The organism is Yimella radicis (assembly GCF_054778255.1).
In genome coordinates, this window is sequence record NZ_BAAGZR010000010.1 from 1 (window position 1) to 114,512 (window position 114,512).

Genomic DNA, 114,512 nt, shown 5'->3' on the forward strand with positions numbered 1-114,512 from the left:
GTCGCCTGGCCGCCACCCACCAAGCACTTCACGACCGTCCCCCGGTACAAGCCCGGCACAGTGTCCCGGAAGTGACGACATTCATGTGTCCCAGAAGTGACGCGTCATGACACACGAGGGAACGCCGTATACGCAGTCACCTGGTGCATTTCGAGTTACCTCGGCTGAACCCCGCGCTTGAGCAAGCCGTAGCTGAAGGAGTCGACGAGGGCGAGCCAGCTGGCATGGACGATGTTTGGAGCGACGCCGATGGTCGTCCAGGTGCGGTCGGCGTCGCGGGTCTCGATGAGGACGCGCGTGGTGGCGTCCGTACCGGTGGCCGCGTCCAGGATGCGCACCCGGAAGTCGATCAACTCGAAGGACGCCAGTTCGGGGTAGGTGGCCGAAAGTGCTTCTCGCAGAGCGTGATCCAGCGCGTTGACGGGACCGTTCCCCTCCCCCGTCGCCACGTGCCGCTCCGCCGCAGCGTGGATCTTCACCGTCGCTTCGGCCAGCGCGGGCAGGTCACCGGGCGACGAGTCGATGATGCACCGCCACGACTCGGTGTCGAAGTAGCGCGGCCGGGCGCCGTCCACCTCCTCCACCAACAGGAGTTCGAAGGACGCGTCCGCGGCGTCGAAGGTCCAGCCGTCCTGCTCCATGCCCTTCACTCGCTCGACCACCCGCGCGAGAAGCTCCGGACGGTCGGTGAGGTCGTAGCCGAGCTCCTTGCCCTTGAGTTCGATGCTGGCGCGACCGGCCATGTCCGACACCAGAGTTCGCATCGAATTGCCGACCAGAGCGGGATCGATGTGCTGGTAGAGATCAGGGTCGACCCGCAGCGCCGAGGCGTGTAGCCCGGCCTTGTGCGCGAACGCGCTCGCACCGACGTACGGCTGCCGCCCGTAGGGGGCGATATTGGTGATCTCACTGATCGCGTGGCTGAGGTGCAGGGCGTTCCGAAGCGCGTCCGGATCGATGATGTGACGGCCGAGCTTGAGCTGCAGATTGCTGACGACCGTCACTAGATCGGCGTTGCCGGTACGTTCGCCGTACCCGTTGACCGTGCCCTGCACGTGCATCGCCCCGGCCTGGACTGCTGCGATCGAATTGGCGACGGCGCAGCCGGTGTCGTTGTGGCAGTGAATGCCGAGCTGTGCGCCGGTGGCGTCCTGCACCTTCTGGACGACCTCGAACACCCGGCTGGGCAGCATCCCACCGTTGGTGTCGCACAGCGCCACCACCTCGGCGCCCGCGTCTGTCGCACAGCGGACGACGTCGGATGCGTACGCCGGGTCGGCGAGGTAGCCATCGAAGAAGTGCTCGGCGTCCACGAACACTCGCCGACCCTCACCGACGAGCACCGCCACCGTGTCGCGGATCATTGCGAGGTTCTCCTCGAGCGAGGTGCGCAGCGCATCCTGAACGTGCCGTACGTGCGACTTGGCGACGATGGTGACGACCGGCGTCCGAGCATCGAGCAGCGCTCGCACCTGAGGGTCGTCGGCCGCGTTGCCGTGTGCCCGCCGGGTCGACCCGAACGCCGCCAGCAGAGCGTTCCTCAACGGCACCTCGCCGGCTGCGGCCAGCTTGAAGAACTCGGTGTCCTTCGGGTTCGCCCCCGGCCACCCGCCCTCGATGAACCCGACACCCAGGTCATCGAGCAGCCCGGCGATCGTCAGCTTGTCGGCGACCGAGAGGTTGAGTCCCTCCTGCTGAGCGCCGTCGCGCATGGTGGTGTCGTACACGTGGAAGGTGTCTACGGGGCTCATCGTGGAGTCCTGGTCTTCTGGGGGCTTGGTGTCTGCCGAGCCCCGGCTCTTCGCCTCGTTCCGGGTGCGGGTGGCCCGGCAAACGAAAAACCTCCCGGGGTAACGGGAGGTTGCGCGTCGAGCCGGGCTCGACGCGCTAGCAAATAATGAGGGCGGAGGTGACCGCGTGTCCCATGATTGCCATGCGGACATCATGCCGACGTCCAGGCAGCGGTGTCCACGCCGTGGGTCCGCCGTCTCGGGATGCGGTCGCCCACCTTCTCGCACGAGACGCGCGAACCGGCCACAGATGCATGATCTGTGACCGGTTCGACCGACGTGGGCACTCAGGCGAGACGGGTCATCCAGCCGTGCGTGTCCTCGGTGCGTCCGTACTGGATGTCGAGCAGTGTCTTGCGGATCTTCATCGCGATCTCGTCCCTGTGCCCCTCGACGCGATGGTCGCACGAGCCACCGTCCCACTTGAGTTCGCCGACGGGAGTGATCACGGCAGCGGTGCCACAGGCGAAGATCTCGGTGATCTCGCCGGACTCGGCGCCGTCCTTCCACTCCTGGATCGGGATGCGACGCTCCTGTGGTTCGAGGCCGAGGTCCTTGGCCAGTTCGAGGATCGAACTGCGCGTCACTCCCTCGAGGATGGTGCCGGTGAGTTCCGGAGTGACGATGCGGCCGTCCTTGTAGACGAAGAAGAGGTTCATGCCGCCGAGTTCCTCGATATAGGTATGCGTCGAGGAGTCGAGGAAGACCGCCTGGTCGCATCCGGCGGCGATGCCCTCCAACTGACCGGCCAGGGAGGATGCGTAGTTGCCGCCGCACTTGGCGGCGCCCGTGCCCCCCTCGCCGGCGCGCGCGTAGTCGTTGGAGATCCACAACGACACCGGCTTCACGCCACCGGGAAAGTACGACCCGGCGGGCGAGGCGATCACGCAGTAGGTGACCTCCTTCGAGGGGCGAACCCCGAGGAAGGCCTCGGACGCGAACATGAACGGACGCAGGTACAGCGAGGTCTCCGCGCCGTCCGCCGCCTCTGGCACCCAGTCGATGTCGGTCTGCACCAACGCCTTGAGCGAGTCGACGAAGTCTTCCTCCGGAAGCACCGGCAACGCCAATCGCTTTGCGCTGCGGGCGAATCGGGCAGCGTTGGCCTCGGGACGGAAGGTCCAGACCGAGCCGTCGGCGTGCCGGTAGGCCTTCATGCCCTCGAAGATCTCCTGCGCGTAGTGCAGCACCGCAGCAGCCGGGCTCATCTGGATCGGGCCGAACGCGGTCACTTCGGCGTCGTGCCAGCCCTCGTCCTGGCTCCACTTCGCCAGCACCATGTGGTCGCTGAAGTGGTCGCCGAAGCCGGGGTTCGCCAGGATCGCAGCACGATCGGCGACGCTCGCCCGGTCCTGACGGGGGTTGGAACTGAACGACAAGGACATCGAGGATCCTCCTGCAGGTTCGCCGCGCTCTGATGGGCCGGCGGAGAAGACGTGTGGGTGTGACTGAGATTACGCCGCCGCCAGCATCGCGGACGATCGGCCTCAGGCGAGCGACGCGGTGATCGTGTCGCCGATCTGCGCGGTCGAGCGCACCTGATCTCCTCGCGAGGCGAGATCGGCCGCGACCGCGTGCTCGATGCGCCTCGCTTCGTCCGTGCGACCGAGGTGCTCCAACAGCATCGCGACCGACAGGATCGTCGCCGTCGGGTCGGCCTTGCCCTGGCCGGCGATGTCGGGAGCTGAACCGTGCACCGGCTCGAACATCGAGGGGGTGCTGCGGTCGGGGTTGATGTTGCCGGACGCCGCCAGCCCGATACCGCCGGTGACGGCCGCCGCGAGGTCGGTGACGATGTCGCCGAACAGATTGTCGGTGACGATGACGTCGAACCGGGACGGGTCCTGCACCAGGTAGATCATCGCTGCATCGATATGGGCGTAGTCGTGGGTGACGTCGGGGAACTCGGCACCGACCTCATCGACCGTGCGGCGCCACATGTGCCCGGCGTACGACAGCACGTTGTGCTTGTGCAGCAGGGTCAGCTTCTTGCGCTCACGAGCCTGCGCCCGCGCGAACGCATCGCGCACGACGCGCTCAGCGCCGAAACGGGTGTTGACGCTCACCTCGGTGGCCAGTTCGTTGGGTGTGCCGACGCGCAAGGCGCCGCCGTTACCGGTGTACGGACCTTCCGTGCCCTCGCGGACGACGACGAAGTCGATGCCCTGCGGCGCAACGGAATTCACGTCCAGCGGACTCTTGACGCCGGGGAACAGCTTGGCCGGACGCAGGTTGACGTGGTGGTCCAGTTCGAAGCGGATGCGCAGCAGCAACTGGCGTTCGAGCACTCCACTCGGCACGCTCGGGTCGCCGATGGCACCGAGCAGGATCGCGTCGTGGCCGCGCAGTTCCTCCAGCACGGAATCCGGCAGCGTTTCCCCCGTCGCGTGCCAGCGGCGCGCGCCCAGGTCGTACTCGGTGCGGGCCACCTTGGCATCGCAGACCGCGTCGAGCACCTTGAGACCTTCGGCCACGACCTCCGGGCCGATGCCGTCCCCGCCGATGACGGCCAGGTCGATGGTGTCCGCAGTGGCGTTCCGGCTGCCCGTCTCACTCATGCCCACATGCTAGATCGGCGTCTTGCATGGTGGTACGCGTGTCTCATATTTCGACAGCTGACGTGCAACGAGAACCGCCCCTCGCCCGTGTGGGGCGAGAGGCGGTTCTCACGAGAGATTCTCGGATCAGTCGCGCAGATCCATCGACTCCTGGAGTGCGCGGCGTGCGTCCATCTGCTCTTCGGTCATTCTCATCAACCCTCGGAATATCGCCTGCCCGCGGGGGCAGCGGTGTCAATGCACGTAGTGCGAGGTCCGGGCGGTGCGGGGTTGCGCGCTCGCCGGGCCGGTCAGCCCTGTCCACCGTGATCGACGGTGGGACGAGAACCGATGCTACTCACGAGTTCGATGGTGGGAAGCCCGCTTTCACGACGTGGACAGTCAGTGCATGCCGTGCTGATCAGCGTGCGGCCGAGCCCTCGACGTAGTCGGAGTCGGTCGAGCCGTCCTTGATCCAGCTCATCAAGCCGCGCAGCTTCTTGCCCGTGGCCTCGATCGGGTGCTGAGCACCCTTCTCGCGCAGCTGCTTGAACTCCGGCGCGCCGGCATCCTGGTCGTCGATGAAGCGCTTGGCGAAGGCACCGTTCTGGATGTCCGCAAGGACCTCCTTCATGTTCTCCTTCACCCGCGGGTCGATGACGCGCGGACCCGAGACGTAGTCGCCGTACTCGGCCGTGTCGGAGATCGACCAGCGCTGCTTGGCGATGCCGCCCTCGACCATGAGGTCGACGATGAGCTTGAGCTCGTGCAGGCACTCGAAGTAGGCGACCTCGGGCTGGTAACCGGCCTCGATGAGGGTCTCGAAGCCGTACTGCACCAGCTGCGAGGCGCCACCGCAGAGAACTGCCTGCTCACCGAACAGGTCGGTCTCGGTCTCCTCGGTGAACGTGGTCTTGATGCCGCCGGCACGCAGGCCGCCGATCGCCGCCGCGTACGACTTGGCGAGGTCCCACGCCTTGCCTGACGCGTCCTGCTCGACCGCCAGGAGCACCGGCACACCGCGGCCGTCGACGTACTCACGACGCACCAGGTGCCCCGGTCCCTTCGGGGCGACCATGAGGACGTCGTTGTCGGCGCCGGGCTTGATGTAGTCGAACCGGATGTTGAAGCCGTGGCTGAACAGCAGCGCCGCACCCTCGGCGAGGTTCGGCTGGATCTCCTGCGCGTACAAACGGCGCTGCACCTGGTCGGGAGCGAGGATCACGATGAAGTCGGACTGCTTCACGGCGTCGGCGACCGGCAGGACGGTCAGGCCCTCGGCCTGTGCCTTCGCCGCGGAACTCGAGCCGTCGCGCAGGCCGACGACGACCTGCACTCCCGAGTCGCGCAGGTTGAGGGCGTGTGCGTGCCCCTGGCTGCCGTAACCGATGACAGCGACCTTGCGGCCCTGGATCACCGACAGGTCAGCGTCTTCGTCGTAGAACATGTCAGCCACTTCTGGTTCTCCTCTTGTTGCGAATTCGATTGAAGTTCTTGGGGTTTCGGAAACTCAGCCGGCTTTGCGGGCACGGTCGGTGATCGACCGTCCACCGCGTCCGACGGCCACCAGACCGGATTGCACGAGCTCGCGGACGCCGTAGGGTTCGAGCACGCTCAGCAGTGCGCCGAGCTTCTCCGGCGTGCCGGTCGCCTCCAGCACCACCGAGTCGGTGGTGACGTCGACGACGTTGCACCGGAACATCTGGGTGATATCGAGGATCTGGCTACGGGTGGCGGCGTCGCTACGCACCTTGATCAACACCAGTTCGCGCTGCACGGAGGCCGCCTGTTCCAGTTCGACGACCTTGAGCACCTCGATGAGCTTGTTGAGCTGCTTGGTCACCTGCTCCAGCGCCTGCTCCTCCACATCGACCACGACGGTCATGCGGGAGATCTCCTCGAACTCGGTCGGCCCGACCGCGAGCGAGTCGATGTTGTAGCCGCGTCGGGAGATCAGCCCGGCGATGCGCGCGAGCACACCCGGTTTGTTCTCGACCAGCACCGAGAGTGTGTGGCGCGCCATCAGTGCTCTCCTCGAATCAGGTTGCCGCCGAACATTATTCGCCCTCTTCCTCACGGTCGAAGACCGGCGCCATGCTGCGCGCTATCGTCACCATGTCGTTGCTCACGCCGGCGGGCACCATCGGCCACACCATCGCGTCCCGCTCGACGACGAAGTCGATCACCACGGGAACGTCGTTGATCTCCATCGCCTGCTGGATGACGGTGTCGACGTCCTCGGGACGCTCGCAGCGAAGGCCGACGCAGCCGTAGGCATCCGCGAGCTTCACGAAGTCGGGCACCCGCGAACCGATGGCAGTGTGCAGGTCGGTGTTGGAGTATCGCTCGCCGTAGAACAGCGTCTGCCACTGGCGCACCATGCCGAGGGAACTGTTGTTGATGATCGCGACCTTGATCGGGATCTTGTTGATCACGCAGGTGGCCAGCTCCTGGTTGGTCATCTGGAAGCAGCCGTCACCGTCGATCGCCCACACCGTGCGCTCCGGTTCGGCGACCTTCGCACCCATCGCGCCCGGCACCGCGAAGCCCATCGTGCCGAGGCCCCCGGAGTTGATCCATGAGTTCGGGCGCTCGTACTGCACGAACTGCGCCGCCCACATCTGGTGCTGACCGACACCGGCGACGTAGGTCGCCTCAGGGCCGGCGATCGCACCCAGACGCTCGATGACGTACTGCGGCGCCAGGGCGCCGTCCTCGTCCGGCTCGATGAAGCCGAGCGGGAAATCGCGCTTCCACGTGGTGGTGCGCTCGCGCCAGGCGTCGTAATCACCGATCGGTCCGTCGACTGCCTTGAGCATCTCGAGCAGGTCGTTGATGACTTCCTTGCAGTCGCCCACGATCGGCACATCGGCCACTCGGTTCTTGGAGATCTCGGCCGGGTCGATGTCGGCGTGGATGACCTTCGCCTCGGGTGCGAACGACTCCAGCAGACCGGTGACGCGGTCGTCGAAGCGGGCGCCGAGGGTGATCAGCAGATCTGACTTCTGCAGCGCGGTCACCGCGGAGACGGATCCGTGCATGCCGGGCATTCCCAGATGCAGGTCATGACTGTCGGGCACAGCGCCGCGAGCCATGAGCGTGGTCACCAGCGGAATCCCGGTGAGCTCCACCAGTTCTCGCAGCTCTTTGGCTGCGCCGCCGCGGATCACACCGCCGCCGACGTAGAAGACCGGACGCTTGGCGGCCCGGATCAACTCGATCGCGGCGCGAATCTGTTTGTGGTGCGGCTTGGTCACCGGACGGTAACCGGGCAGGTCGACGAGCGGCGGCCAACGGAAGGTGGTCTTGGCCGTCAGGGCGTCCTTGGTGATGTCGACGAGCACCGGACCGGGGCGGCCGCTGCTGGCGACGTGGAAGGCCTCGGCAATCGCCCGCGGGACCTCGTCCGCGTCCGTCACCAGGTAGTTGTGCTTGCTGATCGGCATCGTGATGCCACGGATGTCGGCTTCCTGGAAGGCGTCCGTACCGATCACCGCCGAGTTGACCTGACCGGTGATCGCGACCATCGGGACCGAGTCCATGTAGGCGTCCGCGATCGGGGTGACCAGGTTGGTGGCACCGGGCCCGCTGGTCGCCATGCAGACACCGACGCGACCGGTTGCGGACGCGTAACCCTGCGCGGCGTGGCCGGCGCCCTGCTCGTGACGCACCAGAATGTGGCGCACCTTCACCGAGTCCAGCAGCGGGTCGTACGCGGGCAGGATCGCTCCGCCCGGGATGCCGAAGACGGTGTCGACACCGACCGCTTCGAGTGCCAGGACGAGGGCCTGGGCGCCCGTCACATCAGCGATCTCCTGGACGCCCTGCGGGACGCGAGCCGCTACCTGGGCCGGCGACGGAACAGGCTGTCCCGGTCGAGCGGCGGGTCGGATCGTGGTGTCTGTCACGGCAACCACCTTCTGCGTGTGTTCGGTCATTTTGGACTCGGACATGAAAAAACCCTCCGGCCCGAAGGCAGTGAGGGTGAGCGCGTCGACCGACCGGAGTCAGCTGACGCGCTTGGGAAGTACGAGAATCCGTGCCATGTGTCGATCTTCGTCCGCGACCTGGACGACCGTCAACTATGTGAGATGGTCGTCTCACATAGTGATCGGGTGACGCTGGTCACCCACGCCCGACGAAGACCTGTTCGAGTTCGGTGGCGCCCGGGGCGAGGTCGGCCCACTCCCCCTCGATGCGGAGGACGGCGACCGCGCTGGTGGCGAAGTGGTCGACGAAGTCGACAGCGACGTTTGCCTCGGTCAGCGCGGCGGCGATCGCCGGCACGCCCGGCGCGTGGCCGACCAGAGCGACGCAGTGCGCGTTCTCGGGGGTCTCGCGCAGCACCTCCAGCAGCGTTCGCGGCGAGGCGTCGTAGATGCGTTGTTCATGGTCGACGATCGGTCCGACGCCGGAGGCCTCGACGATCGCAGCCCAGGTCTCGCGCGTCCGGGTCGATGTGGAACACCACACGAAGTCGGGGCTGAGGGACTTCTCGCGAAGCCACTCGCCGACCGCCCGGGCGTCCAGGACACCACGCTCGGTGAGGCAGCGTTCGTGGTCGGTGGTCGAACCGTGGGGTTCGGCCTTGGCATGACGGATCAGGATCAGAGTGCGGTCCGTGGTCATGGCTAGAGCATGTCACTGCGTCCGTGCCGGTGGACACCCGGACGGTTCGCAGAGCCGATCACGCAGAGCAGAACTGCGAGCGCCGCCCACCAGACGAAGCCCGCCCAGTGCGATGCGGACAGTGATTCGCCGAATTGGACGACCAGCCGGACGCCGGAAACTGCGAGCCCCGGAGGTGTCCACGGCCCGATCGGCTGCCAGAGCACATCGGCGCGTCCGAACCCTTCGGCACCGGCTCGGCTCGGACTGGCGACGACGAACGTCAGCACGAGTGCCCACCCGACCAGGCCGGCGAGACCCGCGAGGGCGAGCGCTGCCCGGGCAAGCAGTGCCGAAACGACGAAGGTCGCGGTACCGATGACGAACAGGCGAGGCGCGTCCTCCGCCCACGCCGGAATCGTCAGTGCTGCGATTCCTACCGAGACAGCAACCACCGGGGCTCCCGCGACCAGGGTGATCGCGACGCCCCTCAGCTGTCCGTGCACGGACTCGTGCCCGCGCCGAACGGCAAGAGTGAAGGCGAGTCCGCAGAGCAACCAGGAGAGTGCCAGGTGGTACCCGTGCCGTCCCGCGCGGTCCTCCCTCGACGGCGTCGTGATGTCGGCTGTGACGACGGTGCGTGAGGACGCCCGCTGCACCGCCTCGGCGACCACACGCACTGCTGCGGTCGCCTCGACCCCTTGTGCTGAACTCACGGTCAGCGAGTCCTGCGGCTTGGTCGGATCGACCAGCAGGACGCCTTGGGTACGGTCAGCCCGAAGGTCCGCCAAGGCATCGGCCTCGGTGCCACCGAGATAAGCCCGAACGGGGTGTCCGTCGACGGTGTTGATCTGGTTGGCGACGTACCCGGCCCAGGTGTGTCTCGGCGAGACCACGACGAGTGACGGCGTCTGTGGCGTCGATTGCAGGAGGACGAACCCGGTGAAGAGAAGTGCCTGCACGAGTGCGATCCAGCCCACTGCTGTCACCACGCGCAGCACGTGGTCGCGTCGGTCGATCTGCACGGTCTCAGTCGCCGACGACCACGACGTTGCTGAGTTCACCTGTGGCGGTGAAGTGCGGAATCTCCCTACGCAGCAGCCGAATCAACCGTGGCGTGAACGCCGTCGTCGCACCGCCCACATGCGGTGTGATCAGCACGCCGGGCGTCGTCCACAGGGGGTGATCCGCAGGCAAGGGTTCCGGATCGGTGACGTCCATCGCTGCTCGGACGTGGCCGGCTGCGCAGGCACGCTGCAGGGCGTCGGTGTCGACGATGCCCCCGCGGGCGACATTGACGACGAGCGCGTCGTCGGGGAGTGCGGCAAGGAACTCGTCGTCGACGAGGTGCCGGGTGGCGTCGGTCATCGGCAGGATCAGGAAGACGATCTCGGCCGCCGGTAGCAGCTGATCGATCTCGTCGATGCCGTACACCCGATCCACCAGGTCGTCGCCGGCCCGCGCCCTGGACGCCACGACGGTGCAGTCGACCTCCAGCACCTGCAGGCGGGAGACGAGCATCCGTCCGATGGAGCCGTAGCCGATCACCAACGCCTTCCGGTCGGCCAGGGAGGGTCGGCCGGCCAGCCGCAGCCACTGCCCCGACTGCTGCGCGCGGACGGCATCCGGGATCGCCCGTTGGGAGGCTATGGCCAGCCCGATCGCCAGTTCGGCGGTGGACGTGTCGTGAATGCCTCGGCCGTTGGCAAGAGCGACGCCGGACGGTAGGTACGGCAGGGCGTGCTCGAACCCGGCAGTCGCCAGTTGCACAGCCTTCAGGCTCGGCAGCTCACACAGGTGCTCGAGTCGCTTCGGGTTGGACATGTACGGCGGCACGACCAGTTCGATGTCGTCCCGCGGTGGCGCGTCCTTCATGTCCCAGACGACCAACTCGACTCCGTCGAGGTCGGTCAGTTGGTCGGCCCAGTCCTGCTGGGCAACGCTGACGACAGGGCGGGCTGCGCTCTTCTCGGTCACGGCCCGACGCTATCGCGCGAGGCGTTCGCTGAAACGCGTTGCGCCCGGACCGCGAGAGTCCGGGCGCAACGATGCAATCGGCGTTCAGCTGAGCTTGGAGATGATCAGCTCGCGCGCTTTGGCGGCGTCGGCCTGACCCCTCATCTCCTTCATCACCTGACCGATGAGCGCACCGGCAGCCTGCACCTTGCCGTCGCGCACCTTCTGCGCCACGTCCGGGTTGGCTTCGATGACCTTGTCGACGGCGGCTTCAAGAGCGCTGTCGTCCTGAACGAGTTCGAGTCCGCGGGCGTCGGCGACCTGGGTCGGCGAACCCTCGCCGGCGATGACGCCCTCCATGACCTGGCGGGCCATCGAGTCGTTCAGACGTCCGGCCTTGATCATCGAGTCGAGCTCGGCGATGTGAGCTGGGGTGACGCCGAAGTCGGAGACGGCCTTGCCCTCGTTGTTCGCGCGACGTGCGAGATCGCCGGTCCACCACTTGCGGGCGGCGGCGGGTGACGCACCGGCGGCGACAGTCTCCTCGATCAGTTCGACGGCGCCGGCGTTCAACACGTCGCGCATCTCCAGATCGCTGTAGCCCCAGTCCTTCTGCAAACGCTTGCGACGCTGGGCCGGCGGCTCGGGCAGGGTGGTGCGCAACTGCTCGACGCTCTCGCGAGTCGGCGCGACCGGTACGAGATCGGGCTCGGGGAAGTACCGGTAGTCCTCGGCGTCCGACTTCGGTCGACCGGACGTGGTGACTGCGGTGTCCTCGTGCCAGTGGCGGGTCTCCTGCAGGATCGATCCGCCGGAGTTCAGCACCGCTGCGTGCCGGCTGATCTCGTAACGCACCGCACGCTCGACCGAACGCAACGAGTTGACGTTCTTGGTCTCGGTGCGGGTGCCGAACTTATCCGCGTCCTTGGGCATCAGCGAGACGTTGGCGTCGCAGCGCATCGACCCCTGCTCCATCCGGACGTCGCTGACCCCGAGTGCCTTGATCAGGTCACGCAGCGTCGAGACGTACGCCTTGGCAATCTCCGGCGCACGCTCACCGGCGCCGGTGATCGGCTTGGTGACGATCTCGATCAGCGGGATACCGGCCCGGTTGTAGTCGATGAGCGAGTACTCAGCACCTTGGATGCGGCCGGTCGAACCGCCGACGTGCAGCGCCTTGCCGGTGTCTTCCTCCATGTGGGCGCGCTCGATCTCCACCCGGAAGACGGTGCCGCCCTCCAACTCGACGTCGAGGTAACCGTTGAACGCGATGGGCTCGTCGTACTGGCTGGTCTGGAAGTTCTTCGGCATGTCCGGGTAGAAGTAGTTCTTCCGGGCGAAGCGGCACCACTGCGCAATCTCGCAGTTGAGCGCCAGGCCGATGCGGATGGCCGACTCGACGCCCTTCTCGTTCACCACGGGCAGGGCGCCGGGCAGACCGAGGCAGACCGGGCAGACCTGGGTGTTCGGCTCGGCGCCGAACTCGGTCGCGCAGCCGCAGAACATCTTGGTGTTGGTGTTCAGTTCGACGTGCACCTCGAGACCCATCACCGGGTCGTACGTGGCAATCGCCTCGTCGTAGTCGACGACGTCGTCGACGTGGGTGCTCATCAGTTCGCCGCCTTTCCGCCGAGTGCCGGCGCCTTCGTGAGAATCGGAGCGCCCCACTGCGACAACAGCATTCGCTCCAATGCGGCGCCGACTTCGTACAAACGCTCGTCCTTGGTCGCCGGCGCGAGGATCTGGAAGCCGCTGGGCAGGCCGTCCTCGGCGAGGCCGTTCGGGATTGACATGCCCGGGATCCCGGCAAGGTTCGCGGGGATGGTGGCGACGTCGTTGAGGTACATCGCCATCGGGTCGTCCAGCTTCTCCCCCATCTTGAACGCCACGGTCGGCGCCGTCGGGGTGACCAGCACGTCCGCCTTCTCGAACGCGGCGGCGAAGTCGCGCGCGATCAGCGTGCGCACCTTCTGTGCCTGGCCGTAGTAGGCGTCGTAGTAGCCGGAACTGAGCGCGTAGGTGCCCAGGATGATGCGGCGCTTGACCTCGTCGCCGAAGCCGGCGTCGCGGCTGGCCGCCATGACCTGCTCAGCGCTCGGGCTGTCGACGCCGTTCGGCGGGACGCGCAGGCCATACCGCATCGCATCGAACTTAGCGAGGTTCGAACTCGCCTCGCTCGGCAGGATCAGGTAGTACGCGGCCAGGCCCTTCTCGAACGAGGGACAGGAAACCTCGACGATCTCGGCGCCGGCTTCTTCGAGCAGCTTCACCGACTCCTCGAAGCGCGCCTTCACCTGCGGCGCGAAACCGTCTGCGGAGATCTCCTTGATGATGCCGACACGCATCCCCTTTACCTCACCGCGGCCGGCGGCCTCGACGACCGGCGGGACCGGTGCGTCGATCGAGGTCGAGTCCAGCGGGTCGTGGCCGCCGATGACCTCGTGCAGCAGCGCCGCGTCGAGCACCGAACGGGTGCAGGGGCCGGCCTGGTCCAGCGAACTCGCCAGCGCGATGAGGCCGTAGCGGGACACGCCGCCGTAGGTCGGCTTGGTGCCGACGGTGCCCGTGACGGACGCGGGTTGACGGATCGATCCGCCGGTGTCGGTGCCGATCGCCAGCGGCGCCTCGAAAGCAGCGACGGCGGCCGCGGAGCCACCACCCGAACCGCCGGGGATGCGGTCGAGGTCCCAGGGGTTGCGGGTCGGGCCGTAGGCGGAGTGTTCGGTGGAGGAACCCATCGCGAACTCGTCCATATTGGTCTTGCCGAGGATCGGCATGCCGACTGCCCGCAACCGCGACACCAGCGTGGCGTCGTACGGCGGGATCCAGCCTTCGAGGATCTTCGATCCGGCGGTGGTCGGCTGGCCCTTGGTGGCGACGACGTCCTTGACGGCGATCGGCACACCGGCGAGGGTCGGCAGGTCGGCGCCGCCGGCGCGGCGCTCGTCGATGTCGCGGGCGGCGGCGAGTGCGCCCTCGGCGTCGACGTGCAGGAATGCGTGCACGTCGCCGTCGACGGCGGCGATGCGGTCGAGGTGGGCCTGGGTGACTTCGACGGCGCTGAGCTCCTTGCGGGCGAGCGCGTCGGCCAGTTCGGCCGCGGTCGAGGTGATGATGTCGGTCAAGTCAGAACCAATCGTGACGGTCTGGGCAGGTCGGTGATCTCGGGTGGAGCGCTCGCTCAGTCCTCGTCAAGGATGCGCGGCACCTCGAAGCGGCCGAGGTCGGACGCGGGCGCACCGGAGAGCGCCTCTTGCTGGGTCAGGCTCGGGCGCACCTCGTCGGGACGGGTGACATTGGTGAGCGGCAGCGGGTGCGACATCGGCGGGATGTCGTCGGCCGCGATGTCGTTCACCTGCCCGACGAACCCGACGATCTGTTCGAGTTGCCCGGCGAGCTTGTCGAGCTCGGCGTCGGACAACTGGATGCGGGCAAGCATGGCGACGTGCGCGACCTCGTCGCGGGACAGCGAAGGCATGGCATCAGTCTAGGGCGCTGTCTTCCGTGCTCAGGTCGGCCTCCGGGCTCCACCAAGGCGCATCACCAGTCGTGTGGCTCGAAGTCCTTCAAGAAAACGCCGTAAAGATCGGTGCCCCGCTCCCCTTGCACGATCGGGTCGTACACCCGAGCGGCACCGTCGACCAAGTCGAGCGGCGCATGCCAACCCTCACCGGCAATGCGCAATTTTTGGTCGTGCGGGCGCTCGTCGGTGATCCAACCGGTGTCGACGGCGGTCATCAGGATCTGGTCGGTCTGGAACATCTCCTGCGCACTGGTGCGGGTGAGCATGTTGAGCGCGGCCTTGGCCATGTTGGTGTGCGGGTGGCCAGCGCCCTTGTAGCGACGCCCGAACTGTCCTTCCATCGCGGAGACGTTGACGACATAGGCACGGCGCGCGCCCGCCTCCACCGCGGCCCGCATCGCCGGCCGAAGCCGCGACACGAGAATGAACGGTGCGACCGAATTGCACAGTTGAACCTCGAGCAGTTCCAGTGGGTCGACCTGGTCGACGGTGTCGGTCCACGAGTTGCTCGTGGCCAGATCGGGCAGCAGACCCCCGGCGTCGACCGCCGTGCCCGCGAGATAGGCCTCGAGGCTGGCGCTTCCGGCCGAGAGCACCCGTGCCGACTCCGCGGCGGCGAGCGCCGCAGCCTCGTGATGGGTGTCGTCGTTGCCGTGGTGCGCGACCGCGTCCGTGGCCAGGGAGCTGACCAGTTGCGCGGGGTGCGCCTGGCTCGTGCGGTCGAAGGTGATCTGTGTCGGAAGCCGCGAATCGTCTTGCAGCGGAAGGGTTTCGGCATTGACCAGGTGGGAGTAGGCGCCGGGGCTGCGCCGCACCGTCTGTGCTGCATTGTTGATCAGGATGTCGAGCGGGCCGGCGGCAGCGACTTCCTGCGCGAGCGCGGCGACCTGGGCCGGGTCGCGCAGGTCGATGCCGACGACGGTGAGCCGGTCGATCCAGTCGTCCGCGTCGGGCATCGCCCGAAACCGGCGGACGGCGTCCTTCGGGAACCGGGTGGTGATGGTCAGGTCGGCGCCGTCGCGCAACAGCATGAGCGCGATGTACATGCCGATCTTGGCCCGCCCCCCGGTCAGTAGGGCACGCTTGCCGCGAAGGTCGGTGTGGGGGTCGCGCTTGGCGTGCGACTTCGCCGCGCAGGCAGGACACAGCCAGTGGTAGAACGCGTCGACCTGCGTGTACTTCGAGTGACAGATGTAGCAACCCCGCGGGAAATTCAGTTGTCCTGCAACGCTTCCCGGCTGGTCGGCCTGCAGCAGGATGCCGTTCGTCTCGTCGTCGATGCGCATCGGTGACCCCGTTGCCGTCGCCGCGAGCACTTCCTCGTCGGCTGCTCGTAGCGGCGCCTGCCGTTCCTGCCGCGCGGCGGCACGTCGGGCCTTGCGCACCCGGTTGAACATCCGCTGCGAGGCGCGCTTGACCGCCTCGATGTCGGGGTGTCCCGCGGGCAGACCGGGCAGTTGCTCGAGCACCCGAAGCGCCGCGGCGAGGTCGTCGGGATCGATCCGCTGGGAACCGTCGACCCCCGATGCTGCGTCGTCGTCAGGAGAAATCACCACCGCAGCGTAGGCCCGATGCTCGATCGAGCCGACCTAGGCTCGGGTCGCACACAACGGATACCGACCCGCAACGAGAGAGGCATGCTCATGGGCCTGTTCGGCCGGAAGAAGAAGGACGACCATGCAGGGGCGCAGCAAGCGGATGCGGCGGACGCCGCTGGGGACCTTGACCACGACGGGAGTCACCGCGAGATCGACGACTACTGGGCTCAGATCGGCGACGTCGACGATGACGTCATCACCTACCTGATCAACCCGATGTTCCAAGGGGCGCCGGCCTGGCCCAACACCCGCCAGGCCTACCGCGTGGTGCGCACGCCGAACACGGTGATCATCGCCTCCGACGGTCTCGCCGACCGGTCCCCCGACGGCACCGGACCCGGATTCGGTTGCGAGGTCTACATCGAGTCGCCGGCCCTGGTGGGCGCGCAGTTCGAAGACCTTCGCGGCAGTTGGATGTTCGCCGCAATCGAGAACTTCGCCCAGAACGTCGCCAACATGCAGGGCATCAGCGGCCACCTGAGGCAGTACGGCGTCGCGTCGATGGAGTTGCCGCTCGACGGCACCGACATCCCCGACGCCCTGCTCACCGAGCACGGCACCGCGGGCGCACTCATCGGCATCCCTGCCGCCGGGCGCGCCGCTCAGGTGGCGACGGCCGACGGGCTGGTCGACATCGTGCCGCTGACGATCATCGGCGCCGACGAACTCTCCGTGGTGCTCGGGCAGGGTCAGGCCGGCCGCGACAGCATTGTGGCGGCACGCCAGCAGGACGGTCGCGGTCACGTGACGATCACATGAGTCGGCGCGCCAACGCTTCGCGGGTGGCCGGCGCGGCTGTCTCAGTCGGGCCGGCCGCCGCGTAGCGCGGTGATCACGACGTCGACCAGCGCCGTCCGCTCCAAACCCGCAACCTCGGCGATCGGGAACCACCGGGCTTCGTCGGTGCTGCCCCCCTCTTCGACGGTGCCGAGGGTGCCGCCGGTGATGCGGGCATGGTGCACGACGCGCACGGCCTTGAAGGGGCGCCCGCGCTCGCCCTCCTCGCGGAACCAGGTGTCGACCAGCAGCAACTCCCCCAGCTCGACCGCGAACCCGGTCTCCTCGGAGACCTCACGCACGATCGCCGTCGGGATGTCCTCATCGAACTCCACCCCGCCGCCCGGCATCGTCCAGGACGGCGCGAACCGGCCTTCCCCGTTCCAATAGCTCAGCAGTATCCGGTCGTTGTCGTCGACGACCGCGGCGTACGCCGCCAGCCGGGTGTCGTACTCGGTGAAGTGCATGGCGCCGGTCTACCAGACGTTGCCGACGCGCCTGCGGACCAGGTCGGCGCTCCCGGCCGGCGAACCCCACTGCGCGGTCAGGTGCCACAACTGCTTCATGGGCTGCACCTCGAAGCGACCCGTGCAGACGGCGTCGCCGATGATGCGGGCGTCGATCAGATCACGCTCGGCGATCTGCAGGCCGATGCGGACCGGCTCGCCGCCGCGATAGTCGATCTGGTGTTGCAGGACGTCGGTGTGCAGCACCCGGCCCTCGTGCCACTCGATCGGCAGGCCGAGGGCCTGTGCCCGCCTTTCGACGGGAGTTGCTCGGAAGCAGGGGTCGAGGACGAGCGCCTCGACATCCTGATCGAGCAGCACTCGCCCGTGCACCTGGGCTTCGACGTAACCGTCCAGCGGGTCGTACAGGACTTCCTGGTTGTTGTCGCCGGTCTGCATCGACTCCTCGTGATGGGTCACGGCGTCCCAGAGTCCGAATCGGCGCGCGGTGGCGAACCTCGCCGGCGACAGCGCAGAGTCCGGGAAGCAGAAGGTGGCCCGGTCGAGCATGTGTTCCTTCAACCGAAGATGGGCCGATCCGAATCGTGGCGCACCGCCGAGCGTCCGATACCGGTGGTTCAACGCGCCGTACTTCGGACGCTCTCCTGCCGGTGCTTCGTCGTAGGCGCCGCCGAACAGCGACTGCTCCCAACGCCACCGGTCGCCCCCGATGTGTGCGGTCAATCCGCCGTTGGACGTGCCTGTGACGAACTGGGAGCGGTACTCGCCGTCGGCGAGCATCGCTTCGAGGATCTCGACTCCGCCGAACCCGCGATCAGGGTGAAAGTTGAAGGTGATGCGGTGATGCCTCGCAAGGGGCTCCCCTGCACAGCGAGGGTCGACATGTGCGACTGCGTCGCGCGCCCACTGACTCTGCATGAATGCAGGCTAGAGAGAAGTCGGCGAGTCAGTCGCGGGCATCCGGCGCAGGAGGTCGGCGGTGATGTCGAGGTGGCCGCGGTGCTGGGCAAGCTCCTCGTAGATGTGCATCAGAACGCCGCCCTTCGTCGCCACCGCAGCCCGTTCGGGTGCGGTGTAGCCGTCGCGCTCCCCTGCTCTGAGCGCGGAGGCTTCACCGTCGAAGGCGGCCAGATCGCTGTGCAGTTGCGCGCGTTGCGAGCGCACGAGAGTGACCAGGTCGGCGACGGTGCCGGACGACGTGAACTCGGCGTCGCGGTCGCGACCGGTCGTGCGACCGGCCAGTTCCGTTGCGCCCCAGTGCTCGATCACGCCGCAGCAGTGCCGGACGAGCACGTACGGCGAGTTGGCCCCGGGCAGGTCGGGACGGACGTTGACCAAGTCGTCACCGAGTCCTTCGAGCGTGGCGCACATTCCGTCGAGAGCGAGGTCGATGTGACACAGGACGTCCTGCAGGCCGATCGCGTTGTCAGTCATCGGAATCAGCCGTCTGCGCAGGACCGTTCTCCAGAAGCTGTTTGAAACCGTCCTCGTCCAGAATCGGTACGCCCAGTTCTTCGGCCTTGGCCGCCTTCGAGCCGGCGTTGGCACCGATGACGACGAAGTCGGTCTTCTTGCTCACCGATCCCGCCGCCTTGCCGCCGCGCGCGATCACCGCCTCCCTCGCGCCGTCACGGGTGAAATCCTCCAGCGATCCGGTGACCACGACCGTGAGCCCTTCGAGCGTCCGCTCGATCGACTCGTCGCGCTCGTCGGCCATCCGCACCCCAGCTGCCGCCCAGCGGTCGACGATCTCGCGATGCCAGTCGCTGCCCTCGCCGTCGAACCACTCACGAACCGCTTCGGCGATGACAGGACCCACGCCCTCCGTCGACGACAGCGCTTCGACGTCCGCATCCCGGATCGCCTCGAGCGAACCGAACTCGGTCGCGAGCGCCCGCGCGGCAGTCGGCCCGACGTGCCGGATCGACAATGCGACCAGCACCCGCCACAGCGGCTGCTGCTTGGCCTTCTCCAACTCCTGGAACAGCTTGTCGGTCGTCGCTCGCGGCGCGGCCGGTTTCGCCTTCGTCGCCTTGGTGAAGAAGAACGGCTCCTTGGCTGCCGGCTGCTCGACCCCGGCCTTCTTGCGACGGCGCCACACCTGCACGTCGGCGAGGTCGTCGACCGACAGGTCGAACAGGCCTGCTTCGGACGACAGCACCGGCTTGCTGGGTTCGTCGGACGCGTCGTCGGGACGCCCGTGCTCCGGGTCGGTCAACGCGATCGCGGCCTCCCAACCCATCGCCTCGATGTCGAACGCACCACGCGACCCGAGGGAGAACATCCGCTCGCGCAGTTGGGACGGGCACATGCGGGAGTTGGGGCAGCGGATGTCCTTGTCGCCCTCCTTCTCGTACGCCAATGTCGTTCCGCACGAAGGACATTCGGTGGGCATCTCGAACTCGCGCTCCGACCCGTCGCGAAGGTCGACGACCGGGCCGAGGATCTCCGGGATGACGTCTCCGGCCTTGCGCAGCACGATCGTGTCGCCGATCAGCACGCCCTTGCGCTTCACCTCGAAGGCGTTGTGCAGCGTCGCCATCTCGACGGTCGACCCGGCGACCTTGACCGGCTCCATGACGCCGTACGGGGTCACCCGGCCGGTGCGACCCACATTCACCCGGATGTCGAGCAGCTTGGTGTTGACCTCCTCCGGCGGGTACTTGTAGGCGATCGCCCAGCGAGGAGCTCGGGAGGTGTTGCCGAGCGCGCGCTGCGCCGGCACCTCATCGACCTTCACGACGATGCCGTCGAGTTCGTGTTCGACATCGTGGCGGTGCTTGCCGTAGTACTCGACGAACTGCACGACCTCGTCCGGCGTCGCAACCACCTTCGAACGTTCGGTGACCGGCAGCCCCCAGGCTCGCAGCAGGTCGTACGCCTGACTCTGCCGCTCGATTGTGAAGCCTTCGCGATGGCCGATGCCGTGCACCAACATCTGCAGCGGCCGGGACGCGGTGACCTTCGGATTCTTCTGACGCAGGGAGCCCGCAGCGGTGTTGCGCGGGTTCGCGTAAGGCGGCTTGCCCTGCTCGACGAGGTCGGCGTTGAGCTGCTGGAACGCCTCCACCGGGAGGAACACCTCGCCACGCACCTCGACCACCTTCGGCATCGGCGCGTCACCGTTTTCCTTCAGCCGCAACGGGATTCCATCGATCGTGCGGGCGTTGAGCGTGACATCCTCACCCGTGGTGCCGTCGCCGCGGGTGGTCGCCCGGGTGAGCGCGCCGTCCTCGTAGAGCAGGTTGATCGCCAGGCCGTCGATCTTGAGTTCGCACAGGAAGTTGATATCGCCGCCGGCTTCGCGTTCGGCGCGCGCGAGCCATTCGCGAAGATCATCCTCGGAGAAGACGTTGTCGAGGCTGAGCATCCGCTCGAGATGCTTGACCGGGGCGAACTCGGTGCTGAACGTGCCGCCGACCCGCTGCGTGGGGCTGTCAGGCGAGCGCAAGACCGGGTGCTGTTCTTCCAGCGCTTCGATCCGCTGCAGCAGCCGGTCGTAGTCGGCGTCGCTGACGGTCGGTGCGTCCTTGACGTAGTAGGCGAACTGGTGGTCGTTGACCTGCTCGACCAGTTCGGTCCATTCGTGGCGGGCGGCCTCGGGTACGTCGGTCTCGTTCTGCACAGCCCAATCCTGCCTCAGGACCCCGACAGGCTCTCCGACTCCTCGCCGAGCCGTTCAGCTGCCTGCGCCAGTACCTTGAACAACGCCCGAACCGCCTCCGGGCTCGAGCCGGCGAGCCCGCAGGCGGGCGTGAGGACCGTCGTGCGCAGGTCAGCTCCGGTGAGCCCGACCGAGCGCCACGTGCGCACCAGCGGATCGCTGATCTGCTCGGGCCTGGTGACCGAACCGTCGGCGGGCACGGCACCCGCCCACAACCGACGTCCGGACTCGACCAGTTCGGCGACCCCGTCCCACTGCCTGGGCTTGACCAGGGACGTGTCCACGGCAAGATCGAGCCCGTGGACTCGGCGCAGCAACGGCACCGGGACTCCGGGCGCGCAGCAATGCAGCACCTGGGCGGCGGCGTCCTCGATCGAAGCGACGAGAGCCGACAGCCCGTCCACGACCACCGACTGGTCGACCGGACGCACCCTGCCGTAACCGGACGCGGTCGGCAGCGCCCCGGCCAGCACGGCAGGCAACGACGGCTCGTCCCACTGCAGGATCAACTGCGCGCCGGGGACCAGACGCCGAACCGTGGCGAGCGCGCTACGGACGCCCTCGGACAGGGATTCGCGCAGGTCCCGCGTGGCACCGCGGTCGGTGAGCACTCGTTCGCCGCGCGGCAACGACACCGAGGCGGCGAGCGTCCAGGGTCCGCTCCACTGCACTTTCAGGGGGCCCTCGTACCCGTCGAACGCCTCCGCCAACTCATCAAGGTCCTCGCGAAGAAAGGCCTGGGCGCGACGGGCGTCGAGACCGTTCGCATCGGTGAGTCGCCAGCCGGACGGTTGCAGATCGACACCGAGGCCGGCGAGTCGCGCCGCAGAACGTCCGATCATGTCGGCACCCGGGCCGCGTGCGGGAAGCTCCGGCAGGAACGGAATACCGTTGCCGTCGAACAGGTCTCGCACCACGCGGACCGTCTCCCGGACGTCGGTGCCCGGCATGCTGCCGATGGCGCTGAACGCCGGGGAAATGCTCACCCGCCCGAGGCTACTTCAGCGACGACAGTGGCTTGTTGCCGATGCCCTTCATCGTCTTGGTGACCTTCGTGCCGTCCGTCTGCACGAAGCAGGCCGTCAACTGTGTGCCCTTGGCCCACGGGTTCGGGCCGGAGCTGTTCTGCGAGATCACGATGTCGCCGCGGGTGGAGCCCAGGAAATCCTTACCCATCTGCCGACACTTGTCGAGGGCGGTCTTCTTCATCTTGTCCTCACCCGGGTACGGGCCGAACGGGGTGTTCTGGAACCCGCCGAACGACTCCGAGACGTGCGGCTGAGTGCACGGGACGATCTTGCCCGGATCGCCGCTCGCCTTGTCGGTGGTGCAGAAGGCGTACTTCGCCAGACCCTCCTTGGTGACGATCCCCTTCAGACTTCCCTGGACCGACTCGTATCCCGAATCGTCTGCGGTCGTCTTGGCCACCAGGCAGACGAACTGCTCGCCCGACTTCGGGTCGGCCGACGTGCCCACCTGGTCGGAGATGAGGATCGTGCCGAATGCCGGGCCACCGGTGTACTTCGGTGCCTCGCCCTGGCAGGTGTAGTTGCGCAACGCTGCCCTCTTGACCAGGTCACCGGTGTGCTCGGAGTTCGGCACCACTGCGGTGACCTCGAGCTTGTGCGGCTGTGAACAGTCGACCTTCTTCGGGTCACGACTCGACTCCAGGCAATCACCGGCGGCGAACGTGCGCGGTTCGGAGGTCGGCGAGGACGACGTGGGCGAGGACGAGGTGGGTGACGACGCCGTCGGCGACGCGGGCGACGACGGCGCCGTCGAGGTCGCAGAAGTCGGCGAACCACCGTTACCGCTCGTGCCGGGTCCCGTTCCGATCGTCGGTGCGTCCCCTCCGCCGCAGGCGGACAGGGTCAACATCGCGGCAGCAGCCACGCCCGCCATTGCATGAGTTCGCATACGCATCACTTCAGACTCCCCAGGGGCTTGTTGCCGATGCCCTTCATCGATTTGGTGACCTTGACACCGCCGACGGTTTCGACGAAGCAGGCGGTGATCGGTTGTCCACGCTTCCAACCGGAAGCCGGTGAACTGTTCTGCGAGGCGACGATGTCTCGTCGCTGGGCGCCCAGGTAACGCTGCGCGTACGGGCGGCACTGCTTGAGCATGTTCGCGTTGTGCTTGTCCAGGCCCGGGTAGGCGTCACCGAACTTGCCGGTGATGAATCCGCCGATCGACTCCGCGACGTGCGGTTGGGAGCACGGCACCATCTTCACCTTGTCGCCGCTCGGTGGCAGCGAGGTGCACAACTGATACTTCTCGAACCCGTCGGTCTTGACCGCGTTCTTGACCGATCTGGACACCTTCTCGATCCCGGTATCGGTCTCGTTGTAGAGCATCACGACACAGGCGATGCGCTCGGCAGACTTCGGATCCTTCGACGCCGAGATGCCTTGGCTCAGGAATCGCGTGCCGTATCCCGGACCTCCGGTGTACTTCGCCGCCTCGGTGAGGCAGGTGTAGCTGCGCAGGGCGTTCCGCTTCACCAGGTCGTTCGCGTACTCCTTGTTCGGCACGAGCGCACTGACCTCCATGTCGTGCGGCCGGGAACAGTCCACCTTCTCGTAGGTGCTGTACATCAAGCAATCGCCGACCGCTAGCTCGGCCGGCGCCGACGACGTCGAACTCGGCGTCGAACTCGGCGTCGAACTCGGCGTGGAACTCGGTGTCGAACTGCTCGATGACGACGAGGCGGGCGAGGCAGCTGTCGAGGTGCTGGACTCACTCGAAGTCGAGGGCGAGCCGGAGTTGGGCACGACGGTCGGCCCGCCGTCGTCACCACCACAACCGGCCAACAGCACAGCCGCGGTCACGGCCATGGTGAGAATCGACTTCCTCGGCATTGTCCTGCTCCCCCTCCGACGGATGTTCGCGCCAAGGGTACCGACGTACTCAACCGGTGTGCGGATCCCACATCGGCGGGATTACCTTGTCAGCGGGTCGATCTGCCCGTACGGGTGATCGTCGCCGACCCGACGACGCGTGTGCCTTCGTACAGCACGACGGACTGTCCGGGGGCCACACCACGGGTTCGTTCGTCCAACCGGACCACGATCTCATCCCCCTCGGCTCGCACTGTTGCTGCGAATTCCTCTCCGTGAGCGCGCAGTTGGGCACCGAGCCTGACCTCACCGATCGGTGCGGGGCCGGGCCAGCGGGTGTGGCTGCCATGGATCTCGTCGACGCCGAGAAGATCCTCGGTGCCGACGAACACGGTGTTGGACGACGGGTCGACCTGGGTGACATAGCGCTTGGCGCCGTCTGCTCGCGGCACCTTCAGGCCGAGCCCGCGACGCTGGCCCACCGTGTAGGCGAAAGCACCATCGTGCTCACCGACGACCTCGCCGGACTCGTCGACGATCGGTCCGGTCGCGGCGCCGAGGCGCGAGGTCAGCCAACCCTGGGTGTCACCGTCGGCGATGAAGCAGATGTCGTGGCTGTCCGGCTTCTTGGCCACGGAGAAGCCGCGCTCGGCCGCTTCCTTGCGGATGTCCGGCTTGGTGGTGTCGCCCAGCGGGAAGAAGGAGTGCGCGAGTTGGTCGGCGTCCAGAACCCCGAGCACATACGACTGGTCCTTGGCCATGTCGACCGCCCGGTGCAGTTCGCGTCCGTTCGGCCCGTCCACGATGCGCGCGTAGTGACCGGTTGCCACGGCGTCGAACCCGAGCGCGAGGGCCTTGTCGAGCAGGGCAGCGAACTTGATCCGCTCGTTGCACCGCAGGCAGGGGTTGGGTGTGCGACCGGCGCGGTACTCCGAGACGAAGTCCTCGACGACGTCCTCACGGAACCGGTCGGCCATGTCCCACACGTAGAACGGGATGCCGAGCTTGTCGGCCACCCTTCTTGCGTCGCCCGCGTCCTCGATCGTGCAGCAGCCACGAGCCGACTCCCGCAAGGTCGCAGCGGACTGTGACAGAGCGAGGTGGACGCCGACGACGTCATGGCCGGCATCGAGCATTCGCGCGGCACAGACCGCAGAGTCGACACCACCGCTCATCGCTGCGACGACCCGCATCAGCGCACCCGTCCGGAGTGGTGCGCACGTCGGGCGCGGTCGACGGCCGCCGGCAGTGACGCAAGGATCGCGTCGACGTCCGCGTCGGTGCTGGTGTGGCCGAACGTGAGCCGCAGCGCCCCACGGGCCTCGGCTTCCGGGAATCCCATCGCGAGCAGGACGTGGCTCGGCTGTGGAACACCCGCCTGACACGCCGACCCGGTCGAGCATTCGATGCCCGCAGCGTCCAGCAGATAGAGCAGCGAGTCGCCGTCGCAATCAGGTACGCGCAGGTGGACGTTGCCGGCAAGGCGTCGGTCGGTGTCGCCGGGCGCATACGGTCCGCTGACAGCGATGCCCAGGTCGAGCGACAGCGCGCCTTCGACCAGTCGATCGCGCAGGCCGGCGAGCCGCTTCGCCTCGACATCGAGTTCCGCGACCGCCGCGGTGAGGGCAACGGCGAGACCGCGGACATTCGCCACGTCGAGCGTGCCGGAACGCAATTGACGTTCCTGTCCCCCGCCGTGCGTCAATGGCGTGAGCTTGACGTCACGTCGCGCGAGCAAGGCACCGACGCCCTGAGGTGCGCCGAACTTATGGCCCGAGAGGCTGAGCATGTCGACGCCACTGGAAGCGAAATCGACCGGAACGTGCCCGACCGCCTGAACCGCGTCGGTATGGAATCGGACGCCGAATTCCCTTGCGACCGAGGCCAGCTCGGGAACGGGCGCGATGGCTCCCACCTCGTTGTTGACCCACATCGCCGACACCAGAGCCGTGGACTCCGCGTGCTGCTCGAGTAGGGCCCGTAGACCATCAGGACTGGGCACCGCTTCACGATCGACCTCCAACCAGACGACATCCGCTCCCCGATCGACGAGGAACTCGACCGGGTCGAGAAGGGCGTGATGCTCGGTGGTGCCGATGATCAACGTCGTGCGCTGCGGATCGGATTCGGTGGCATGCCAGAACGAACCCTTGACGGCGAGGTTGTTGCTCTCGGTGCCACCTGAGGTGAACACGACCTCGGACGGGGCAGCTCCCATGGCCTCCGCGATCTGTTCCCGGGCCTCCTCCACCACGCGACGGGCTGCCCGCCCGGCGGAGTGCAACGAGGAGGCGTTGCCGACCACACTGAGTTGGGCGGCCACCGCTTCGACGACCTCCGGGCGGACGTTCGTCGTCGCGGCGTGGTCGGCGTAGACGTTCTGGCTCACCCGCACGAGTTTACGTCCGATCCCGGGGTGGTCTGACTCCCGTGCACGCCCGCCCATTTGCAAGACTTGACGCACCCCCGACCGGAACAGCCGAGGAACATCCCCAATGACCGTCCGCCCCCGCCTGCTCGCGTTCAGCCTGACCACTGCCCTGACGATGTCCGCATGCACGTTCGGGTCGGACGATTCGAAGGAATCAGGGACCACCGACCAGGACTCAGTGCCTGCGGCCGCCTGTTCCTCGGGTGAGGCTCCGAGCCTCGGCGGCAAGACGTCGGCATTCGACGCTCCGGTCGCGGTCGAATCCAGCGGCGCCCTCCGCACGCAGGTCTCCGAGCCGGCGATGAGCACCACAGCGTCACCCGCCGACGGATACCGGATCGCTCAGATCAAGGTCAGCGCCCGCGTCCAGACCAACGGGGTGTTCGCCCTGCACCCCGAATCGTTCGTCCTGGCAGATCCTGACGGTCAGCGATGCGCCCAGCCGGCAACCAACCCGCTGCGTGGTGCCCTTCAGGTGAGCCAGGTCGATGAGTCGAAGGTGGTCTCGGGCGTCGTCGCGTTCATCGTCCCTGCGGAGGCCAACCTGTCCGACTACGCCGTCCACTACGTCGACAAACCGGGATCGCCCAGAGCGATCGCGTCCTGGTCCGGGAACGGATCCGCGCCGTCGCCTGCCCCCGTCAACACCTGCTCGACGAACCGGTCCGGCATCAAGCTCGCCGGTGCGAAGGATCAGGAGTTCTACAAGCCGTTCACCACCGGTGACGACCCGATCTCCTTGGCGATCACGCCAAGCACGCCCTGGAGCCGGGAGTTGAAACCCGGACCGAACCAGCCGAACGATGTACGTGGAGTCGTGGTGAGCCTCTACGTCGCCGCCAAGGGGTCGGTCGGCTACATCGAACGCAATCAGTTCCAGCTGATCGACGACAAGGGCAATCTCTGCCGCTACAACGAACTCGGCAGCGACGGCGAGAACCTCACCAGCGACCTCGTGGAGACGGACAAGCCGAAGCGCTACACCCTGGTCTTCTGGACGCCGAAGGGCTCCGAGGTGGCGGGCTGGAAACTGCTGTACATGCCTGAGCCGAGTGACCGGAAGGTCACCGCGACCTGGACGCTGAAACCGCGGGCGAGTGCGTCGAACTCACCTTCGTCGTCTGCCTCGTCTTCTGCCTCGTCGTCTGCCTCGGTGCCGTCGAGCAGCACTGCGACAGGCTGAGGCTCACCCCTTCTTCACCAGCTCGATCAGTCGATCCAACACTCTGCCGTCGGCGCGCAACCCGTCGTGCAGATATTCGTTCGTGATCCACGGATGCATCTGCGGCAGCAATTGCGCTGTGGCAGTTGAGTGTTCGCGCAGTACGTAGGGATCGTCGTAATAGATCGCAGCCGCGCAGGGGACGTCGGTGCGCGCCAATGCGTCGGCGTCGTACAGCTGCGGCCACTCATGGGCGGCGAGCAGGTCGGCCGCCTCCTTCAGTGGTCGCAGTCCGGACACCTCGTCCAACAGCCAGGGGAACGGGTGCTCGGCGGTCAGCATGGTGATGTCGTCCCGGTAGGACGACGGCATCACCCGTTCGCTCGACCAGCCGGTGACTCCCCCGTCGGCATAACAGGCCTCGTGCAACACGGTGTAGATGGGCGTCCAGGACGGGAACGGGAGCATGGCCGAAGCGACGGCCCCGAACATCGGTGATCGCGGGTCACGCTCGAGCAGGTAGTGCAGTTGCTCCGAGCCGTATGACATGCCGAGCCCGTTACCGATCTGCCGAAAACGCCTGGCCGACAACGATGTTCCGTCCGGCAGCTTCACCGCCCCGACGTCGCAGAGCTCGACGACCCGGCGCACTGCGTCACGGTCGCCGGGGAACCTGGCGTAATGACGTTCGACCAGTTCCGCGGTGCGCTCGTAGGTCGCGGCATAGACCTCGTCGACCGGCATGCCGACCGGCGGGATGCCCCCGGTGAAGAAGACCTCCCGCAGGCTATTCGGAAAACGGCTGAGGTAGTGCAGCGAGCAGAACCCACCGAACGACTGCCCCAGAAGGCTCCATTGCTCGACCAACAGGTGCTCGCGCAGCACCTCACAGTCGCGCACGATCGAGTCGGCACGGAAGTTGACCAAGTAGTCGGCCTGCTCCTGCGCGCTCATCCCTTCGAGGCCATCCACAGGAGTCGACAATCCGGTGCCGCGCTGGTCGAGCAGCAGCAGTCGGTAGTCACGGACCGCGCGTTCGACGAAACCTGGACCGACGGGGTCTGTGCTCGGCCGCGGACTCTCGCCACCCGGTCCTCCCTGAAGGAAGACGAGATAGGGCTTGTCGGCCGCGTCCGGTAGGGCAATCTCCCGGGCGAAAATCTCGATGGTGGCACCCGACTGGTCGTCGTGATCGAGCGGGACCTCGAGCCGGTGATTGGTGAGGATGAGTCCGCCGCGCCGTTCGATGTCGACCATGACGCGACCGTATCCGGCGTCGGGTGACGCGAAAACGCCCGCCCCGTTTCCGGGACGGGCGCTTCGACCTGCGCGTCAGTTCTTGGACTGCTTGACCGCTTCGGTGGCCTGCGGCAGCACCTGGAACAGGTCGCCGACGACGCCGAAGTCGACGAGTTCGAAGATCGGCGCTTCCTCGTCCTTGTTGACCGCGACGATCGTCTTCGAGGTCTGCATGCCCGCGCGGTGCTGAATCGCACCGGAGATGCCGGCAGCGACGTACAACTGCGGGCTGACCTGCTTACCGGTCTGACCCACCTGGTTGGAGTGCGGGTACCAACCGGCGTCGACCGCGGCGCGCGAGGCACCCACGGCAGCGCCGAGGGAGTCGGCGAACCCCTCGACCGGACCGAAGTCACCGCCGGTGCCACGACCACCGGAGACCACGATCGCGGCCTCGGTGAGTTCGGGACGACCCGACTTCTGCTTCGGCTGACGGTCGGTGATCTTCGCGCCCTTGGCGGCGTCGGACACCTGGACGTCGACGTTCACCACGGCCGCACCGGCCTGCGACGCGGTCGGCGGCAGGATGTTCGGCTTCACGGTGATGATCGGCAAGCCCTTGGTCACCTGCGACCTGGTGGTGTAGGAGCCGGCGAACACCGACTGTGTTGCGGTGACGGTGTCGCCGTCGACCTCAACAGCAGCCGCATCGGTGATCAGACCCGAACCGGTCTTGATCGCCAGTCGCGCGGCGGCTTCCTTGTTGTGCGGGGTCGAGGGCAGCAGCACAGCAGCCGGGGACGCCTGCTCGACGACGGCGGCGAGGGCCTCGGCGAGCGGTGCGACGAGGTAGTCCTGCACGTCGGCGTTGTCGATGACGTACACCTTCTCAGCGCCGAACTGAGCCAGACGCGGACGTGCGGCCTCGACGTTGCTGCCGACGAACACGGCCGACGGGGTGCCGATCTGACGTGCGATCGTCAGCAACTCCGCGGTGGTCTTCTTGACGGTGCCATCGGTGTGGTCGACCAGGACGAGAACTTCAGCCATGACGAATCTCCTTGTCTCGTGACTGATCAGACGAACTTCTGGGCGGACAGGAACTCGGCGAGCTTCTTGCCGCCATCACCTTCGTCGGTGACAACGGTGCCCTGCTCACGCGGTGGACGCTTGTCGGCGCCGACGACCTTTGTCCAGGAGTTCTCCAGGCCCACCTGTCCCGCGTCGACGCCGAGGTCGGCCAGCGACCATGTCTCGACGGGCTTCTTCTTGGCGGCCATGATGCCCTTGAACGAGGGGTAACGCGCCTCGTCCGTCTGGTCGGTGACGCCGACAACGGCGGGCAGCGATGCCTCGAGGTTCTCGGACGCGATGTCGCCGTCACGGCGGCCGGTGACCTTGCCGTCGGCGACCGACAGTTCGGACAGCTGGGTGACCTGGGGCAGGCCCAGTCGCTCGGCCAGCATCGCCGGGACCACGGCCATCACGCCGTCGGTCGAGGACACACCGGTCATCACGATGTCGGGCGAGCCGATCTTCTTGACGGCCTCGGCCAGCACCAGCGAGGTGGCGATTGCGTCCGAACCGGCGATCGCGTCGTCCAGCACGTGAACACCCTTGTGGGCGCCCATCTGCAGCGCCTTCTTCAGCGCCTCGGCGGCACCCTCGGGACCCACGGTGAGAGCGGTGACTTCACCTTCACCGGCCTCGACGATGCGCAACGCCTGCTCGACCGCGTATTCGTCGAGCTCCGAGAGCAGACCGTCGACGCCGTCGCGGTCGGTGGTGTTGTCGTCCTCGAACGTGCGGTCGCCCTGAGCGTCCGGCACGTACTTGACGCATACGACGATGTTCATGCGCGTCCTTCTGTCGTGTTGGGCGGTGCCGCAGACACGGGCAACCGCATGGGACTGGTTTCAGCCTAACCCCGTGTTACCCGCAGGTAACTATCGGGGTTGCGTCAGATCGTTCAGTTGTTGCGTACCCAGATGAGCAGCATGCCCACCAGCGTGAGAGCGACGATGATCCACGGCCCGAGCTTGTTGAGCAGCAGCGCCGAACCCTTCTGCGGCGCGCCGTGGACGACGTCGGCCTTGGCACCGAGCAGGGCATCCGCGATCGCGGCACCCAGGCACAGCAGCGCGCCGATCACGAAGATGACGACGGGCGACATGCCGATCAGCTTGTCGGTGTCCTTCTGCATCGCGGCCCAGCCCCACAGCGTGAGGAACATGCCGAGAAGTCCGAGCAGGGCCAAAGCGATTGCCTTGGTGCGCGATCGGGACGCGGCCTTGGTGTCGGGCAGGATCACGCTCTCGGCGTAGGCGCGCGGTTCACCGAACAGCGCGAGCGGCTCCTCGCCCGTGGCCTTGCACTTGTCGTCGATCGCCTCGAGGGCCGTGTTGACGACCGTTCCGGACGCTCCGCGCTCCGTCAGCTTCGCCACGAACGGCTCCTGCCAGTCGGAGGGGATGTTCCACTGCTTGATCGTCATTTGGGATTCCTTTCTCACCCGAACATGTCGAAGGGTAGTGCCGAACCTCGCCGTGCGGCGGGTGCGGCACCACCCTTCGTGGAGCCTTTGCTGCAGCTTCGCTGCGTCCGGCGTCACTCGCCGGTGAACTGCGCCTTGCCCGGACCGTTCTCGACGAACGAGTCCATGCCGATCTGCCGGTCCTTGGTCGCGAACAGACCGGCGAAGTGCGCGCTCTCGATGCGCAACGCGGTCTGCAGGTCGACCTCGAGGCCCTGGTCGATCGAAGCCTTGGCGGCGCGCAGTGCGATCGCCGGACCGTTCACGAACGGCTTCAGCTTGGCCTTGGCCGCACCGAGCACGTCACCGGGCTCGCAGAGTTCGTCGACGAGGCCGATCGCGAGCGCCTCCTGGGCGTCGATCATGCGGCCGGTGAAGACGAGGTCCTTGGCCTTGGCCGGACCGACCAGCCGGGTCAGACGCTGCGTCCCGCCCGCACCCGGGATCAGTCCGAGGAGGATCTCCGGCTGACCGAGCTTGGCGTCGTTCGTCGCAACCCGGAAGTCGCACGCCATGGACAGTTCACATCCTCCTCCGAGGGCGTAGCCGGCGATCGCCGCCACGGTCGGCACCGGGATGGCGGCGATCGACGCGAAGCAATCCTGCAGGCGTCCGGCCCGCTTGACCATGTCGGCGTACGAAGCCGTGCGCATCTCCTTGATGTCGGCGCCCGCCGCGAAGACCTTCTCGCCGCCGTACACCACGACACCACGGACCGAGTCGTCCTTGGTCAACGCGAGCGAGGCCGCCGCGAGACCTTCCTGGATCTCCTCGTTCAGGGCGTTCATCTTCGGGCGGTCGATACGCAACACCGCGATGCCGCCGTCGACCTGCGTGGAGACGAACTCCCCGTACGCGGTCATCAGGCCTGACCGTTCAGGCCGTCGCCCTCGCCGCCGGTCGCCGCGTGCGGACCATCGCTGGTGGCGGCCTGGTGCCACATCTGCACCGCGTGAACCACCATCTGGGTGGTCGACTGCAGCAACATCGGCAGGTCGGACTCGGGAGTGATGAGGTGCTCGCCGGTGACGACGAGGTTGCCGTTGGCGATGCCGGCCTTGATGATGTTCAGGCTCAGCGTGATGTCGTTCGCCGCGAGCAGACGCTTGTTGAGGTCGGCCGGGACGTCGTCGCCGATCTGCCACTGGCCGAAGACGCGGATCATGGCCGGCTCGCCGTCGATCGCGCGCACGAACAGCTGCTGCTCGGGGGTGCCCTCAGGGGCGTCCTCGCCTGCGGGCAGGAGGTAGCTGACGTCGCCGTCCTCGTCGACCTCGGGGTTGAGGCCGACCGAGCGCAGTGCCTCGACGACGCGGTCACGCGCGGGCGACTCGTCGTTCGGGCCGGCGAACATGGGCTGACCCTCCTGAGCCTGGGGCTCGGACGGGTTGCCGTTCTGGTTTCCGGACGTCGGGAAGTTCGGCAGTGCTGTGGGATCAGTCATGGTCGCCACGGTAGTCGACCGTAGGCTTTCCCTCATGCCCACCCGACCGGTCGCTTCAGTCCCACGTTCACTCGATGCACCAGCAGCCCCGGGGGTCACTCTCACAGCCGACGGCGCCGAGTTCGCCGTCGTGGCGGACCGCGCTTGGCAGGTCGATCTGTGTCTTTTCGACGAGTCGGGCACCGAGTCACGCGTGCCGCTCACCCGGCACCGCGGCGGCGTCTGGTGCGGCGCAGTGGCCGGGGTCGGGCCTGGGACGCGTTACGCGTACCGGGCGGAGGGTCCGTGGCGACCCGAGGAGGGTCTGCGCTACAACCCCTCGAAGTTGTTGCTCGACCCGTACGGCCGCGCGGTCGACGGAGAAGTCCGTTGGAACCCGACCGTTTTCGGGCACGAAGTGGACGCGGCGTTCAGCGGCGACGGATCAGTGCGGGACGACCGCGACAGCGCACCGGACATGCCGCGCAATGTGATCGTGGACGACCACTTCGACTGGGACGGCGACTCTCAGTTGTTCACGCCGTGGGATCGCACGGTGATCTACGAAGCACACGTGCGCGGCTTGACGATGCTGAATCCTGATGTGCCGCAGGAACTTCGGGGCACCTACGCGGGAGTCGCGCACCCGGCGACGATCAACCATCTGCAGCGGCTGGGCGTGACCGCGATCGAGCTGTTGCCGATCCACGCCTCAACCAGCGAGCCGCACCTGGTCAAACTCGGGCTGTCGAACTATTGGGGTTACAACACGCTCGGGTTCTTCGCCCCGCACGCCGGGTACGCGTGCGCGTCCGATCCGCAGGGTGCGATCGATGAGTTCAAGGGCATGGTCAAACTGCTGCACCGCGCGGGTATCGAGGTGATCCTCGACGTCGTCTACAACCACACCGCCGAGCAGGGAGCTTCGACCGGAGCCACCCTCTCGTGGCGTGGTCTCGACCAGTCGAACTATTACCGTCTCGATTCGCGTGGTCACGACGTCGACGTCACCGGGTGCGGCAACACGATCGACACGACGCACGAGACGCCGCTGCGGATGGTGCTGGACTCGCTGCGTTATTGGGTCACCGAAATGCATGTCGACGGGTTCCGATTCGATCTCGCGGTCGCGCTCGGGCGTGAGCGGGACGACTCCTTCCACCCCGACCACCCGTTCCTGATGGCCATGCGCACCGACCCGGTGCTCAGCCGGGTGAAGCTGATCGCCGAGCCATGGGACATCGGTTCGCACGGCTGGCGCACGGGTCAGTTCCCGCACCCGATGGCCGACTGGAACGACAAATTCCGGGACGCGGTCCGCACCTTCTGGCTGCGTGACCTCGCTGCTGATGCCGCGGGCCACCCCGGGCACGGCGTCGCTGAACTCGCCATGCGCATCGGCGGTTCGCAGGACACCTTCGGCTCCCGCTCCCCCATCGCATCGGTCAACTACGTGACCGCTCACGACGGCTTCCCACTCGCTGACCTGACGGCGTACAACTCCAAGCACAACGGCGCGAACGGCGAGGGCAACCGCGACGGTTCGGAACACAACCTGTCGTGGAACTTCGGTGTGGAGGGGCATGCGGCCGCGAACGAGGAGACCGAGACGCTGCGCCGACGGGTCGTCCGCAACATGCTCGGAACGCTGCTGTTGAGTGCGGGAGTGCCGATGCTGCTCGGCGGCGACGAGTTCGGACGCGGGCAGGGCGGCAACAACAACGCCTACTGCCAGGACAACGAGATCAGTTGGTTCGACTGGGGATTCGAGCCCTGGCAGCGCGATCTGATCGACACGACCGCCTATCTGACCTCCCTGCGTGCCGCGCACCCGGTGCTGCGTCAACGTGAGTTCCTGCCCGACCACGACACCGGCTCGTCGCCGGTGCTGCGGTGGTTCGATCAGGACGGCGCCGCGATGACCTCGGATGCCTGGGCAGACGGATCGACGCGGACAGTGCAGGCACTCTTCGACGGCGACAACATCGGTGACGACAACCTGCTGCTGGTGCTGCACGGCAGCTGCGACCACGCCACCATCTCGCTACCGTCGAGCTCGAGTGGGCACGCATGGGAACTGCTGTGGGACAGCGCGATCGACAACCCGGCGGACATCCCGTCGACGACGATCGAGCACAGCGCCGGCTACCCGGTGCGCGCTGCGTCCTTGGCGATCTTCAAGGCGCCCTCCCGCTGAGCAGCACCCTGCGGACGGCCTACTGATTCACCACACGCCGGTCGAGTAGGTGCGAGCCCCCAGGGCGAGCGCCGCGATCGAGACCACGTGAGATTCACGCGAACCCGGGCGGACGGCCTAGTTGTTCACCAACTGATTCTTCGTCGTCACGACTTGGATCTGCGAACTCGGTCCGGCCACGGTCACCGATCCCGGGATGTCCGCCCACTCGCCGCCGTCGACCGAGTACTGGCCGCCGTAGGTCGTCGAGACACTGGTCACGTAGGTGCCTGACTTGTCGTATGCATGCTTGATGTCGCCGTCCGGGTACACACCGCCACCGGACTGCGTCGGACCACTCGAGCCGCCGTCGCCGTAGCTGAACACGTTGTGCTTGAACGTCGGCTTGATCCGCACCTGATGGCCGAGCAGGTTCACGGTGTTGATCTCGTTCGGCTGGAATCCCGTTGCTGGATAGGCCAACTGGAAGAACGTCGGCAACGTCACGAGCGTCTTCCCACCGATCGGCTGCATCGAGACGGTCGGCTTCGCGAACTGGGTGCGCTCCCACTGGCTGCGAATCATCGCCAACGTCAAGCGCGGACGTTGCACCGCATTCGGGACCGCCGTCGGGAAGCACGTCGTGCCGACGTTCTCCCACACGTTCGAGCGAGCTGCGTCGGGGGTCAACAGTTTGCGGTAGATCCGCGTGTAGGGCCCTTCGACGTTTGCGCCCTGGCAGGTCTCGTACGCCACTGTGCACCCGATCTCGGTCTGACCGACCGGGCTGTTGTTCCCGCAGGCAAGGAGCGTGACGTACTGGTACGGCACTTCCTTGGTGACCTTTTTGCCTGCCTCGACGAACGTGGCCCTACCCTTGGGCGGCAGGGCAGATGTTGCCGCTCGTGACAGGCCGACGTACTTTCCACCTCCGTCCGTCTTGGAACAGACCAGAGCATCGCACCAGTCGCCTCCGCTAGTCGCCGGTGTCGTCGGGGCCGCTATTGGACGAACCGGCGGAGGGGAGCCGGGGTCGGCCTCTGCCGCGCAGGTCGCCGACGTACATACCAGGACGAGGAGAGCAAAGACCAGTTTCATGCTGCTGCGTGCTTAAGTTCAGCAACGCGCCATCCGGAAGCCCACCGCAATTCGAGAACGGCCTGGGCTCGACCTTCGTCCTCAGACTCGTGGAGGACTGTGCCTGTCCCATTGACAATCTGGGTAGCTGGTTGCCCTACGACGACGCCCACGACTGTCTGTGGACCCGGCAGCTTCGCCGCATCGCCAATAACGAATTGCGGGCCTGAGAACGTAGCTTTCTCGGCGATCAGCTTGCTAACGGTCCGCTGCTGGTTCTTACACGTCTTACAGCTCGGCGTAGCTAGTGGTTCCAGGATGCCGGCGTTAGGCCTTTGACCGACTTTGTTGACCGTTTCGAGGTAGTGCTTCGCGAACGCAATCGCGCCGGCGTCCGTCTTGTGCTTCGCAGCTTCAGGCACACCGGGCGCGCCGGCGTAGGTCGCGTTGCTGGTCTGACTGGTGGGCGTCGCCGATGTCGACGTGGTCTTCGAGGTCGTCGGCGACGCGGCGGAGGTGGTCGTCGACGACGGCGGGCTGGACTCCGCCTCCGGGGATCCACCCCCACAGCCGACCATCAGTCCGCACGCAGCAGACGCCGCAACAAGGGGCGCAACGGTGCGCATGAATCGAGCCGTCATCAGAACCTCCAGAAGCAAGAACAGCCCTTGCATCGTGCGGCCTCCTGCCCTGGGACGGAAGATTTCCACAGGTAAGAACTTGGCAAAGTTCTTACCTGTGCGCCCGACGTAAACCGGCCGACGGAGGTTGTCGGTGGTCCCGCCTAGAGTTTCTTCATGGGCATCAGCTACGAGTTCTACGAACCGGAGTCTCCGGTGGAATTCGTTCTGCTGGAATCGATCTCGGCACGCAAGCAGCGTTTGTTGAAGCAACTGGTCGATGCATTGGGGTCGCCGTCGGAGGTCCTGGAGTTCGCGGTTCAGATGTCGCGGGCCGCGTTCCACGGACTGCACGCAGACGCCGTCCACAACGCCGGCGACATCGTCACTGCCCGACCCGTCGACGTCGATGACCATCGCATGCTCGAGAAAGCAGTGACCGGTTCCACGCAGTTGGCATCGATCTCCCAAGCCGTTCAAGCCATGGCCATGGCCAGGTACGCAGCGATCGACGAGGAGTTGGTCGACTCCGACACCGGTGTCACCGCCAAGGTCGAACACCCGCTCGGACACCAAGCACCGTTCGCCGACACCGACCTGGCGGCTGCCTGTCAGATGGCACCCCGCACTGCCTCGAGCAAGATGAGCAACTCCATCGATGCATGCACCAAAACTCCCGGGTTGCTGGCTGCTGCGGTGGAAGGGGAGATCCCGTACTGGAAAGTCAGCCTCGTTGCCTCGGAGTTGGTGAGCGCCTCACCCGAAACCTCTCACCGGGTCGAGCAGCACCTGCTCGACGCGAAAGGCTTCGACACCTGGGGTTACCTGAAGGTGAAGAGCGCCGCACGGGCACTGGTGACCCAGTGGGAAGAGGAAGCCGCGAAGAAGGCGCGGGTCAAAGAAGCCAAGGACGCCACCGGTGTCTGGGTGCGCCCCTCCGACATTGCCGGGATGGCCGAGCTGTGCGCCATCGGGCCGGCCGACCAGATCGCCCGCATCTACGGAGCCGTGGACCAACTGGCTGATCAACGCTCGAAGAACCCGCCCGCAAGTGAGGGCAGCGAGACCGGTGAGTCGAAGCCGACGCTCGGACAACTGCGCCTGGGCGCGTTGCACGACCTCGTCACACAAGGTGCTGACGTCAGCTACCAGGTCGTCATCCAGGTCCCTGTCATACGCGAGGAACGCGAGGAACGCGAGGAACAGGCTGCGACGGCCACCCAACGTGCCACCGACGACGCGGAACACGAGCCCGAGGCGTCCCCGGACGACGGATCACCACCACCCGGACAGTCCGCCACGTCCCCACGCGGCCCGAACACCACCGACCAGCCCACCAACACCCCCAGCGCTTCCAGTGCTTCCGGCGCTTCCGGCGCTTCAGGTCCCGAATCCGGCTCAACAGCAAGGAAATCGGACCACTGCTACACCACGGGGTGGGCACGCATCGCCGGGATCGGGTTCATCCGGCCCGAAGTGCTCGAGGCGTTGATCGAGCAGTTCGGTTGCCGCCTGACCCGGGCACTGGTCGACGCCGACACCGGAGTCACGTGTGAAACCTCGACGACCGCGTACGAACCTACGCCGCGGATGAGGGAGTTCGTGCAACAACGCGACCACACCTGCCGGTTCCCCATGTGCACAAGGGCCGCCATCAGGTGCGACATCGACCATGTCGTCGAATGGCCCCAGGGGCCGACTGCCGGGCACAACCTCGCCGCACTCTGTCGCCACCACCACGACGCAAAAACCAAGAAGCACTGGGACTACGAGATGAGCGACGACGGAGTCTGTACCTGGACCTCCCGCACCGGCCGCACCTACATCACCTACCCCGACTCCGTGCACGACGCTTCCTGAATCAGCCCCGTATGGTCAGGAATCCGTTCACGGTCACCGGGTTTCGGCACATGCGCCCTCCTTCGTCGGGCGCATGGCTCAACCAGCGGCGAAGCGACAGCCCAGCACAAGCCTCCGTCGGGCGCATGGCTCAACCAACCGTGAAGCGACAGCCCAGCACAAGCCATCGTCGGGCGCATGGCTCAACCAGCGATTCGCGACAACTCAGCACAAGCCATCGTCGGGCGCATAGCTCAACCAGCCGTGAAGCGACAGCTCAGCACAAACCTCCGTCGGACACCTGGCTCAACCAGCCGTGAAGCGACGGGTCTGTACAAGGCCTAGTACGCCATGACTCAACCAGCGGTTCAACGACAACTCAGCGCAGGCCTTCGTCATGCTCCAGGCTCAACCGGGCGGTTCGAGAACGGCTCAAACTGAGCGCGACCCGCCGGCCGAGCGTGTGGAGGAGCGCGTGGAGGAACGCAGCCAGAGCAGGCCGAGGATGGGGAGGATCAGTGGAACGTAGCCGTAACCCTGTCCGAAATGTGACCACACGGTCTTGTCATGGAAGCGGTCCGCGTCCAGGTAGCTCCACGTACCGACGGCGAGCACACCCAACAACTCGAACCCGATCGTCGCCAGCGCGAGACGCAACCGGTCGCCCATCGCCAGCGCGACAGTCGCAATTACGTAGACGACTGCCGCGAGCGCCGACAGCAGATAAGGAAGCGGCGGGTCGGGCCAATTCTGGGCCACCTGCATGATCGAGCGCCCCGTGGCTGCCAGCGCGAAGACGCCGTAGACGGCGACGAGGATGCGTCCCGGGCCGGCGTTCGTGCGACTACGCGGCATAGCCGCCCCACAACTGAACGAGCCGCACGGTCATGACCAGCAACCCGGTCGCTGCAACCACGAGAACGCCAGTGCCCCAACGGGTTTCACGATCAGCGAAGGCCCAGAACCCGGCGATCGGAGTGGCGATGACCATCCCGATCAGATAGGCGGCGAACACACCCTTGTTCATCTGCGCATCGGCCTCGTTCCAGGTGACCAACCCGAGCACGAGCGCGAGGATCATCAGCACCTCGACCGCGCACAGCAGATAGAACAGTGCGTTGTCGATCGCACGTCCGCGAGCGGTCAGGAAGGCGCCGTACCCGGCGAGCGCGAGTAGCGCAGCGCCGAGCAGGTAGCTGAGGGGCAGGAACACCGAGCCATCGTACGAACACCGCGGTAACGCGCCGAATCCGCCGATGTCCGCGAGACGAGAATCACCTGCCGACGCACGGTTTCGGGCTGTGGGAAGTTCAGTCGCCGTCGCTATGCTGCGGACGCGTTGCGTGTGCCCCGGCACGCGTGCGAGCAGCGAGCGGTACGCCGTTCACCGGAGCCGACCGATGGAGCAGCACCTGTCATGACCGACGTCAGCAAGAACGAGTACACGAGCGACGAGTCGCCCACCACCGACGTGCACCGGGTGGGTCCGACCCTGCCGGTGCTGAGCGACATCGCCACCGGTGCGGTGCAGTCACCGACTCCCACGGTGGAGCGCTTCGTCAACCATTTTCTGCGCGAACTGAACTTCGGTCAGGGCGTCCTGCTATCGCGTTCGACGATCAACGACCAGTACATCGCGCTGGCCAAGACGGTGCGTAAGTACATGATGGCCGATTGGCTCGACACCGGAGCCAAGCGCCGCGAGGGCGGCACCAAGACCGTCGGCTACCTGTCGGCGGAGTACCTGCTCGGTCGACAGTTGAGCAACGCCCTGCTCGCCACCGACCTGCAGGACATCGCCGCGGACGCACTGCGTGAGTGCGGCATCGACATCGCCGACCTGCGTGCACAAGAGATCGAGCCCGGCCTCGGCAACGGTGGTCTCGGCCGGCTCGCAGCCTGCTTCATCGACTCGCTCGCCACGATGGACGTGCCGTGCATCGGTTACGGAATCCGTTACGAGTACGGCATCTTCCGCCAGACCTTCGAGGACAACCGTCAGGTCGAGGTGCCAGACTCCTGGCTCTCGCTCGGCAGCCCATGGGAGTTCCCGCACCCCGAGCGCCAGGTACGCGTCGACTTCGGAGGCCGCACCGAGCAGTACACCGACGACGAGGGCCGCGAGCGCTCGCGCTGGATCCCGGGCTGGAACGTCCTCGGTATCCCCTACCACCAGATGGTTCCGGGTTTCCGCAACCACACGGTCAACACGCTGCGTCTGTGGAGCGCGAAGGCCACCCAGGCGTTCGACCTGCAGATCTTCAACTCCGGCGACTACGCCGAGGCCGTGCGCGCGCAGACCTTCGCCGAGAACATCTCCAAGGTGCTCTACCCCGAGGACTCCACCCCGCAGGGTAAGGAGTTGCGCCTGCAGCAGCAGTACTTCTTCGTCGCGTGCTCGCTGCACGACTTCATCGAGAACACGCTGCCGCAGGACTTCGACCTGCACCACTTGCCCGAGCGGATCGTCTTCCAGCTCAACGACACCCATCCGGTCATCGCGATCCCCGAGCTGATGCGGATTCTGGTCGACATCAAGGGATTCGACTGGGACGACGCGTGGGACATCACCCGGCAGTGCTTCGCCTACACCTGCCACACCCTGCTGCCCGAGGCCCTCGAGGTCTGGTCGGTGGAGCTCATGGGCAAGCTGCTGCCGCGCCATCTGGAGATCATCTACCGCATCAACAAGAACTTCCTCGAGGAAGTCGCCGGGGCCTTCGCCGGCGACGAGATGCGCATTCGTCGCATGTCGATCATCAGCGAGCACCCCGAGCGTTCGGTGCGGATGGCCTACCTGGCCACCATCGGCTCCTCGAAGGTGAACGGTGTCGCCGAACTCCACTCCCAGTTGCTGCGCGACAAGGTGCTCCCCGACTTCTCCGGTTACTGGCCGGACAAGTTCACCAATGTCACCAACGGTGTCACACCGCGCCGCTTCGTATTCCTCGCCAACCGCAAGCTGTCCGACCTGGTCACCGACGCGATCGGTGACGGTTGGGTGACCGACCTCGAGCAGTTCAAGAAGCTCGAGCCGTTCGCCGACGACCCGAACTTCCGTCAGCAGTTCGCGCAGGTCAAGCAGGCCAACAAGGAGCGCCTGTACAACCTGTTGAAGGCGCGCGACGGTCTCGACCTGCCCCGCGACGCGATGCTCGACGTGATGGTCAAGCGTCTGCACGAGTACAAGCGTCAGTCGCTCAAGCTGCTGCACATCGTCTCGATGTACGACGGCATCATCTCCGGACGGGTCTCGACCGAGTCCGTCGTCCCGCGCACGTTCGTGTTCGGTGCGAAGGCGGCGCCGGGTTACCACATCGCGAAGGAGACGATCTTCCTGATCAACTCCGTCGCACAGACCATCAACGCCGACGAGCGGGTCAAGAACGTCATGTCGGTCGCCTTCCCGGCGAACTACAACGTCACGCTCGCTGAGAAGCTCATCCCGGCCGCCGACCTGTCCGAGCAGATCTCGCTCGCGGGCAAGGAGGCGTCCGGCACCGGCAACATGAAGTTCGCCCTCAACGGCGCGCTGACGATCGGCACGGACGACGGCGCGAACGTCGAGATCCGCGAACTCGTCGGCGACGACAACTTCTTCCTGTTCGGCATGGACGAGCCGCAGGTCGAGGAGCTGCGGGCGAAGGGCTACGACCCGGAGTCCTACTACCAGTCGAACGAGAACCTGCGCGCCACGATCGACCTGCTGGCGAGTGGCCACTTCACCGGCGGCGACCGCCGGCTCGCGGCGCAGTTCGTCGACAACCTGCTCACCCAGGACCCGTTCATGGCGCTGGCCGACTATCAGTCCTACCTGGACGCCCAGGCTCGGGTGGACGAGGCGTACCGCGACTCCGACGCGTGGACGCGGATGGCGATCCTCAACGTCGCGCGCACCGGGTTCTTCTCCAGCGACCGTTCGATGCGCGACTACCGCGAGCGGATCTGGAACGTCTGAGTCCACGCACTGAGCAGACGGCCCGAACAGGCCGAATGGAGGGCCCTTCACCAGCACTGGTGAAGGGCCTTTCCGATAGGTTCGGACGGTGACTTCGGCACCCACCACAACCCAGCCCCAGTCCCCTATCGGCCGCATTCCGGTCATCGGGATCAAACCCGCCGTCGAGTGCGGAGCGTTCCCCACCAAATCCGTCGTCGGCGAGGAATTCGACGTCGAGGCGACGGTCTTCCGCGAAGGCCACGACGCCGTCAACGCGTCCGTCGCGATCACCGATCCCGACGGGCGGACCACCCTGCTTCCGATGCGCTGCACCAACCCCGGTCTCGACCACTGGGTCCGCACGATCAGCGCCGACCGCCCCGGCTGGTGGAGCTACCGCGTCGAGGGTTGGAGCGACCCGTATGGCACCTGGGAACACGACGCGACGATCAAGGTCGCAGCCGGCGTCGACGTCGAGTTGATGCTCGAGGAAGGTGCGCGCGTGCTGGAACGCGCCGTGAAGCTCGACCACGACGACGCCGACCGCACCCTCCTGCAGGACGCCGTCACCACCTTGCGCGACGAGTCCAAGGAGCCCGGCGAGCGTCTGGCCGCGGGCACCGACCCGGCAGTCGTCGAGGCAATGCACCGCACCCCGTTGCGCGACGCGGTTTCCCCCAGTCGCGAGTTCGCCTGGTGGGTCGAGCGGGAGCGCGCTCTGGCCGGCGCCTGGTACGAGATCTTCCCTCGCTCGGAGGGCGCGGAGTTCGACGAGGCCACCGGCAAGTGGCGCACCGGCACCTTCCGCACCGCGATGAAGCGCCTGCCGGCGGTCGCCGCGATGGGCTTCGACGTCATCTACCTGACACCCGTCCACCCCATCGGGTCGATCAACCGCAAGGGCCCGAACAACACCCTGACCGCCGGTCCGGATGACCCAGGCTCGCCGTACGCCATCGGCAGCAAGGACGGCGGGCACGACGCCCTCAACCCCGACCTGGGTACGTGGGAGGACTTCGACGCGTTCGTCGCCGAAGCGGAGCGGCAGGGCATGGAGGTTGCGCTCGACCTTGCGTTGCAGTGCGCCCCCGACCATCCGTGGGTCACCGAACATCCGGAGTGGTTCACCACGCGCGCCGACGGCACGATCGCGTTCGCCGAGAACCCGCCGAAGAAGTACCAGGACATCTACCCTCTCAACTTCGACAACGATCCCGAGGGCATCTACGCGGAGATCCGCCGCGTCATGCAGGTGTGGATCGACCACGGGGTCAAGATCTTCAGGGTCGACAACCCGCACACCAAGCCGGTCGAGTTCTGGCAGTGGCTGATCGACGACGTCGCCAAGGACCACCCGGACGTCATCTGGCTGGCCGAGGCGTTCACGCGTCCGGCCATGATGCACACGCTCGGCAAGATCGGCTTCCAGCAGAGCTACACCTACTACGCCTGGCGCAACGAACCCGAGGAGTTGCAGGAGTACGTCGAGGAGCTCGCCGGCGACGCGGCGGCCTACATGCGTCCGTCGTTCTGGCCGACGACCCACGACATCCTCACCCCGTACATGCAGTTCGGCGGTCCGACCGCCTGGAAGCTGCGGGCCGCGCTCGCCGCGACGTTGGTGCCGACGTACGGCATCTACGCCGGGTACGAGTTGATCGAACACGTCGCACGTCCGGGCGCCGAGGAACAGATCGACAACGAGAAGTACGAGTTCAAGAACCGTCATTGGGAGGACTATGAGCCCGGCGGCGCCAAGGAAGGGCAGACCCTCGCGCCCTACCTGACCCGGCTCAACCAGATCCGCCGCGATCACCCGAGCCTGCTGTGGCTGCGCAACATCACCTTTCACAAGGTCGACGACTCCTCGCTGATGGTCTTCTCCAAGAAGCGCGGCGACGACGTCGTGATCGTGGTCGCCAACCTCGACCCGCACTCCACCCGCGAGTCCTGGGTGCACCTCGACCTCGAGGCGCTGGGACTGCACGAGGGCGAGGCGTTCACGGCGCACGACCTGATCACCGACGCGCACTGGCACTGGGGCGAGCACAACTTCGTCCGCCTCGGCGTCGACGCCGAACCCGTCCACATCATCGAGCTGCGGAGGTACTGAGCACGATGAGCGTCCAGGGATTCAACCTGCAGCAGCCCGGCCTCAAGCACGACCCGCAGTGGTTCCGCAAGGCGGTCTTCTACGAGGTGCTCGTGCGCGGCTTCGGCGACTCCACCGGCAGCGGATCGGGCGACTTCACCGGTCTCCTCAACCGCCTCGACTACCTGCAGTGGCTGGGTGTCGACTGCCTGTGGCTGCCGCCGTTCTACGCCTCGCCGTTGCGCGACGGCGGCTATGACATCGCCGACTACAAGGCGATCCTGCCCGAGTTCGGCACGCTGCCGGAGTTCACCGAGTTGGTCTCGCAGGCGCACGCCCGTGGCATCCGCATCATCACCGACTTCGTGATGAACCACACCAGCGACCAGCACCCGTGGTTCCAGGCCTCACGCAGCGACCCCGAAGGTCCATACGGCGACTACTACGTGTGGTCCGACACCGACGACAAGTACACAGAGGCACGGATCATCTTCGTCGACACCGAGGTGTCGAACTGGACCTTCGACCCGGTGCGCCGCCAGTTCTTCTGGCACCGCTTCTTCTCCCACCAGCCGGATCTCAACTTCGAGAACCCGAAGGTGCAAGAGGAGATGTTCGACATCGTCCGGTTCTGGATGGACCTCGGCATCGACGGGTTCCGACTGGACGCGGTGCCCTACCTGTTCGAGGAAGAGGGCCACAACGGCGAGAACCACCCGAAGACCCACGAGTTCCTCGCCGAACTGCGCAAGATGGTCGACACCGAGTACCCCGGACGCGTGCTGCTCGCCGAGGCGAACCAGATGCCGCACGAGGTCGTCGACTACTTCGGTACCGAGGAAGCACCCGAGTGCCACATGTGCTTCCACTTCCCCGTCATGCCGCGGCTGTACTACTCGCTGCGGGAGGAGAAGGCCACGCCGATCATCAACGTGCTGGCCGAGACCCCACCCATCCCCAAGGGGACGCAATGGGGCACCTTCCTGCGCAACCACGACGAGTTGACGCTGGAGATGGTGACGCCGGAGGAACGGGCCGCGATGTACGGCTGGTACGCCCCCGACCCGCGGATGCGCGCCAACGTCGGCATCCGGCGACGGCTCGCCACGCTGCTCGACAACAGCCGCGCCGAGATCGAACTCATCCACGCACTGCTGCTGTCCTTGCCGGGCTCGCCATGCCTGTACTACGGCGACGAGATCGGTATGGGTGACAACATCTGGTTGGACGACCGCGATGCCGTCCGCACCCCGATGCAGTGGTCGCCCGACCGCAACGCCGGCTTCTCCACCGCCGACCCGGGCAAGTTGTACCTGCCGGTGATCAGCTCGCTGGTCTACCACCACAACAGTGTCAACGTCGAGGCGCAGATGGCGCACTCGTCCTCGCTGCTGCACTGGGTGCGCGAGATGCTCGCCATCCGCGCGCAGTACCCGGTGTTCGGTCTGGGCGATTTCGTCGTCCGCGAGACCGACAACGACACGGTGCTGGCGTTCACCCGCACGATCGCTGCCGAGGACGACCCGGACGACCAGATCTCCATCCGTTCGGTGCTCTGCCTGAACAACCTGTCGTCCAGCCCGCAGTCGGTCACCATCCAGTTGGGCTCGGAGTTCGCCGGGGCCCGACTGCGTGACCTCTTCGGCGGCGCGCACTTCCCGGTCGTCGGCGAGGACGGCAACGCCACCTTCACCCTGGGCTCACGCGACTTCTTCTGGTTGTCGCTGCGCCCTGTCGGAAGCGAGTGAACTGATACCTGATGGCCATCTTGCACAAGGCGACCCTCGAGCCGTCGAAGAACGAACTCATCGAGGCCTGGATCGGTGAGCAGCGCTGGTACACAGGCAAATCCGGCACGCCTGCGTTGTCGGTGATCGGGAGCTATCGCTTCGACGATCCTGCCGGCGAGGTCGGGGTCGAGGTGTCGCTGGTGCTCGACACCTCCGGTGCGCAGCCGACCCTGTTCCAGGTGCCGCTGACCTACCGTGGCGCCCCACTGGAGGGTGCAGAGCGCGCACTGGTCGGCACCACCGAACACTCGACCCTGGGCACGCGCTGGGTGTACGACGGCTGCCACGACCCGGTGTTCGTCACCGCGCTGCTGGAAACGATCGTGACCGGCGGCCGGCACGCCGATGTGCAGTTCGAGGAGGGCACCCAGGATCGTCCGCAGGGTGTCTTGCCCGCGTCGGTTCGGGTACAGGGCAGCGGTACTCGCGGCCGCAGGATGCCGATCGTGGTCAACACCAAGGTGTTGTCGGGTGAGCAGTCGAACACCTCGATGATCATCGACACCGAGGACCGCGCCGGCGATCGACGCACCGTCATCGTGAAGCTGTTCCGCGTGCTGCAGGACGGCCTCAACCCGGACGTCGTGTTGCAATCGGCGATCTCCGCCGAGGGCTCGAATCGGGTGCCCGCGACGATCGGCTATCTCACCGGCCAGTGGCCGGACAACACGATCGGCACCGGCCACGCCGCCGGCCACCTGGCGTTTGTGCAGGAATTCCTGCCCGACGTGCGGGACGCGTGGCGCGAGGCACTCGAGGCCGCCGAGGCAGGCACCGACTGGTCGGCGAACGCCCGGGCTCTGGGCGTCGCGACCGCCGAGGTGCACACCGTGCTCGCCGATGCGATGCCGACCGCGACGGTCACTCCGGCGCGGGCTGAATCAGTCGTCGCCGAGATGCGCCGCCGGTTCGACGTCGCGGCGCGCGTGCACTCCGACATCAACCGGCACCGTGCTCGCTTCGAGCAACTGCTCGACAGCGCGAAGGACGCGAACTGGCCTGCGCTGCAACGTATCCACGGCGACTACCACCTGGGCCAGGTGCTCGACGTACCGAACCGCGGATGGGTGCTGCTCGACTTCGAGGGCGAGCCACTACGTCCGCTGGGCGACCGCAACAACCTCGACTGCCCGCTGCGCGATGTCGCGGGGATGCTTCGTTCGTTCGACTACGCCGCCGCCTCCGTCGACGGTGACCGGGCCGACTGGGCCGCCGCCTGCCGCGACGCGTTCCTGGCCGGCTATGAAGGAGCGTCCGGTGTCCGCCTGGCCGATCACGCGCCGCTCGTCACCGTCTTCGAGGCCGACAAGGCCGCGTACGAGGTGCTCTACGAAGCACAGAACCGTCCGACCTGGTTGCCGATCCCGGTGGGCGCGCTCGACCGTCTGCTCGCAGACAACTCCACCGACTCGGCCGCGCCCGCCGACGGCACCGCGTCCGTCATCAACAGCGAGGAGACTGCTGTGAACTCCGATACCGATACCGATACCGTCGATCGGCCGGCCCCGCCGCGCCTCGACCCCGACGCCGCAGCGGCGGTGCTGCGTGGCGTGCACACCGACCCGCACAGCGTCCTGGGTGGGCAGCGCGATGAGAACGGCGTCTACGTCCGGGCGCTGCGTCCGCTCGCAAGGACCGTCGAGGTACAACTCGAGGACGGTTCACGCGTCCCGATGGAGCACGACACCGAAGGCATCTGGTCGGCGCGCATCGACGGCGACCAGGAACCCGACTACCGCATCGTCACCACCTACGAGGACGGCGTCGAGCACGTCGCCGACGACTCGTTCCGCTTCCTGCCCACGCTGGGTGAGATGGACCTGCACCTGCTCGGCGAAGGCCGTCACGAGGAACTCTGGAACACCCTCGGTGCCCACGTTCGCACCTACGACGGTCCGGCCGGGAAGGTCACCGGTACCTCGTTCGCCGTGTGGGCCCCGAATGCATTGGGTGTCAGGATGATCGGCGACTTCAACCAGTGGGACGGTTTCGCCCATCCGATGCGTCGACTCGGCGGCACCGGTGTCTGGGAGATCTTCGTCCCCGGTGTCGGTGCGGGTACCCGGTACAAGTTCTCCGTGCTGTGCGCCGACCGCGTCTGGCGCAGCAAGTCCGACCCGATGGCGCAGCAAGCCGAGACCGCTCCGGCGACGGCGTCCATCGTTGTCGACTCCCACTACGAGTGGCAGGACGAGGAATGGCTCGAGCACCGCCTCGAGAACGACCCGCACGACGGCCCGATGAGCATCTACGAGGTGCACCTGGGTTCGTGGCGTCAGGGCATGAGCTACCGCGACATGGCCGAGCACCTGGTCAACTACGTCGAGGACCTCGGCTTCACGCACGTCGAGTTCATGCCGGTGATGGAGCACCCGTACCCGCCGTCGTGGGGCTACCACGTGACCGGTTACTACGCCGTGAACTCCCGCTTCGGCTCACCCGACGACTTCAAATACCTGGTGGACACGTTGCACCGCAACGGAATCGGCGTGATCCTCGACTGGGTGCCAGGTCACTTCGCGACCGACGAGTGGGCGTTGGCGAAGTTCGACGGCACCGCGCTGTACGAGCACCCCGACCCCCGCAAGGGCTGGCACAACGAGTGGGGCTCCTACATCTTCGACTTCGGTCGCCCCCAGGTGCGCAACTTCCTGGTCGCCAACGCAATCTTCTGGTTGCAGGAGTTCCACGCCGACGGTCTGCGCGTCGACGGTGTGGCTTCGATGCTCTACCTCGACTACTCGCGCAATCCCGGCGAGTGGATCCCGAACAAATTCGGCGGCCGCGAGAACCTCGAAGCAGTCCAACTGCTGCAGGAGACGAACGCGACCGCGTACCGGCGTGTGCCGGGCACGGTGATGATCGCCGAGGAGTCGACCTCCTGGCCCGGCGTCACCAAGCCGACCAGCGCCGACGGCCTCGGCTTCGGGTTCAAGTGGAATATGGGCTGGATGCACGACACCCTCGACTACTTCGCCGAGGCCCCGATCAACCGCGGTCATCACCACCACAAGCTGACCTTCGGTCTGGTGTACGCGTTCAGCGAGCAGTTCGTGCTGCCGATCAGCCACGACGAGGTCGTGCACGGCAAGGGCTCGCTGCTGCGCAAGATGCCCGGTGATCGCTGGCAGCAGTTGGCGAACCTGCGGGCACTGCTCGGCCACATGTGGGCCCACCCCGGCAAGCAACTGCTGTTCATGGGTTCGGAGTTCGCACAGGAGTCGGAGTGGGCCGACGGCCGCAGCCTCGACTGGTGGCTGCTCGACCAGCCTGCTCACTGGGGCGTGCACGCCCTGGTGAAGGACCTCAACCGCGTCTACAAGGAGCACGAAGCGCTCTGGGGCCAGGACAACACGGGCGAGGGTTTCCGTTGGGTCAATGCCGACGACGAGTCGGGCAACACCTACTCCTACCTGCGTCTGGGACGCGGTGACGAGCAGGAGCGTGACGTCCTGCTGGCGATCACCAATTTCTCCGGCGTCGAGCACGCCGATAAGCGAGTCGGGTTGCCCCGCAAGGGGATCTGGCGCGAGGTGCTCAACACCGACGCCGCTCACTACGGCGGTGGTGGGCGCGGCAACCTCGGTGCCGTCGAGGCGACCGAAGAACCGTTCGACGGTCTGCCCTACTCGGCGACGATCACCCTCCCGCCGCTGTCGACGCTGTGGTTCCTGGCTCCCGCGGCGGACGCCGACGACGCCACCGAACAGCGCACCGTGGCCGCTGCCACACAACCGGTGACGACAGCGGACGAGGGTGCGCAGCTGGTGGCCGGAGCCGTGGTCGGTTCGGGCGACGACTCCGAGTCCGTCCAGGTCGACCAGATCTCCCAACCCGAACCCACCGAGGGCAACGACCGCGACGGCTCCGGGACGACGTCCGTGAAGTCCACCGATGTCGGATAGCCGGCATACCCGGCCATAACCCCGGGAAGTGCCGACAGAGATCGCTCGTACCGAATCCGGTACGAGCGATCTCTTTCTCCCGGAAGGCGTTTCAAGGCACCTGTCCCGCCGGCGGCACGCAGCCGTTGTTCGGGCAAGACGGTGGCGGCTTCGGTTCGATCTCGATGGCTGCGTCGTCGCGTGACGGTTTGCGACGAGTGGCGTTGAACTGGGCCGGTCGCCCGTACTGGCAGGCCGGCTGGGCCAAGGTCTGGCCGCACGAGGAGTCGCTCATCAACCACGCGTTCACGACGCAGACCCTCCCCTGGCGTCCGCTGCCGGCAGGACACGTCCGCCTCGGCTGATCGGCCTGACGCCTGTCAGCCGTGCGCCCGCACACACGGGCGCACGGCTGACAGACTGAAGGCATGAGCCACGAACGCGCGGGCCAGGTTGCCCAGTCCTCGGATCTGACCGACATCGACGCTCTCGTCGGGGCGTACTACGACGTGTCGCCCGACCCGGAGAACGTCGACCAGCAGGTGGTGTTCGGCACCTCCGGGCACCGCGGGTCGTCGCTGAAGGGTGCGTTCAACGAGGCGCACATCCTCGCGACCACACAGGCGATCGCCGACTACCGCCGAGACAAGGGCTACGACGGGCCGCTGTTCATCGGCCGTGACACCCACGCTCTGTCCGAACCCGCGTGGGCGACGGCGCTCGAGGTGCTCGTCGCGAACGACGTCGAGGTGCTGGTGGACGACCGCGACGGTTTCACTCCGACCCCCGCTGTCTCCCACGCGATCCTGCGCGCCAACGGCGGTCGCACCACAGGCCCGGGTCTGGCCGACGGCATCGTGGTGACGCCCTCGCACAACCCGCCCGCCGACGGCGGCTTCAAGTACAACCCGCCGCATGGTGGACCCGCCGACAGCGATGCCACCAAGGTCATCGCCGCAGCCGCCAACGATTACCTGAAGGCCGGCCTCGACGGTGTGCGCCGCACGGCCGACGCCCGTTCTGCCGCAAAGGGATACGACTTCCTCGGCACCTACGTCGACGACCTGCCCAACGTCATCGACATCGAAGCGATCCGCAAGGCCGGCGTCCGGATCGGCGCCGACCCGCTCGGCGGCGCGTCGGTCGCGTACTGGTCCGAGATCGCCGAACGCCACGGTCTCGACCTGACCGTCGTCAACCCGGACGTCGACCCCGCCTGGCCGTTCATGACGCTCGACTGGGACGGCAAGATCCGCATGGACTGCTCCTCCCCCTACGCGATGGCGTCCCTGATCGCCCAACGCGACACGTACGACATCGCCACCGGCAACGATGCCGACTCCGACCGGCACGGCATCGTCACTCCGGACGCCGGGCTGATGAACCCGAACCACTACCTGGCCGTCGCGATCCAGTACCTCTACGGCGGAGCGCGGCCGAACTGGAAGAGCGACCGGGTCGGCAAGACCCTCGTGTCTTCGTCCATGATCGACCGCGTCGTCGAGTCGATCGGCGCCACCCTGTGGGAGGTGCCGGTCGGCTTCAAGTGGTTCGTGCCCGGCCTGCTCGACGGCTCCGTCGGCTTCGGTGGCGAGGAATCCGCCGGTGCGTCCTTCCTGCGCATGGACGGCACCGTCTGGACCACCGACAAGGACGGCATCCTGCTGGCGCTGCTCGCCTCGGAGATCCAGGCTGTCACCGGCAAGAGCCCCAGCGTGCACTACGCCGAGCTCACCGAGAAGTTCGGCGCACCTGCCTACGAGCGCATCGACGCACCGGCCGATCGTGAGCAGAAGACGAAGCTCGGGGCCCTCTCCCCCGACGACGTCCCTGCGGATTCCGTTGCAGGAGAGCCGATCACCGCGAAGTTGACCGAGGCCCCGGGCAACGGTGCGGCAATCGGAGGACTCAAGGTCGTCACCGAGAGCTCGTGGTTCGCCGCGCGTCCGTCGGGCACGGAGGACGTCTACAAGATCTACGCCGAGTCGTTCAAGGGTGCCGACCACCTCAAGCGGGTGCAGGACGAGGCCAAGCAGATCGTCGATACCGCCCTCGGCTCCTGAGCGAAAGTCCGCAGAACTCGCGGGTCAATTGAGCAAACCCGCGGACACCTGCGTTCGTGACCGTCCGCACGACTCGCGGGTCACCCCCGCGAGCCTGCGGACTTTCGGTACTGGAATGGTTGGAAACGTGAGTGAGCAAGGACGCCTGTTCGTCATCACCGGCATCCCCGGTGCCGGCAAGACCACCGTCGGACGGGCGCTGGCGCAGGCACTGGCCAAAGCCGTGTTCGTCGACGGCGACTTGATCGGCGACACCGTGGTCAGCGGGAAGGAAGTGATCTCGCAGCCACCGAGCATCGAAGCGATCGAGCAGCTGCTGCTGCGGTACGCCGGAGCCCTGACCCTCGCCGACGTCTACCGGTCCGCGGGATTCGACGCGGTGATTGCCGACGACATCATCGGCGACCGTCTCGACGACTTCCTCGAGCTCGCCGAACCCGAACCGGTCCATCTGGTCGTACTGCATCCCTGTGCTGATGTCGTTGGGGAGCGATCACCCGTGCGCGACCAGAGCATTCCTGACGACGGACTTACCACGCTCGATCACTGGAACGTCCTCGAGCACCAGACCGGCCGCCTCGGGCTGTGGCTCGACACCAGCACGATGTCGAATGCGATGGCCGTCACCACGATCCTGCGCGATCTCGACCAAGCACTCATCGTCGCCGAGACGGACTGACGGGAGCGCCCGCGAACCTACTACTTCTCGCCGAACCCGCCGAGTGGGCTCAGTAGTTCGGTTGATCAGTGGGTTCGCGAAGATCAGCCGAGGATCTTGGCCTCGTCCTTGGCCCACAGACCGGTCAGCCCGCGGAAGTGGCCGAGGAACTTTTCGTGCTCGTGCGGCGGGTAGGTCGACTTGACCGTCTCGACCAGCAGCCGGTCGAAGTCGTCCGAGAGCACCCAATCGAGCACCATCTCATCGACGTGGCCGAGGCTCTGCTCGCAGAATTCGCGGTACTTCTCGGTCTCGAAGTGCTCGTCGGCCAGTTGCTGGTAGCGCTCCAGCTTCGCCTTGTACGGAACATCCTTGTCGGCGACCTCGAACCACGGCTCGGTGTCGACCAGTGTCTTCGCCTTGCGCCCGGTGACCATGCAGAAGATCGACCACTTCAGCAGCGACTTGATCGCCCACGGGAAGTAGTAGTGCAGCGAGGTGATCGCGACGTCCGGGCAGGCGTTGGCGTAGTCGATCGGGTACACGACTCCGTCCTTGACCAACATCTCGCAGCTGTTGAACTCCCAGCGGAAGAACGCGTTGACCGTCTGCGCGATCGTGCGGGCCTCGGCGCCGACCTCCGGCGACAGGAAGTCGTAGGCGACTTCGTAGCGGTTGTGCATCGGCTCGTCCGGCCGGAACTTCATCACCATCGTCTCCGGCCCGATGGTGAGCGCCCGGGCAAACACCTCGTAACCGTCGACGGCCTTCTGCAGGTGCATCAGCATCTCGCCGGACTCGTCGTACGCCGCGTGCAGATCGCGCTCGTCACGGATCATCGACACACCGCGCCAGGCACCGCCGTCGAACGGCTTCATGAACATCGGGTAACCGAGTTCGGCAGCAACCGAGTCGAGGTCGAAGGACCGGTTGTACTTGCTGGACGTGTACGCCCAACGGACGTTGTCGAGCGGGTTCTTGTACGGCACCAGGACGGTCTCGGGCACGTTCATCCCCATGCGCATCAACGCGCAATACGCCGCGTGCTTCTCCATCGCCTGGAAGGTGAACGGGCTGTTCATCAGGTAGACGTCGTCCATCAGCGCGACCTTCTTCAGCCACTCGCGCGGGTGGTAGTACCAGTGCGCGAGCCGGTCGATGACAAGGTCGGTGCGCGGACGATCGCGCAGGTTGAACGGCTCGATCGTCATTCGCTCCGTGCGGATGTCGTGCGTCGTCCCGTCGGGTGCGGTGATCGGGCCGACCCGGCGCACGAGTTCCTCGAACGCCTGGGGCCAGTCCTCTTCCGCGCCGAGCAGCAGACCGATGAGGTGTTCGGACATTCGATGTCTCCTTCGTCGAGGCGGTGGTCAGCAGAAGCGGGGCAGGTGATGGGCCAACTGCTTCTGCCACCAGGGCCAGTCGTGGGCGCTGTCGTGGCCCCATACATCAAGCTCGTGGGGAATTGCCTTGCGTGCCAACAGTTCGGCGAATTCACGGGTTGAGGGAAGGGACCGGGTCGGGTGCCATTCGAAGGGGCCCTCCCCGACGACCAGGAGCACGGACGCGTGCTGCCGGATCCAGTCGAGATGCTCACCTTCCATGCCGGCGACGTAATGCATCGGGTTCGCGAAGTACGTCGCGTCACCGGTTTCGCCCCACCCGTGCCAGGTGGTGACGTCGTAGTTGCCCGAGAGTCCGATGCCGAGGCTGACCGCCTGCGCGTGCGTCAGTGCGAAGTGCACCGCATGGAAGGCGCCCATCGAGACACCGACGGTGATCATCGGCAGCCGTGTGCCGAGCTGCTGCTCGATGTAGGGCAGCACAGCCTCCTCCAGCCAACGGTTGTACACCTGGTGGCGAAGCGCACGTTCCTCGGTGGGGTGCTCGTCGGCCGACCAGCTCCACCCGTCGAGGGAGTCCACACAGAAGAAGCTGACCCGCCCGGCATCGACGAGGTCCTGCACGGCCGCGACCATGCCGTTGTTCGCGAAGTCCTCCGCCCGGCCGGCCTCACTCGGGAAGACGAGCACGGGACGACCGAAGTGGCCATGGCGGATCACACCGAGTGACTCCTCGGTGCCGGGGACCTGGAGTTCGACGCGTTCACCTGACACGTGTGTCATCCAACCGCACTCCACGCCTCGCGCAAGAGGTTCGGCAGCATCGGGTCGAGACTGTCGCGCCAACCGGTCCAGTTGTGCAGGTCGTTGAACCTCTCGTACGCCACGTCCCAACCGCTGTTCATCAGCCCCAGGGCGAGTCGCTCGTTGAGCCGTTCGTTACCTTCACGGGCACCGCAGACCATCCCGATGTGCAGGTCGTTGCGGACGGTGGTCGCGCTGATGCCGGCGACCTCCCTCGTGATGCGGTCGAACCAGCGGAATGCGTTGTCGCTCTTGTCGATCCGTGCGTCGAAGAACGATCCGGACTGGCTGAACACCACACCGACGCGGGGATCACGCATGCCCACGAGCATCGAGGTGAGCCCGCCGAGACTGGCGCCGGCGACGGCCACCGGCGCGTCGCTGGGAAAGCGTTCCTGCAGCGCGCCGAGCGCGCGTCGAACCGTCCGCAGGTAACCGGGCGAACCGGAGTACCACTGCATCCGGCGGGATGCGTCGGCGAGCACGATCCGAAATGCGGGAAGGGTGCCTGCGGCGATGTGCGACCCCGCCCATCGGTCGATCCGGGCGTGGTCGAGATAGCCCGAGCCGTCGTGGCACCACAGCACCGGCGCCGGGTCACGTGAACGCAATCCGGACGGTGTCCACATTCGCACCGTGAGAGGGGCGGCGAGGGCGCTGGGGAGTTCGAGCGTCGTCAGCCGTCCCGGTGTCACGGGTGCGCTCAACCAACCTGGTTCCCGGTAATCGCTGCGATGCCACACCGAACGCGGACCGAAGTCGGTCTCGACGACGTCGTAGTCCGGATTGAGCACCCTCCTGCCGCGGCGTCCGACGCCGAAGGCGAACTCCAACCGCTGGATTCCGTCGGGCGAGACCGTGCGCTCCCACCCTCCGTCGACGAACCGGCACGGTCCCCCGACCGGGCCCGCGTCCAGGCTGACCTGCGACCAACGTCGGTCGGGGTCGGGCAGCCGAAACGTGGGCACGGGTCTCGGGACCGATCAGTACAAAGCCGACATCAACGACGTGCGCGCCTTCTTCACCCGCGGGTCGGTCGCACCGACGACATCGAAGAGGCCGATGAGATGTTCGCGGGCCTGGTTGCGCTCGTCGCCGGAGGTGGCCTTCACCAGGTCGATCAACCGGGCGAACGCGTCCTCGATGTGACCTCCGAGGACGTCGAGATCGGCGACCGTGGTCTGCTTGGCGACGTCGGTCGGAGCGTCGGCGGCAGCAGCCCGTGCCTGCTGCAGATCGACACCCTCGGTGCGCTTCAGCAGGGTCACTTGACCCATTCCCAGGCGAGCGTCCTCGTCGTCCGGATTCGCCTGCAGCGCAGCCTGATAGGCGGCGATAGCGGCGTCATAGTCGCCGGTCTCGATGGCCTCGTACGCCTTCTCGTGATATTCGTTCAGGTGTTCTTCCTCGGCATCGTCCGGCTCGGGAGCATCTGCAGCGCCCTGGACGCGACCGGTGATGCCGTTCTGCTGGGCAGCCTGCAACACCTGGTCGAGCACCGCGCGGACGTTCTCGTCGGACTGCTCCCCCACGTACAACGGCAGCGGCTGACCGCCGATGATCGCGAGCACCATCGGTACCTGTTGCACTTGCAGGGCCTGACGCAGTTGCAGGGCCTGCGTGATGTCGGCGACCGCGAGCAGCAACCGTCCGCCGTAGCTGTTCACGATCGCAGCGAGCGCGTCGACGTGTGCACGGCTCTGCGGCTGGCTCGAGGACCACAGCGCGAGCAGAACAGGCACCTGCATCGACTGCTGGGCGGCGTCGTTGAAGCTACGGTCATCGACCTCGACGACGTACGAGCCGCCCGCTGCCGAGGTCGGTGCGCCGGCGGGCGGTGCCGCCGGGCGAGCAGGCTTGGCGAGAGCGGACAGGTCGACCGCGCCGCGCAGAGCGGCAGCGTTGAGCGGATTGTTGGACATGCGCCCATTGTGACCGATCCACAGGTGCCGATCAGATGGGCATCCCGCGGATCCACTCCATCCGTCCGTCGTCAAGGTGGATCTCGACGTCCGCCACTGCGGCGGCCTGCAGGTCGTGCGTGGTCACGACGACGCAGGCACCTTCGTCTCCGCCAAGCGGTGTGAAGTCGATCACGGCTGGGTCACGCTGGTGTCGTCACACAGGTGCCACGCTGAGCGAGTTCGAACTCCGTCGTGCCGCCCCGATTCTTGCCGGCAGATGCTCGAATCCGCGTAAGACTCGGGTCGTGCGCCGCTCCCGCCCCGGCAGGAGGCGGAGGCCAGGGTACCGCTCGTAGAGCGAGCGAAGACCGACTTCGGCCTCCATCCGCGCAAGCGCCGCGCCGAGACAGAAGTGCCGACCGGCGGAAAAGGAGAGGTGATCGCGAGCATTCTCGCGCGCGACATCGAACGTGTCGGGGTCGACGAACACCTTCGGGTCACGATTGGCTCCGGCGAGCACCGCCGTAATCAACTGGTTGCGCCGAGTTCTGGCTCCCGCAATCTCGCTGTCGCGCAACGTACTTCGTCCGGTAAGTAGCACTGGCGGATCGATCCGGAGCACCTCGTCGACGGCGTTGGGCCACAGCTCCGGCTCCTCGCGCAGTCGCCTCAACTCGGCCGGGTTGTCCTCGAAGAGGGCAATGGCATTGCCCATGAGATTGACGGTCGTCTCGAAACCCGCAGCGAGGACGAGGCCGGCCGTCGACTTCAGCTCAATGTCGTTGAGGGCCCCTTGTTCGTCGCGGACGGCGACGAGCTGGCTCATGAGGTCGCTGCCGGGATTGCTGCGCAATCGTTCGATGTGCTGGTCGAGCCAGGCGTCGAACTCCTGCAGAGCCGCCTCGACATCCTGGGTAGCCCGCCAGGAAAGCCCGAAGTCCAGACTGGGAGCGGCCCCGGTGCCCAGCTTCAGCACGTAGTCGTGATCCGGCGCCGGCACGCCGAGGATCTGCGAGATGACGATCACCGGCAACTTGGCGCAGTAATCCTGAGCGAGGTCTACCTCGGGTCGACCCTCGAGATCGTCGAGGAGATCGTCGGCTATCTGCTGCACCTGGGTGCGGAGGGCTTCGACGGCGCGGGCCGTGAAGACGCGGGTGACCAGCTTGCGGTAGCGCGTGTGGTCCGGCGGCTCAGTCGCCAGTAAGGAGGGCGGACGCAGTGGGTGCAGGAAGTCGATCTTCGCCCAGTCGAGGAGGCGCCCGGTGCGGGTCTCGGTGTTCAGCGGAAAGCCGGTGCGGACATCGTTGGAGGACAAAACTTGTCGCACCGCAGCGTGATCGGCGGTGATGTAGCCCAGCCGTGTCGGAACCATCGGCCCACTGGCCTGCACCTCGGCGAAGATGTCGGCGAGTGCGGCCGTCTCGTGCCGCTCAGCAGCGAAGAACAGGCGCGCTTGCAGATCCCCGCGCTTGGCCGCGACGCGCACGAGATTGCGAGGCAGCGCATGCTCGAACGACCATCGGACCGCGAACTTCGGATCGACCTTCATGATCCGATGCTAAGGCGCCTTCTACGCCTGTAGTGGGTTCTGGGTGAACTGGCTCACGTGCGCGACATCCTGATCAGGTCGACGCCGAGGTCGTCATCGCGTTTGCGGCCGCCGTCGTCGCGGAACCCGTTGCGGCGATAGAACGCCTGCGCGCGGTGGTTGCCGTCGACCACCCAGAGATGCGCGGCCCTGCGCCCCAGCGCCCGATCGACCAGAGCCTGAGCGACGNGCCTGAGCGACGCCGGTGCCGTGGTGTGCCGAAACCACGTTGAGCGCCCACAGTTCCAACGGCGTGGGCGGATCCTCGTCGCGGGATTCGTCGACCGTAATGAAGCCGACCAGCTCTGCAGTGTCCCGGTGCTCGGCCACGAACGTGCGACGCTGCGGCGGCGTGGTCTCGATGATCGTGCGCCAGCGGTCGGCGCGCGTGCCTGGATCAAGCGCCGCGAGAGCCTCGTGTGTCATCAGCCCTCGATACGCCTCGCGCCAGATCTGGACGTGTGCCCGGCCCAGCGCGTCCGCGTCCGTCATTCGGGGACGCCGGATCTGGTACTCCGAAAGGCTCATCCGTCGCCCGCCCAATGCTGCTGCACGCGGGCGACCTTTGCGGTGATCTGCCCGGTGTGGCCGGGACGGAGGTCGGCTTTGACGACGAGACCAACTCGTGGGCTGGTGGCCATGACGGCTTCGGTGGCACGCTTGATCACGTCCATGCATTCGTCCCACTCCCCCTCGATGGTGGTGAACATCGACCCGAGTTCATACGGAAGGCCGCAGTCGCGAACGACCGCGAGCGCGTCTGCGACGGCGCGGCTCACCGAACCGTTCGGGTCGTCGGTGGTGGACGGTGCGACGGAGAAGGCGAAGAGCATCCCTTCACTCTAGGCGGGCTCACGCGGCGGCCACCTTGCGCGCCGCCTGCTCCAGCGCTACGAGCGTGCGAGTCAGGGCGTCGTGCACGGCGGTGTCGTCGAGGTCGAGTTCCTTGAGCGCGAAGAGCGCCGACGGCTGCACTGGAGCGGCCCCCGCGACGGTGGCCACCAGATGGGCGTGCTCCTGCACGGTGTCGGCCACATGCGCTGCCGTAACGACGGCAATCGGCTTGTCCCGCAACGAGGATCGCCGGTACGGCCGCGATGCCCAGTCGAGCGCGTTCTTGAGCACGGCGCTGAGCGTGCCGTTGTTGGCCGGCGCGAACAGCAGCACCGGACCTGTGCGTGTGCCGGCAGCACCTCGCGGCGGCTGCCGGCACGCGCACACCATGCTCTGGTCAGGCGGTGGTTCCGACCGTTCCGACCGTTCCGACCGCGCCGACCGTGTCGGCAGTGTCGGCAGTGTCATCGACAGAAGTGTCGCCGGAGATCAATCCCTCGGACACCGCCGCGATGTACTCGTGCACCAACGGCACCGCAGCCGCGCCCTCTCCGCTGGCCGACGCGACCCGCTTCATCGAACCGGATCGGATGTCACCGACGGCGTACACACCCGCAACGGTGGTCTCCAGTGGCGCCGGCGGGCAGCCGTTTCGCCAGGTATCCATCGGCACGTCGCGTCCGGTGAGCACATAACCGGCGCCGTCGCGAGCCACCTCATCGGGCAGGAAGTCGGTGCAGGGGTGCGCCCCGATCAGGATGAACAGCCCGCAAGCCTCCTTGGTGAACTCCTCGCCGGTGACGTTGTTGCGAATGCGCAGCCACTCCAGGTGGCCCGATCCCCCGGCATCGACGACCTCGGCGTTGCCGGCGACCTTGATGCGCGGGTTGGCCTCGATCTCACGGATGAGGTAGTCGGACATCGTCTCGGTCAGGTCGGCGCGACGCACCACGATGGTGACCACGCGCGCGAACTTCGCAAGATGCACCGCGGCCTGACCGGCCGAGTTGCCACCGCCCACCACGACCACGTGACCGCCGGCGCACTCCCGCGCCGCCGACGTGGCCGCACCGTAGTGGACCCCGAGCCCGACGAGCTCGTCGATCGAAGGCACACCCATCCGGCGATACTTCACTCCCGAGGCCACCAGCAGGGCCCGCGCACGTACGCGTCCCTGCGGGGTGAGCAGCACGTGCGGAGTTCCGTCGGTGCCGAGCTCGACGCCGTTGACCCGGCAACCCGACCGCAGGTCGGCGCCGAAGCGCGATGCCTGGGTGCGGGCCCGCTGCGCCAGCCGCATGCCGGAAATACCACGCGGAAAGCCCAGGTAGTTGCGGATCATCGAGCTCGAACCCGCTTGTCCGCCAATGGCATCGGAGTCGAGGACGACCGTGCGCAAACCTTCGGACGCACCGTAGACCGAGGCGGCCAGCCCGGCCGGGCCGCCGCCGACGATCAGCAGGTCGAACACCTCGGCGGACAGGTCGGTCGAGGTGTCGGTGAAGTAGGTCGAGACCTGCGCGATGGTGGGATTCTGCGCCAGCCCGCCGAACGGTGAGCTCACCAGCGGGTAATCGATCTCACCCTCGTGACCGGTGCTACGCAGCTGTTCGATGATCTCGAGCCCGACCTCGCTGTCGGGGCTGGAGGTGCGGGTCGGCACGCCTTGACGATCGAAGAAGTCACGCAACCGACCGAGCGCCGCAATGTCCGGCGGCGAGACGAGTTCGACGGCCGCGACCACGGGGCCGGCGGAGGTCCATGCCCAGTCGGACAGCAACTCGGTGACCGCGGTGTGAAACTCCTCGTCGCGAACGCCGCGCGGCACGGTCAACGGCGTGTCCAAGCGTCCGGCGGCCATAGCCTCGCGCACCACCGTGCGGGTGTGTCGGAACTCGCCCCAACCGAGCAGCAGCACGCGCTTCACCGTCGGGCTGAGCGCGTGGATGCAGTCGAGCGCGACGAGCCCCGGGGTGTCGGCGAGGCAGGACTCCGCGGCGACGAGTGCGATCTGTCCGTTGAACGCGATCGCCCGCTGTGCCTGCCGCAACCCGTCGGCGAGGGTCGGCACGACCACCACCTCATAGTCACGCTTGTAGCGGGAGAACTCCCCCTCCATCACCTCGGCGTACTGCGCTGCGACCACGAGGATCATTGGCTTGATGGTCATACGAATTCCGTTGTCAGTCATAAGTTCTCAATCAATCGATCGGCTGCGACGTAGGGGTCGGTCGTGCCGGCCACCACCTGCTCGGCGAGGTCGTCGAGATCGCCGCCCTCGCCAGGCCGCGCCATCCGCGCCCGCAGCAGACGTAGGGCGATCTGCTCGATCTCCGAACGCGCCCGCGCGGTGCGACGCCGCCCCAATTCTCCGCTTTCCTTCGACCACGCGAGGTGCTTGTCGAGCGCGGCCATGACATCGTCGACTCCGGTGCCCTTCTCGGCCACCAACTTCTCCACCGACGGACGCCACAAACCCGGCTCGGTGCGGTCGCCGAGGGTAATCATGTGGCGCAGGTCGCGCACCGTCGCATCGGCACCCTCCCGGTCGGCCTTGTTGACGACAAACACGTCGCCGATCTCCAGAATTCCCGCCTTCGCGGCCTGCACCCCGTCGCCCATGCCAGGTGCGAGCAACACCAACACGCTGTCGGCGAGGCCCGCGACCTCGACCTCGCTCTGCCCGACGCCCACCGTCTCGACGAAGATCACGTCGCAACCGGCAGCATCGAGCACCCGCAGCGCCTGCGGTGTCGCCCAGGACAACCCGCCCAGATGACCCCGGCTGGCCATCGAACGCATGTAGACGTCGGGGTCGAGTGCGTGGTCGACCAGGCGGATGCGGTCGCCGAGCAGCGCACCGCCGGAGAACGGCGAACTGGGATCGACGGCCAGCACCCCGACCCGCTGCCCGCGGATCCGGAACGCCCGCACCAGCGCGTTGGTGGTGGTCGACTTGCCCACACCCGGCGAGCCGGTCAGACCGATGATCCGCGCCTTGCCGGTGTGCGGTGCGAGTGCCGCCATCACTTCCCGCAATCGCGGGTCGGCGTTCTCCACCAGCGTGATGAGACGGGCGACGGCCCGGGGAGATCCACCCCGGGCCGCCTCCACCAACGAAGGGACGTCGACCTGACGACGACTCATCGACGAATCCTTTGCCAGCGAAACTCAGGCCTTCGGGACGCGGACGAGCAGGGCGTCGCCCTGTCCGCCGCCGCCACAGAGGGCGGCCACACCGACGCCACCGCCCCGACGGGCGAGTTCGAGCGCCAGGTGCAGGTAGATACGCGCGCCGGACATGCCGATCGGGTGACCCATGGCGATCGCGCCGCCGTTGACGTTGACCTTGTCGGCGTCCAGACCGAGCTGCTTGGTGGACGCGAGACCGACCGCGGCGAACGCCTCGTTGATCTCGATGAGGTCGAGGTCGGACGGCGCGATGCCCTCCTTCTCACACGCGACCTTGATGGCGTTGGCGGGCTGCGCCTGCAGGGTGGAGTCGGGACCGGCGACGACGCCGTGAGCACCGATCTCGGCCAGCCACTTCACACCGAGCTCCTGGGCCTTCGCCTTGCTCATCACGACGACGGCGCACGCGCCGTCCGAGATCTGCGAGGCCGATCCGGCCGTGATCGTGCCGTCCTTGCTGAACGCCGGACGCAGCTTGGACAGTGAGTCCTCGGTGGTGTCGGCGCGAACACCTTCGTCGTTCTTGAACTCGATCGGGTCGCCCTTGCGCTGCGGGATCGAGACGGTGACGACCTCGTCGTCGAACAGTCCGTCCTTCCAGGCCTTGGCGGCGAGCTGGTGGCTGCGCGCGGAGAACGCGTCCTGCTCGGCGCGGGAGAACTCCTGGTTGGCGGTGTTGGCCGACTCGGTCAGGTTGCCCATCGCCTGGTCGGTCAGCACGTCCCACAGACCGTCGTAGGCCATGTGGTCCTTCATCGCGACGTCGCCGTACTTGAAGCCCTCGCGGCTCTTGGTCAGCAAATGGGGCGCCTGGCTCATGGACTCCTGGCCGCCCGCGACGACGGTGTCGAACTCGCCCGCGCGGATCAGCTGTGCTGCGAGCGCGATGGCGTCGACACCCGACAGGCAGACCTTGTTGATCGTCAGCGAGGGCACGGTCAGCGGGATGCCGCCCTTGGCTGCGGCCTGACGGGCCGGCATCTGACCGGCGCCGGCGGTCAGGACCTGGCCCATGATCACGTACTGCACCTGGTCACCGGACACACCGGCCTTGTCCAGCGCACCCTTGATCGCCAAACCGCCCAGGTCGGATCCGGAGAAGTCCTTCAACGAGCCGAGCAGCCGGCCCATGGGGGTACGGGCACCGGCGACGAGGACCGGCGTACGAGCGTCGTCAACAGCAGTCATTCGAGTTCACTTCCAGCGACGTTGATGGATGAGGCGTTCGCGTCAGCTGCGCCCTTGCCGGCTCGGCGCAATCAGGCCTCCGAGCCGTGATTTCCACCATAGTCTGGAGCCATGAGTTCGCTGCCGTCGCATCTGTTCGAAGCCATCGACCATGTCGGGATCGCGGTGCCCGACCTCGACGCCGCGATCGAGTTCTACCGAGACACCTACGGGATGACCCTCGCTCACGAGGAGACCAACGAGGAACAGGGCGTCCGCGAAGCGATGATGACCGTCGGCGACCCTCAGGCGCCGCACGCGCACATCCAGTTGCTCGCGCCATTGTCCCCCGACTCCAGCATCGGCAAGTTCCTGGATCGTTCCGGCCCGGGTATCCAGCAGATGGCCTACACCGTCAAGGACGTCGAAGCTGTCTCGAAAGCCTTGCGGGACAAGGGGCTTCGGTTGCTCTACGACGAGCCACGCCGTGGCACAGCCGGATCGCGGATCAACTTCATCCATCCGAAGGACGCCGGTGGCGTGCTGGTCGAACTCGTCGAGCACACGTCCCACTGAGCGTCCGCAGCGCGCACGCGTCGACCCGCGATTTCTGCGGACTTTCGGGTGGCGTTCACCGTGTACCAGTAGGTAACAGGTCATCCTCGGCGCATGGACCGCAGAACACTGACCTTCATCGCCCTCGCCATCACGATGCTCTACGGCGTCGGCTTCGCCGTTCTCGACGGCGACAACCGGCAGACCTACGCGATCATCGGTGCGATCGTCATCGCGCTGTCATGGATCGCCGTCGGGATGCTGGGCAAGGACGACAAGACCGAACGGACCGATCCGGCGCGTTAGCACCGGGGACTGCTCAGCGCCACGATCCCTTCGGTGGACGCCGGTCCCGCGCCGTCCAGCACGGCGTGTGCCAGTGCCGCCGGTCGGTGAGATCACCGAGCCCTTCGGCCGGCCACACCACCACATGCGCGAGGGCACTGCTCAACTGCTGCTGACAGCCCGGACACACATACACCCGGCCGTTGCTGTTGCCGCGCACCGACCGCACGTTCCAGCGCTGACCGAGGTAGCTGTCGATCCGGACGCCGACGTCGAGCAACCGGGACAGGTCCGGCCGCTCGGGCCGATCCTTGCGGTGGTTGCGCCGGGGCACGTCAGGCCGAGGTGTCCGTGAAGTCGCGACCGCTCATCATCTGCTCGTCGAACAACGGTGAGGGGCTCAGACCCGGCTCGCGGGTCTCGTCGTACATCCGCAGCAGGCCCAAGAGCACCGCGTCCGCGCCCATCTGGTCGATGTAGGCGAACGGGCCCTGCGGGTAGCCGCACCCTGCGGTCATCGCGGTGTCGACATCGGCGACGCTCGCGTAACCGGAGTCGACCATCTTGACCGCGTCGTTCAGGTGCGGCAACAGCAGCGCGTCGACGACCAGGCCGGCACGGTCGCGGGCGACCATCGTGCGCAGGCCGGCAGCAGCGAGGGTGCCGTGGACCAGGTCCACGGCGCTCTGCTCACCCGACCGCCCGATCTCGACGACCTGACCGGCCTTGGTGGCTGCGTGCAGTCGGACGACGACCGGGCGCACGTCCTGCGCGATGCTCCCGGCCGCGTGGAACTCGGCGTCCTCGTCGAGCACGGCGACCACGGTGCCCTCCGACAGTCCCTCGACGAGATCCCCGAACCAGGCCGCGCCTTCCTCGTGCGACTCGCACTCCCCGTCGGCACAGCCCTCCGGGCCGCACGCGCAGTCGGTCAAGCCACTGCCGACCAGGAACGCCAGGTCGACCGATTCGGGCAGCTCGTCCGAGGACGATCCGTAGGCGAGAGCCTGCACGCCACCCTCGTCGAGCACGCGCACCAGTTCGTCGGCGACGGCGCCCTCGCCGATGACCGCGACCTGAGAGGCACCCTTCGGCGCGGAAACGGGCTCGGGCGCGTCGACGACAGCGCCCGAGCCGGCCTTCTCGTACTGGTAGAACCCATGGCCGGTCTTGCGACCGAGGCGACCTGCGGCGACCATCTGCTGCAGCAGAGCGGGCGGAGCGGCGGACGGCTCCTTGGTGGCGTCGTACAGGACGTCGCAGACCTCCTTGACGACGTCGAGGCCGATGAGGTCGGAAAGGGTGAGCGGGCCCATCGGGAAACCGATGCCGATCCGGGCGGCGTCGTCGAGGTCCTCGCGCCTGACGTGACCGGTCTCGTAGGTGCGAATCGCACGGGCCAGGTAGGTGATCAGCAGCGCGTTGGCCACGAACCCTGCCCTGTCACCGACGACGACGGGCTTCTTGCCGAGGGTGACGGCGAGGTCACGGACGGCCACGACCAACTTCTGGTCGACCAGGATCGTGGTGATCACCTCGACCAGAGCAAGCACCGGCGCGGGGTTGAAGAAGTGCATGCCGATGACGCGCTCGGGGTGCTCGGTCGCAGCAGCGATCTGCGTGATCGACAGACTCGAGGTATTGGTCGCCAGCACCGCATCGGGCCGGACGATCCCGTCGAGCTCGGTGAAGATCGAGGTCTTGATCTCCAGGCGCTCCGGCACCGCCTCGATGACCAGATCGACGTCGGCCAGGTCGCTCAGTCGATCGCTGAAGGTTGCACGCGAGACGATCTCGTCCCGCCCCTCCTCGTCCAGCTTGCCGCGTTTGATCTGGCGATCCAGCGAGCCGGTCAGGAAGCCCTTGCCCCGCTGCGCAAGTTCCTTCGTGCCGTCGACCGCGACGACGGGAATGCCCGCCTTCACGAAGACTTCGACGATGCCCGCACCCATGGTGCCGAGGCCGATCACACCCACCGACTTGATCTGCTGCGTCATGCCCCGAAGTCTCCCAGACCGCGGTCTGCCCGATCGAGCCGGTCACCATCCGCATTAGGCTGCCCCGGTGCGAGTTGTGATTGCCCGATGCAGCGTCGATTACGGCGGACGCCTGACCGCCCACCTGCCGATGGCCACCCGCCTGCTGATGGTCAAGGCTGACGGCTCCGTGCTGGTGCACAGCGACGGTGGCTCCTACAAGCCGTTGAACTGGATGACTCCCCCGTGCTCGTTGGTCGAACTCGATCCGACGGACGACGAGCGCACCGAAGGTGTCGACAAGGTGTGGTTCGTCCAGCACGCCAAGAGCGAGGACAACCTGCGCGTGCGCCTGTACGAGGTGCTGCACGACACCAGCCACGACCTGGGCATCGACCCGGGCCTGCAGAAGGACGGTGTGGAGGCGCAGCTGCAGGAACTGCTGGCTCAGCACATCACCACGCTCGGCGACGGATACACCCTGATCCGACGTGAGTACATGACCGCGATCGGGCCGGTCGACATCATGTGCCGTAATGCCGACGGTGCAACCGTGGCCGTCGAGATCAAGCGTCGGGGCGACATCGACGGCGTCGAGCAGTTGACCCGCTACCTCGAACTGCTGAACCGTGATCCGGTGCTGGCGCCCGTCGAGGGTGTTTTCGCGGCGCAGCTCATCAAGCCGCAGGCTCGTACGCTCGCTCAGGATCGTGGAATCCGTTGCGTGACACTGGATTACGATGCGCTTCGCGGTATCGACGACGCCGACTCCCGGTTGTTCTGATGGCCGAGGACGAGCTCTTCCGGGGCCGCGGCGGCGCCGTGGCCGCACCCAATGCACTGGCGGCGCAGGCCGGTCTCGATCTCATCCACCTCGGCGGCACGGCCGTGGACGCTGCCATCGCGGCGATGCTTGTCACCTACGTGAGCGAACCAGGAATCGTCTCTGCGCTGGGTGGAGCGTTCGTGAACATCTGGCCGGACGGCGGCGACCCGATCGTCGTTGACGGCAACTGCGAGATGCCCGGGCGCGGCCTGCCGAGCACCCGCTTCGGCGGTGGCCTGCGCGAGATCGATCTCGACTACGGAGGCGGCATCACGATCTACGCGGGCGCCGGCTCCGTAGCGACCCCAGGATCGTTCAAGGCCTTCGAGGAGGCCCATGCCCGGCACGGGCGTGCATCGTGGGCCGACATCATGGCTCCGGCGATCGAGATCGGACGCCGCGGTTTCCGGCTCGGCGCCGCTGCGGCGAGCTACCTCGGAATCGTCGGCCAGGCGCTCTACGGATTCGACCCGCAGACCCGGACGGCACATTTCGTTGGCGATCACCCGGCGACCGTGGGCACGATGCTCACTGTGCCGGAACTCGCCGACACCCTGGATCTGCTTGCTTCAGAGGGGTTTTCGCTGCTCTACGGCGGGGATCTCGGACGCCGGGTGGCCGATCATCTCCAGGCGAACGACGGGCTCATCACACTGGAGGACCTCTCGGCTTACGAGGCGCGGGTGCGTCCGGCGACGGTCGACCGGGTCGGACCGTGGCGGCTCGCTACCAATCCCCCACCCTCGATCGGCGGGCCGGTGCTGGCCACCATGCTTCGCCTGATCCAGCGACGCGGGGCCACCGCGGACGACGTGCTGCAGGTGCAGCGCGAGGTGTTGACCTATCGGGCCGGCAGCCTGGATGCCGCCGCGGATCTCGAGATCGCCGGGGCCGACCTGTTGCGCGCCTTGGAAGGCAATGACCTGACCACCTTGCCCACGTCGACGGACACCGCTCACGTGAGTGCGGTCGACAGTCGCGGCAACGCGTGCGCACTGACGTCGTCCGCCGGGTACTCCTCCGGCGTCACCGTGCCCGGCACCGGACTCGTGCTGAACAACTGCCTGGGCGAGCCGGAACTGAACCGCCGAGGGATTCATGCGGTGGCTCCCGGCACCCGGCTCGCATCCAACATGGCGCCGACCACCGGGCAGGACGACGACGGCGCGATGCTCGCCATCGGGAGTCCGGGCGCCGACCGCATCACGACCGCCCTCATGCAGGTACTCGCTGCCCACTGCCTGTCCGATGTCGCGCTGCAGGACGCGATCAACGCACCGCGTGCACATGTCAGCGTCGACTTCTCGTCTCGCTCGATCCGACTGGAGACCGAACCGGACCAGGCGCTGGAAGCTGCCGCCGCACGGATCGACGCACCGCACGTCGGGCATGCCCGCCACGCGATGTACTTCGGCGGAGTGGCCGCGGCCAAGCGTCGTCCCGACGGTGACCTGCAGGCGGCAGCCGATCCGCGACGCGCTTCGGCAACCGCGATCGGTTGAGCGTCAGGCGGTTGCGGCGACCGGAGGCGTCGTCCAGGTCAACACGCGACTGAGCTTCGTGCTGCGGATGACCCGGTCGAGACGGGGCGACACATCCGTCAGCACCAGATGGCGACCAGCCTTCGCCGCCCGGCGATCCGCGCCGACCAGCACGCCGAGTCCGGCCGCATCGATCACCTCGGCTCCGTGCAGCCGAACCCGCAACTCACCCTCCCCGGAATCGATGGCGACGCTCAACGCGTCGCGGACGACCGAGATGGTGTTGACATTGAGCTCGCCGATGACCGCGAGTTCGGTGCCCGGGAGGACCTGATGGACCTCGAATCCGGGCACACTCTTGTAACGGTGACGACGAGTGGATCGGGCCACGAAGTCCGACATTGGAACCCCCAAGTTCCCAAGGTGCGGTGTGTCTGTGCGTCCATTAGGCCACCGCTTCGGTGGAATTCACACCAGGGTGGGGTCACGGTTTCATCACGTATGTGATATTAGTTCGGCGCCGAATCCTGGTCGAACGACCGAGCAACTCCCGCCGAGGCGAGGCATGGCACGATCGGGCCATGGTCATCCTCAGCCGCATCTACACCCGCACCGGCGACAAGGGCACGACGGCCCTCGGCGACTTCAGCCGCACCAGCAAGACCGACCCGCGGCTGGCGGCTTACGCCGACACCGACGAGGCCAACAGTTCGATCGGAGTCGCGGTGGCCTGCGGCGACCTCGGGGACGATGTCGACAAGACTCTCTTCCGCGTCCAGAACGATCTGTTCGACGTGGGCGCCGACCTCTGCTCCCCGCTGGTCGCCGATCCGGAGTACCCGCCGCTGCGGGTCAAGCAGGACTGGGTCGACCAGTTGGAGCAGGACATCGATCGCTACAACGAGGGATTGGAGACGCTCCGCTCGTTCATCCTGCCCGGGGGCAGCGCGGGTGCAGCGCACCTGCATGTGAGTCGGACGGTGGTCCGCCGGGCGGAGCGGTCCACCTGGGCTGCGATCGAGACGTACGGCACGGACGAGGCACCGGCCGGATCGGCGAAGGGCAGCGGTGGAGTGAACCCCTTGACCGCCGCCTATCTCAACCGGCTCAGCGATCTACTGTTCGTGCTGGCGCGGTACGCCAACGTGGACGTAGGTGGGGATGTGCTGTGGGTGCCGGGCGGCGAACGCTGACCGAACCGCGCAGGGCGACGAAGCTCGAGATCCCGCAGTTGCTGGTAGCGCCTAGTAGCGCCCCGAGTTGAAGCCGGGCGGGGACGATTCCGACCACGACCGCAGCTGGGTGTAGTCGCCGCGGCTGATCGCAAGACGGTGCACCTCGCCGCCGACCGTGCAGTCGACGAGCACCGGCTCCTGGATCACCGACGGCACCTTCTCCGCGGCCAGAGGCGGACCGAACTCGGCGTCCTCACGTCGCACCGTCCAGCCGGGTGTGAGGCCGATCCCGAGCACCGGGAACCACTCGATCGACGCAGCCTGGGTTCGCGTCATGCCCATCACCCAAAAATCCCCACGGCGGCGAGCCATGAGGATCATCAGGTGGTCCTTGGTGATCAACCAACGTCGGACGATCACCCAACAGACGAAGGCTATGGGGAGCGCGAAGAGCACACCGAGGACGACCTCCGCGGTGAGCAGGACGTCGCCCAAAGCCGTCTTTCTCAGGCGTCCAGGCCGGAGGCGTCGATCGCGTCGGAAACGACGGTGACCGAGTTGTGGTCGACCGAGATGAATCCGCCGTCGACGGTGACCACCATGCGCGAACCGCTCACCGGTTCGATCCGCACCTCGCCGGACTCGGCAAGAACCGACAACAGCGGCGTGTGGTCGGGCAGGATGCCGAGCTCGCCCTCGACGGTACGCGCGTAGAGCGCCGAGGCTTCGCCCTCCCAGACCTTGCGGTCGGCGGCGACGAGCTGGACGTTGAGGGTGCTCACGTGGACGATCTCCTGGGAGGTACGGTTGGGGTTGAGGGAAGTCTACCGGCCATCCGCACACTGCGACGACGGGCGTCCGGCCTACCGGTTGACCTTTCGGGGTGACCTACGGGGCGGGGTCAGTCGACGACGACGATTGCCATCGGAGTCTGCTCCGACCCCTGCCCGAGCGGGTTGTCGGCGAACATCTCCTCGAAGCGGCCCTGGTCGCCCGGGACGTCGGACCCGAGAACGTTGCGGCCGATGTCGTTGGCGTCCATGACGATCGTTCCGCCGAAGGTGTCGCGGTAGGCCTGCGGCACACGCGAGCGGATCTGCTCGGACAGCCGAGCGGCAACCTCATCGGGGTCCTTCGGTGCCAACTTCGCCGAGACGTTCGAGGGGTAGGCGGAGTACTCCGTCGGTCCGTCGATCGCCCGGATGTCGTTGCCCACGAGTTCGTAGAACAGGCCCTTCTTGCCCAGCACCTTGCCGACCGCGCCACCGGCGCTGGCGTACAGGACGCGCGGCAGGCCCGCTTCCTGGATGGCCAACTGCATGGTGAACGGCGAGCCCAGGCCGATGCCTGCGGGCGTGCGGGTCACGTACTTCGACAGCACCCGCGCCGGCCGTCCGACGTTGATGTCCCAGATGAAGTACGAGCGACCCTGAGTGATCGCGATGATCTTCTCGGAGATGAAGAAGTACCACTGCTTGCCTACCATCGCCTGCGAGTGCTCCTCGTCGGCGCCGAGCGTGGCGAAGAAGCGATCGATGTGCTCCATCACGAACGGGTCGAGATCGGTGTCCTTGTCGACCAGTTCGCTACGCAGGGGGTAGCGGGTCACCTGCTCGCCCAGGCTCGTGGTGAGCGCGAGCTGCTTGTCGGCGTTCGGCTCGAGGTCGGTCTTGATCCATACCGGACCCTCGTCGATCACCTCGGGCTTGTCGTCGAAGAACTCGCGCAGCCACAACTCGACGTTGAGCAGACGCCAGAAGGTCATCGAGTCCACGCCGTTGGTGCCCTTGATCCAACCCTCGAAGGCGTGCAGCACCTCGTTCTGGTCGAAGTAGGGACGGTTCGCGAACTCCTCGGACAGGAAGATGTTGTAGAAGTAGTTCTTCAGCCGCATGAACCACTCGCCCTGCGGAGTGGTGAAACCGATCTTGTTGCGGCGGCGGTTGATCATCTCCGGGAGGAGCCCGCGGGTCGCGTCACGCAGGACACGCTTGTTCCAGCCGTCCTTGATGATCGCCTCGTCGGACAGGCTGAAGATGAACTTCACGACCTCCTTGTCCAGGAACGGCACGCGTCCCTCGAGCGAGAAGCGCATGGTGTTCTTGTCCTCGTAGCGCAACAACGAGGGCAGCGAGTTGTGGAACAGGTCTTCGATCAACCTCAACTTGAGGTTGTTGCCTTCGGTCGCGAACTTCTCCCCTGCGTACTTCGAGGAGAACTCCGAGTTCATGAACGCCGTGGCCGGGATGACCTTCTTGCGCTTGATCTTGTCCTGCAGCTTGAACCGACCCAGGCGGTAGAGAACGTCGAGGCTCTTGGACAGTTCGAGCGCGGCATCCTTCTTGCCCTGGGCCTTGAGCTGGCGCAGGTAGACGAAGTAGTACGGGATGTAACCGGCCATCATCTCGTCGGCGCCCTGACCGTCGAGCAGGACGGTGACGTGGTTGGTCGCCTCGCGCATCACCTGGAACTGCGCGTACGGCCCGGAGGAGATCAGCGGCTCCTCCTGGGTACGGATGAAGTCGAGCAGATCCCGCTTGAACTCATCGGCCGTCGGCAGGATCTTGTGCGAGTCGACCTGCCCCTCGCAGATGTCGAGCACCGCGTCGACGTACTTCTCCTCGTCGTTCGCCGAACCAGGAAACACCGCCGAGAAGGTGTTCTGGCGTGCACCGACCGACTTGGTGGTCGCATCGCCCTGATTGAGCAACTGGTTGATGATGACGGCGACGGCGGAGGAGTCGAGCCCACCGGACAGGGACGTGCCGACCGGCACCTCGGACTGCAGGCGCAGGCGCACCGACTCGAACAACCGCCCCTTGTACTCGGCCGCGGCGGCGTCGTCGTACGGACGCTGCTGCTTACCCAGCTCGGCGAGTTCTTCACGCAACCGGGTGAACATCCGGCGCTCGACACCGGAGGCGTCCACGGTCAGCATCTCGCCCGGTTCGAGGCGCTCGATGCCGGCGAAGAAGGTCTCGCGGCCGTCCTCGTGGATGCGGAAGCGCAGGTAGCGGTAGAGGGAGCGTTCGTTGACAGCCTTGGTGTACAGGCCGCTGGCCAAAATCGACTTGATCTCCGAGGAGAACAGCAGGGTGTCGCCGACCTGGGCCAGGTAGACCGGCTTGATGCCGAAGTGGTCGCGGGACAGCGTCAGCCGCTGCTCCTGGGCGTCCCAGATCGCCAGGCCCCACATGCCGTTGAACCTGTCGAACGCGTCGCCGCCCCACTCGGCGAAGGCCTGCAGGACGACCTCGGTGTCGGAGTCGGTAGTGAAGGTGTGGCCGAGCGCTTCGAGTTCGGTGCGTAGGTCGAGGTAGTTGTAGACCTCACCGTTGTAGGCGATCGTGTAGCGCCCGTCGGCCGTCTGCATCGGCTGCTGACCGTGCGCAACATCGATGATCGACAACCGCCGGTGGCCCAGACCGACGGGGCCTTCGATGAAGCTGCCCTCACCGTCCGGTCCGCGGTGCACCTGGCAGTCGTTCATCTTGCGCAGGACGGCTTCGCTGCCGCCCGGACCGTAGTAACCGACGATTCCACACATGAGATCAATCCTAGGCGGACGCAGAGTGTGCCCCGATCCCCGCCACGCGCGTTGCCGGTCACTGCGCGCGATTACTCGGTTCAGGAGCAGTAGCTGTCGGGCATCTGCTGGGGTGTTGTCTTCGTCCACGGCGTACACATCGGCAGGCCTCGCTCGCTCAGACCCTCCCTGATCGCCGGCAACGTGCTCGCGTCGGTGCCCATGTGGTGACGAGGACCCTTGACCCCAATGAGCCCGGGCACGAAGAATGCATGATCGAGCACCCCGAGTCCGGTCAGCGACTGTTGTTCATCGAGGTGCCCGACGAGGAACTACCGGCCAAGCGGATCCATCTCGACGTCCGCCCGCTCGAACGTTCCCGCGACGACGAGGTGGAGTGGCTGATCGGCCGAGGCGCAGGCTTCGTGGCCGACCGACGCGGCATCCACGGAACCGGCAGCGGGTGGGTCACCCTGGCCGACCCGGAAGGCAATCAGTTCTGTGTGCTGCGTTCGAATTCCGAATCGGGTTCTGGGAATTGAAGATTCAGCCGGCCGCCGGACCGATCTGGCCACCGAAGGTCGATGTCAACGCCTCGGCGATCGGACGGCAATTGCGCCGGACGACGTCTGCGGGGACCCGGGGAAGGTTCTCCTCCCAGTCGAGCATGGGCGAGCCACGCAGCTGCAGCATCCGGGACGGACGGCCCATGAACAGCAGGTGGAGGTGCGCGCCACCGTCGCCGTACTTGGCCAACTGGACGCGTCCGACGCTCGGGAGATCCTCGATGGCCGCGGAGATCGTCGTCATCAACGGTCCGATCCCGGCCGCAACTTCAGGCGGCATGGTCGGCAGATCGCAGTGCGTCATCGGACTGAGCCAGAGCATGATCGGCAGCCCCGAACCGGTCAGATCGGTGGACAGCTTCCAGTTCTCGTTCCACCACACCAGACGGTCGTCGCTCTTCGGTTCGAACGGGCCCGCGCACCAACATTCGTCCTCGTTCTCGCCCCGACGATCCGGTTCGGAGTCGGCCAGCGGTGCGAGCGGCTTGATCCGAAGAGAGTCGATCTCGAACGGGAAGATGTCCCAACCGGGCATCTCCTCCACCGCCACCGGCAGCCGCCGGTCGGGACCGAGGGCGGCCTCGACCCGGGCGTAGAACTCCGCGATGGTTTCCGGCCCGCTGCTGGGTGCATCCATGACCGCGAGTATGCCGTCATGGATGCACCGGCGTCAGCAGTAGGTCGGCGGCATGTGCTCACGGGTCGGACCGCTCCACGGAGCACACATCGTCAAACCGCGGTTTGCGAGTCCTTTCTTGATGTACGGCAGGGTGCTTGCAGTGGCGCCCATGTGGTTCAGATGCACCACCACGGTGCTGCCCGCGGAGGCATTGCGGACGATGTAATTCGCCGCCGACCAGGCCGATTTGCCGTCCCAGTCGCGCGGATCGAGGTTCCACATGCAGTTGTACTTGCCGTTCCTGGCCAGCACGGACGACACCCGGGCGTTGTACGCGCCGTACGGTGGCCGCACGTAGTTGCTGCGGACATAGGGCTGAGTGATCTCCCACTGGATCTGCGAGGACGACAACCGGGTGAGGTCCTTGTGGTCGTAGGTGTGATCGACCACCAGCATCCCGTTCGCTCGGGCGTACGCCGGGTCGGCTCGGCCGGCCCGCACGGCGTTTCCGTTCGGTGCCACTCCGATGCCGATGTTGTTCGCCTTCGCCGTCGCCACCAGGTTGCGGTAGCTACGCATGCTCGGCGAGGCGTCGTCGAAGACCAGCAGTACCTTGTTGCCGTTGTTGCCGCAGCGCGTCGTGCGATAGGTGCCGCCTGCCCCGCTCGAAGCCGTACCCACCAATGTCGACCACGTCACCTGACCGACGATGCCGTCGACGTGCAGCCGGCGCACCTGTTGGAATCGTTTGACCGCCGTGACCGTGCCGGGCCCGAAGGACCCGTCCGCGCCGCCGGGAACCGAGATTCCGTGGCTGATGAGCCGGCGCTGCAACTCGGTCACGCAACTCCCGACGTCGCGGTATTTCAGTACCGGACGCTGTGTGGCCGGCGTACCGGCGGAGCACGAGCGGACTGCTGCCTGGGCCGGATTCGCCGAGACCGCCACACCGCCTGCGGTGAGCGCGGTCGCCGTGACCGCAGCTGCGGTGGCGAGCTTGATCGTCCTGGTGCGTTTGTCGATGCCGAAGATGTGCATGGTGTCCCCCTTGAGGTGCACCGGTGGCGGCGGCCCCCCGGCCGCGCTCTGTCCACCGATGCCCCTATGAGACAGACAGTCCTCCACCGGTTGCCGCGGCGCCATGGGCACATCTGCCCGTCGCAGGTACTCGAACTGGACCTGCGAGGGGCGAGCAACTGGTCGGTCAGGCCTCCGGGGTCCTGTGCTCGGCGTCCAGCAAGTCCGAACGTCGACTCTCGGGGTCGGGCAGATTGCCGGAGACGCGGTTGAGCACGTTCATCAGGTGGTAGCCGAGCAGCACCGTGACCGTGCCCAGCGCAATGCCGGTGAAGGTCTGGTTGCCGATTTTCCACTGCAGGTCCGCGATCGCGATGATCAGTCCGGCGGCCGCCGGCATGAGGTTGATCGGGTTGCCGAAGTCGACGTCGTTCTCGATCCAGATCCGTGCACCGAGCAGGCCGATCATGCCGTACAGCATCACCCCCGCCCCGCCGAGCACACCCGTCGGAACGGTGGCGATCGCCTCACCGAACTTCGGGCAGAAGCTCAGCAACACCGCGAAGCAGGCCGCGACCCAGTAGGCCGCGGTGGAGTAGACCTTGGTGGCCGCCATGACGCCGATGTTCTCCGCGTACGTGGTCGTGCCCGATCCACCCGCGGATCCGGCGAGCGTGGTGGCGAGACCGTCGGCCATCAAGGCGCGGCCCGACACGTCGTCCAGGTCACGCCCGGTCATCTGCGCCACCGACTTCACGTGGCCGATGTTCTCGGCGACCAACACCAGGACGACCGGCAGGAAGAGCAGGATCGCGGACAGCTGGAACGACGGAGCGTGGAAGGGCGGTAGGCCGAGCCAGGACGCGTTCTGGACCTTGGTGAAGTCGACCTCGCCACGAGCGGTTGCGGTGAGGTAACCGGCGATGACGCCGATCAGGATGCCGAGGCGCCCGATCAGCCCGGGGCCGACGACCGTGACGATCGCGATGACCAACAGCGTGACCAACGCGCTGACCGGGGAGACCAGGAAGTTGTTCTTGGCGGGCCCGGCGAGGTTGAGTCCGATGAGCGCGACGATCGCTCCGGTCACTGCCGGCGGCATCAGCACACGCAGCCAGCCGGCACCGACCGTCTGCACCAGCAGTCCGACACCGAACAGCAACAGGCCGGTGACCACCACTCCGCCCAGCGCCGCGCCCATTCCGTGGCTGGTCATGGACGCCTGGATCGGAGCGATGAACGCGAACGACGAGCCCAGGTAACTCGGCACCCGGCCGGCGGTGAGCAGCAGGAAGAGCATCGTGCCGAGACCCGAGAACAGCAGGGTCGTGGCGGGCGGGAAACCGGTGATCAGCGGCACCAGGAAGGTCGCACCGAACATCGCGACGACGTGCTGTGCGCCGATACCGATCGTGAGTGGCCAACTCAGCCGCTCGTCCGGCGCCACCACCTGCCCCGGATCGATCGAGCGTCCGTCACCGTGCAGCGTCCAGCCGAGTCCATTCACGAGCAGTCAGTCTAGAGCCGAGCGCGGCTCCCGGATGACGCGGATGTCCCCGGCCCCGCCGGCGAGAACGAAGAACGCGGCCCCACCGAGGTGGGAGCCGCGTGCTTCGCGAAACTGTGAGGACTCAGCCCTCCAGTTCCTTGGCCTTCTTCTCGACGTCGTCCAGGCCACCGCACATGAAGAATGCCTGCTCCGGGAGGTGGTCGTAGTCGCCGTCGGCGATCTTGGTGAACGCCTCGATGGTGTCCTCCAGCGGAACCGTCGAACCCTCGATGCCGGTGAACTGCTTGGCGACGTAGGTGTTCTGCGACAGGAAGCGCTGGATACGACGGGCCCGGTTGACGAGGATCTTGTCCTCTTCGGAGAGCTCGTCGATACCGAGGATCGCGATGATGTCCTGAAGCTCCTTGTTGCGCTGCAGGATTCCCTTGATCCGGACGGCGGTGTTGTAGTGCTCCGCCGAGATGTACCGCGGGTCGAGGATGCGCGACGTCGAGGTCAGCGGATCCACGGCCGGGTAGATACCCATCGAGGCGATGTCACGCGAGAGCTCGGTGGTCGCATCGAGGTGGGCGAAGGTGGTCGCCGGTGCCGGGTCGGTGTAATCGTCGGCCGGCACGTAGATCGCCTGCATCGAGGTGATCGAGTGACCACGCGTCGAGGTGATGCGCTCCTGGAGCACACCCATCTCGTCGGCCAGGGTCGGCTGGTAACCCACGGCGGAGGGCATGCGGCCCAGCAGAGTGGAGACCTCGGAACCGGCCTGGGTGAAGCGGAAGATGTTGTCGATGAACAGCAGCACGTCCTGCTTCTGCACATCGCGGAAGTACTCCGCCATGGTCAGAGCCGACAGGGCGACGCGCAGACGCGTGCCCGGCGGCTCGTCCATCTGACCGAAGACGAGGGCGGTCTGACCGAGAACGCCGGCCTCCTCCATCTCGACCATCAGGTCGTTACCCTCACGGGTGCGCTCACCGACACCGGCGAACACCGATACACCACCGTGGTCACGGGCCACACGGGCGATCATTTCCTGGATCAGAACGGTCTTGCCGACACCGGCACCACCGAACAGACCGATCTTTCCACCCTGCACGTACGGGGTGAGCAGGTCGATGACCTTGATACCCGTCTGGAACATCTGGGTCTTGGACTCGAGCTGGTCGAAGGCCGGAGCCTTGCGGTGGATGCCCCAACGCTCGTTGACCTCGAGGGTTTCGCCCTCTTCGAGGTTCAGGCAGTCACCGGTGGCGTTGAAGACCTTGCCGAGGGTGACGTCGCCGACCGGAACCGAGATAGGGCCGCCGGTGTCCTGCACCTGCGAACCGCGGACGAGGCCGTCGGTCGGCTGGAGCGAGATCGCACGAACCATGTTGTCGCCGATGTGCTGGGCGACCTCGAGGTTGACGTTCTTGGTCTCTCCCCCGAGCTCGACCTGGGTCGTGAGCAGGGCGTAGATCTCGGGCATCGAGTCGACGCTGAACTCCACGTCGACGACCGGGCCGATCACACGCGAGATGCGACCGACACCGCCGGGCTGCTGGGCCTGGTCGGCCTCGTGCTCGGTAGTAATGGTGCTCATTGATTTTTCCTTCTCGTCATCAGCTGGCGTCGGCGAGTGCGCTGGCGCCACCAACGATCTCGCTGATCTCTTGGGTGATTTCGGCCTGACGTGCCTGGTTGGCCAGTCGGGTGTAGGTCTTGATGAGTTCCTCGGCGTTGTCCGTGGCCGACTTCATCGCGCGCTGACGCGCGGCCAGCTCGGACGCAGCCGCCTGCAACATCGCGTTGAAGATCCGCGACTCCACGTACTTCGGCAGGAGCGCATCCAGCACGCCGGACGCGTCCGGCTCGAACTCGTAGAGCGGCAGCAGGTCGTCGGGCTTACCGTCGGCGTCGGCGTCGACCTCGCCCTCGACGACCTCCAACGGCAGCAGGCGAAGCGCCAACGGTTCCTGGACCACCATGCTCTTGAAGCGGGTGTAGACCACGTGCACCTCATCGACGCCGCCGTCCTCGGAGCCCTTGACGAACTCCTCGGTCAGGCGCTGACCGATCTCGCGGGCCACGTCCGGGGTCGGGCTGTCGGTGAAGCCGCTCCACTCCGCAGCGAATTCACGCCGGCGGAACTTGTAGTAGCTCACCGCCTTGCGACCGACCAGGAAGGGCACGACCTCCATGCCCTCGCCGCGCAGGTGCTCGATGAGCTCCTGGCTGCGCTTGATCGCGTTGACCGAGTACGACCCGGCCAGACCGCGGTCGCTGGTGAGGATCAGCACGGCCGCGCGCTTAGGCTGCTCGCGCTCGGTCGTGAGCACGTGCTCGACGTCCGAGTAGGTCGCGAGAGCCGAAACGGCGCGGGTGAGGGCGGTCGCGTAGGGCGTCGACCGCTCGACTGCCTGCCGGGCCTTGACCACCCGGGATGCAGCGATGAGCTCCATCGCGCGCGTGATCTTCTTGGTGGCCTGGACCGACCGGATGCGCTGGCGGTAGACCCGCATCTGCGCTCCCATAGGCGTTCCTTCCTTGTCGCTGTCGAACCGTCAGTAGGTCGTGAGCAAGCGCGTCAGCGCTTCTGCTTCACGATCTGCTGCTGGTTGATCTGGTCCTCGGTCAGCTCGTCGAAGCGCTCCGAGCCCTCACCGCCGTGATCGGGCGTGGAGCGGAACTCCTTCTTGAAGTCGGCCATGGCGTTCTCGAGCGTCTTCTTGCCGTCGTCGTCGAGCTTGGTGGTCTCGCGGACGCTCGACAGGAAGTCGCCGTGGTTGCGCCGCAGGTAGTCCAGCCAGTCGGACTCGAAGCGGGCGACGTCCTCGGTCGGCACCTCGTCCAGCTGTCCGGTGGTACCGGCCCAGATGGAGGCGACCTGCTCCTCGAGGGAGTACGGGGAGTTCTGCGGCTGCTTGAACATCGCCATCAGACGCTCACCACGGGCCAGCTGACGACGCGACGCGGCGTCGAGGTCCGAGGCGAACATGGCGAAGGCCTGCATCTCGCGGAACTGCGCCAGGTCGACCTTGATCGAACCCGTCACACCCTTCATGGCCTTGGTCATCGCGGCACCACCGACTCGGGAGACGGAGATACCGACGTCGACGGCCGGACGCTGGTTGGAGTTGAACAGGTCGGACTGCAGGAAGATCTGACCGTCGGTGATCGAGATGACGTTGGTCGGAATGAACGCCGAGACGTCGCCACCCTTGGTCTCGATGATCGGCAGACCGGTCATCGAACCGGCACCGAGCTCGTCGGACAGCTTCGCGCAACGCTCGAGCAGACGGCTGTGCAGGTAGAACACATCGCCCGGGTAGGCCTCACGGCCCGGCGGGCGGCGCAGCAGCAGCGACATCGCGCGGTAGGCGTCGGCCTGCTTGGTCAGGTCGTCGAAGACGATCAGGACGTGCTTGCCCTGGTACATCCAGTGCTGACCGATGGCCGAACCGGTGAACGGGGCCAGGTACTTGAAGCCGGCCGGGTCACCCGCGGGAGCGTTGACGATCGTGGTGTACTCCAGAGCGCCCGCCTCCTCGAGGGTGGTGCGCACCTCGGCGACGGTGGAGTTCTTCTGGCCGATGGCGACGTAGATGCAGCGGACCTGCTTCTCCGGGTCGCCGGTCTCCCAGTACTCCTTCTGGTTGATGATCGTGTCGGTGGCGATCGCGGTCTTGCCGGTCTTGCGGTCACCGATGATCAGCTGGCGCTGGCCACGGCCGATCGGGGTCATCGAGTCGATCGCCTTGATGCCGGTCATCAGCGGCTCGTGCACCGACTTACGCGAGACGACGTTGGGAGCCTGCAGCTCCAGCTCGCGACGCTCGTCGGTCTCGATCTCGCCGAGGCCGTCGATCGGGGTGCCCATCGGGTCGACGACGCGACCGAGGTAGGCGTCACCGACGGGAACCGAGAGGACCTCGCCCGTGCGCTTGACTTCCTGGCCCTCTTCGATGCCACCGAACTCACCGAGGACGACGACACCGATCTCGTGGACGTCGAGGTTCAGGGCGATGCCCAGCGTGCCGTCCTCGAACTGCAGCAGCTCGTTGGTCATGCAGGTCGGCAGGCCCTCGACGTGGGCGATGCCATCGGCGGCGTCGGTGACGCGGCCGACCTCGTCGCGCGAAGCCGCGCCCGGCTCGTAGGACTGGACATAACCGTCCAGAGCAGCCCGAATGTCTTCCGGACGGATGGAGAGCTCCGTCATCATCTTCTCCTTCATATGGGCCATGGCCCGCGGGTCAAGCTGTCAGGTGGTTCGAGGTGGTACCGAGCTGCGATCAGCCCGCCATGTCGCGGCGGACGTTTTCCAGTCGGCTCAGGATGGTGCCGTCGATGACCTCGTCACCGACCTGGACGCGGACGCCTCCGACGACCTCGGGGTCGACGACGACGTTGGTCATGACCTCGCGCCCGTAGAGGTTGTGCAGGGCACGAGCCAACCGGTCGCGCTGCTCGGGGGTGAGCGGTGTGGCCACGGTGACGATCGCGGTGAGCTGCTGACGCACCGACGCGGCGACGCGCAGGTAGTCCTCCAGCACGCGCTCGTACCGGCGGCCGCGCGGGTGCTCGGCACCACGGGCTGCGAGGAACGCGGTCTCCGGCTCGGCCTTGCCGTCGAGCAGTGCGTGCACCAGCGAGGCCTTGTCGGCGCCGGCACGCTGCCGGTCCATGAAGGCGTCACGCAGGTCCGCACTACCGGCGACGGTGCGCTCGAAGCGGAACAGCTGCTCCTCGACCTCGTCGATCCGCCCACGACGGTCGGCGGCGGCGAAGGCCGATGCGACGGCGAGTTCCTCGACGGCGTCGCAGGCATCTCGGTCCTTGGTCCACCGCTGCGAGGAGACCTCGCGCAGCAGAGCCAGAACCGGGTCGCCGACCTTGCCGCCGAACACCGTGTCGACCAGCCCGGCGCGGCTGGACGCGTCATGCGTCGAGTCGGTGAGGGCCCGGCGCAAGCCGGCATTGCCGTCCAGCACGTCGACGGCGGCGAAGAGCTCGCGCGACGTGTCGGCCGCGTCCGCTCCCTCGCTGAGTCGGCGTCCGAGCTCAGACCGGACGTGGGCGAGTGCGCTCCGGGAGGCTCCCTGCATCAGTTGCCTGCCTCGGAACCGATCTTCGTCGGCTTCACGTCACCGGACTCGAGCTCGGCGAGGAACCGGTCGACGATGCCGCGCTGACGCGCCTCGTCCTCCAGCGACTCTCCGACGATCTTGCTGGCAAGCGTCGTCGACAGCGCGCCGATGTCGGACCGCAGCGAGACGGCTGCCTGCTGGCGGTCGGCCTCGGTCTGCTTCTTGGCGGAGTCGACGATGCGAGCTGCCTCGGCGTTCGCCTGCTCGCGCATGTCCGCGACGATCTGTGCGCCCTGGGCGCGCGCGTCCTCACGGATCTTCGCGGCCTCGTCCCGGGCGTGGCTCAGCTGTGCTTCGTACTGCGCCTTGGCAGCCTCGGCCTGCTTCTGAGCCTCCTGCGCCTGCTCCATACCGCCTTCGATGGCGGCGGTGCGCTCGGCGTGGGCCTGCTCCAGCTTCGGCACGACCTTCGTCTTGACGATCCACAGGAACAGACCGAAGACGATGAGGCCGAAGACCAGCTCAGGAATGTGCGGCAGGATCGGCGCCTGGCTGAGCTCGGGGTCTGCACCCTCCGCCAGCAGGGCCGCGGCCTGGGCCGCTGCGCTGGAATTGATCACGTTGTGCTCCTCGGTATCACCAGGACATGGCGGCGTTGATCAGTCCGCCTGTCCTGCGCGGGTCTTACAGGAAGAAGAGGACCAGACCGAAGATGGCAAGGGCCTCAGCCAGCGCGAAGCCGAGGATGGCGATCGGGCGCAGCAGGTTGCCGCTCTCCGGGTTACGGGCAACGCCGGAGATGTAGGCGGCGAAGATCAGACCGATGGCGATCGCCGGGCCGATGGCGGCCAGGCCGTAGCCGATGGTGCTGAGGTTTCCGCTGAGTTCACCAGTCATTTTGGGTAGTGCCTCTCACATTGTGTGGGATGGACCAGAACGAACTGTTCGCTCTGGGCGATTGTGGGGTTTGTGTTCAGTTGTTGATCAGTGGTCGTCCGCGAGGGCGCCACCGATGTACGAGGCGGCCAGAAGGACGAAGACGTACGCCTGCAGGAACTGCACCAGGGCCTCGAACGCGGTCATGATCGCTGCCATGATCCAGGCGGGGATCGCGACGAACTTCAGGCCGATCGCATCCTGGTTGAACAGTTCCCAGCCGCCGAGGATGAACACCACGAGCAGCATGTGTCCGGCGAACATGTTGCCGAACAGACGCAGGGAGAGCGTCACCGGGCGGGTGATGAAGAACGTGAGCAGCTCCAGCGGCACGATCAGCGGAAGCAGCCAGCCCGGAACGCCCGGCGGGATCATCCACTTGATGTACTTGCCGAATCCGCCGTGCTTCTTGATGCCGACGTAGTGGTAGACGACGTAGACGAACAGCGTCAGCGCGATCGGGAAGCCGACGCGGGCCATCGTGGGGTTCTGGAACGGCGGGATGATGCCCATCCAGTTGTTCAGCAGGATGAAGACGAACAGGCTGAACAGCAGCGGGACGAACCGCATGAAGTCCTTGGACCCGATCGAGTCCTCGGCGACCCCGCCGCGGATCGCGTGGTAGACCTGCTCGGTCAGGTACTGCCCCTTGCCCGGGACGACGGACGCCTTACGGGTGGTGGCCAGCAGCCACCAGAGCAGCAGTGCGGTCGCCACCAGCATCACGATCATCGGACGAGTGATGGCGAGGGTGAACTCGTATCCGCCCAGGTCGACGGTGCCGAACTTGACCAGCGGCTGCCAGAAGTCCTCGGGCTTCGGGGGGAATCCGCCTTCGGCCGACACAGCTGTCGGCACGCTCAGCGCGGTGAGGCTCACGCGTTCTCCTCGTTCACGGTGGTGGTCAGGGGCTCAAGAAGATCTCGGGGCACAGCCGTCGGCCGATGCATCACGCGTCACCTTCTGGGGTCTTGGGGGCTGCGGAGCTGTCAGCGTCACCCGGACTGTTACCGGGGTTACCGTATCGGATCCACACCAGGTACATCGACAGGGCCATCCCCAGCAGCAGTCCGAGCAGCGTCAACCACGGCTTCGTGTCGAGCCAGCGGTCGGCGAACCATCCCACGGCGGTATAGAGCAACGGCCCGGAAATCAGGATCGCGGTGACGTTGGACGCGAGCTGATCGGATTTCGCATGGGTCGGACGCGTGATGCGGGAGGAACTCATCGGCTCGCTCCCGGAAGCGCGACATCGAACATCGGGGTGCGCGAGTGCATGAAGCCCCACAGTTGTCCCCCGAGCCAGACCAGCGCGGCCACGAGAGCGCCGAGCGCCACGCTGCGCGAGTCGAGTGCAGGCACGTTGGTCAGGAACAGCAGCGCGGGGAACATCAGGCTGACCTGTAGGCAGTAGATGCCGAGCGCGCCGGCCATCGAGGAGTTCGGGTGCAGTGACTCCAGCACCCAGCGGATGCCGACGTAACCCATGAGGAAGATCAGTGCGCTGACGGCGACACCCGCGCTCGCTCCGAGCAGGCCCTCGACGCCTCGCGCGAGGTAGCCGACCACGGCTGCGAAAGGGAGCAGGGCGGCAGCTGCGAGGACTCCCCCGCGGAACATCATCGGGACGGCAGAACGGTCTGCGGACGCGGGGCTGCTGTTCGCAGCGCGCACTCGCTTCACGGTCATTGCTCGGCCCTCAGAACTGGTGGTGGCGGGGGTCAGAAAGTTTGGCGTGCCGCGGAATCGTCGCCGGGTAGGCGGCATCGCAACGGGTGGTCCAGGTGCTTGTGAAAGTTATCACAAGGACCTCCTACGGCCCAATTTCGGCAGCCCCAGGGTGAGCGCCAGGCACACGAGCAGGCCGACGACCAGGAACACTGCGGCGTACTCGGCCTGCACGAACGCGAACAGCAGCGCTCCCCCGCTCGCCACCATCGACCACGCGTAGAACAGCAGCACTGCTTGCCGGTGTGGGTGACCGATGCCGAGCATCTTGTGGTGCAGGTGCTTGGCGTCCGGCTTCCAGAACTTCAGCCCGCGGCGGCGGATGGCGAGCAGGACGTCCAGGATCGGCACCGCGAGGATCGACAACGGCAACGCGATCGGCAGCCAGAAGGCCACCAGTGCCGAACTGCGCTGCGGCGCGATGCTCGGGTCGAAATTCCCGGTGAAGGAGATCGTGGCGGCCGCGAGCAGCAGACCCAGCAACAGCGCGCCCGCGTCACCCATGAACAGCTTCGCCGGGTGGAAGTTGTGCGGCAGGAAGCCCAGGCAGCACCCGACCACGGCCGCCGACAGGAACGCCGAGGTGGAGAACACCGATTCCACATTGAGTTCCGGCGGCAGGGATGAATAGGCCCAGATGAAGAAGGCGGCTGCCGCGATCGCGACCATTCCTGCGGCGAGTCCGTCCAGGCCGTCGGCGAAGTTCACCGCGTTCGTCGTCGCGATGACCACGAAGATCGTGAGGGCGAGCATCACCGGCTGCGGCAGGATCGTCTGCGCGCCGCCGTACGGCACGAGATAGAGCTGGATGCCGGCGAACGCCATCACCCCCGCGGCGATCATCTGCCCGGCGAACTTGGTGATCGCGTCGATCTCGATGAAGTCATCGACCGCCCCGAGCGCGGTGATGAGCACCGCGCCGATGAGCACGCCGTACAGTTCGCCTTCATCGTAAAGCCCTGACAGATACGGCAATTGGGACGCAACCGCGGCTGCGGCGAGAAAGCCGACGAGCATGGCTACACCGCCCAGCCTGGGCACCGGGATCGAGTGCACGTCGCGTCCCCGCACCGGGGTGACCGCACCGAAACGAACTGCCGCCCACCGGATCGCCGGGGTCGCCAGGAACGTGATGGCCGCGGCGACCACACAGATCAGCAGATATTCACGCACGGTCGGTCAGCGAACTTCTCTCGGTCGTCGTGCAGACAGCCCCGCACGACCGGCGGGGCTGCCCGAAATGCTCAGCTACGAGGGTAAGCCGGGAAGCGCTTGCAGAGGTCCTCGACGCCGCCGCGCACCTCTTCGGAGATCGCGCTCTCGGGGTTGCCGTCGCCCTCGGTGATCGCCTTGTGGATGAGCTCGGCGATGACCTTCATCTCCTCCACGCCCATGCCCTGGGTGGTGACCGACGGCGTGCCGACGCGGATGCCGGACGCGATGTTCGGCTTCTGCGGGTCGAAGGGGATCGCGTTCTTGTTGAGCACGATGCCGGCTGCGTCCGCACGCTTCTCGGCGTCTGCTCCGGTAACGTCCACACCCTGCAGGTCGTGCAGCGACAGGTGGGTGTCGGTGCCCCCAGTGGTCGGGCGAATACCCTTCTCCCCCAACGATGTCGCCAGTTGCTGGGCGTTGGCGATGACGTCCTTCGCGTACTGCGCGTACTCCGGGGTCGCGCACTCCTTGAAGTTGACCGCCTTCGCCGCGATCGTGTGCATCTGTGGGCCGCCCTGCATCATTGGGAACACGGCCTTGTCGAGTGCCTTCGCGTGCTCCTCCTTGCAGACCAGCGCACCGGAGCGCGGCCCACGCAGCACCTTGTGCGTGGTGAAGGTGACGACGTCGGCGTAGGGCACCGGGCTCGGGATCGCCTTACCGGCGACCAGTCCGATGAAGTGCGCGGCGTCGACCCAGAAGATCGCACCGATCTCGTCGGCGAGCCCCCGGAAGAACTCGAAGTCGATCAACCGCGGGATCGCGGAGCCGCCGGCCAGGATGACTTTCGGCTTGTGCTCCTTGGCGAGGCGCTCGACCTCGGCGTAGTCGATGTCCTCGGTCTCTTTGTCGACGCCGTAGTGGACGGCGTTGAACCACTTGCCGGAGAAGCTGACCTTGGTGCCGTGGGTCAGGTGGCCGCCCATCGGCAGCGCCATACCCAGGATCGTGTCACCCGGCTGCATGAACGCCCCGTAGACGGCCTGGTTGGCGCTCGCACCGGAGTGCGGCTGCACGTTCGCGTGCTCGGCCCCGAACAGCTCCTTGGCACGCTCGATCGCGAGGTTCTCGGCGCGGTCGACCACCGAGCAGCCACCGTAGTAGCGACGTCCGGGGTATCCCTCGGCGTACTTGTTGGTGAGCGTCGATCCCAGCGCCGTGATGACGGCCGGACTGGAGAGGTTCTCACTGGCGATCAACTGCAGGCCGCTGCGGATGCGGTCGACCTCGGCCACCAGCACGTCGGCGATCTCGGGGTCGAACTGTTCGAGCGCGTCGTAGTCGGAGCCGTAGAAGGGCGTAGTCATCTGTGCATTCACCTCGTGGTCGGGTCTTGCGGACGGTCGTCAGGGAGTTCTCGGAGATCTTCGGGTTGCTCACGTTCTGCGTCGTCGTGCTTGACGAGGTCGATCGGACGGTCGTCGGTGTGCTCCGGTATGCGCTCGCCGGTCTCGGGGTCGACCGACGGGTCGGGCTCCTCGCTGAAGCCGGCGTTCGGGTCGACCAGCTCGACCGAACCGAGCACCTCGCGCAACTGCTCCGCGCTGATCGCTCCTTCGCGCAGCAACTCGGGGTCGGCCTTGGTGCAGTCGAGAATCGTCGACGGTGTGCCGCCCTCGCGCGTGCCCGCGTCCAGGTAGACCTCGACGGACGGGCCGAACGCGAACCCGGCCTCGGTGATGGTGGTGATCGCCGGCTGACCGGTGCGATTGGCGGAGCTGACGGCCATCGGCCCTACCTGCGAAAGAAGGTCCTTGGCGAACTCGTCGTCCGGGATTCGAAGTGCCACAGTGCCGTTGGTGTCACCGAGGTCCCAGGCGAGGGACGGCTGGGCACGCAAGACGAGCGTGAGTCCGCCGGGCCAGAAGGCTTCGATCAGCCGGCGTGCGTACGACGGGACGGCGGTGGCGAGGCCGTCGACCGCGGCCGGGTCGGCGATCAGCACCGGCGGAGGCATCTCGCGTCCGCGTCCTTTGGCGTTCAGCAACGCGTCGACGCCGGACGCACTGAACGCGTCCGTGCCGATGCCGTAGACGGTGTCGGTCGGCAGCACGACGCACTGGCCCATGCGGGCTGCCTCGACAGCTTTCGCGATGCCTTCGCTGCGGCCCTGCTCGGTGGCGAGGTCGAAGACCGGACTCACTGCACACTCCTTGACGGGGTCGGACTCGTTCCGGACGAGTCTCCCGCATCTGCGGCGACGACCGCATCCAGGTCTGCCCACTCCCGGCGACGGATCGCACCGATGAGCTTGTCCCGGTAGACATCCAGGTCGATCCCGTTGTCCCGCAACCAGGTCGAGTCGTAGTAGGTCTGTTCGTAGCGACCGCCGCCGTCACACAGCAGGGTGACAATGCTGCCTCTCTCCCCGCGCGCCTGCATCTCGCAGGCCAGTCGCAGCGTGCCGACGAGGTTGGTGCCCGTCGAACCGCCGGCGAACAGTCCGGTGTGCTCACGCAACAGGTGCACGGCCGCGATGGACGCAGCGTCCGGCACCTTGATCATCCGGTCGACCACGCCCGGCGCGAACGATGGTTCGGTGCGCGGGCGTCCGATGCCCTCGATGCGTGACCCGCCGCAGATCGTGCGGCCGGCGTCGTGGTCGACCCAGCCGTCGAAGAAGACGGAGTTCTCGGGGTCGACGACGCACAGCTTGGTGTCGTGCCCCTGGTAGCGCAGGTAGCGACCGATCGTCGCGCTCGTGCCGCCGGTGCCGGCACCGACCACGATCCAGCTGGGAACGGGATGGGGCTCGCGCTCCATCTGGTCGAAGATCGACTCGGCGATGTTGTTGTTGCCCCGCCAGTCGGTGGCTCGCTCGGCGTACGTGAACTGATCCACATAGTGACCGCCGGTCTCGTCGGCGATCTGCTGCGCGCGCTGGTACACCTGCGCGCCGGTGTCGACGAAGTCGCAGGTGCCGCCGTACCGCTCGATGAGTTCGATCTTGCGCCGACTGGTCGTGCGCGGCATCACCGCGACGAACGGCAGACCGAGCAGACGGGCGAAGTACGCCTCACTGACCGCGGTCGACCCGCTGCTCGCCTCAATCACCACGGACCCCTGACGGATCCAGCCGTTGCACAAGGCGTACATGAACAGGCTGCGGGCCAGACGATGCTTGAGGCTTCCGGTGGGGTGGGTCGACTCGTCCTTGAGGTAGATGTCGACACCGAACCCGTGGGGCATGTGCAACGGGATGAGGTGGGTGTCCGCGGAACGGTTGGCATCGGCCTCCACCTGACGGATCGCCCAGGAGACCCAGGCACGTTCGTCGTCGCAGCACTGTGTGACGTCGAAGGTTCCCGGCATAACTGCGATCGTAGGCCCCGGGTGAGTCACGGCTCACACCGTGGCCGCAACCCCGCGGTAACGCTCAGATCCGTCCTTCGCACTCGTACAGCACGTCGGCCGCTTGGAAACCGAACTTCGCGTTGGTGGCGCGCATCGCCACGTTGGAGTCGGCGATGAAGGTCTGCAGCATCGTGCGACCGTCGCGTACCCCGTCGAGTCGGCGCAGGTTGTCGGCCTTGAGCGCCTGCCCGATCCGTCGTCCGCGGTGTTCAGGTAGGACGAGCGTGTCCTCCTGCACCATGACTCGATCACTGTCCTGCATCAATATCTCTGTGTAACCGACCGATTCGCCGTTCACCATCGCGAGCGCGGTGACCGATGTCCAACCGCGCTCGACCAAACGCCGCTGACTGTCACGTTGCCGTTCGAGGTCGAGGTCGAGTGGTCGGCGACTGAGCTCGCCGCGTGGCACATCCTGCTCCATCTGCTGCTGCAGCACGAGCAACTGCGCCTCGTACTGCTGCGGACACGGACCGACCCACCCCGCGATCTCGATGTCCGTGTCGAGCGGTGTGTCGAGCGGTGTGTCCATCGAGACGACCGGGAGTTCGAGCAGGTATCTGGTCTCGACGTTCGCGACCGCGAGTCCGTGCGCCGCGGCGAACCGGCCGCCGCGAGTCTCGGAGAAGTCCTGCCCAGGCAGTCCGTACACCTCGGTGTCGACCGTCGTTCGACGGCACTCGACCAACCGGTTCCGCAGATCCGCCGCGAGCGCTCGCCCGTGCCCACGGCCGGTGCGGTCGCCCTGAACTGCCAACTCGATGGACGCGGAATCGGTGTTCTCCCGGTTCGGGAGCGTGGCGTCCGCAGCAGCGACGATCTCCCCGTCGACCAGCCCGACCAACGCGATCCGGTCGGAGTACGTGGACGGGTTCTCGAACCTGTACAACGCCTCGTGGATCCCCGACCACCAGACCGGTGGACGACCGCCGGTGTAACCCTCGAACAGCACGTCGTGCCACGCGCGGATCTCAGCACGATCATCGGTGTTCAGTTCCCGAATCTCCATGATTGCCAGCCTGGTTGCCACCATCCTACGGCGCAACCCATTTACCTGTCGGGGTGAGATGGGAAGGTTGCGCCATGGAGATCGCCGACCGCCCGCTGGATCGCACCGAGCTCGAACGGATCCTGAACCAAGCTCGTGAGCCGGTTGCGCTGGTGCGTTGCGACCTGAGCGGTGCCAACCTGCGCGACCTCGATCTGACCGAGGTCACGTTCGACGAGTGCGCGCTCGACGGCGCGCTGTTGGACGGGGCTGCGCTGGGTGGGGTGATCTTCACGGGTTGCCGGATGACCGGTGTCTCGATGGAACGCACGCGTGGGCTGGGGTTCGAGATCCGCCGCTCCAACCTCTTCGCCGCCAACCTCATCGGTGCCGTTCTGGCCAACGCCGACCTCACCGGCTGCCGGTTCACCGAGGCTGTCCTGCGCAGCGCGGATCTGCACGCGTCTGTGTTCGACGGGTGCGACCTGACCGAGGCCGATCTGCACGCAGCGAACCTAAGCGACGCCGACCTTCGGGGCGCTCGCCTCGGTGAGTGCGATCTCGACCGGCTGCGTGCGCTGAAGGGCGCGATCCTCACCCCGAATCAGGCGAGCGACATCGTCGCCGATCTCACGGGAGCACAGATCGTCCCCATCGGCGACTGACGCCGCCCGGCGGACGCTCGCCGAACTCGCTGCGCCGCAAAACCGTTTCCGCCCAGCGAGTCACAACATTCTCGGCATGTCCGGGCCTCGATCGGCGCCCCGCACCAAGGAGTTGTCATGGGCATCGTTCTCGGCGTCATCGTCGCCGGCGTCATTCTCATCACCGGCGCGGTTGCGCTGCCGGACAGCATCGCCAACAACGTCGCACCCGAGACCCTCGGATGGAACCTGTTGGTCGCCGGCGTGCTGCTGGCGCTGCTGTCACTGCCGGCGACCCGTCGCCGCAAGACCACCGTCGTCGAACGCGACAGTGGTGACCGACCGTCCGCTGGACGGTCGCTGAGGTTCACGCGGGCCGACGGGCCATCGCGAAACGGGGCCGACCGGTGAGGTCGGCCTCGTCCCTTGTCTCGACCCAGCCTCTGCGACTCAGCGCCCCTGGCAGCGAGTCACCCTGTGTCTCAGCATGTTCCATGATCAGGACGCCACCGGGACGCAACAGATCGAAGGCGCGATCCGCCACTTCCAAGGGGATGCGCAGCCCGTCGTGGCTGCCGCCGTACAGTGCGATCTCCGGGTCGTGATCACGCACTTCGGGATCGATCGGCACCATCCCCACCGGGATGTACGGCGGGTTGCTGAGCACCACGTCCACCTGGCCGAGCAGGTCCGGAAAGGCGTGTTGGGCAGGGCCGTTCACGATCTCCACATCGAGCGCGAGCCGGTCCCGGTTCGCGGCGGCCCATGCGTACGCGTGCTCGGAGAGCTCGATCGCGTGCACCGACAGGTCGGGGCGTTCCTGCTTGACCGCGAGCGGGATCGGCGCGGCGCCGGTGCACAGGTCGACCAGAACTCCGCCGTGCGGCGCGTGGGCCAGTCCGAGGTCGACGATGAGCTCCGTCTCCGGACGCGGCACGAAAACCCCTGGCCCGACACGGAGTTCAAGGTGGCGGAAATGAGCTCGACCGGTGAGGTGCTGCAAGGGCACACGCGCCGCCCTTTCGTCGACGAGCGCTTCGTAGCGAGTCGCCACCTCGTCGGGGAGCACGTCGCCCATCAGTGCAGCTCGACGAAGTTGCTCGCCGGTCTTGCCCCATGCATGCTCCAGCAGCAGGCACGCGTCAGCACTCGGCGACGCAATTCCGCTGCCGGCCAAGCGTTCTGCGGCGGCGCGCAGGATCGACCGCAGTTCGCTCACTCGCTGCTGCCCGCAGCCACGGCGGCCATCCGTGCCGCTTCGTCGGCCTGGACCGCGGAGTCGATCACCGCGGCGAGATCTCCGTCGAGCACGGAGTCCAGGTTGTACGACTTGTACCCGGTGCGGTGGTCGGCGATGCGATTCTCGGGGTAGTTGTAGGTGCGGATCCGCTCCGAACGATCCATGTTGCGTACCTGGGACTTGCGGGCCGCGGATGCCTCGGCGTCCTTCTTCTCCTGCTCCAGCTGGCGCAGCCGAGCCTTGAGCACGCGCATCGCGGACTCCTTGTTCTGCAACTGCGATTTCTCGTTCTGGCAGGACACGACGACACCGGTCGGCAGGTGGGTGATGCGGACCGCGGAGTCCGTGGTGTTGACCGACTGACCACCGGGACCGGAGCTGCGGTAGACGTCGATCTTCAGGTCATTCGGACCGAAGACGATCTCGTCGTCGTCACCCTCGTCCAGATCGGGCATCACCAGGACCCCCACGGCCGAGGTGTGGATGCGTCCCTGCGACTCGGTGGCCGGCACACGCTGGACACGGTGCACGCCACCCTCGTACTTCAGGCGCGCCCATGGCGCCGTACCCGGCTCCACGACGCCTTTCGCCTGGATCTGCAGCCGCACATCGGTGTACCCGCCGAGATCGGACTCGGTGCCGTCGGTGACCGACGCTCGCCAGCCGGCCTGTTCGGCGTAGCGCAAGTACATCCGCACCAGATCGGCCGCGAACAATGCGGCCTCGGCGCCGCCCGCCCCGGCCTTGACCTCGAGGATGACATCGCGGTCGTCGTCCTCGTCGCGCGGCAGCAGCAGCGTGCGCAGCTTGGCCTCCGAGCGTTCGACCTGCTGCGTCAGAGCGGGTAGTTCATCGGCGAAACCGGCGTCGTCGGCGGCGAGTTCCTGGGCCGTCTCCAGGTCGTCCTGCGCGGCCTGCCAAGCATTGGCGGCGGCGACGGTCGGCCCGAGGGTGGCGTACCGCTTGTTGACCTTGCGCATCAGGACCGGGTCGGCGAGCACCTCGGGATCGGTCATGCGACGTTCGAGTTCGGCGTGCTCGGCGACGATCGCCGCGGCGGAATCCAGCATGTGCGTCCTAGCTTCAGGTGCTTTCGGGGTGCTTCGGGGATGGGGGTGAAACGCGAAACGCCGGTTCCGTCGAAGGACGGAACCGGCGAATCGAAGAAGCTACTTGGACTTGTTGCCGTAGCGCTGCTGGAAGCGGGCCACGCGACCACCGGTGTCGAGGATCTTCTGCTTACCGGTGTAGAACGGGTGGCAGTTGGAGCACACTTCGGCGCTGATGCGGCCGGACTCGGCGGTGCTGCGGGTGGTGAACGTGTTGCCGCAGGTGCAGGTGACCGTGGTCTCGGCGTAGTTCGGGTGAAGGTTCTTCTTCACGGCTTCTCCTAAGTCTTCAGGCTGTTTCCCGGGTCGTCGGGCGGGATGCGCGACGTGAACCGGGGCCAAGGGACAAGTCTGCCAGAGCAGGCGGACCTCCTCCAAAACGTCGGACTCGTGGTGTTCATTCCCGCCCGGGCGGGGGCTTCATTTCGCCACGTACTGGGACAAGTTGGAAGTTTTACCCTCCCTTGACCAACGCGGTGCCATGGTGAGCACTTCCCCACCCCCCGCCCTGGAGGATCCATGTCATCCCTCTCCCGCCGTTCGTTCCTGTCCGTCACCGTCGTCGCAGGCGCGATCGCTGCCATGCCGAAGGCACTCGCCGTCGACGAGACCTCTGTCTTCGCCGATGCCGGCCGCGAGTTCGCCGTTCCGCCGGCCCTCCTCGCGGCGATCAGCTACGGACAGACCCGATGGTCCGACCACGCCGGACGCCCCAGCCGCAGCCTCGGATACGGCCCCATGCATCTGGTCGACGGCGCGGCGGTCGCGCAGCAGCGCGCCGCCGAGGGCAAGGACGACAGCGCCGCGATCGACACCTTGGGCGCCGCGGCCGCAGCATCCGGCATCTCCGCCGACACGCTCCGCACGGACGCCGCGAGCAACATCCGTGCCGCTGCAGCGCTGCTCGCCGCACGCCAGCGCGCGAACGGTGGCGCCGTCGGTGCATCCACCGATCCCTCGTCCTGGTACGAAGCCGTCGCCACGACGAGCGGCCTGAGTACCCCCGCCGCACAGGTGCAGTACGCCGACGACGTCCTGGCCGATCTGCGGTCCGGTATGTCGGTGAGCGACGGGCGTACCCGCTACTCGGTGGGCGCTCAGCCCGTCGGCTCCCCCGGCAAGGGCCGTGACCGGGTGGTTGCCCGCGCCAAGTCCGGGCGACGCCCCACCGGTCCGGTCGACGCTCCGAACGGTCTCGGCGTCGAATGGGTGCCGGCGCCGTACGAGCTGTACGGACCGACCGAGGTCGACTACGGCAACCACGACCTGGCGTTCCGACCGCGCTCGCCGCAGCTCACGCATGTCGTCATTCACGACACCGAGTGCAGTTACGAAGTCGGCATCAAGCTGGTCACCGACGCGACGTACATGGCGTGGAACTACTCGATCCGTTCGTCCGACGGTCACATCGCCCAGCACCTGCAGACCAAGGACATCGGCTGGCACGCCGGCAACTGGTACATGAACATGCACTCGGTCGGTCTGGAGCACGAGGGCTTCGCCGCCCAGGGCTACAACTGGTACTCCGAGGTCATGTATCGCCGCAGCGCTCGGCTCACCCGACACTTGTGCCGCACCTACGGCATCCCGATGGACCGCGCACACATCATCGGTCACGACCAGGTGCCCGCTCTGACAACCTCTCGGATCCGCGGCATGCACTGGGATCCGGGCCCCTTCTGGGACTGGGAGCGTTACTTCGAACTCATGGGTGCACCGCTGTCCAAGGGCACCGTGGGACGCGCACCGAAGACCGGCGACGTCGTCCGCATCCTGCCCGGGTTCGAGGACAACGTGCAGGTCGTGCAGGGTTGCAGCGGCGTCTGCGTCGAGGGCACCGACCACGGCACCAACTTCGTGCCGTTGCGGTCGGCCCCGGACGCGTCCGCGCCTCTGGTCGTCGACCCCGGCCTGAAGGCGAGCCCGTCGACCACGCAGGTCTCGGACATCGGCGCCCGCGCGGCCGCCGGCACCGAGTACGCGGTCGCCGAGGTGCGAGGCGACTGGACCGCGGTCTGGTACCTCGGCGCGATCGCGTGGTTCCACAACCCGGTCGACGCGCCCACTGCGCGCGTGGTCAAGGGCGGACGCACGGTGACACCGAAGGGTGCCACCGCACCGGTCTACGGATCGGCTTACCCGGAGGCCAGTGCCTACGCGAGTCCCGCTGAGGCGCAGCCGATCTCACCGCTCATCTACACGATGAAGGCCGGGCAGACCTACGTGCTGTCCGACGACTCGGTGCCGACCGACTACTACAAGGCGAAGACGTTCTCGTTGGAGACCCCCGGCGACCACGTCAACACCGTGGGCCGCACGAAGTACTACCAGGTGAACCTCGGACACCGCGTCGCGTTCGTGCAGGCGGCCGACGTCGAGATCAGCTAGCTCATCCCCGAAAGTCCGCAGAACTCGCCGTCGAGTCGCGAGTTCTGCGGACTTTCGCGAAGAAGCCCGGCCACCCCATGGGAGTGGCCGGGCTTTTTCGGCGCTGAGCCTGCGAACAGCCTCAGTCCTCGTCGTCGAGCTTGATGGACGAGGTCTGCTGCACCTGCATCAGGAACTCGACATTGCTCTTGGTCTTCTTCAGCCGGTCGAGCAGCAGTTCGATGCCCTGCTGCTGGTCGAGTGCGGCCAGCACACGACGCAATTTCCACATGATCTTCAGCTCGTCCTGGCCGAGGAGGATCTCCTCGCGGCGCGTGCCGGAGTTGTTGATGTCGACCGCCGGGAAAATACGGCGGTTGGCCAGCTGACGGTCGAGCTTGAGCTCCATGTTGCCGGTGCCCTTGAACTCCTCGAAGATGACCTCGTCCATCTTCGAGCCGGTCTCCACCAGCGCGGTGGCGAGGATGGTCAGCGAGCCGCCGTCCTCGATGTTGCGCGCGGCACCGAAGAACTTCTTCGGCGGGTAGAGCGCCGCGGAGTCGACACCACCGGACATGATGCGTCCGGACGCGGGTGCCGCCAGGTTGTAGGCACGGCCCAGCTTGGTGATCGAGTCGAGCAGCACGACGACGTCATGACCGAGCTCGACCAGACGCTTCGCCCGCTCGATGGCGAGCTCGGCGACGGTCGTGTGGTCATCGGCCGGGCGGTCGAAGGTGGAGGCGATGACCTCACCCTTCACCGCACGCTGCATGTCGGTGACTTCCTCCGGACGCTCGTCGACCAGGACGACCATCAGGTGGCACTCGGGGTTGTTGGTGCTGATCGCGTTCGCCAGCGACTGCATCACCATCGTCTTACCGGCCTTCGCCGGAGCGACGATCAGGCCACGCTGGCCCTTACCGATCGGCGCGACGAGGTCGATGATGCGGGTGGTGAGCTGATTCTGCGTGGTCTCCAGGCGCAGGCGTTCCTGCGGGTACAGCGGAGTCAGCTTGCCGAACTCGACACGCTGGCCGGCCTGCTCGGAGGTCATCCCGTTGACGGAGTCCAGACGCACGAGCGCGTTGAACTTCTGACGAGCCGGAATCTGCTCGCCCTCGCGCAGCGCACGCACCGCACCGACGACGGCGTCGCCCTTGCGCAGGTTGTTCTTCTTGACCATGCCGAGCGGCACATACACGTCGTTCGGCCCCGGCAGGTAACCGCTGGTGCGCACGAACGCGTAGTTGTCGAGCACGTCCAGGATGCCGGCCACCGGCACCAGGACGTCGTCCTCGCGCACCTGGGTGTCGACGTCGCCGAACTCCTCGGCGCGGTTGCGGCCGCGCTTGCGGTCACGTCCGCGCTGACGGCGGCGGTTGCCGCCACGGTCGTCCCAGTCGTCGCGGTTGCCGCCGCCACCCTGGCCCTGCTGGTGGGACTGCTGGTTGGACTGCTGGTTCGACTGGTTGCCGCCCTGCTGGTTCTGGTTGTTGTTCTGGTTACCGCGGCGGTCGTTGCCGCCCTGGTTACGGTCCTGGTTACGGTCCTGGTTACGGTCCTGGTTTCCGCGCTGGTTGCGGTTGCCACCGTCCTGGTTGTTGCCGCCCTGGTTGCGGTCGCGGTCGCCATCCTGGCGGTTGTCGCGGTTGTTGTCGCGGTTCTGGCCGCCACCCCGGTTGTCCCCACGGCTCTCGCCACGGTTGTCGTCACCGCGGTTGTCCGAGCGATCGTCAGAGCGGTTGTCCGAGCGATCGTCAGAGCGGTTGTGATCACGGTCCTGACGACGATCCGACTTACCCGCAGTGTTCTGCTCGCTGTCGTACCTGGTGTCGCGCTTGGAGTCGTGGTCAGCACCCTGCTGCGGGGCCTGCTCGTCCACGCCCTGGCGGGGCGCCCGGGCACGTCGGTTGCGGCGCTCACCCTGCTGGTCGCCCTGCTGACCGGACCGGTCGTCGCGGCCCTGCTCGGTGCGATCTTCGCGCGCGGACTCGAGCTTCGGCTCGGTCGCGGGCTGTGCAGCCGGCAACTCGGCCTGCTGCGGTGCCCCGGCCTGCGCCTTGGCGGCCCGCGGAGCTCGCTCAGCCGGCGCGGAGGGACCGTCCGAGGATCCGCCGCGGCTCTGGATCGCCGCGAGCAGGTCGCTCTTGCGCATCTTGGAAGTGCCGCTGATCCCCATCGAGCCGGCGAGTCGCTTCAACTCATCCAGCTTCAGCGTGCCCAGGGATCCGCGAGAGCCCGACGCGGCAGCTGCCGTCGTCGCAGACTCGGTGGTTTCAGTCACGAAGGTTCCTTCCCCCTCGTCAATCTCGATCTGACGATCGATCGGGGTTCTGCCTCGAAGAGGCTCTGTGTTGAACTCGGCTGCGCATCAGAGATCGATGTCGCAATCGCGAGAGTGAATACACCTGGGGCGTGCCGGAGATCCGGAACCTCACTCGGTGCGTTCACCAATCTACACGCTCACCGTGAGTTGTGTGACACGACCCGCACACCGTGCGTGGCGATTCCCGGACGCAGCAATATCCAGTCGTCGTTCGGCGCCGAGAGATCGCGCAGGGACTCGCCAACGCCGAGCACCAGCACGGTCGGCCCGGCACCGGAGATGAAGGCCGCGTGACCGTGACCGCGCAACGAATCGACCAGCGCCATGCTTGCGGGATAGGCCGGCCGCCGGTTCTCCTGGTGCAACCAGTCGGCCGTTGCCGGCAGCAGTCGACCGGGGTCCGTCGTCAATGCGTGCACCAGCAGCGCTGCACGGCCTGCGTTCCGGGCGGCGTCGGCCAGCGTCACCTGAGCCGGAAGCGCGGCACGCGCCTTGTCTGTGGAGAGCGTGAATCCGGGCACGAACACCGCGACGTCGACGTCCGGGTGCAGCCTGGGCCGAGCGGTGCGCCAGGCCTGATCCTGCTCGTCGAACCAGGACGAGGTGAACCCGCCGTACACACTCGCGGACGCGTTGTCGGGGTGGCCTTCGAGCGCACTCGCGACGTCGTTGACCAGTGTGATCGAGTCGTCGTCGAGTTCGCCGCGGACGAGTGCGCAAGCGGCTGCAACGCCTGCGACGATTGCCGAGGCGGATGAGCCGAGGCCCCTCGAGTGCGGAATTTCGTTGCGACACAACAATTTCAGACCGGCGGGAGGTTCGACCTCAAGGCGCTCCCAGAGTGCAAGCATGGACCGGTGGACCAGGTGACGATCGTCGAGCGGCACTTCACCGGCGCCGGCGCCTTCGACCTCGATGATCAGCCGGTCACCCTCGACGCTCGCTTCGACGACATCCCTGATCTCGATCCCAAGACCGAGCGAATCGAAGCCCGGTCCGAGGTTCGCCGAACTCGCCGGAACGTCCACCCGGACGTGACGCCCAGGCTCGATCACGTTGCGTCTCATCAGGATTCGAGGCCGAGCGCCCGCGCGACCGACACGACGTCGACCGATACGCGGGTGGGCTGCACATCGGAACCGTCCGCGGTCCGAAGCGCCCACTGCGGGTCCTTCAGGCCGTGGCCGGTGACCGTGCAGACGATGCGAGCACCGGGCGGGATCCGTCCGGCCTCGTGCATCTTCAGCAGTCCGGCGATGCTCGCGGCAGAGCCCGGCTCGACGAAGATGCTCTCGGTGCTGGACAGCAAGCGGTGCGCGTGCAGGATCTCGTCGTCGCTGACCATGTCGATGACGCCGCCGGACTCATCGCGCGCGGCTTCGGCCTGCTTCCACGACGCCGGGTTACCGATGCGGATCGCTGTCGCGACGGTCTCGGGATCGTCGACCGGATAACCGCGCACGATCGGTGCTGCACCTTCGGCCTGGAACCCCCACATCATCGGTCGCTTGGTGGCGACGGGAGTGCCGTGCGCGGAATCGACGGCTTCGCTGTAGCCCTTCCAGTACGCCGTGATGTTGCCGGCGTTGCCGACCGGCAGCACGTGGATGTCAGGGGCGTCGCCGAGCACATCGATGACCTCGAAGGATGCCGTCTTCTGACCCTCGATACGGGCCGGATTGACCGAGTTGACGAGTTCGACGGGGTACGCCTCACCGAGCTTGCGGGCGACGCCGAGGCAATCGTCGAAGTTGCCGTCGACCTGCAGCAACGTGGCACCGTGCGCGATCGCCTGGGACAGCTTGCCCATCGCGATCTTGCCGTCGGGCACCAGCACCGCGCAGGTCATGCCCGCCTTAGTCGCGTACGCGGCCGCGGACGCACTGGTGTTGCCGGTCGAGGCGCACACGACGGCCTTCGCTCCGGCCTTGGCAGCCATCGAGATCGCCGTCGTCATCCCGCGGTCCTTGAACGAACCGGTGGGATTCATGCCCTCGTACTTGACCCAGACGTCCGCACCGGTGAGCTCAGTCAACCCTTCGGCGTGGATCAGCGGTGTGCCGCCCTCGCCGAGCGTGATGACGGGCGCGCCGTCGAGCATCGGCAGCCGGTCGGCGTACTCGCGGATGACCCCGCGCCACAGATGTGCCATATCGTCCTACTCCCCCTCGACGCGAAGCACCGAGCCGACCTCGCGTACGTCCTCGGATGCCTTGAGTCGCTCGACGACGTCGGCCAGGTCGGCCTCGCTCGAGCGGTGTGTGATCAGGTGCAAGGTCGCCAGACCGTCCTGCGAACGGCGAACTCCCTGCCGCATCGACTCGATCGAAACGCCTTGCTCGCCAATGGTTTTCGCGATGTTCGCCAGGACACCAGGCTTGTCCTCGACGTCCAGTCGGATGAAGTAGGCGGTCTTCGATGCGCCGATCGGCTCAATCGGCAGGTTCGCGTACGACAACTCACCGGGCCCGCGGCCGCCGGTCACCTTGTGACGGGCCGCCTGCACGACATCGCCGAGTACTGCGGAAGCGGTCGGGTCGCCACCGGCACCCGGACCGTAGAACATCAGCTCACCGGCCATCTGGGTCTCGACGAAGACAGCATTGAACGCCTCGCGCACCGATGCGAGCGGGTGGCTGCGATCGATCAGCGTCGGATGCACCCGGACGTTCACAGCCTGCGAACCGCCCTTGTCGACCAGTTCGGCAATCGCGAGCAGCTTGATGACACAGCCGATCCGTCGGGCCGCGCGAATGTCGTCGGCGGTGACGCCCATGATCCCCTCGACGTGGACGTCGCAGGTGCGGACGCGGGTGTGGAACGCCAGCGAGGCCAGGATCGCAGCCTTCGCTTGGGCGTCGTGGCCCTCAACGTCGGCGGTCGGGTCGGCCTCGGCGTACCCGAGTTCCTGGGCCTCGGCGAGCACGTCGGCGAGCTGTGCACCGGTGCGGTCCATCTTGTCCAGGATGAAGTTCGTGGTGCCGTTGACTATGCCCATCACGCGGTGGACGCTGTCCCCCGCGAGCGAAACGCGCAGCGGTCGGATCAGCGGGATCGCGCCTGCGACGGCGGCTTCGTAGTAGAGATCGACACCGTGTTCCTCGGCGAGCTCGTAGAGCTCGGCGCCGTGCTGGCCCAACAACGCCTTGTTCGCGGTGATGACACTCGCACCCGACTCGATCGCCTTCTGCAGCAGCGATTTTGCCGGCTCCATGCCACCCATGAGCTCGATCACCAGGTCGGCCTCGGTCACCAACGTCTCGGCGTCGGTGGTGAACAAGGAGGCATCCAGGCCGGTTTCGGAACGGTCCTTTCCGGTGTCGCGCACGGCGACCCCGATGATCTCCAACGGGCGACCCGCTCGAGCAGCGAACTCGTCCTGCGCCTCCGACAACCGGCGGGCGACTGCCCCCCCGACGACTCCACAACCGAGCAGCGCGATCCGCACCGACTCCGACATCTGACTACTCACTCTCCAGCAACAACAGGTCCTCAATGGTCTCGCGGCGCACCCACGGCCGCGCACCCGCCTCATCGACCGCAATGACCGGCGGACGCGGCACGTGGTTATAGGTGCTCGCCAGCGAACGGCAGTAGGCGCCGGTCGCAGCCACCAGCACCAGGTCATCCGCGCGAATGTCGCTCGGCAGCAACACATCTCGCACGACGATGTCGCCCGACTCGCAGTGCTTGCCGACCACCCGGCTCTGAGCAGTCGCTTCGGCATGCCGGCCGGCGATCTCGCAGTGGTACTCGGCGTCGTAGAGCACCGGACGTGCGTTGTCGCTCATGCCGCCGTCGACCGCGACGTAGGTGCGGGTGAGTTGGTCGTCGACGACGACCTGCTTCACGGTGCCGACCGTGTACAGCGTCATACCGGCCGGACCGATGATCGACCGGCCCGGCTCGATCGAGATACGCGGAACCTCGGTTCCGGCTGCGACACAAGCTTTCTGGACGATGGAAGCCAATTGGTCGGCCATGACCGACGGCGCGAGCGGAACATCGCTCGGCAGGTAGGCGATGCCGAACCCGCCGCCGAGGTCGAGTTCGGGAAGCGTGACGCCGTGCTCTTTCGCGACCGCAAGCTGCAGCCCGATCAGCCTTTCGGCGGCCACCGCGAAACCGCCCGACTCGAAGATCTGGGAGCCGATGTGGGAGTGGAAACCGAGCAGTCGGAGCTCGTTACGTGCCAGAACTTTCCGGACCGCCTCGGCCACTTGGCCGTCGATGCTGAACCCGAACTTCTGGTCCTCGTGAGCGGTGGCGATGAACTCGTGGGTGTGGGCTTCGACGCCGGTCTTCACCCGCAGCATCACCTTCGCAATCACGCCGGTTCGGGCGGCCGCGTCCGCGACCCGGTCGATCTCCTCGAAGGAATCGACGACGATGCGTCCGACGCCGTACGCCAGGGCTGCGTCGATCTCGTGCACCGACTTGTTGTTGCCGTGCATGCCGATGGCCTCGCCGGGCACACCCGCACGCTGCGCCACCGCGAGCTCGCCACCGGTGCAGACGTCGAGGTGGAGGCCCTCCTCGAGCACCAGCTTCGCCATCGCCACGGACAGGAATGCCTTGCCGGCATAAAAGACGTCGCAGTGCGTGCCGATCGCCTCGAAGGCCCGAGCGAACTCGGCGCGGTACTCGCGGGCACGTCGCCGAGCGTCGTCGACGTCGACGAGATAGGCCGGCGTACCGAATTCGGCAGCGAGGTCGCGCACATCGCGTCCGGCGACGGCGAGCGCGCCGTCGGCCGTGCGCGTCGTGTTGCGCGAGAAGACGGGGGTCTGGGCTGAAGTCGCGTCCATCGGCGGCAACGCTACCGACCGGTCCACCCCCAATGCGCCTGTACTCAGGAAGTGGACCTCGCCGGACGTCCCGCCGCCCGCCGATCGACCGCGTCTTCGCGCGCTGTCCGCGCAGCTGACCGGGCGTGGTCGCACTAGGGTGGGGCGGTGCCCCGCGGAATCCTTGGGCACCCGGACTCGTGGCGGCTGCCGCGGAGGGAGCGCTCAGGGTGATCATCGTCGGTCTCGTGCTCACGGCGATGGCGGCCGCGCTACACGTGTACATCTTCTATCTGGAGTCGCTCGCCTGGACCAGCCCTCAGGCACGTCGCACGTTCGGCACCGGCACGGTCGAAGAGGCCGCCGTCCAGAAGGAACTCGCGTTCAACCAGGGGTTCTACAACCTGTTCCTCGCCATCGCCGTCGCCCTTGGCATCGTGCTGTACGCGACCGGGTCGACGACCGCCGGCGCGACGCTGGTGTTCACCGGAACAGGCTCGATGGTGGCCGCCAGCTTGGTGCTGTTGCTCTCGAGCCCCGACAAGGCCGCGGCTGCGTTGAAGCAAGGCGTCATTCCTGCGCTTGGCGTCGTCGCGCTGGCTGTCGGGCTGGCTCTGTAACCGCGCTTCCCAACGCTATTTTCGCGCGCCGCCGGCTCACCGGAGAGGCCCGCGCATCCGCCCGTGGAGTCACCCGGTTGTGGAGTGCCCAGTTGTGAGCGGCTCCAGTGAAAGATTGCTGCTGTCATAGCAGCAGTGATCTTTCACTGGGGCGGGCTGCGGTCGGCTGCGGTCGTCCGCGGTGCTTGTTCAGCTGCGGGTCAGGCGGCGTGGGTGCTGGTGGCTTGGTAGTGCCAGGTGACGCTGGTGTCTGTGGCGGTGCCGGTGAGGTGGTCGCGGTGGGCGATGCGGTGGTGGGTGTCGCACAGGAGGGCGCTGTTGGTGAGGGATGTTTCGCCACCTTGGAACCACGGGATCAGGTGATGCACTTCGCACATGACGGGTGGTCGGCCGCAGCCGGCGTAGGTGCAGTGTTTGTCACGGTGGATGACCGCGCGTCGTAGTTCGTTCTCGATGAGTCTTCGTTTGCGTCCGACGTTCAGGGGTTGGTTCTTCGACCCGAGGACTATCGGCAGGATGCCTGCGTCGCAGGCGAGTTGTCGCACGGTGTCGGGGGTGACGCCGGTGCCGGTGTCGGTGGTGCCGAGCCCGGCGAGCAGCCCGGCGAGGACGAGGAAATCGATCGTGACCACGAGGGTCGCGGAGCCGCGGTGTGTGACCTCTGGATCGTTGTCGACGGCGGCGGCACCGAGGCCGAGGAGGAGCAGGAACGCATCGGCGCGGCGTTTGCCGGGGGTGCGGGGGTCGGGTTCCCCGGTCTTCTGGGAGTTGCCGTCTTGGTCGGGGGTGTGTCGGTGGTGCGGGTCGTCGCAACACGCTGATTTCGGGGACGGTGCCGCGAGTGATTGGACGCCGTGGATGAGGGCTTCGGCGTGGTCGGGTGACAGGTCGGCGGTGAATCGGACCATCCCACCGGGCAGGTCGGACCAGGACAACGATTCGACTTTCTGCAGGGCGTCTTCGTTCTCGTCGAGGACCTCGTCGCTGTACTGGGCCAGGATCCGCCTTGTCAGTTCCCGCACCGTTTTGGCGCCGGCGCCGGGGCCCAACGTGAGGAGCCAGCCGTAGATTTCGTCCCGGCTCGCTTTGGGCAGCACGGCTTTGATCTTGTCGATGGTGTCCAGGCAGGTTTTCCCGATCGTGGTGTTCACCTGCCCAGAGGTCACGGCGTCGGCCAATGCCTGGTTCAACGGGGAGCGGGCTGCTTCGGCGAGCTTCGCGATCCGGGACGCGTGCGACGGTTCCAAACCCGACCGCCAGAGTTCTTCGTCCGTGCGTGAGGCTTCTGATTCGTCGGCGGCAGGTGGGCTGGTGGGTTCCTCGAGTGGCACCAAGGGCCCGGCCAGGGACAGGGACTCGGCACCGAGCAACGCGTCCGCACTCTCACCGGTGGACAGTCGGCGTACCCATTGGGTCGCGTCCGCAGCGGTGGACCGGTACACGACCCCGCGGTCGATGGCATCACTGGTCACCGCCACGAGAGTGGCCTCGGACTGCTGCTGCACAAGCGTCAGGGACCGTGCGAGCGCGGTGAGTTCGGCGTCGGTCAGGTTGCCGGTCAGCTGCGCCAACCGGGACACGGCAGCCAACGCATCGGACACCAGCGAGGCACAAGCAGCGGCTTCCCCCGGATACGAGTCGTACAACGCCCGATCGCGAGGCTGGTCGAGAGACTCCTCACCAGCGTGCTGATCACGCTGCTGGTCGACGTGCTGATCGATGCCTTCGTCTGCGGTCATGTCCGGATTCACCCCTCCCCAGGTGTGCCGTGCGGAATACCTCAACCGTACACCCGTTCGAACCCATAAACAAGACTTTCGTTACGAATTCGACTGAAACACAGAAGAATTCGATACTCACCGGTATCCACAGCCCCCTCGTTGAGTCGATTCATCCACAGGCCAACGCAGGCTCGCCGAGACGGCTGTGGATGAGCCTGCTCCTCACACTCGTCAGCAAGCGGGCGTGGACGCCGATCACGTTCCTCGGGCGGATGAAGCAATGGCCTTCGATCGTTCCTCAGCCGCCAGCAGCAGGAGGGTCGCCTCCCGACACGGCGCGATCGACCGCGTCGACAACCACCCCACGAAACCACTGGTGTGCAGGGTCGGCACCCGCGGCCGCATGCCAGATCAGGTTGATGTCGTACTGCGGCAACGGGATCGGCGGCTCGCACACGGTCAGGTCGAGCGCCGCAGCGAACCGTAGCGCCGCATGGGTCGGCATCGTGCAGAGCACCGGCAGCGTGGCCAATTGGATTGCGGCACTGGCGAACTGAGCGGTCGATCCGACGACGGTACGGGTGCGCGCCATCCCGTCGAGCACGTCGTCGACGACTCCCCGGCGACCGTCGAACGAGATGAGCAGGTGCGGCGCATCGAGGTACTCCTCCAGCGACAGCTCACTCGGCAGCGGCAGCAGGCGCGGGTTGAAGATGCACGAGTAGCCGCTTGCGAACAGCCGCCGGGTGCGATGGTGTGCGTCGGTCACCGTCGCCGCACCGACCGCGAGTTCGATCTCCCCAACGTCGATCATCTCGACGGCGGTGGCACTGGAGGCGGGACGCGACAGCACCCGCACCCCCGCGAACTCACGCGTCCGATCCAACACGTGGGGCAGCAACGCAGCCTCGACGTCGTCCGACATGCCCACCACGAAGTCGCGTCGGTCGCGCTCGGGGTCGAACGACGCCTCGCCCAGCACCGCCCGCCGCAGGTAATCCAGGCCGGGCGACACCCAGCGGTACACCTCGATCGCCACGGGTGTCGGACGGACCCCGGTGCGGGTGCGGACGAACAACTCGTCACCGAACTGGCGCCGCAACCGCGCCACCGAGGCACTCACCGCCGGCTGGCTGCGGTGCAGCACCTGCGCGGCAGCGCTGATGCTCCCCTCTCGCATGACCGCATCGAAGACCACGAGCAGATTGAGGTCGGCCGAGCTGATATCACCGCGGTCGATATTCGACATCACGAAGATCACTTTGCCCTATGTGCGCGTGGCTCCCTACCGTTGCCACATGACCGCCCCCGAATCCTCGAACAAGACCTCGATCACGGTCGCCGCCGTGCAGGCGGCCGCCCCGCTCTTCGACCGCGCCGCCGCGCTGGAGAAGGCCATCTGCCTCATCACCCGGGCGCACGCCGAACTCGGCGCCGAGCTGATCGTGCTGCCCGAGGGTTTCCTGGGCGGGTATCCGAAGGGCCTCGACTTCGGCATCACGGTCGGCAGCCGCACCCCCGAAGGGCGAGATCTCTTCCGCCGCTACGCCGATGCGGCGATCGAGGTGCCGGGCGAAGAGGTCACCGCGATCGGCGACCTCACCCGGGAGGTGAGCTGCCACGCCGTCGTCGGCGCCATCGAGCGCCGCCACGGAACGCTCTACTGTGTCGCGCTCCACTTCGGCCCGCAGGGCTACGTCGGGTTGCACCGCAAGCTCATGCCGACCGCCGGCGAGCGCTACCTGTGGGGCCAGGGCGACGGGTCGACGATGCCGGTGATCGACACCGGCGACGTACGTCTCGGCGCCGCCATCTGCTGGGAGAACTACATGCCGCTGTTCCGAGCGTCGATGTACGCCAAGGACGTCGACATCTGGTGCGCGCCCACCGTCGACGACCGCGAGGTCTGGCTCTCGACGATGCGCCACATCGCGCTCGAAGGACGCTGTTTCGTCGTGAGCGCCGCGCAGTTCCAGACCCGCGCCAACTACCCGGACGACGTCATCCCGGTGCAAGGCAACACCCCGGAGACCGTCTTGATCGACGGCGGATCGGTGATCGTCTCGCCGCTGGGCGAGGTGCTGGCCGGACCGCTGCGCGGTGCGGAGGGGATCTTGTCCGCCGAACTCGACCTCGATGACCTCACCCGCGCCAGGTTCGACTTCGACCCCGTCGGTCACTATGCGCGACCCGACATCTTCACGCTCACCACCGACGAGACCGCCCGCCTGGCCTGAGTGCGGCCCTCCCGCCGCACGACACGCTCGTCAGCGTGCATATGGCTTGCACGGCCGCCCGCCCGCCGACACCGACGGACGACGAAGGCCGCGGATCCACGCGGAATCTGCGGCCTTCGTCTCTGTGCGCCCCCTGCAGGATTCGAACCTGCGCTCCCGCCTCCGGAGGGCGGTGCTCTATCCCCTGAGCTAAGGAGGCAACAGCGGTTGACCTTATCAGCAGAGCCCTCGATTCCCCGCATCGGCCGACCTCTTCGTCACCCGCTGCCAGACTCCCCCGCATGACCGTCGTGAAGTCGCTCCTACTGTTCGCCGTCGCTGCGTTGTGCGAGATCGGTGTCGCATGGCTGGTCTGGCAAGCGGTGCGTGAGCAGCGCGGCTGGCTGTGGGCCGGCGCCGGGGTCATCGCATTGGGCGTTTACGGGTTCGTCGCCACCTTGCAGCCCGACGCCAACTTCGGTCGCATCCTCGCGGCGTACGGCGGTGTCTTCGTGGCCGGTTCGCTGCTGTGGGCGGTCGTGGTCGACCACTTCCGCCCCGACCGCTACGACCTCATCGGCGCGCTCGTCTGCCTGATCGGTGTGGCCGTGATCATGTACGCCCCCCGCGGCGCCTGACCTGCTCCTACCCTTCGAACCATGAGCAGCCAGGAGCAGGTGACGATCGTGCTCGCGGTCGGAGCGGCACTCGTGGTGCTGCTGCTGTGGCAGGTGCTGCGGCGCCGCAACCTGCAGCAGGGGTTCGTCAGCGAGCGCGACCGGGCGACGTACGAAACCCTGCACACGGCGTCCCTCGCCGGACGGCACCTCGGCGACGGACTCGACCAGGAGACGGCCCGACGGGCACTCCCTCACCTGCGCGAACTGCTCGCCACCCCTGCGCTCGCCCTCACCGGACGTCGGCGCATCCTGGCGTGGGACGGTGTCGGCGACCACCACCGGGCCGAGGTGCACGAAGCCGCGGCCGAGCACCTCGGTGACGGCAAGGTCGCGGTCATCACGACCCTCGACTGCGACGACCCGGACTGTCCGGTGCGAACGGCGGTTCTGGCCCCGATCCGGGTGCGCGACACCGTCGTCGGGCAATTGGTCGCGTGCGGCGAACAGCCGAGCGCCGGGCTGGCCCGGGCCACCGAGGAGGTCGCCGGCTGGATCGCGACCCAGGTCGAGCTCGCCGACCTCTCGGCCGACCGCACCCGCGCCATGGAAGCCGAACTGCGGGCCCTCCGGGCCCAGATCAGCCCCCACTTCATCTACAACAGCCTCGGCGCAATCGCCTCGTTCGTGCGCACCGACCCCGACCGCGCCCGCGAGCTGCTGCTGGAGTTCGCCGACTTCACCCGCTACGCCCTGCGCCAGGGCGGCGCGACCGCCACGCTCGCCGAGGAGATGCGCAACGTCGAGCGCTACCTCGTGCTCGAACAAGCTCGCTTCGGCGAGCGCCTGCAACTGCGGATGAAGGTCGCGCCCGAGGTGCTCGCGGTCCGTGTGCCCTACCTGGGCATCCAACCGCTGGTCGAGAACGCCGTCCGGCACGGCCTGGCCCCGAAGGCGGGCACCGGCACGGTCACGCTCACCGTTCGGGACATCGGGCCCGAAGCAGAGATCAGCGTCGAGGACGACGGTGTCGGAGCCGAACCCGAACGCATCAGGCAGGTGCTCGACGGGCACGGGCGCGGCGGGTCGGTCGGACTGGGCAATGTCGACGCGCGCCTGCGACAGACCTACGGGGACGACCATGGCCTCGTCATCGAGACAGCTCGCGGCTCGGGCATGAAGGTGAGTTTCAGGGTGCCCAAATTCGCGCCCGAGGCCTAGGTTTACCCCATGTCTGCAGCACCCCTGTCCGTGCTCGTCGTCGACGACGAGGCACCTACCCGGTCGGAACTCGCCTGGCTGCTCGACCAGGACGAGCGCATCGGCACGGTCCTGCAGGCGGCCAGCGGCGGCGAAGCACTCGACCTGCTCGACTTCACCCCCGTGGACGTCGTGTTCAGCGACATCAACATGCCCGGCCTGGACGGCATGCAACTGGCCCGCGTCATCGCCCGGCTGCCGCAGCGCCCGCAGGTGGTCCTGGTGACCGCCTACGACGAGTACGCCGTCGACGCCTTCGCGATCGACGTCGTCGACTACGTGATGAAACCGGTCAGACCTGAACGTCTCGCACAGGCGGTCGGCAAATGCGTCGGAGCCACCGCAGCTCAGGCCGAACCTGAGGACGAACGCATCCCCGTCGAACGCGGCGGTGTCACGCGTTTCATCCTGCGTTCCGACGTCCGGTACGTCCAGGCGATGGGCGACTACGCCGAACTGCACACACCGGACGGCACCCACCTCGTCCGGATCCCGCTGAACACACTCGAGGAGCGTTGGGCCGCAGCAGGATTCGTCCGTATCCACCGCTCGACTCTCGTCTGTACCCGCTTCGTGTCCGAGCTGCACATGGACGACGGGCGCTGCTCGGTCACCGTCGACGGCACCTCACTGCAGGTCAGCCGCCGGCACACCCGCGAACTGCGGCAGCACCTGTTGCAGCGCGGAGAGATCTGATGGAGCACGCGACGCCACGCGTCCGCATCACCAGTTCCCGCGCGCCGACCGGCAACCCGGCCGGCCAGAGCCTGCGCGACGAGATCAACTCGCAGACCGAACTCGGTGAGGTGTACGTCGAGGGCTTGATGCGTGCCCAACTGCGGCTCGCATTGCGGGTCCTCGCCGTGGGAATCGTCAGTCTCGGCGGCCTGCCGTTGCTGTTCCACTTCGTGCCGGCAACCCGGCACGTCACGTTCGCCGGGGTGCCGTTCGCCTGGTGGGTGCTCGGTGTGCTCGTCTACCCCGCGGCGGTGCTGATCGCCCGCCAGTACGTCCGCGCATCGGAGCGGTTGGAGCTGGAGTTCACGACGATGGTGACCCGACCGGTGAGCAGGCGGTGACCTCCACCTGGTCGCTCGTCGCGATCGCGACGGTCTGCGTACTCACCTCCGGTCTCGGCCTGGTCGGATTGCGGTTCACCCGCGGCACCAGCGACTTCTACGTCGCCGGGCGAACGGTCTCCCCCTGGCGCAACGCGAGTGCCATCGGTGGTGAATACCTTTCTGCGGCAAGCTTCCTCGGTGTCGCAGCGCTGATGTACGACAACGGCCTGGACACGCTGTGGCTCCCCGTCGGTTACACCATCGGCTACCTCGTCCTGCTCGTCCTCGTCGCTGCACCGCTGCGTCGCAGTGGGGCGTACACACTGCCCGACTTCGCTCAGCTGCGACTGGAGTCGAAGGCCGCGCGCAGGGTCTGCTCAGTGTTCGTGCTCGGCATCGGCTGGCTCTACCTCATCCCCCAACTCCAGGGCGCGGGCCTGGTGCTCAACCACGTCACCGGATGGCCCCGCTGGGTCGGCAGCACCCTGGTCACCGTGCTCGTCACGTTCAATGTCGCGCTCGCCGGGATGCGGTCGGTCACGCTCGTCCAGGCGGCTCAGTACTGGCTCAAACTGACTGCGCTTGTCGTCCCCGCGTTCGTGATGCTCGGCGTGTGGCTGCGCGACGACCGTCCCTCGGCGCCTGCCGGCACCGACTGGTGGGACCCGCTCACCGCGTCCGCGAACACCGACAACCTCTACGCGACCTACAGCCTGCTGATCGCGTTGTGCCTGGGCAGCATGGGTCTGCCCCACGTCGTCGTGCGCTTCTACACCAATCCGACCGGCCGGGAGGCCCGCCGAACGACCGTGGCGGTGCTTGCCCTGCTGGGCATGTTCTACGTCTGGCCGCCGATCTACGGCTGGCTCGGACGCATCTACCTGCCTGGCGACGCACCTGGGATGCGGGACACGATGGTGCTCCGGCTGCCCGGCGCCGTCCTGCCCGGTGGCGTCGGCGATCTGTTGTCGGCCCTGCTTGCCGCGGGAGCGTTCGCTGCATTCCTGTCCACCGCGAGCGGCCTGCTGATGGCGGTCGCCGGCGTCCTCGATCAGGACATCGTCCGACCGTTGGTGCGTCGCCGTCACCCCAGCGTGAAGCCGAGTCAATCCTTCCGTTTCGCAGTGATGTTCGCGATGCTCGTGCCGTTCACCGCCGCGGTCCTGCGTAGCCCGTTCGGCATCTCGATGGTCGTCGGTTACGCATTCGCGATCGCGGCCGCCACCTTCGCGCCGCTGGTGGTGCTCGGTGTGTGGTGGCGCAGCCTCTCCCGCGCCGGCGCGATCGCCGGAGTGCTCACCGGCGGCTTCACGACGGGCGCCTGCGCCGCAGTGGTCCTGGCCGGAGGCGTCGGGACCGAGGGTCTCGCGCGACAGTTGCTGACCGCACCGGCGGCGTGGACGACGCCCCTCGCGGTGTTCGTGATGGTCGTTGTCTCGCTCGCCACGCCGAACAGCGTCCCGGCCTCGACCGGACGCATCATGGCCAGGTTGCACGTGCCCGAAGCCGTCGCCGACTGACGAAAGCGTCCCGCCGTTCGCCGCAGCACCCGAACCGCTCGCCGCACGTTTCGGTTCCGCACGCCGAACCGTGCGACCCGTCCGGCGCAGCACGCCCGGAAGCGGTGGCGAACCGGAACCCGCAGGAAGAAGGTATGTGACACCGATCACACGGTTCCCCGTGTGGCAGTCCATACCCGAAACCGGAGGTGACTCGGTGAGCAACGACGGTGCTCCGAAGGTCGACGATCGCTTCATCGCGGTCCAGCAGTCCCCCGAGTTCGCCGAACTTCGCAAGAAGTTCCGCGCATTCGTCTTCCCCGTCACGGCCTTCTTCCTGGCGTGGTACTTCCTGTTCGTCCTGCTGTCGATCTACGCGCCCGGATTCATGGGCACGAAGGTGATCGGCAACATCAACATCGGCATCCTGATGGGCCTGGGACAGTTCGTGACGACGTTCGCCATCACGTTCATGTACGCCCGCTGGGCCAACCGTGAGTTCGACCCGCGCGCCGACGCCATCGGTGCCCGCCTCGCCGGCGACAAGGACTTCTGATGGGCACTCAACTGATCAGTCTCGCCGCGGCCGACCAGGTCGGCAGCCCCGTCCTGAACATCGCGATCTTCGCCGTCTTCGTCCTGGTCACGTTGACGATCGTGGTCAAGGTCGCGTCCGGCACCAAGACCGCGGGCCAGATGTACACCGGTGGCGCCTCGTTCTCCGGCAAGCAGAACGGCATCGCGATCGCCGGTGACTACCTCTCGGCGGCCTCGTTCCTCGGTATCGCCGGCGCCATCGCGTTGCAGGGCTACGACGGCTTCCTGTACTCGATCGGCTTCCTGGTCGCCTGGCTCGTCGCCCTGCTGCTGGTCGCCGAACTGATGCGCAACACCGGACGCTTCACGATGGCCGACGTGCTGTCGTACCGCCTGAAGCAGCGCCCGGTACGCATGGCCGCTGCGACATCCGCGCTGGCCGTGTCGTTCTTCTACCTGCTCGCCCAGATGGCCGGAGCCGGTGGCCTGGTGTCGCTGCTGCTCGGTGTGAGCGGCGAGACCGCGCAGAACCTCGTCATCGCCGTCGTCGGCGTCATCATGGTGCTCTACGTGATGATCGGCGGCATGAAGGGCACCACCTGGGTGCAGATGATCAAGGCCGTCCTGCTCATCGCGGCGACCTTCATCATGACGGTCTGGGTGCTCGGCAAGTACGGCTTCAACATCAGCAAGCTCTTCGAGGCCGCGGTCAACGAGAACCCGAAGGCCGGGGAGAAACTCCTGTCGCCGGGCCTGAAGTACGGCAAGGACTCCACGACCAAGCTCGACTTCGTCTCGCTCGCCCTGGCTCTGGTGCTCGGCACCGCGGGTCTGCCGCACGTGCTGCAACGCTTCTACACGGTGCCCACCAGCAAGCAGGCACGCAAGTCGGTCGAGTGGGCCATCTGGCTCATCGGTGCCTTCTACCTGCTGACCCTGGTCATCGGCTACGGCGCCGGCGCCCTCGTCGGACCGGACAAGATCAACGCGGCTCCCGGAAAGGCCAACGCAGCGGCCCCCCTGCTCGCATTCGAACTCGGCGGCTCCCCGCTGCTGGGCATCGTGTCCGGCATAGCGTTCGCGACGATCCTCGCCGTGGTCGCCGGCCTGACGATCACCACCAGCGCCACCTTCGCGCACGACATCTACAACCAGGTGATCAAGCACGGCAAGGCGACGCAGGAGTCGGAGGTCAAGGTCGCCCGCATCGCCGCGGTCGTCGGTGGCGTCATCGCGATCGGCGGTGGCATGCTCGCCAAGGACCAGAACATCGCGTTCCTGGTGGCCCTCGCGTTCGCCGTCGCGGCCAGCGCGAATCTGCCGACGATCCTCTACTCGCTCTTCTGGAAGCGGTTCAACACCCGCGGCGCGGTGTGGAGCATCTACGGCGGTCTGATCACCGCGATCGGCCTGATCATCTTCAGCCCGGTCGTCAGCGGTAAGGGCGCGGATCCGAAGACGGGCAAGACGCTGTCCATGCTCCCGGCGGACATCGACTTCCACTGGTTCCCGCTGGACAACCCGGGCATCGTCTCGATCCCGGTCGGGTTCTTCCTCGGCTGGCTCGGCAGCGTCACCAGCAAGGAGTTCAACGCTGCCAAGTACGCCGAGATGGAGGTCCGTTCCCTGACTGGACACGGGGTTGCCGAGGCGATCGATCACTAGGAAGGTGGGTGTGGGGTGCGTCACGGCGCACCCCACACCCCGCACAGCCCCCCGGGCGGCCACACCACCCCCACCGCCCGATTCGTCGATGAGGATGAGGATTTTGAGCGAGACCAGCTACGCACCCGACCCGGACTTCGCTGCTGCGGCCAACGGCAAGGCAGAACTGTTCGAGCAGGCCGACGCCGACTTCGAGGGTTTCTGGGCCGACCAGGCCCGCGAGCGCATCACCTGGGCCAAGCCCTTCACACAGACCCTCGACTGGAGCAACGCTCCGTTCGCCAAGTGGTTCGCCGACGGCCAGCTCAACGTCGCCCACAACTGCGTCGACCGCCACGTCGAGGCGGGCAACGGCGAACGCGTCGCGATCCACTTCGAGGGTGACCAGGGCGACACCCGCACGATCACCTACGCCGACCTGCAGCGTGAGGTCTCCAAGGCAGCAAATGCGTTGCAGGAGTTGGGGATCAACAAGGGCGATCGAGTCGCGATCTA

General features: G+C 66.8%; 108 protein-coding genes and 1 tRNA gene (1 of these 109 running past the window's edge). 32 read left to right on the forward strand and 77 right to left on the reverse strand.

Annotation, left to right across the window (positions count from 1 at the left end; translation table 11 throughout):
- Positions 1-155: 155 nt before the first annotated feature.
- The 13 genes from cimA to ACYU8W_RS09535 form a co-directional block, all read right to left on the reverse strand.
- Entirely contained in the window at positions 156-1,751 is a 1,596-nt protein-coding gene (gene cimA, locus ACYU8W_RS09475) for a citramalate synthase (RefSeq protein WP_499468580.1), read from the reverse strand.
- A gap of 326 nt (positions 1,752-2,077) precedes the next feature.
- Complete coding sequence (locus tag ACYU8W_RS09480) at positions 2,078-3,175, reverse strand: branched-chain amino acid aminotransferase (protein WP_141927934.1); 1,098 nt, start codon at positions 3,173-3,175, stop codon at positions 2,078-2,080.
- Between the two features lie 102 nt (positions 3,176-3,277).
- Positions 3,278-4,348, reverse strand: coding sequence for a 3-isopropylmalate dehydrogenase (locus tag ACYU8W_RS09485; protein WP_499468582.1), 1,071 nt, complete (start codon positions 4,346-4,348; stop codon positions 3,278-3,280).
- A 400-nt stretch (positions 4,349-4,748) separates the two neighbouring features.
- Positions 4,749-5,783: a ketol-acid reductoisomerase gene (gene ilvC / locus ACYU8W_RS09490; protein ID WP_499468584.1), complete on the reverse strand. Its 1,035-nt coding sequence runs from the start codon at positions 5,781-5,783 to the stop codon at positions 4,749-4,751.
- 54 nt (positions 5,784-5,837) lie between these two features.
- The gene (gene ilvN, locus ACYU8W_RS09495; RefSeq protein ID WP_499468586.1) at positions 5,838-6,350 is read right to left on the reverse strand and encodes an acetolactate synthase small subunit; all 513 of its coding nucleotides are present in this window, start codon (positions 6,348-6,350) and stop codon (positions 5,838-5,840) included.
- A gap of 34 nt (positions 6,351-6,384) precedes the next feature.
- Complete coding sequence (locus tag ACYU8W_RS09500; protein ID WP_499468588.1) at positions 6,385-8,280, reverse strand: acetolactate synthase large subunit; 1,896 nt, start codon at positions 8,278-8,280, stop codon at positions 6,385-6,387.
- Positions 8,281-8,452: 172 nt separating this feature from the next.
- Complete coding sequence (locus ACYU8W_RS09505; protein ID WP_499468590.1) at positions 8,453-8,956, reverse strand: SixA phosphatase family protein; 504 nt, start codon at positions 8,954-8,956, stop codon at positions 8,453-8,455.
- A gap of 2 nt (positions 8,957-8,958) precedes the next feature.
- Entirely contained in the window at positions 8,959-9,960 is a 1,002-nt protein-coding gene (locus ACYU8W_RS09510) for a hypothetical protein (RefSeq protein ID WP_499468592.1), read from the reverse strand.
- Between the two features lie 4 nt (positions 9,961-9,964).
- A complete protein-coding gene (locus ACYU8W_RS09515; protein WP_499468594.1) occupies positions 9,965-10,912 on the reverse strand; it encodes a 2-hydroxyacid dehydrogenase in 948 nt (315 codons plus the stop codon).
- Between the two features lie 84 nt (positions 10,913-10,996).
- Entirely contained in the window at positions 10,997-12,502 is a 1,506-nt protein-coding gene (gene gatB, locus ACYU8W_RS09520) for an Asp-tRNA(Asn)/Glu-tRNA(Gln) amidotransferase subunit GatB (protein WP_499468596.1), read from the reverse strand.
- Positions 12,502-14,016, reverse strand: a complete 1,515-nt coding sequence (gene gatA / locus ACYU8W_RS09525; RefSeq protein WP_499468598.1) for an Asp-tRNA(Asn)/Glu-tRNA(Gln) amidotransferase subunit GatA — start codon at positions 14,014-14,016, stop codon at positions 12,502-12,504. The genes gatB and gatA overlap by 1 nt, the downstream gene beginning before the upstream one ends.
- Before the next feature lie 56 nt (positions 14,017-14,072).
- Positions 14,073-14,369 carry an Asp-tRNA(Asn)/Glu-tRNA(Gln) amidotransferase subunit GatC gene (gene gatC / locus ACYU8W_RS09530; RefSeq protein WP_129624839.1) on the reverse strand — a complete coding sequence of 99 codons (297 nt, stop codon included), beginning with the start codon at positions 14,367-14,369 and terminating at the stop codon, positions 14,073-14,075.
- Between the two features lie 62 nt (positions 14,370-14,431).
- The gene (locus ACYU8W_RS09535; RefSeq protein WP_499469083.1) at positions 14,432-15,964 is read right to left on the reverse strand and encodes an SDR family NAD(P)-dependent oxidoreductase; all 1,533 of its coding nucleotides are present in this window, start codon (positions 15,962-15,964) and stop codon (positions 14,432-14,434) included.
- A gap of 87 nt (positions 15,965-16,051) precedes the next feature.
- Between ACYU8W_RS09535 and ACYU8W_RS09540 the strand changes: the two genes are divergently transcribed.
- Positions 16,052-16,771, forward strand: a complete 720-nt coding sequence (locus ACYU8W_RS09540) for a hypothetical protein (protein ID WP_499468600.1) — start codon at positions 16,052-16,054, stop codon at positions 16,769-16,771.
- 41 nt (positions 16,772-16,812) lie between these two features.
- On the opposite strand, the gene ACYU8W_RS09545 is transcribed toward ACYU8W_RS09540, so the two are convergent.
- Genes ACYU8W_RS09545 through ACYU8W_RS09570 form a run of 6 tightly spaced genes read right to left on the reverse strand, consistent with a single transcriptional unit; the run spans position 16,813 to position 22,591 of the window.
- Positions 16,813-17,256, reverse strand: a complete 444-nt coding sequence (locus ACYU8W_RS09545) for an NUDIX hydrolase (protein ID WP_499468601.1) — start codon at positions 17,254-17,256, stop codon at positions 16,813-16,815.
- 9 nt (positions 17,257-17,265) lie between these two features.
- Positions 17,266-18,174 (reverse strand): DUF3626 domain-containing protein, encoded by a 909-nt coding sequence (locus tag ACYU8W_RS09550; protein ID WP_499468603.1) that lies wholly within the window; start codon positions 18,172-18,174, stop codon positions 17,266-17,268.
- A 9-nt stretch (positions 18,175-18,183) separates the two neighbouring features.
- Positions 18,184-18,690, reverse strand: a complete 507-nt coding sequence (locus ACYU8W_RS09555) for a mycothiol transferase (protein WP_499468605.1) — start codon at positions 18,688-18,690, stop codon at positions 18,184-18,186.
- Positions 18,683-20,881, reverse strand: a complete 2,199-nt coding sequence (gene ligA, locus ACYU8W_RS09560; protein WP_499468607.1) for an NAD-dependent DNA ligase LigA — start codon at positions 20,879-20,881, stop codon at positions 18,683-18,685. The genes ACYU8W_RS09555 and ligA overlap by 8 nt, the downstream gene beginning before the upstream one ends.
- Positions 20,882-20,895: 14 nt before the next feature.
- On the reverse strand, positions 20,896-21,906 hold the full coding sequence (locus ACYU8W_RS09565; protein ID WP_499468608.1) for a uroporphyrinogen decarboxylase/cobalamine-independent methonine synthase family protein: 1,011 nt from the start codon (positions 21,904-21,906) through the stop codon (positions 20,896-20,898).
- A gap of 10 nt (positions 21,907-21,916) precedes the next feature.
- Positions 21,917-22,591: a septum formation family protein gene (locus ACYU8W_RS09570; protein WP_240795937.1), complete on the reverse strand. Its 675-nt coding sequence runs from the start codon at positions 22,589-22,591 to the stop codon at positions 21,917-21,919.
- On the opposite strand from ACYU8W_RS09570, the gene ACYU8W_RS09575 reads away from it, so the two are divergent.
- Positions 22,530-22,829 carry a hypothetical protein gene (locus ACYU8W_RS09575; RefSeq protein ID WP_499469101.1) on the forward strand — a complete coding sequence of 100 codons (300 nt, stop codon included), beginning with the start codon at positions 22,530-22,532 and terminating at the stop codon, positions 22,827-22,829. The two genes, ACYU8W_RS09570 and ACYU8W_RS09575, sit on opposite strands and share 62 nt — an antisense overlap.
- 13 nt (positions 22,830-22,842) lie before the next feature.
- Here ACYU8W_RS09575 and ACYU8W_RS09580 read toward each other — a convergent pair whose 3' ends face one another.
- Complete coding sequence (locus tag ACYU8W_RS09580; RefSeq protein ID WP_129624832.1) at positions 22,843-23,517, reverse strand: septum formation family protein; 675 nt, start codon at positions 23,515-23,517, stop codon at positions 22,843-22,845.
- Between ACYU8W_RS09580 and ACYU8W_RS09585 the strand changes: the two genes are divergently transcribed.
- Positions 23,507-23,899: a hypothetical protein gene (locus ACYU8W_RS09585; protein WP_499468610.1), complete on the forward strand. Its 393-nt coding sequence runs from the start codon at positions 23,507-23,509 to the stop codon at positions 23,897-23,899. The two genes, ACYU8W_RS09580 and ACYU8W_RS09585, sit on opposite strands and share 11 nt — an antisense overlap.
- On the opposite strand, the gene mnmA is transcribed toward ACYU8W_RS09585, so the two are convergent.
- A complete protein-coding gene (gene mnmA / locus ACYU8W_RS09590; RefSeq protein WP_129624831.1) occupies positions 23,871-24,953 on the reverse strand; it encodes a tRNA 2-thiouridine(34) synthase MnmA in 1,083 nt (360 codons plus the stop codon). The genes ACYU8W_RS09585 and mnmA overlap by 29 nt on opposite strands.
- Positions 24,953-26,155, reverse strand: a complete 1,203-nt coding sequence (locus ACYU8W_RS09595; RefSeq protein WP_370447344.1) for a cysteine desulfurase family protein — start codon at positions 26,153-26,155, stop codon at positions 24,953-24,955. Before ACYU8W_RS09595 ends, mnmA begins: the two co-directional genes overlap by 1 nt.
- Before the next feature lie 100 nt (positions 26,156-26,255).
- Here ACYU8W_RS09595 and ACYU8W_RS09600 point away from each other — a divergent pair, with 100 nt between their 5' ends.
- Complete coding sequence (locus ACYU8W_RS09600; RefSeq protein ID WP_499468612.1) at positions 26,256-27,374, forward strand: hypothetical protein; 1,119 nt, start codon at positions 26,256-26,258, stop codon at positions 27,372-27,374.
- 3 nt (positions 27,375-27,377) lie between these two features.
- Here the strand turns inward: ACYU8W_RS09600 and ACYU8W_RS09605 are convergent, their stop codons facing one another.
- From ACYU8W_RS09605 to ACYU8W_RS09630, 6 genes are all read right to left on the reverse strand, one after another.
- Positions 27,378-28,610, reverse strand: coding sequence for an alpha/beta fold hydrolase (locus ACYU8W_RS09605; RefSeq protein ID WP_499468613.1), 1,233 nt, complete (start codon positions 28,608-28,610; stop codon positions 27,378-27,380).
- 75 nt (positions 28,611-28,685) lie between these two features.
- Positions 28,686-29,642, reverse strand: a complete 957-nt coding sequence (locus tag ACYU8W_RS09610) for an electron transfer flavoprotein subunit alpha/FixB family protein (RefSeq protein WP_129624827.1) — start codon at positions 29,640-29,642, stop codon at positions 28,686-28,688.
- Positions 29,643-29,668: 26 nt separating this feature from the next.
- On the reverse strand, positions 29,669-30,448 hold the full coding sequence (locus ACYU8W_RS09615) for an electron transfer flavoprotein subunit beta/FixA family protein (RefSeq protein ID WP_129624826.1): 780 nt from the start codon (positions 30,446-30,448) through the stop codon (positions 29,669-29,671).
- A gap of 113 nt (positions 30,449-30,561) precedes the next feature.
- Positions 30,562-31,086 (reverse strand): hypothetical protein, encoded by a 525-nt coding sequence (locus tag ACYU8W_RS09620; protein WP_129624825.1) that lies wholly within the window; start codon positions 31,084-31,086, stop codon positions 30,562-30,564.
- Positions 31,087-31,199: 113 nt separating this feature from the next.
- Complete coding sequence (locus ACYU8W_RS09625) at positions 31,200-31,988, reverse strand: enoyl-CoA hydratase/isomerase family protein (RefSeq protein ID WP_499468616.1); 789 nt, start codon at positions 31,986-31,988, stop codon at positions 31,200-31,202.
- Positions 31,988-32,569: a hypothetical protein gene (locus ACYU8W_RS09630; protein WP_499468618.1), complete on the reverse strand. Its 582-nt coding sequence runs from the start codon at positions 32,567-32,569 to the stop codon at positions 31,988-31,990. Before ACYU8W_RS09630 ends, ACYU8W_RS09625 begins: the two co-directional genes overlap by 1 nt.
- 34 nt (positions 32,570-32,603) lie before the next feature.
- Here ACYU8W_RS09630 and glgX point away from each other — a divergent pair, with 34 nt between their 5' ends.
- The gene (gene glgX / locus ACYU8W_RS09635; RefSeq protein ID WP_499468620.1) at positions 32,604-34,745 is read left to right on the forward strand and encodes a glycogen debranching protein GlgX; all 2,142 of its coding nucleotides are present in this window, start codon (positions 32,604-32,606) and stop codon (positions 34,743-34,745) included.
- Between the two features lie 117 nt (positions 34,746-34,862).
- Here glgX and ACYU8W_RS09640 read toward each other — a convergent pair whose 3' ends face one another.
- Both ACYU8W_RS09640 and ACYU8W_RS09645 read right to left on the reverse strand, forming a co-directional pair.
- Positions 34,863-35,822 carry a hypothetical protein gene (locus tag ACYU8W_RS09640; RefSeq protein WP_499468622.1) on the reverse strand — a complete coding sequence of 320 codons (960 nt, stop codon included), beginning with the start codon at positions 35,820-35,822 and terminating at the stop codon, positions 34,863-34,865.
- Entirely contained in the window at positions 35,819-36,475 is a 657-nt protein-coding gene (locus tag ACYU8W_RS09645) for a DUF6318 family protein (protein WP_499468624.1), read from the reverse strand. The genes ACYU8W_RS09640 and ACYU8W_RS09645 overlap by 4 nt, the downstream gene beginning before the upstream one ends.
- A 123-nt stretch (positions 36,476-36,598) precedes the next feature.
- Between ACYU8W_RS09645 and ACYU8W_RS09650 the strand changes: the two genes are divergently transcribed.
- Positions 36,599-38,281: an HNH endonuclease signature motif containing protein gene (locus ACYU8W_RS09650; protein ID WP_499468625.1), complete on the forward strand. Its 1,683-nt coding sequence runs from the start codon at positions 36,599-36,601 to the stop codon at positions 38,279-38,281.
- A gap of 411 nt (positions 38,282-38,692) precedes the next feature.
- Here ACYU8W_RS09650 and ACYU8W_RS09655 read toward each other — a convergent pair whose 3' ends face one another.
- Both ACYU8W_RS09655 and ACYU8W_RS09660 read right to left on the reverse strand, forming a co-directional pair.
- Positions 38,693-39,115 (reverse strand): hypothetical protein, encoded by a 423-nt coding sequence (locus ACYU8W_RS09655; protein ID WP_499468627.1) that lies wholly within the window; start codon positions 39,113-39,115, stop codon positions 38,693-38,695.
- Positions 39,105-39,473: a hypothetical protein gene (locus ACYU8W_RS09660; protein ID WP_129624815.1), complete on the reverse strand. Its 369-nt coding sequence runs from the start codon at positions 39,471-39,473 to the stop codon at positions 39,105-39,107. Before ACYU8W_RS09660 ends, ACYU8W_RS09655 begins: the two co-directional genes overlap by 11 nt.
- Before the next feature lie 204 nt (positions 39,474-39,677).
- Here ACYU8W_RS09660 and ACYU8W_RS09665 point away from each other — a divergent pair, with 204 nt between their 5' ends.
- The 7 genes from ACYU8W_RS09665 to ACYU8W_RS09695 all read left to right on the forward strand — a co-directional run bounded on the left by ACYU8W_RS09665 (position 39,678) and on the right by ACYU8W_RS09695 (position 52,708).
- Positions 39,678-42,218, forward strand: a complete 2,541-nt coding sequence (locus ACYU8W_RS09665) for a glycogen/starch/alpha-glucan phosphorylase (protein ID WP_499468630.1) — start codon at positions 39,678-39,680, stop codon at positions 42,216-42,218.
- 88 nt (positions 42,219-42,306) lie between these two features.
- Entirely contained in the window at positions 42,307-44,313 is a 2,007-nt protein-coding gene (locus ACYU8W_RS09670) for an alpha-1,4-glucan--maltose-1-phosphate maltosyltransferase (protein WP_141927906.1), read from the forward strand.
- A 5-nt stretch (positions 44,314-44,318) separates the two neighbouring features.
- The gene (gene treS / locus ACYU8W_RS09675) at positions 44,319-46,040 is read left to right on the forward strand and encodes a maltose alpha-D-glucosyltransferase (protein ID WP_141927905.1); all 1,722 of its coding nucleotides are present in this window, start codon (positions 44,319-44,321) and stop codon (positions 46,038-46,040) included.
- 11 nt (positions 46,041-46,051) lie between these two features.
- Positions 46,052-49,987, forward strand: coding sequence for a 1,4-alpha-glucan branching protein GlgB (glgB, locus tag ACYU8W_RS09680; RefSeq protein ID WP_499468632.1), 3,936 nt, complete (start codon positions 46,052-46,054; stop codon positions 49,985-49,987).
- 197 nt (positions 49,988-50,184) lie between these two features.
- A complete protein-coding gene (locus ACYU8W_RS09685) occupies positions 50,185-50,331 on the forward strand; it encodes a hypothetical protein (RefSeq protein WP_499468634.1) in 147 nt (48 codons plus the stop codon).
- 63 nt (positions 50,332-50,394) lie between these two features.
- Positions 50,395-52,029: a phosphoglucomutase (alpha-D-glucose-1,6-bisphosphate-dependent) gene (gene pgm / locus ACYU8W_RS09690; RefSeq protein WP_499468636.1), complete on the forward strand. Its 1,635-nt coding sequence runs from the start codon at positions 50,395-50,397 to the stop codon at positions 52,027-52,029.
- A 127-nt stretch (positions 52,030-52,156) separates the two neighbouring features.
- Positions 52,157-52,708: an AAA family ATPase gene (locus ACYU8W_RS09695; protein ID WP_499468638.1), complete on the forward strand. Its 552-nt coding sequence runs from the start codon at positions 52,157-52,159 to the stop codon at positions 52,706-52,708.
- An 83-nt stretch (positions 52,709-52,791) separates the two neighbouring features.
- Here ACYU8W_RS09695 and ACYU8W_RS09700 read toward each other — a convergent pair whose 3' ends face one another.
- From ACYU8W_RS09700 to ACYU8W_RS09745, 10 genes are all read right to left on the reverse strand, one after another.
- The gene (locus ACYU8W_RS09700) at positions 52,792-54,030 is read right to left on the reverse strand and encodes an ATP-grasp domain-containing protein (protein ID WP_141927901.1); all 1,239 of its coding nucleotides are present in this window, start codon (positions 54,028-54,030) and stop codon (positions 52,792-52,794) included.
- 27 nt (positions 54,031-54,057) lie between these two features.
- The gene (locus ACYU8W_RS09705; protein ID WP_499468640.1) at positions 54,058-54,804 is read right to left on the reverse strand and encodes an esterase family protein; all 747 of its coding nucleotides are present in this window, start codon (positions 54,802-54,804) and stop codon (positions 54,058-54,060) included.
- Between the two features lie 5 nt (positions 54,805-54,809).
- Positions 54,810-55,802: an alpha/beta hydrolase gene (locus ACYU8W_RS09710; protein WP_499468642.1), complete on the reverse strand. Its 993-nt coding sequence runs from the start codon at positions 55,800-55,802 to the stop codon at positions 54,810-54,812.
- Positions 55,803-55,817: 15 nt separating this feature from the next.
- On the reverse strand, positions 55,818-56,756 hold the full coding sequence (locus ACYU8W_RS09715; RefSeq protein WP_499468644.1) for a co-chaperone YbbN: 939 nt from the start codon (positions 56,754-56,756) through the stop codon (positions 55,818-55,820).
- 196 nt (positions 56,757-56,952) lie between these two features.
- A complete protein-coding gene (locus ACYU8W_RS09720; protein ID WP_499468646.1) occupies positions 56,953-58,290 on the reverse strand; it encodes a cytochrome P450 in 1,338 nt (445 codons plus the stop codon).
- 563 nt (positions 58,291-58,853) lie between these two features.
- Positions 58,854-59,162: a thiamine-binding protein gene (locus tag ACYU8W_RS09725; RefSeq protein ID WP_129624802.1), complete on the reverse strand. Its 309-nt coding sequence runs from the start codon at positions 59,160-59,162 to the stop codon at positions 58,854-58,856.
- 19 nt (positions 59,163-59,181) lie between these two features.
- Complete coding sequence (locus ACYU8W_RS09730) at positions 59,182-59,496, reverse strand: NAD(P)H-dependent oxidoreductase (RefSeq protein ID WP_499468648.1); 315 nt, start codon at positions 59,494-59,496, stop codon at positions 59,182-59,184.
- A gap of 64 nt (positions 59,497-59,560) precedes the next feature.
- Positions 59,561-61,333, reverse strand: coding sequence for an NAD(P)/FAD-dependent oxidoreductase (locus ACYU8W_RS09735; RefSeq protein ID WP_499468650.1), 1,773 nt, complete (start codon positions 61,331-61,333; stop codon positions 59,561-59,563).
- A gap of 17 nt (positions 61,334-61,350) precedes the next feature.
- On the reverse strand, positions 61,351-62,310 hold the full coding sequence (meaB, locus tag ACYU8W_RS09740; protein ID WP_499468652.1) for a methylmalonyl Co-A mutase-associated GTPase MeaB: 960 nt from the start codon (positions 62,308-62,310) through the stop codon (positions 61,351-61,353).
- A gap of 24 nt (positions 62,311-62,334) precedes the next feature.
- Positions 62,335-63,543, reverse strand: coding sequence for an acetyl-CoA C-acetyltransferase (locus ACYU8W_RS09745; RefSeq protein WP_499468654.1), 1,209 nt, complete (start codon positions 63,541-63,543; stop codon positions 62,335-62,337).
- A gap of 111 nt (positions 63,544-63,654) precedes the next feature.
- Between ACYU8W_RS09745 and mce the strand changes: the two genes are divergently transcribed.
- Both mce and ACYU8W_RS09755 read left to right on the forward strand, forming a co-directional pair.
- Positions 63,655-64,098, forward strand: a complete 444-nt coding sequence (mce, locus tag ACYU8W_RS09750; RefSeq protein WP_499468655.1) for a methylmalonyl-CoA epimerase — start codon at positions 63,655-63,657, stop codon at positions 64,096-64,098.
- A 93-nt stretch (positions 64,099-64,191) separates the two neighbouring features.
- A complete protein-coding gene (locus ACYU8W_RS09755) occupies positions 64,192-64,383 on the forward strand; it encodes a hypothetical protein (RefSeq protein ID WP_499468656.1) in 192 nt (63 codons plus the stop codon).
- Between the two features lie 13 nt (positions 64,384-64,396).
- Here ACYU8W_RS09755 and ACYU8W_RS09760 read toward each other — a convergent pair whose 3' ends face one another.
- Together ACYU8W_RS09760 and ACYU8W_RS09765 are read right to left on the reverse strand one after the other, a co-directional pair.
- On the reverse strand, positions 64,397-64,696 hold the full coding sequence (locus ACYU8W_RS09760) for an Rv1322 family protein (RefSeq protein ID WP_129624797.1): 300 nt from the start codon (positions 64,694-64,696) through the stop codon (positions 64,397-64,399).
- A 1-nt stretch (position 64,697) separates the two neighbouring features.
- A complete protein-coding gene (locus ACYU8W_RS09765; protein WP_499468658.1) occupies positions 64,698-66,359 on the reverse strand; it encodes a 3-hydroxyacyl-CoA dehydrogenase family protein in 1,662 nt (553 codons plus the stop codon).
- A gap of 67 nt (positions 66,360-66,426) precedes the next feature.
- On the opposite strand from ACYU8W_RS09765, the gene nucS reads away from it, so the two are divergent.
- Both nucS and ACYU8W_RS09775 read left to right on the forward strand, forming a co-directional pair.
- Positions 66,427-67,122 carry an endonuclease NucS gene (gene nucS / locus ACYU8W_RS09770; RefSeq protein ID WP_129624795.1) on the forward strand — a complete coding sequence of 232 codons (696 nt, stop codon included), beginning with the start codon at positions 66,427-66,429 and terminating at the stop codon, positions 67,120-67,122.
- On the forward strand, positions 67,122-68,666 hold the full coding sequence (locus ACYU8W_RS09775) for a gamma-glutamyltransferase (protein ID WP_499468661.1): 1,545 nt from the start codon (positions 67,122-67,124) through the stop codon (positions 68,664-68,666). The genes nucS and ACYU8W_RS09775 overlap by 1 nt, the downstream gene beginning before the upstream one ends.
- 3 nt (positions 68,667-68,669) lie before the next feature.
- Here ACYU8W_RS09775 and ACYU8W_RS09780 read toward each other — a convergent pair whose 3' ends face one another.
- Positions 68,670-69,035: an STAS domain-containing protein gene (locus ACYU8W_RS09780; protein WP_499468663.1), complete on the reverse strand. Its 366-nt coding sequence runs from the start codon at positions 69,033-69,035 to the stop codon at positions 68,670-68,672.
- Positions 69,036-69,226: 191 nt separating this feature from the next.
- Here ACYU8W_RS09780 and ACYU8W_RS09785 point away from each other — a divergent pair, with 191 nt between their 5' ends.
- Positions 69,227-69,838 (forward strand): cob(I)yrinic acid a,c-diamide adenosyltransferase, encoded by a 612-nt coding sequence (locus tag ACYU8W_RS09785; protein WP_239702185.1) that lies wholly within the window; start codon positions 69,227-69,229, stop codon positions 69,836-69,838.
- Between the two features lie 51 nt (positions 69,839-69,889).
- On the opposite strand, the gene ACYU8W_RS09790 is transcribed toward ACYU8W_RS09785, so the two are convergent.
- The 4 genes from ACYU8W_RS09790 to ACYU8W_RS09805 all read right to left on the reverse strand — a co-directional run bounded on the left by ACYU8W_RS09790 (position 69,890) and on the right by ACYU8W_RS09805 (position 73,570).
- The gene (locus ACYU8W_RS09790; protein WP_170221757.1) at positions 69,890-70,315 is read right to left on the reverse strand and encodes a DUF2550 family protein; all 426 of its coding nucleotides are present in this window, start codon (positions 70,313-70,315) and stop codon (positions 69,890-69,892) included.
- 11 nt (positions 70,316-70,326) lie between these two features.
- Positions 70,327-70,602 carry a F0F1 ATP synthase subunit epsilon gene (locus ACYU8W_RS09795; protein WP_141927884.1) on the reverse strand — a complete coding sequence of 92 codons (276 nt, stop codon included), beginning with the start codon at positions 70,600-70,602 and terminating at the stop codon, positions 70,327-70,329.
- A 119-nt stretch (positions 70,603-70,721) separates the two neighbouring features.
- A complete protein-coding gene (asnB, locus tag ACYU8W_RS09800; protein ID WP_499468666.1) occupies positions 70,722-73,367 on the reverse strand; it encodes an asparagine synthase (glutamine-hydrolyzing) in 2,646 nt (881 codons plus the stop codon).
- 80 nt (positions 73,368-73,447) lie between these two features.
- Positions 73,448-73,570, reverse strand: coding sequence for a hypothetical protein (locus ACYU8W_RS09805; protein ID WP_499468668.1), 123 nt, complete (start codon positions 73,568-73,570; stop codon positions 73,448-73,450).
- 48 nt (positions 73,571-73,618) lie between these two features.
- Here ACYU8W_RS09805 and ACYU8W_RS09810 point away from each other — a divergent pair, with 48 nt between their 5' ends.
- Positions 73,619-73,888: a VOC family protein gene (locus ACYU8W_RS09810; RefSeq protein WP_499468670.1), complete on the forward strand. Its 270-nt coding sequence runs from the start codon at positions 73,619-73,621 to the stop codon at positions 73,886-73,888.
- 4 nt (positions 73,889-73,892) lie between these two features.
- Here ACYU8W_RS09810 and ACYU8W_RS09815 read toward each other — a convergent pair whose 3' ends face one another.
- The 17 genes from ACYU8W_RS09815 to ACYU8W_RS09895 form a co-directional block, all read right to left on the reverse strand.
- On the reverse strand, positions 73,893-74,549 hold the full coding sequence (locus ACYU8W_RS09815) for a hypothetical protein (protein WP_239702189.1): 657 nt from the start codon (positions 74,547-74,549) through the stop codon (positions 73,893-73,895).
- A gap of 33 nt (positions 74,550-74,582) precedes the next feature.
- Positions 74,583-75,569, reverse strand: coding sequence for a peptidoglycan-binding protein (locus ACYU8W_RS09820; protein WP_168990150.1), 987 nt, complete (start codon positions 75,567-75,569; stop codon positions 74,583-74,585).
- Positions 75,570-75,735: 166 nt separating this feature from the next.
- Positions 75,736-77,061 carry a uracil-xanthine permease family protein gene (locus ACYU8W_RS09825; RefSeq protein WP_129624787.1) on the reverse strand — a complete coding sequence of 442 codons (1,326 nt, stop codon included), beginning with the start codon at positions 77,059-77,061 and terminating at the stop codon, positions 75,736-75,738.
- A gap of 118 nt (positions 77,062-77,179) precedes the next feature.
- Positions 77,180-78,637: a F0F1 ATP synthase subunit beta gene (gene atpD, locus ACYU8W_RS09830; RefSeq protein ID WP_129624786.1), complete on the reverse strand. Its 1,458-nt coding sequence runs from the start codon at positions 78,635-78,637 to the stop codon at positions 77,180-77,182.
- A gap of 19 nt (positions 78,638-78,656) precedes the next feature.
- Positions 78,657-79,568, reverse strand: coding sequence for a F0F1 ATP synthase subunit gamma (locus ACYU8W_RS09835; protein ID WP_129624785.1), 912 nt, complete (start codon positions 79,566-79,568; stop codon positions 78,657-78,659).
- Positions 79,569-79,621: 53 nt separating this feature from the next.
- Positions 79,622-81,256: a F0F1 ATP synthase subunit alpha gene (gene atpA / locus ACYU8W_RS09840; protein ID WP_499468673.1), complete on the reverse strand. Its 1,635-nt coding sequence runs from the start codon at positions 81,254-81,256 to the stop codon at positions 79,622-79,624.
- Positions 81,257-81,329: 73 nt separating this feature from the next.
- Entirely contained in the window at positions 81,330-82,142 is an 813-nt protein-coding gene (locus ACYU8W_RS09845; RefSeq protein WP_499468675.1) for a F0F1 ATP synthase subunit delta, read from the reverse strand.
- Positions 82,142-82,744: a F0F1 ATP synthase subunit B gene (locus ACYU8W_RS09850; protein WP_499468677.1), complete on the reverse strand. Its 603-nt coding sequence runs from the start codon at positions 82,742-82,744 to the stop codon at positions 82,142-82,144. Before ACYU8W_RS09850 ends, ACYU8W_RS09845 begins: the two co-directional genes overlap by 1 nt.
- A gap of 64 nt (positions 82,745-82,808) precedes the next feature.
- Positions 82,809-83,021 (reverse strand): ATP synthase F0 subunit C, encoded by a 213-nt coding sequence (locus ACYU8W_RS09855; protein ID WP_115923601.1) that lies wholly within the window; start codon positions 83,019-83,021, stop codon positions 82,809-82,811.
- 87 nt (positions 83,022-83,108) lie between these two features.
- On the reverse strand, positions 83,109-83,939 hold the full coding sequence (atpB, locus tag ACYU8W_RS09860) for a F0F1 ATP synthase subunit A (protein WP_129624782.1): 831 nt from the start codon (positions 83,937-83,939) through the stop codon (positions 83,109-83,111).
- 70 nt (positions 83,940-84,009) lie between these two features.
- Positions 84,010-84,288, reverse strand: coding sequence for an AtpZ/AtpI family protein (locus tag ACYU8W_RS09865; RefSeq protein ID WP_141927874.1), 279 nt, complete (start codon positions 84,286-84,288; stop codon positions 84,010-84,012).
- Positions 84,285-84,749, reverse strand: a complete 465-nt coding sequence (locus ACYU8W_RS09870; RefSeq protein WP_499468680.1) for a Cg1360 family ATP-synthase-associated protein — start codon at positions 84,747-84,749, stop codon at positions 84,285-84,287. The genes ACYU8W_RS09865 and ACYU8W_RS09870 overlap by 4 nt, the downstream gene beginning before the upstream one ends.
- Positions 84,750-84,860: 111 nt before the next feature.
- Positions 84,861-85,961 carry a glycosyltransferase family 4 protein gene (locus tag ACYU8W_RS09875; protein WP_499468682.1) on the reverse strand — a complete coding sequence of 367 codons (1,101 nt, stop codon included), beginning with the start codon at positions 85,959-85,961 and terminating at the stop codon, positions 84,861-84,863.
- A gap of 71 nt (positions 85,962-86,032) precedes the next feature.
- A complete protein-coding gene (gene glyA / locus ACYU8W_RS09880) occupies positions 86,033-87,310 on the reverse strand; it encodes a serine hydroxymethyltransferase (RefSeq protein ID WP_499468684.1) in 1,278 nt (425 codons plus the stop codon).
- An 8-nt stretch (positions 87,311-87,318) separates the two neighbouring features.
- Complete coding sequence (locus ACYU8W_RS09885; protein WP_499468686.1) at positions 87,319-88,146, reverse strand: L-threonylcarbamoyladenylate synthase; 828 nt, start codon at positions 88,144-88,146, stop codon at positions 87,319-87,321.
- On the reverse strand, positions 88,143-89,315 hold the full coding sequence (locus ACYU8W_RS09890; protein ID WP_499468688.1) for a PLP-dependent cysteine synthase family protein: 1,173 nt from the start codon (positions 89,313-89,315) through the stop codon (positions 88,143-88,145). The genes ACYU8W_RS09885 and ACYU8W_RS09890 overlap by 4 nt, the downstream gene beginning before the upstream one ends.
- 64 nt (positions 89,316-89,379) lie before the next feature.
- Positions 89,380-90,366: a GNAT family N-acetyltransferase gene (locus ACYU8W_RS09895; RefSeq protein WP_499468690.1), complete on the reverse strand. Its 987-nt coding sequence runs from the start codon at positions 90,364-90,366 to the stop codon at positions 89,380-89,382.
- A 74-nt stretch (positions 90,367-90,440) separates the two neighbouring features.
- Between ACYU8W_RS09895 and ACYU8W_RS09900 the strand changes: the two genes are divergently transcribed.
- Positions 90,441-91,010: a pentapeptide repeat-containing protein gene (locus tag ACYU8W_RS09900; protein ID WP_141927867.1), complete on the forward strand. Its 570-nt coding sequence runs from the start codon at positions 90,441-90,443 to the stop codon at positions 91,008-91,010.
- Between the two features lie 117 nt (positions 91,011-91,127).
- Complete coding sequence (locus ACYU8W_RS09905) at positions 91,128-91,400, forward strand: hypothetical protein (protein ID WP_499468693.1); 273 nt, start codon at positions 91,128-91,130, stop codon at positions 91,398-91,400.
- Here ACYU8W_RS09905 and prmC read toward each other — a convergent pair.
- The 3 genes from prmC to rpmE form a co-directional block, all read right to left on the reverse strand.
- Positions 91,357-92,208 carry a peptide chain release factor N(5)-glutamine methyltransferase gene (gene prmC / locus ACYU8W_RS09910; protein ID WP_129624772.1) on the reverse strand — a complete coding sequence of 284 codons (852 nt, stop codon included), beginning with the start codon at positions 92,206-92,208 and terminating at the stop codon, positions 91,357-91,359. The two genes, ACYU8W_RS09905 and prmC, sit on opposite strands and share 44 nt — an antisense overlap.
- On the reverse strand, positions 92,205-93,299 hold the full coding sequence (gene prfA, locus ACYU8W_RS09915) for a peptide chain release factor 1 (protein WP_499468695.1): 1,095 nt from the start codon (positions 93,297-93,299) through the stop codon (positions 92,205-92,207). Before prfA ends, prmC begins: the two co-directional genes overlap by 4 nt.
- Positions 93,300-93,398: 99 nt before the next feature.
- Positions 93,399-93,611 (reverse strand): 50S ribosomal protein L31, encoded by a 213-nt coding sequence (gene rpmE / locus ACYU8W_RS09920; RefSeq protein WP_129624770.1) that lies wholly within the window; start codon positions 93,609-93,611, stop codon positions 93,399-93,401.
- A 246-nt stretch (positions 93,612-93,857) separates the two neighbouring features.
- Here rpmE and ACYU8W_RS09925 point away from each other — a divergent pair, with 246 nt between their 5' ends.
- A complete protein-coding gene (locus ACYU8W_RS09925) occupies positions 93,858-95,726 on the forward strand; it encodes an N-acetylmuramoyl-L-alanine amidase (protein WP_499468698.1) in 1,869 nt (622 codons plus the stop codon).
- Between the two features lie 121 nt (positions 95,727-95,847).
- Here the strand turns inward: ACYU8W_RS09925 and rho are convergent, their stop codons facing one another.
- The 5 genes from rho to lysA form a co-directional block, all read right to left on the reverse strand.
- Entirely contained in the window at positions 95,848-97,992 is a 2,145-nt protein-coding gene (gene rho / locus ACYU8W_RS09930; protein ID WP_499468700.1) for a transcription termination factor Rho, read from the reverse strand.
- 179 nt (positions 97,993-98,171) lie between these two features.
- Positions 98,172-99,089 carry a homoserine kinase gene (gene thrB, locus ACYU8W_RS09935; protein ID WP_499468702.1) on the reverse strand — a complete coding sequence of 306 codons (918 nt, stop codon included), beginning with the start codon at positions 99,087-99,089 and terminating at the stop codon, positions 98,172-98,174.
- 11 nt (positions 99,090-99,100) lie between these two features.
- A complete protein-coding gene (gene thrC, locus ACYU8W_RS09940) occupies positions 99,101-100,186 on the reverse strand; it encodes a threonine synthase (RefSeq protein WP_141927864.1) in 1,086 nt (361 codons plus the stop codon).
- Positions 100,187-100,192: 6 nt separating this feature from the next.
- The gene (locus tag ACYU8W_RS09945) at positions 100,193-101,494 is read right to left on the reverse strand and encodes a homoserine dehydrogenase (RefSeq protein ID WP_499468704.1); all 1,302 of its coding nucleotides are present in this window, start codon (positions 101,492-101,494) and stop codon (positions 100,193-100,195) included.
- Positions 101,495-101,498: 4 nt separating this feature from the next.
- Positions 101,499-102,842 carry a diaminopimelate decarboxylase gene (gene lysA, locus ACYU8W_RS09950; protein WP_499468706.1) on the reverse strand — a complete coding sequence of 448 codons (1,344 nt, stop codon included), beginning with the start codon at positions 102,840-102,842 and terminating at the stop codon, positions 101,499-101,501.
- Between the two features lie 209 nt (positions 102,843-103,051).
- On the opposite strand from lysA, the gene ACYU8W_RS09955 reads away from it, so the two are divergent.
- On the forward strand, positions 103,052-103,441 hold the full coding sequence (locus ACYU8W_RS09955) for a DUF1304 domain-containing protein (protein WP_499468708.1): 390 nt from the start codon (positions 103,052-103,054) through the stop codon (positions 103,439-103,441).
- Between the two features lie 200 nt (positions 103,442-103,641).
- Here ACYU8W_RS09955 and ACYU8W_RS09960 read toward each other — a convergent pair whose 3' ends face one another.
- Positions 103,642-105,180, reverse strand: coding sequence for an HNH endonuclease (locus tag ACYU8W_RS09960; RefSeq protein ID WP_499468710.1), 1,539 nt, complete (start codon positions 105,178-105,180; stop codon positions 103,642-103,644).
- A 280-nt stretch (positions 105,181-105,460) separates the two neighbouring features.
- The gene (locus tag ACYU8W_RS09965; RefSeq protein ID WP_499468712.1) at positions 105,461-106,411 is read right to left on the reverse strand and encodes a LysR family transcriptional regulator; all 951 of its coding nucleotides are present in this window, start codon (positions 106,409-106,411) and stop codon (positions 105,461-105,463) included.
- Positions 106,412-106,460: 49 nt separating this feature from the next.
- On the opposite strand from ACYU8W_RS09965, the gene ACYU8W_RS09970 reads away from it, so the two are divergent.
- A complete protein-coding gene (locus ACYU8W_RS09970) occupies positions 106,461-107,399 on the forward strand; it encodes a carbon-nitrogen hydrolase family protein (protein ID WP_499468714.1) in 939 nt (312 codons plus the stop codon).
- Positions 107,400-107,526: 127 nt separating this feature from the next.
- Here ACYU8W_RS09970 and ACYU8W_RS09975 read toward each other — a convergent pair.
- Positions 107,527-107,598 (reverse strand) — tRNA-Arg (locus tag ACYU8W_RS09975).
- 82 nt (positions 107,599-107,680) lie between these two features.
- Here ACYU8W_RS09975 and ACYU8W_RS09980 point away from each other — a divergent pair.
- The 8 genes from ACYU8W_RS09980 to acs form a co-directional block, all read left to right on the forward strand.
- Positions 107,681-108,016: a YnfA family protein gene (locus ACYU8W_RS09980; RefSeq protein WP_499468716.1), complete on the forward strand. Its 336-nt coding sequence runs from the start codon at positions 107,681-107,683 to the stop codon at positions 108,014-108,016.
- Between the two features lie 21 nt (positions 108,017-108,037).
- Entirely contained in the window at positions 108,038-109,216 is a 1,179-nt protein-coding gene (locus ACYU8W_RS09985) for a sensor histidine kinase (RefSeq protein WP_499468717.1), read from the forward strand.
- A 9-nt stretch (positions 109,217-109,225) separates the two neighbouring features.
- Positions 109,226-109,951: a LytR/AlgR family response regulator transcription factor gene (locus ACYU8W_RS09990; protein WP_499468719.1), complete on the forward strand. Its 726-nt coding sequence runs from the start codon at positions 109,226-109,228 to the stop codon at positions 109,949-109,951.
- On the forward strand, positions 109,951-110,334 hold the full coding sequence (locus tag ACYU8W_RS09995; RefSeq protein ID WP_499468721.1) for a DUF485 domain-containing protein: 384 nt from the start codon (positions 109,951-109,953) through the stop codon (positions 110,332-110,334). Before ACYU8W_RS09990 ends, ACYU8W_RS09995 begins: the two co-directional genes overlap by 1 nt.
- Positions 110,331-111,836 (forward strand): sodium/solute symporter, encoded by a 1,506-nt coding sequence (locus ACYU8W_RS10000; protein WP_129624760.1) that lies wholly within the window; start codon positions 110,331-110,333, stop codon positions 111,834-111,836. The genes ACYU8W_RS09995 and ACYU8W_RS10000 overlap by 4 nt, the downstream gene beginning before the upstream one ends.
- Before the next feature lie 196 nt (positions 111,837-112,032).
- A complete protein-coding gene (locus tag ACYU8W_RS10005) occupies positions 112,033-112,371 on the forward strand; it encodes a DUF485 domain-containing protein (RefSeq protein ID WP_129624759.1) in 339 nt (112 codons plus the stop codon).
- Positions 112,371-114,017 carry a monocarboxylic acid transporter gene (locus ACYU8W_RS10010; RefSeq protein WP_129624758.1) on the forward strand — a complete coding sequence of 549 codons (1,647 nt, stop codon included), beginning with the start codon at positions 112,371-112,373 and terminating at the stop codon, positions 114,015-114,017. Before ACYU8W_RS10005 ends, ACYU8W_RS10010 begins: the two co-directional genes overlap by 1 nt.
- A gap of 94 nt (positions 114,018-114,111) precedes the next feature.
- Positions 114,112-114,512, forward strand: the start of a protein-coding gene (acs, locus tag ACYU8W_RS10015; RefSeq protein ID WP_499468724.1) for an acetate--CoA ligase. The gene runs 1,537 nt beyond the window's last position; the window shows 401 of its 1,938 coding nt (coding positions 1-401); it begins with the start codon at positions 114,112-114,114; its stop codon lies off the right edge, out of view.

What these genes read in the sequence shown, in the direction of transcription:
- cimA (WP_499468580.1), bottom strand. Translation starts at nt 1,751, where the DNA reads ATGAGCCCCGTAGACACCTTCCACGTGTACGACACCACCATGCGCGAC.
- ACYU8W_RS09480 (WP_141927934.1), bottom strand. Translation starts at nt 3,175, where the DNA reads ATGTCCTTGTCGTTCAGTTCCAACCCCCGTCAGGACCGGGCGAGCGTC.
- ACYU8W_RS09485 (WP_499468582.1), bottom strand. Translation starts at nt 4,348, where the DNA reads ATGAGTGAGACGGGCAGCCGGAACGCCACTGCGGACACCATCGACCTG.
- ilvN (WP_499468586.1), bottom strand. Translation starts at nt 6,350, where the DNA reads ATGGCGCGCCACACACTCTCGGTGCTGGTCGAGAACAAACCGGGTGTG.
- ACYU8W_RS09500 (WP_499468588.1), bottom strand. Translation starts at nt 8,280, where the DNA reads ATGTCCGAGTCCAAAATGACCGAACACACGCAGAAGGTGGTTGCCGTG.
- ACYU8W_RS09505 (WP_499468590.1), bottom strand. Translation starts at nt 8,956, where the DNA reads ATGACCACGGACCGCACTCTGATCCTGATCCGTCATGCCAAGGCCGAA.
- gatB (WP_499468596.1), bottom strand. Translation starts at nt 12,502, where the DNA reads ATGAGCACCCACGTCGACGACGTCGTCGACTACGACGAGGCGATTGCC.
- gatC (WP_129624839.1), bottom strand. Translation starts at nt 14,369, where the DNA reads ATGCCTTCGCTGTCCCGCGACGAGGTCGCGCACGTCGCCATGCTTGCC.
- ACYU8W_RS09540 (WP_499468600.1), top strand. Translation starts at nt 16,052, where the DNA reads ATGCTCATGGGCCTGTTCGGCCGGAAGAAGAAGGACGACCATGCAGGG.
- ACYU8W_RS09545 (WP_499468601.1), bottom strand. Translation starts at nt 17,256, where the DNA reads ATGCACTTCACCGAGTACGACACCCGGCTGGCGGCGTACGCCGCGGTC.
- ACYU8W_RS09550 (WP_499468603.1), bottom strand. Translation starts at nt 18,174, where the DNA reads ATGCAGAGTCAGTGGGCGCGCGACGCAGTCGCACATGTCGACCCTCGC.
- ACYU8W_RS09555 (WP_499468605.1), bottom strand. Translation starts at nt 18,690, where the DNA reads ATGACTGACAACGCGATCGGCCTGCAGGACGTCCTGTGTCACATCGAC.
- ACYU8W_RS09580 (WP_129624832.1), bottom strand. Translation starts at nt 23,517, where the DNA reads ATGTACAGCACCTACGAGAAGGTGGACTGTTCCCGGCCGCACGACATG.
- mnmA (WP_129624831.1), bottom strand. Translation starts at nt 24,953, where the DNA reads ATGCGGGTCGTCGCAGCGATGAGCGGTGGTGTCGACTCTGCGGTCTGT.
- ACYU8W_RS09600 (WP_499468612.1), top strand. Translation starts at nt 26,256, where the DNA reads ATGACCGTCCGCCCCCGCCTGCTCGCGTTCAGCCTGACCACTGCCCTG.
- ACYU8W_RS09605 (WP_499468613.1), bottom strand. Translation starts at nt 28,610, where the DNA reads ATGGTCGACATCGAACGGCGCGGCGGACTCATCCTCACCAATCACCGG.
- ACYU8W_RS09610 (WP_129624827.1), bottom strand. Translation starts at nt 29,642, where the DNA reads ATGGCTGAAGTTCTCGTCCTGGTCGACCACACCGATGGCACCGTCAAG.
- ACYU8W_RS09615 (WP_129624826.1), bottom strand. Translation starts at nt 30,448, where the DNA reads ATGAACATCGTCGTATGCGTCAAGTACGTGCCGGACGCTCAGGGCGAC.
- ACYU8W_RS09620 (WP_129624825.1), bottom strand. Translation starts at nt 31,086, where the DNA reads ATGACGATCAAGCAGTGGAACATCCCCTCCGACTGGCAGGAGCCGTTC.
- ACYU8W_RS09625 (WP_499468616.1), bottom strand. Translation starts at nt 31,988, where the DNA reads ATGACCGCGTACGGGGAGTTCGTCTCCACGCAGGTCGACGGCGGCATC.
- ACYU8W_RS09630 (WP_499468618.1), bottom strand. Translation starts at nt 32,569, where the DNA reads ATGACTGATCCCACAGCACTGCCGAACTTCCCGACGTCCGGAAACCAG.
- glgX (WP_499468620.1), top strand. Translation starts at nt 32,604, where the DNA reads ATGCCCACCCGACCGGTCGCTTCAGTCCCACGTTCACTCGATGCACCA.
- ACYU8W_RS09640 (WP_499468622.1), bottom strand. Translation starts at nt 35,822, where the DNA reads ATGAAACTGGTCTTTGCTCTCCTCGTCCTGGTATGTACGTCGGCGACC.
- ACYU8W_RS09645 (WP_499468624.1), bottom strand. Translation starts at nt 36,475, where the DNA reads ATGCAAGGGCTGTTCTTGCTTCTGGAGGTTCTGATGACGGCTCGATTC.
- ACYU8W_RS09650 (WP_499468625.1), top strand. Translation starts at nt 36,599, where the DNA reads ATGGGCATCAGCTACGAGTTCTACGAACCGGAGTCTCCGGTGGAATTC.
- ACYU8W_RS09655 (WP_499468627.1), bottom strand. Translation starts at nt 39,115, where the DNA reads ATGCCGCGTAGTCGCACGAACGCCGGCCCGGGACGCATCCTCGTCGCC.
- ACYU8W_RS09665 (WP_499468630.1), top strand. Translation starts at nt 39,678, where the DNA reads ATGACCGACGTCAGCAAGAACGAGTACACGAGCGACGAGTCGCCCACC.
- treS (WP_141927905.1), top strand. Translation starts at nt 44,319, where the DNA reads ATGAGCGTCCAGGGATTCAACCTGCAGCAGCCCGGCCTCAAGCACGAC.
- glgB (WP_499468632.1), top strand. Translation starts at nt 46,052, where the DNA reads ATGGCCATCTTGCACAAGGCGACCCTCGAGCCGTCGAAGAACGAACTC.
- pgm (WP_499468636.1), top strand. Translation starts at nt 50,395, where the DNA reads ATGAGCCACGAACGCGCGGGCCAGGTTGCCCAGTCCTCGGATCTGACC.
- ACYU8W_RS09700 (WP_141927901.1), bottom strand. Translation starts at nt 54,030, where the DNA reads ATGTCCGAACACCTCATCGGTCTGCTGCTCGGCGCGGAAGAGGACTGG.
- ACYU8W_RS09715 (WP_499468644.1), bottom strand. Translation starts at nt 56,756, where the DNA reads ATGTCCAACAATCCGCTCAACGCTGCCGCTCTGCGCGGCGCGGTCGAC.
- ACYU8W_RS09720 (WP_499468646.1), bottom strand. Translation starts at nt 58,290, where the DNA reads ATGAAGGTCGATCCGAAGTTCGCGGTCCGATGGTCGTTCGAGCATGCG.
- ACYU8W_RS09725 (WP_129624802.1), bottom strand. Translation starts at nt 59,162, where the DNA reads ATGCTCTTCGCCTTCTCCGTCGCACCGTCCACCACCGACGACCCGAAC.
- ACYU8W_RS09735 (WP_499468650.1), bottom strand. Translation starts at nt 61,333, where the DNA reads ATGACCATCAAGCCAATGATCCTCGTGGTCGCAGCGCAGTACGCCGAG.
- meaB (WP_499468652.1), bottom strand. Translation starts at nt 62,310, where the DNA reads ATGAGTCGTCGTCAGGTCGACGTCCCTTCGTTGGTGGAGGCGGCCCGG.
- ACYU8W_RS09745 (WP_499468654.1), bottom strand. Translation starts at nt 63,543, where the DNA reads ATGACTGCTGTTGACGACGCTCGTACGCCGGTCCTCGTCGCCGGTGCC.
- mce (WP_499468655.1), top strand. Translation starts at nt 63,655, where the DNA reads ATGAGTTCGCTGCCGTCGCATCTGTTCGAAGCCATCGACCATGTCGGG.
- ACYU8W_RS09755 (WP_499468656.1), top strand. Translation starts at nt 64,192, where the DNA reads ATGGACCGCAGAACACTGACCTTCATCGCCCTCGCCATCACGATGCTC.
- ACYU8W_RS09765 (WP_499468658.1), bottom strand. Translation starts at nt 66,359, where the DNA reads ATGACGCAGCAGATCAAGTCGGTGGGTGTGATCGGCCTCGGCACCATG.
- ACYU8W_RS09775 (WP_499468661.1), top strand. Translation starts at nt 67,122, where the DNA reads ATGGCCGAGGACGAGCTCTTCCGGGGCCGCGGCGGCGCCGTGGCCGCA.
- ACYU8W_RS09785 (WP_239702185.1), top strand. Translation starts at nt 69,227, where the DNA reads ATGGTCATCCTCAGCCGCATCTACACCCGCACCGGCGACAAGGGCACG.
- asnB (WP_499468666.1), bottom strand. Translation starts at nt 73,367, where the DNA reads ATGTGTGGAATCGTCGGTTACTACGGTCCGGGCGGCAGCGAAGCCGTC.
- ACYU8W_RS09805 (WP_499468668.1), bottom strand. Translation starts at nt 73,570, where the DNA reads ATGGGCACCGACGCGAGCACGTTGCCGGCGATCAGGGAGGGTCTGAGC.
- ACYU8W_RS09810 (WP_499468670.1), top strand. Translation starts at nt 73,619, where the DNA reads ATGATCGAGCACCCCGAGTCCGGTCAGCGACTGTTGTTCATCGAGGTG.
- ACYU8W_RS09815 (WP_239702189.1), bottom strand. Translation starts at nt 74,549, where the DNA reads ATGGATGCACCCAGCAGCGGGCCGGAAACCATCGCGGAGTTCTACGCC.
- ACYU8W_RS09820 (WP_168990150.1), bottom strand. Translation starts at nt 75,569, where the DNA reads ATGCACATCTTCGGCATCGACAAACGCACCAGGACGATCAAGCTCGCC.
- atpD (WP_129624786.1), bottom strand. Translation starts at nt 78,637, where the DNA reads ATGAGCACCATTACTACCGAGCACGAGGCCGACCAGGCCCAGCAGCCC.
- ACYU8W_RS09835 (WP_129624785.1), bottom strand. Translation starts at nt 79,568, where the DNA reads ATGGGAGCGCAGATGCGGGTCTACCGCCAGCGCATCCGGTCGGTCCAG.
- atpA (WP_499468673.1), bottom strand. Translation starts at nt 81,256, where the DNA reads ATGACGGAGCTCTCCATCCGTCCGGAAGACATTCGGGCTGCTCTGGAC.
- ACYU8W_RS09845 (WP_499468675.1), bottom strand. Translation starts at nt 82,142, where the DNA reads ATGCAGGGAGCCTCCCGGAGCGCACTCGCCCACGTCCGGTCTGAGCTC.
- ACYU8W_RS09855 (WP_115923601.1), bottom strand. Translation starts at nt 83,021, where the DNA reads ATGACTGGTGAACTCAGCGGAAACCTCAGCACCATCGGCTACGGCCTG.
- ACYU8W_RS09865 (WP_141927874.1), bottom strand. Translation starts at nt 84,288, where the DNA reads ATGAGTTCCTCCCGCATCACGCGTCCGACCCATGCGAAATCCGATCAG.
- ACYU8W_RS09870 (WP_499468680.1), bottom strand. Translation starts at nt 84,749, where the DNA reads ATGACCGTGAAGCGAGTGCGCGCTGCGAACAGCAGCCCCGCGTCCGCA.
- glyA (WP_499468684.1), bottom strand. Translation starts at nt 87,310, where the DNA reads ATGACTACGCCCTTCTACGGCTCCGACTACGACGCGCTCGAACAGTTC.
- ACYU8W_RS09890 (WP_499468688.1), bottom strand. Translation starts at nt 89,315, where the DNA reads ATGCCGGGAACCTTCGACGTCACACAGTGCTGCGACGACGAACGTGCC.
- ACYU8W_RS09895 (WP_499468690.1), bottom strand. Translation starts at nt 90,366, where the DNA reads ATGGAGATTCGGGAACTGAACACCGATGATCGTGCTGAGATCCGCGCG.
- ACYU8W_RS09900 (WP_141927867.1), top strand. Translation starts at nt 90,441, where the DNA reads ATGGAGATCGCCGACCGCCCGCTGGATCGCACCGAGCTCGAACGGATC.
- ACYU8W_RS09905 (WP_499468693.1), top strand. Translation starts at nt 91,128, where the DNA reads ATGGGCATCGTTCTCGGCGTCATCGTCGCCGGCGTCATTCTCATCACC.
- prfA (WP_499468695.1), bottom strand. Translation starts at nt 93,299, where the DNA reads ATGCTGGATTCCGCCGCGGCGATCGTCGCCGAGCACGCCGAACTCGAA.
- ACYU8W_RS09925 (WP_499468698.1), top strand. Translation starts at nt 93,858, where the DNA reads ATGTCATCCCTCTCCCGCCGTTCGTTCCTGTCCGTCACCGTCGTCGCA.
- thrC (WP_141927864.1), bottom strand. Translation starts at nt 100,186, where the DNA reads ATGGCACATCTGTGGCGCGGGGTCATCCGCGAGTACGCCGACCGGCTG.
- ACYU8W_RS09945 (WP_499468704.1), bottom strand. Translation starts at nt 101,494, where the DNA reads ATGTCGGAGTCGGTGCGGATCGCGCTGCTCGGTTGTGGAGTCGTCGGG.
- lysA (WP_499468706.1), bottom strand. Translation starts at nt 102,842, where the DNA reads ATGGACGCGACTTCAGCCCAGACCCCCGTCTTCTCGCGCAACACGACG.
- ACYU8W_RS09960 (WP_499468710.1), bottom strand. Translation starts at nt 105,180, where the DNA reads ATGACCGCAGACGAAGGCATCGATCAGCACGTCGACCAGCAGCGTGAT.
- ACYU8W_RS09965 (WP_499468712.1), bottom strand. Translation starts at nt 106,411, where the DNA reads ATGTCGAATATCGACCGCGGTGATATCAGCTCGGCCGACCTCAATCTG.
- ACYU8W_RS09970 (WP_499468714.1), top strand. Translation starts at nt 106,461, where the DNA reads ATGACCGCCCCCGAATCCTCGAACAAGACCTCGATCACGGTCGCCGCC.
- ACYU8W_RS09980 (WP_499468716.1), top strand. Translation starts at nt 107,681, where the DNA reads ATGACCGTCGTGAAGTCGCTCCTACTGTTCGCCGTCGCTGCGTTGTGC.
- ACYU8W_RS09985 (WP_499468717.1), top strand. Translation starts at nt 108,038, where the DNA reads ATGAGCAGCCAGGAGCAGGTGACGATCGTGCTCGCGGTCGGAGCGGCA.
- ACYU8W_RS09990 (WP_499468719.1), top strand. Translation starts at nt 109,226, where the DNA reads ATGTCTGCAGCACCCCTGTCCGTGCTCGTCGTCGACGACGAGGCACCT.
- ACYU8W_RS09995 (WP_499468721.1), top strand. Translation starts at nt 109,951, where the DNA reads ATGGAGCACGCGACGCCACGCGTCCGCATCACCAGTTCCCGCGCGCCG.
- ACYU8W_RS10010 (WP_129624758.1), top strand. Translation starts at nt 112,371, where the DNA reads ATGGGCACTCAACTGATCAGTCTCGCCGCGGCCGACCAGGTCGGCAGC.